The organism is Halomonas maura (genome assembly GCF_030409305.1).
Lineage (GTDB): Bacteria > Pseudomonadota > Gammaproteobacteria > Pseudomonadales > Halomonadaceae > Halomonas > Halomonas maura.
Genome location: NZ_JAUFPQ010000013.1, coordinates 168,281 through 280,549 on the forward strand (window position 1 = coordinate 168,281; position 112,269 = coordinate 280,549).

Annotated in this window: 108 protein-coding genes and 1 tRNA gene (2 of these 109 only partly in view); 48 read left to right on the forward strand and 61 right to left on the reverse strand. The window is 68.4% G+C overall.

From position 1 onward, the window contains the following. Window positions 1-584 carry the final stretch of an NO-inducible flavohemoprotein gene (gene hmpA, locus QWY76_RS07675; protein ID WP_290310539.1) on the forward strand. The gene continues 589 nt to the left of window position 1, outside the view, so the window shows 584 of its 1,173 coding nt (coding positions 590-1,173); the start codon falls outside the window, past its left edge; its stop codon occupies window positions 582-584. Between the two features lie 43 nt (window positions 585-627). Here the strand turns inward: hmpA and QWY76_RS07680 are convergent, their stop codons facing one another. Further along, a complete protein-coding gene (locus tag QWY76_RS07680; protein WP_290310540.1) occupies window positions 628-1,020 on the reverse strand; it encodes a ribonucleotide reductase subunit alpha in 393 nt (130 codons plus the stop codon). A 187-nt stretch (window positions 1,021-1,207) separates the two neighbouring features. Here QWY76_RS07680 and ubiU point away from each other — a divergent pair, with 187 nt between their 5' ends. From ubiU to QWY76_RS07700, 4 genes are all read left to right on the forward strand, one after another. Next, on the forward strand, window positions 1,208-2,203 hold the full coding sequence (gene ubiU, locus QWY76_RS07685) for a ubiquinone anaerobic biosynthesis protein UbiU (RefSeq protein ID WP_290310541.1): 996 nt from the start codon (window positions 1,208-1,210) through the stop codon (window positions 2,201-2,203). An 8-nt stretch (window positions 2,204-2,211) separates the two neighbouring features. Further along, window positions 2,212-3,126: a U32 family peptidase gene (locus QWY76_RS07690; protein WP_290310542.1), complete on the forward strand. Its 915-nt coding sequence runs from the start codon at window positions 2,212-2,214 to the stop codon at window positions 3,124-3,126. Next, a complete protein-coding gene (locus tag QWY76_RS07695; protein ID WP_290310543.1) occupies window positions 3,123-3,869 on the forward strand; it encodes an anaerobic ribonucleoside-triphosphate reductase activating protein in 747 nt (248 codons plus the stop codon). Before QWY76_RS07690 ends, QWY76_RS07695 begins: the two co-directional genes overlap by 4 nt. 150 nt (window positions 3,870-4,019) lie before the next feature. Next, window positions 4,020-4,298 carry a hypothetical protein gene (locus tag QWY76_RS07700; protein WP_290310544.1) on the forward strand — a complete coding sequence of 93 codons (279 nt, stop codon included), beginning with the start codon at window positions 4,020-4,022 and terminating at the stop codon, window positions 4,296-4,298. Between the two features lie 84 nt (window positions 4,299-4,382). On the opposite strand, the gene QWY76_RS07705 is transcribed toward QWY76_RS07700, so the two are convergent. The 4 genes from QWY76_RS07705 to hemN form a co-directional block, all read right to left on the reverse strand. Further along, complete coding sequence (locus tag QWY76_RS07705) at window positions 4,383-5,123, reverse strand: ribonucleoside-diphosphate reductase (RefSeq protein WP_290310545.1); 741 nt, start codon at window positions 5,121-5,123, stop codon at window positions 4,383-4,385. Between the two features lie 54 nt (window positions 5,124-5,177). Continuing rightward, on the reverse strand, window positions 5,178-8,411 hold the full coding sequence (locus QWY76_RS07710) for a ribonucleotide reductase barrel domain-containing protein (protein ID WP_290310546.1): 3,234 nt from the start codon (window positions 8,409-8,411) through the stop codon (window positions 5,178-5,180). A 28-nt stretch (window positions 8,412-8,439) separates the two neighbouring features. Then, the gene (gene ubiT, locus QWY76_RS07715) at window positions 8,440-8,847 is read right to left on the reverse strand and encodes a ubiquinone anaerobic biosynthesis accessory factor UbiT (RefSeq protein WP_290310547.1); all 408 of its coding nucleotides are present in this window, start codon (window positions 8,845-8,847) and stop codon (window positions 8,440-8,442) included. A 436-nt stretch (window positions 8,848-9,283) separates the two neighbouring features. Then, a complete protein-coding gene (gene hemN, locus QWY76_RS07720) occupies window positions 9,284-10,669 on the reverse strand; it encodes an oxygen-independent coproporphyrinogen III oxidase (RefSeq protein ID WP_290310548.1) in 1,386 nt (461 codons plus the stop codon). A gap of 308 nt (window positions 10,670-10,977) precedes the next feature. Between hemN and QWY76_RS07725 the strand changes: the two genes are divergently transcribed. After that, on the forward strand, window positions 10,978-11,454 hold the full coding sequence (locus QWY76_RS07725) for an Rrf2 family transcriptional regulator (RefSeq protein WP_290310549.1): 477 nt from the start codon (window positions 10,978-10,980) through the stop codon (window positions 11,452-11,454). Here the strand turns inward: QWY76_RS07725 and QWY76_RS07730 are convergent. Continuing rightward, the gene (locus QWY76_RS07730; protein ID WP_290310550.1) at window positions 11,430-12,923 is read right to left on the reverse strand and encodes a sensor histidine kinase; all 1,494 of its coding nucleotides are present in this window, start codon (window positions 12,921-12,923) and stop codon (window positions 11,430-11,432) included. The genes QWY76_RS07725 and QWY76_RS07730 overlap by 25 nt on opposite strands. Beyond that, a complete protein-coding gene (locus tag QWY76_RS07735) occupies window positions 12,920-13,657 on the reverse strand; it encodes a response regulator transcription factor (protein ID WP_290310552.1) in 738 nt (245 codons plus the stop codon). Before QWY76_RS07735 ends, QWY76_RS07730 begins: the two co-directional genes overlap by 4 nt. Before the next feature lie 187 nt (window positions 13,658-13,844). On the opposite strand from QWY76_RS07735, the gene QWY76_RS07740 reads away from it, so the two are divergent. The 5 genes from QWY76_RS07740 (at window position 13,845) to QWY76_RS07760 (ending at window position 16,939) form a co-directional block, all read left to right on the forward strand. After that, complete coding sequence (locus QWY76_RS07740) at window positions 13,845-14,138, forward strand: hypothetical protein (protein ID WP_290310553.1); 294 nt, start codon at window positions 13,845-13,847, stop codon at window positions 14,136-14,138. Between the two features lie 86 nt (window positions 14,139-14,224). Next, window positions 14,225-15,082 carry a cytochrome b/b6 domain-containing protein gene (locus QWY76_RS07745; protein WP_290310554.1) on the forward strand — a complete coding sequence of 286 codons (858 nt, stop codon included), beginning with the start codon at window positions 14,225-14,227 and terminating at the stop codon, window positions 15,080-15,082. Continuing rightward, window positions 15,066-15,836 carry a molybdopterin-binding protein gene (locus tag QWY76_RS07750; protein WP_290310555.1) on the forward strand — a complete coding sequence of 257 codons (771 nt, stop codon included), beginning with the start codon at window positions 15,066-15,068 and terminating at the stop codon, window positions 15,834-15,836. Before QWY76_RS07745 ends, QWY76_RS07750 begins: the two co-directional genes overlap by 17 nt. Before the next feature lie 157 nt (window positions 15,837-15,993). Next, a complete protein-coding gene (locus tag QWY76_RS07755; protein WP_290310556.1) occupies window positions 15,994-16,311 on the forward strand; it encodes a c-type cytochrome in 318 nt (105 codons plus the stop codon). 76 nt (window positions 16,312-16,387) lie between these two features. Further along, window positions 16,388-16,939, forward strand: a complete 552-nt coding sequence (locus QWY76_RS07760; protein ID WP_290310557.1) for a hypothetical protein — start codon at window positions 16,388-16,390, stop codon at window positions 16,937-16,939. Window positions 16,940-16,958: 19 nt separating this feature from the next. Here QWY76_RS07760 and phnE (QWY76_RS07765) read toward each other — a convergent pair whose 3' ends face one another. The 4 genes from phnE (QWY76_RS07765) to phnD form a co-directional block, all read right to left on the reverse strand. Continuing rightward, a complete protein-coding gene (phnE, locus tag QWY76_RS07765; RefSeq protein ID WP_290310558.1) occupies window positions 16,959-17,768 on the reverse strand; it encodes a phosphonate ABC transporter, permease protein PhnE in 810 nt (269 codons plus the stop codon). After that, window positions 17,762-18,565 (reverse strand): phosphonate ABC transporter, permease protein PhnE, encoded by an 804-nt coding sequence (phnE, locus tag QWY76_RS07770; RefSeq protein ID WP_290310559.1) that lies wholly within the window; start codon window positions 18,563-18,565, stop codon window positions 17,762-17,764. The genes phnE (QWY76_RS07765) and phnE (QWY76_RS07770) overlap by 7 nt, the downstream gene beginning before the upstream one ends. After that, a complete protein-coding gene (gene phnC, locus QWY76_RS07775) occupies window positions 18,562-19,359 on the reverse strand; it encodes a phosphonate ABC transporter ATP-binding protein (RefSeq protein ID WP_290310560.1) in 798 nt (265 codons plus the stop codon). The genes phnE (QWY76_RS07770) and phnC overlap by 4 nt, the downstream gene beginning before the upstream one ends. 109 nt (window positions 19,360-19,468) lie before the next feature. Next, window positions 19,469-20,461 (reverse strand): phosphate/phosphite/phosphonate ABC transporter substrate-binding protein, encoded by a 993-nt coding sequence (phnD, locus tag QWY76_RS07780; RefSeq protein WP_290310788.1) that lies wholly within the window; start codon window positions 20,459-20,461, stop codon window positions 19,469-19,471. A gap of 136 nt (window positions 20,462-20,597) precedes the next feature. Here phnD and QWY76_RS07785 point away from each other — a divergent pair, with 136 nt between their 5' ends. After that, the gene (locus tag QWY76_RS07785) at window positions 20,598-21,188 is read left to right on the forward strand and encodes a histidine phosphatase family protein (RefSeq protein WP_290310561.1); all 591 of its coding nucleotides are present in this window, start codon (window positions 20,598-20,600) and stop codon (window positions 21,186-21,188) included. A 133-nt stretch (window positions 21,189-21,321) separates the two neighbouring features. Here QWY76_RS07785 and QWY76_RS07790 read toward each other — a convergent pair whose 3' ends face one another. Next, window positions 21,322-23,097: a formate--tetrahydrofolate ligase gene (locus QWY76_RS07790; RefSeq protein ID WP_290310562.1), complete on the reverse strand. Its 1,776-nt coding sequence runs from the start codon at window positions 23,095-23,097 to the stop codon at window positions 21,322-21,324. Window positions 23,098-23,469: 372 nt separating this feature from the next. Between QWY76_RS07790 and QWY76_RS07795 the strand changes: the two genes are divergently transcribed. Continuing rightward, entirely contained in the window at window positions 23,470-23,628 is a 159-nt protein-coding gene (locus QWY76_RS07795) for a YqaE/Pmp3 family membrane protein (protein ID WP_290310563.1), read from the forward strand. A 41-nt stretch (window positions 23,629-23,669) separates the two neighbouring features. Beyond that, complete coding sequence (locus QWY76_RS07800) at window positions 23,670-24,338, forward strand: SOS response-associated peptidase (protein ID WP_290310564.1); 669 nt, start codon at window positions 23,670-23,672, stop codon at window positions 24,336-24,338. A 282-nt stretch (window positions 24,339-24,620) separates the two neighbouring features. Here the strand turns inward: QWY76_RS07800 and QWY76_RS07805 are convergent. After that, a tRNA-Arg gene (locus QWY76_RS07805) sits at window positions 24,621-24,697 on the reverse strand. A gap of 246 nt (window positions 24,698-24,943) precedes the next feature. On the opposite strand from QWY76_RS07805, the gene QWY76_RS07810 reads away from it, so the two are divergent. Beyond that, the gene (locus tag QWY76_RS07810) at window positions 24,944-25,759 is read left to right on the forward strand and encodes a c-type cytochrome (protein ID WP_290310565.1); all 816 of its coding nucleotides are present in this window, start codon (window positions 24,944-24,946) and stop codon (window positions 25,757-25,759) included. 81 nt (window positions 25,760-25,840) lie between these two features. Here the strand turns inward: QWY76_RS07810 and rep are convergent, their stop codons facing one another. The 3 genes from rep to pyrE all read right to left on the reverse strand — a co-directional run bounded on the left by rep (window position 25,841) and on the right by pyrE (window position 29,244). After that, window positions 25,841-27,910 carry a DNA helicase Rep gene (gene rep / locus QWY76_RS07815; RefSeq protein ID WP_290310566.1) on the reverse strand — a complete coding sequence of 690 codons (2,070 nt, stop codon included), beginning with the start codon at window positions 27,908-27,910 and terminating at the stop codon, window positions 25,841-25,843. Further along, the gene (trmL, locus tag QWY76_RS07820; protein WP_290310567.1) at window positions 27,907-28,449 is read right to left on the reverse strand and encodes a tRNA (uridine(34)/cytosine(34)/5-carboxymethylaminomethyluridine(34)-2'-O)-methyltransferase TrmL; all 543 of its coding nucleotides are present in this window, start codon (window positions 28,447-28,449) and stop codon (window positions 27,907-27,909) included. The genes rep and trmL overlap by 4 nt, the downstream gene beginning before the upstream one ends. 102 nt (window positions 28,450-28,551) lie before the next feature. Then, complete coding sequence (pyrE, locus tag QWY76_RS07825) at window positions 28,552-29,244, reverse strand: orotate phosphoribosyltransferase (protein WP_290310568.1); 693 nt, start codon at window positions 29,242-29,244, stop codon at window positions 28,552-28,554. A 91-nt stretch (window positions 29,245-29,335) separates the two neighbouring features. Between pyrE and QWY76_RS07830 the strand changes: the two genes are divergently transcribed. Continuing rightward, window positions 29,336-30,103 (forward strand): exodeoxyribonuclease III, encoded by a 768-nt coding sequence (locus QWY76_RS07830; RefSeq protein ID WP_290310569.1) that lies wholly within the window; start codon window positions 29,336-29,338, stop codon window positions 30,101-30,103. A gap of 95 nt (window positions 30,104-30,198) precedes the next feature. On the opposite strand, the gene rph is transcribed toward QWY76_RS07830, so the two are convergent. Continuing rightward, window positions 30,199-30,936: a ribonuclease PH gene (gene rph / locus QWY76_RS07835; protein ID WP_290310570.1), complete on the reverse strand. Its 738-nt coding sequence runs from the start codon at window positions 30,934-30,936 to the stop codon at window positions 30,199-30,201. 110 nt (window positions 30,937-31,046) lie between these two features. Here rph and QWY76_RS07840 point away from each other — a divergent pair, with 110 nt between their 5' ends. From QWY76_RS07840 to QWY76_RS07895, 12 genes are all read left to right on the forward strand, one after another. Further along, complete coding sequence (locus QWY76_RS07840) at window positions 31,047-31,910, forward strand: YicC/YloC family endoribonuclease (RefSeq protein ID WP_290310571.1); 864 nt, start codon at window positions 31,047-31,049, stop codon at window positions 31,908-31,910. A 6-nt stretch (window positions 31,911-31,916) separates the two neighbouring features. Further along, window positions 31,917-33,704, forward strand: a complete 1,788-nt coding sequence (locus QWY76_RS07845) for a transporter substrate-binding domain-containing protein (protein WP_290310573.1) — start codon at window positions 31,917-31,919, stop codon at window positions 33,702-33,704. Continuing rightward, entirely contained in the window at window positions 33,701-35,134 is a 1,434-nt protein-coding gene (locus tag QWY76_RS07850) for a sigma-54-dependent transcriptional regulator (RefSeq protein WP_290310574.1), read from the forward strand. Before QWY76_RS07845 ends, QWY76_RS07850 begins: the two co-directional genes overlap by 4 nt. Window positions 35,135-35,470: 336 nt before the next feature. Continuing rightward, entirely contained in the window at window positions 35,471-36,937 is a 1,467-nt protein-coding gene (locus QWY76_RS07855; protein WP_290310575.1) for an alanine/glycine:cation symporter family protein, read from the forward strand. Between the two features lie 65 nt (window positions 36,938-37,002). Beyond that, on the forward strand, window positions 37,003-37,995 hold the full coding sequence (glsB, locus tag QWY76_RS07860) for a glutaminase B (protein WP_290310576.1): 993 nt from the start codon (window positions 37,003-37,005) through the stop codon (window positions 37,993-37,995). Window positions 37,996-38,149: 154 nt separating this feature from the next. Further along, entirely contained in the window at window positions 38,150-39,349 is a 1,200-nt protein-coding gene (locus tag QWY76_RS07865; protein ID WP_290310577.1) for an MFS transporter, read from the forward strand. Window positions 39,350-39,450: 101 nt separating this feature from the next. Next, window positions 39,451-40,083: a guanylate kinase gene (gmk, locus tag QWY76_RS07870; RefSeq protein WP_290310578.1), complete on the forward strand. Its 633-nt coding sequence runs from the start codon at window positions 39,451-39,453 to the stop codon at window positions 40,081-40,083. Between the two features lie 85 nt (window positions 40,084-40,168). Then, a complete protein-coding gene (gene rpoZ / locus QWY76_RS07875; RefSeq protein ID WP_126482171.1) occupies window positions 40,169-40,432 on the forward strand; it encodes a DNA-directed RNA polymerase subunit omega in 264 nt (87 codons plus the stop codon). Window positions 40,433-40,498: 66 nt separating this feature from the next. Further along, window positions 40,499-42,631: a RelA/SpoT family protein gene (locus tag QWY76_RS07880; RefSeq protein WP_290310580.1), complete on the forward strand. Its 2,133-nt coding sequence runs from the start codon at window positions 40,499-40,501 to the stop codon at window positions 42,629-42,631. Between the two features lie 85 nt (window positions 42,632-42,716). Next, entirely contained in the window at window positions 42,717-43,106 is a 390-nt protein-coding gene (locus QWY76_RS07885) for a RidA family protein (RefSeq protein ID WP_290310581.1), read from the forward strand. Window positions 43,107-43,326: 220 nt separating this feature from the next. After that, window positions 43,327-43,854 (forward strand): RNA 2',3'-cyclic phosphodiesterase, encoded by a 528-nt coding sequence (gene thpR / locus QWY76_RS07890; protein ID WP_290310584.1) that lies wholly within the window; start codon window positions 43,327-43,329, stop codon window positions 43,852-43,854. After that, window positions 43,851-44,357 carry an acyloxyacyl hydrolase gene (locus QWY76_RS07895; protein WP_290310585.1) on the forward strand — a complete coding sequence of 169 codons (507 nt, stop codon included), beginning with the start codon at window positions 43,851-43,853 and terminating at the stop codon, window positions 44,355-44,357. Before thpR ends, QWY76_RS07895 begins: the two co-directional genes overlap by 4 nt. A 29-nt stretch (window positions 44,358-44,386) precedes the next feature. Here QWY76_RS07895 and QWY76_RS07900 read toward each other — a convergent pair whose 3' ends face one another. Continuing rightward, window positions 44,387-45,268 carry an SDR family oxidoreductase gene (locus tag QWY76_RS07900; RefSeq protein ID WP_290310586.1) on the reverse strand — a complete coding sequence of 294 codons (882 nt, stop codon included), beginning with the start codon at window positions 45,266-45,268 and terminating at the stop codon, window positions 44,387-44,389. A gap of 94 nt (window positions 45,269-45,362) precedes the next feature. Between QWY76_RS07900 and QWY76_RS07905 the strand changes: the two genes are divergently transcribed. After that, window positions 45,363-46,283 carry a hydrogen peroxide-inducible genes activator gene (locus tag QWY76_RS07905; protein ID WP_290310587.1) on the forward strand — a complete coding sequence of 307 codons (921 nt, stop codon included), beginning with the start codon at window positions 45,363-45,365 and terminating at the stop codon, window positions 46,281-46,283. Further along, a complete protein-coding gene (gene recG, locus QWY76_RS07910; protein ID WP_290310588.1) occupies window positions 46,280-48,361 on the forward strand; it encodes an ATP-dependent DNA helicase RecG in 2,082 nt (693 codons plus the stop codon). The genes QWY76_RS07905 and recG overlap by 4 nt, the downstream gene beginning before the upstream one ends. Window positions 48,362-48,490: 129 nt before the next feature. Here the strand turns inward: recG and QWY76_RS07915 are convergent, their stop codons facing one another. The 3 genes from QWY76_RS07915 to QWY76_RS07925 all read right to left on the reverse strand — a co-directional run bounded on the left by QWY76_RS07915 (window position 48,491) and on the right by QWY76_RS07925 (window position 50,550). Beyond that, entirely contained in the window at window positions 48,491-48,847 is a 357-nt protein-coding gene (locus QWY76_RS07915) for a hypothetical protein (RefSeq protein WP_290310589.1), read from the reverse strand. A gap of 91 nt (window positions 48,848-48,938) precedes the next feature. Then, window positions 48,939-49,253, reverse strand: a complete 315-nt coding sequence (locus tag QWY76_RS07920; RefSeq protein WP_263592651.1) for an HU family DNA-binding protein — start codon at window positions 49,251-49,253, stop codon at window positions 48,939-48,941. A 136-nt stretch (window positions 49,254-49,389) separates the two neighbouring features. Further along, window positions 49,390-50,550: an FAD-dependent oxidoreductase gene (locus QWY76_RS07925; RefSeq protein ID WP_290310591.1), complete on the reverse strand. Its 1,161-nt coding sequence runs from the start codon at window positions 50,548-50,550 to the stop codon at window positions 49,390-49,392. A gap of 176 nt (window positions 50,551-50,726) precedes the next feature. Here QWY76_RS07925 and QWY76_RS07930 point away from each other — a divergent pair, with 176 nt between their 5' ends. The 4 genes from QWY76_RS07930 to phoR all read left to right on the forward strand — a co-directional run bounded on the left by QWY76_RS07930 (window position 50,727) and on the right by phoR (window position 54,273). Further along, entirely contained in the window at window positions 50,727-51,203 is a 477-nt protein-coding gene (locus tag QWY76_RS07930) for a chorismate--pyruvate lyase family protein (RefSeq protein ID WP_290310789.1), read from the forward strand. 72 nt (window positions 51,204-51,275) lie between these two features. Further along, window positions 51,276-52,169: a 4-hydroxybenzoate octaprenyltransferase gene (ubiA, locus tag QWY76_RS07935; protein WP_290310790.1), complete on the forward strand. Its 894-nt coding sequence runs from the start codon at window positions 51,276-51,278 to the stop codon at window positions 52,167-52,169. Between the two features lie 93 nt (window positions 52,170-52,262). Continuing rightward, window positions 52,263-52,952 (forward strand): phosphate regulon transcriptional regulator PhoB, encoded by a 690-nt coding sequence (phoB, locus tag QWY76_RS07940; RefSeq protein WP_183383152.1) that lies wholly within the window; start codon window positions 52,263-52,265, stop codon window positions 52,950-52,952. A gap of 1 nt (window position 52,953) precedes the next feature. After that, on the forward strand, window positions 52,954-54,273 hold the full coding sequence (phoR, locus tag QWY76_RS07945; RefSeq protein WP_290310592.1) for a phosphate regulon sensor histidine kinase PhoR: 1,320 nt from the start codon (window positions 52,954-52,956) through the stop codon (window positions 54,271-54,273). 73 nt (window positions 54,274-54,346) lie between these two features. Here phoR and cysZ read toward each other — a convergent pair whose 3' ends face one another. From cysZ to QWY76_RS07975, 6 genes are all read right to left on the reverse strand, one after another. After that, window positions 54,347-55,096: a sulfate transporter CysZ gene (cysZ, locus tag QWY76_RS07950; RefSeq protein ID WP_290310593.1), complete on the reverse strand. Its 750-nt coding sequence runs from the start codon at window positions 55,094-55,096 to the stop codon at window positions 54,347-54,349. 83 nt (window positions 55,097-55,179) lie between these two features. Then, entirely contained in the window at window positions 55,180-55,905 is a 726-nt protein-coding gene (phoU, locus tag QWY76_RS07955; RefSeq protein ID WP_290310594.1) for a phosphate signaling complex protein PhoU, read from the reverse strand. Window positions 55,906-55,930: 25 nt separating this feature from the next. After that, window positions 55,931-56,743 (reverse strand): phosphate ABC transporter ATP-binding protein PstB, encoded by an 813-nt coding sequence (gene pstB / locus QWY76_RS07960; RefSeq protein ID WP_290310595.1) that lies wholly within the window; start codon window positions 56,741-56,743, stop codon window positions 55,931-55,933. 28 nt (window positions 56,744-56,771) lie between these two features. After that, window positions 56,772-58,334, reverse strand: coding sequence for a phosphate ABC transporter permease PstA (gene pstA, locus QWY76_RS07965; protein WP_290310596.1), 1,563 nt, complete (start codon window positions 58,332-58,334; stop codon window positions 56,772-56,774). Further along, the gene (locus QWY76_RS07970; RefSeq protein WP_290310791.1) at window positions 58,331-59,545 is read right to left on the reverse strand and encodes an ABC transporter permease subunit; all 1,215 of its coding nucleotides are present in this window, start codon (window positions 59,543-59,545) and stop codon (window positions 58,331-58,333) included. Before QWY76_RS07970 ends, pstA begins: the two co-directional genes overlap by 4 nt. 71 nt (window positions 59,546-59,616) lie before the next feature. Beyond that, window positions 59,617-60,561: a phosphate ABC transporter substrate-binding protein gene (locus tag QWY76_RS07975; protein WP_290310597.1), complete on the reverse strand. Its 945-nt coding sequence runs from the start codon at window positions 60,559-60,561 to the stop codon at window positions 59,617-59,619. Window positions 60,562-60,718: 157 nt separating this feature from the next. Here QWY76_RS07975 and QWY76_RS07980 point away from each other — a divergent pair, with 157 nt between their 5' ends. Further along, window positions 60,719-61,126: an acyl-CoA thioesterase gene (locus QWY76_RS07980; protein ID WP_290310598.1), complete on the forward strand. Its 408-nt coding sequence runs from the start codon at window positions 60,719-60,721 to the stop codon at window positions 61,124-61,126. Window positions 61,127-61,181: 55 nt separating this feature from the next. On the opposite strand, the gene QWY76_RS07985 is transcribed toward QWY76_RS07980, so the two are convergent. The 3 genes from QWY76_RS07985 to hexR form a co-directional block, all read right to left on the reverse strand. Then, a complete protein-coding gene (locus QWY76_RS07985; protein WP_290310599.1) occupies window positions 61,182-62,270 on the reverse strand; it encodes a TRAP transporter substrate-binding protein in 1,089 nt (362 codons plus the stop codon). A 349-nt stretch (window positions 62,271-62,619) separates the two neighbouring features. Continuing rightward, entirely contained in the window at window positions 62,620-64,824 is a 2,205-nt protein-coding gene (gene uvrD / locus QWY76_RS07990) for a DNA helicase II (protein ID WP_290310601.1), read from the reverse strand. 166 nt (window positions 64,825-64,990) lie between these two features. Further along, window positions 64,991-65,854: a transcriptional regulator HexR gene (hexR, locus tag QWY76_RS07995; RefSeq protein WP_290310602.1), complete on the reverse strand. Its 864-nt coding sequence runs from the start codon at window positions 65,852-65,854 to the stop codon at window positions 64,991-64,993. Window positions 65,855-66,116: 262 nt separating this feature from the next. Here hexR and QWY76_RS08000 point away from each other — a divergent pair, with 262 nt between their 5' ends. Further along, a complete protein-coding gene (locus QWY76_RS08000) occupies window positions 66,117-66,332 on the forward strand; it encodes a PA3496 family putative envelope integrity protein (RefSeq protein ID WP_290310603.1) in 216 nt (71 codons plus the stop codon). 91 nt (window positions 66,333-66,423) lie between these two features. Here the strand turns inward: QWY76_RS08000 and QWY76_RS08005 are convergent, their stop codons facing one another. From QWY76_RS08005 to argC, 25 genes are all read right to left on the reverse strand, one after another. After that, window positions 66,424-67,770 (reverse strand): sodium-dependent transporter, encoded by a 1,347-nt coding sequence (locus QWY76_RS08005; protein WP_435388971.1) that lies wholly within the window; start codon window positions 67,768-67,770, stop codon window positions 66,424-66,426. A gap of 326 nt (window positions 67,771-68,096) precedes the next feature. Then, on the reverse strand, window positions 68,097-68,969 hold the full coding sequence (locus QWY76_RS08010; RefSeq protein WP_494337405.1) for a DUF72 domain-containing protein: 873 nt from the start codon (window positions 68,967-68,969) through the stop codon (window positions 68,097-68,099). Continuing rightward, window positions 68,966-70,798: a glutamine--fructose-6-phosphate transaminase (isomerizing) gene (glmS, locus tag QWY76_RS08015; RefSeq protein WP_290310604.1), complete on the reverse strand. Its 1,833-nt coding sequence runs from the start codon at window positions 70,796-70,798 to the stop codon at window positions 68,966-68,968. The genes QWY76_RS08010 and glmS overlap by 4 nt, the downstream gene beginning before the upstream one ends. 10 nt (window positions 70,799-70,808) lie before the next feature. Continuing rightward, entirely contained in the window at window positions 70,809-72,176 is a 1,368-nt protein-coding gene (glmU, locus tag QWY76_RS08020; protein WP_290310606.1) for a bifunctional UDP-N-acetylglucosamine diphosphorylase/glucosamine-1-phosphate N-acetyltransferase GlmU, read from the reverse strand. 33 nt (window positions 72,177-72,209) lie between these two features. Then, window positions 72,210-73,328, reverse strand: coding sequence for an FAD:protein FMN transferase (locus QWY76_RS08025; protein WP_290310607.1), 1,119 nt, complete (start codon window positions 73,326-73,328; stop codon window positions 72,210-72,212). Between the two features lie 293 nt (window positions 73,329-73,621). Beyond that, window positions 73,622-74,419, reverse strand: coding sequence for an undecaprenyl-diphosphate phosphatase (locus tag QWY76_RS08030; RefSeq protein WP_290310608.1), 798 nt, complete (start codon window positions 74,417-74,419; stop codon window positions 73,622-73,624). A gap of 198 nt (window positions 74,420-74,617) precedes the next feature. After that, entirely contained in the window at window positions 74,618-75,988 is a 1,371-nt protein-coding gene (gene mgtE, locus QWY76_RS08035; protein WP_290310609.1) for a magnesium transporter, read from the reverse strand. A gap of 104 nt (window positions 75,989-76,092) precedes the next feature. Next, window positions 76,093-76,521 carry a F0F1 ATP synthase subunit epsilon gene (locus tag QWY76_RS08040; protein ID WP_290310610.1) on the reverse strand — a complete coding sequence of 143 codons (429 nt, stop codon included), beginning with the start codon at window positions 76,519-76,521 and terminating at the stop codon, window positions 76,093-76,095. A 24-nt stretch (window positions 76,522-76,545) separates the two neighbouring features. After that, entirely contained in the window at window positions 76,546-77,922 is a 1,377-nt protein-coding gene (gene atpD / locus QWY76_RS08045) for a F0F1 ATP synthase subunit beta (RefSeq protein ID WP_290310612.1), read from the reverse strand. A 65-nt stretch (window positions 77,923-77,987) separates the two neighbouring features. Continuing rightward, window positions 77,988-78,869: a F0F1 ATP synthase subunit gamma gene (gene atpG / locus QWY76_RS08050; RefSeq protein WP_290310613.1), complete on the reverse strand. Its 882-nt coding sequence runs from the start codon at window positions 78,867-78,869 to the stop codon at window positions 77,988-77,990. Between the two features lie 71 nt (window positions 78,870-78,940). Then, window positions 78,941-80,485: a F0F1 ATP synthase subunit alpha gene (gene atpA, locus QWY76_RS08055; RefSeq protein WP_290310614.1), complete on the reverse strand. Its 1,545-nt coding sequence runs from the start codon at window positions 80,483-80,485 to the stop codon at window positions 78,941-78,943. A gap of 16 nt (window positions 80,486-80,501) precedes the next feature. Then, window positions 80,502-81,041, reverse strand: coding sequence for a F0F1 ATP synthase subunit delta (locus QWY76_RS08060; RefSeq protein ID WP_290310615.1), 540 nt, complete (start codon window positions 81,039-81,041; stop codon window positions 80,502-80,504). 11 nt (window positions 81,042-81,052) lie between these two features. Continuing rightward, window positions 81,053-81,523 (reverse strand): F0F1 ATP synthase subunit B, encoded by a 471-nt coding sequence (locus QWY76_RS08065; RefSeq protein ID WP_183383126.1) that lies wholly within the window; start codon window positions 81,521-81,523, stop codon window positions 81,053-81,055. Between the two features lie 64 nt (window positions 81,524-81,587). After that, window positions 81,588-81,836 carry a F0F1 ATP synthase subunit C gene (gene atpE, locus QWY76_RS08070; protein WP_126482095.1) on the reverse strand — a complete coding sequence of 83 codons (249 nt, stop codon included), beginning with the start codon at window positions 81,834-81,836 and terminating at the stop codon, window positions 81,588-81,590. A gap of 65 nt (window positions 81,837-81,901) precedes the next feature. After that, window positions 81,902-82,765, reverse strand: a complete 864-nt coding sequence (gene atpB / locus QWY76_RS08075) for a F0F1 ATP synthase subunit A (protein WP_290310616.1) — start codon at window positions 82,763-82,765, stop codon at window positions 81,902-81,904. A gap of 14 nt (window positions 82,766-82,779) precedes the next feature. After that, window positions 82,780-83,166 (reverse strand): F0F1 ATP synthase subunit I, encoded by a 387-nt coding sequence (locus QWY76_RS08080; protein ID WP_290310617.1) that lies wholly within the window; start codon window positions 83,164-83,166, stop codon window positions 82,780-82,782. A 225-nt stretch (window positions 83,167-83,391) separates the two neighbouring features. Then, window positions 83,392-84,315: a ParB/RepB/Spo0J family partition protein gene (locus tag QWY76_RS08085; RefSeq protein WP_290310619.1), complete on the reverse strand. Its 924-nt coding sequence runs from the start codon at window positions 84,313-84,315 to the stop codon at window positions 83,392-83,394. A gap of 40 nt (window positions 84,316-84,355) precedes the next feature. Beyond that, the gene (locus QWY76_RS08090; protein WP_290310620.1) at window positions 84,356-85,126 is read right to left on the reverse strand and encodes a ParA family protein; all 771 of its coding nucleotides are present in this window, start codon (window positions 85,124-85,126) and stop codon (window positions 84,356-84,358) included. A gap of 28 nt (window positions 85,127-85,154) precedes the next feature. Beyond that, window positions 85,155-85,817, reverse strand: coding sequence for a 16S rRNA (guanine(527)-N(7))-methyltransferase RsmG (gene rsmG / locus QWY76_RS08095; protein ID WP_290310621.1), 663 nt, complete (start codon window positions 85,815-85,817; stop codon window positions 85,155-85,157). Next, window positions 85,814-87,709, reverse strand: coding sequence for a tRNA uridine-5-carboxymethylaminomethyl(34) synthesis enzyme MnmG (gene mnmG, locus QWY76_RS08100; RefSeq protein ID WP_290310622.1), 1,896 nt, complete (start codon window positions 87,707-87,709; stop codon window positions 85,814-85,816). The genes rsmG and mnmG overlap by 4 nt, the downstream gene beginning before the upstream one ends. 536 nt (window positions 87,710-88,245) lie before the next feature. Beyond that, entirely contained in the window at window positions 88,246-89,019 is a 774-nt protein-coding gene (locus tag QWY76_RS08105; RefSeq protein ID WP_290310623.1) for an amino acid ABC transporter ATP-binding protein, read from the reverse strand. Between the two features lie 12 nt (window positions 89,020-89,031). After that, a complete protein-coding gene (locus tag QWY76_RS08110; RefSeq protein ID WP_290310624.1) occupies window positions 89,032-89,703 on the reverse strand; it encodes an amino acid ABC transporter permease in 672 nt (223 codons plus the stop codon). 111 nt (window positions 89,704-89,814) lie between these two features. After that, window positions 89,815-90,582, reverse strand: a complete 768-nt coding sequence (locus tag QWY76_RS08115) for a transporter substrate-binding domain-containing protein (RefSeq protein ID WP_290310625.1) — start codon at window positions 90,580-90,582, stop codon at window positions 89,815-89,817. Between the two features lie 101 nt (window positions 90,583-90,683). Next, window positions 90,684-91,037: an iron-sulfur cluster insertion protein ErpA gene (gene erpA, locus QWY76_RS08120; RefSeq protein WP_290310626.1), complete on the reverse strand. Its 354-nt coding sequence runs from the start codon at window positions 91,035-91,037 to the stop codon at window positions 90,684-90,686. Between the two features lie 307 nt (window positions 91,038-91,344). Then, entirely contained in the window at window positions 91,345-92,379 is a 1,035-nt protein-coding gene (gene argC / locus QWY76_RS08125; protein ID WP_290310627.1) for an N-acetyl-gamma-glutamyl-phosphate reductase, read from the reverse strand. Between the two features lie 118 nt (window positions 92,380-92,497). Between argC and QWY76_RS08130 the strand changes: the two genes are divergently transcribed. From QWY76_RS08130 to QWY76_RS08150, 5 genes are all read left to right on the forward strand, one after another. Further along, the gene (locus tag QWY76_RS08130; protein ID WP_290310628.1) at window positions 92,498-94,270 is read left to right on the forward strand and encodes a chloride channel protein; all 1,773 of its coding nucleotides are present in this window, start codon (window positions 92,498-92,500) and stop codon (window positions 94,268-94,270) included. A gap of 9 nt (window positions 94,271-94,279) precedes the next feature. After that, a complete protein-coding gene (gene hemJ, locus QWY76_RS08135) occupies window positions 94,280-94,711 on the forward strand; it encodes a protoporphyrinogen oxidase HemJ (RefSeq protein ID WP_290310629.1) in 432 nt (143 codons plus the stop codon). Further along, entirely contained in the window at window positions 94,711-95,541 is an 831-nt protein-coding gene (thiD, locus tag QWY76_RS08140; RefSeq protein WP_290310630.1) for a bifunctional hydroxymethylpyrimidine kinase/phosphomethylpyrimidine kinase, read from the forward strand. Before hemJ ends, thiD begins: the two co-directional genes overlap by 1 nt. Window positions 95,542-95,755: 214 nt before the next feature. Beyond that, on the forward strand, window positions 95,756-97,045 hold the full coding sequence (gene hemL, locus QWY76_RS08145) for a glutamate-1-semialdehyde 2,1-aminomutase (RefSeq protein ID WP_290310631.1): 1,290 nt from the start codon (window positions 95,756-95,758) through the stop codon (window positions 97,043-97,045). Window positions 97,046-97,077: 32 nt separating this feature from the next. After that, on the forward strand, window positions 97,078-98,325 hold the full coding sequence (locus QWY76_RS08150; protein ID WP_290310632.1) for a P-loop nucleotide/nucleoside kinase family protein: 1,248 nt from the start codon (window positions 97,078-97,080) through the stop codon (window positions 98,323-98,325). Window positions 98,326-98,390: 65 nt separating this feature from the next. Here the strand turns inward: QWY76_RS08150 and QWY76_RS20090 are convergent, their stop codons facing one another. Next, a complete protein-coding gene (locus QWY76_RS20090) occupies window positions 98,391-98,699 on the reverse strand; it encodes a sigma 54-interacting transcriptional regulator (protein ID WP_353960396.1) in 309 nt (102 codons plus the stop codon). A gap of 752 nt (window positions 98,700-99,451) precedes the next feature. Further along, on the reverse strand, window positions 99,452-100,129 hold the full coding sequence (locus QWY76_RS08160; RefSeq protein WP_290310634.1) for a LuxR C-terminal-related transcriptional regulator: 678 nt from the start codon (window positions 100,127-100,129) through the stop codon (window positions 99,452-99,454). 399 nt (window positions 100,130-100,528) lie between these two features. On the opposite strand from QWY76_RS08160, the gene rdgB reads away from it, so the two are divergent. The 4 genes from rdgB to QWY76_RS08180 all read left to right on the forward strand — a co-directional run bounded on the left by rdgB (window position 100,529) and on the right by QWY76_RS08180 (window position 103,940). After that, complete coding sequence (rdgB, locus tag QWY76_RS08165) at window positions 100,529-101,134, forward strand: RdgB/HAM1 family non-canonical purine NTP pyrophosphatase (RefSeq protein WP_290310635.1); 606 nt, start codon at window positions 100,529-100,531, stop codon at window positions 101,132-101,134. Continuing rightward, window positions 101,134-102,306, forward strand: coding sequence for a radical SAM family heme chaperone HemW (hemW, locus tag QWY76_RS08170; protein WP_290310796.1), 1,173 nt, complete (start codon window positions 101,134-101,136; stop codon window positions 102,304-102,306). Before rdgB ends, hemW begins: the two co-directional genes overlap by 1 nt. A 40-nt stretch (window positions 102,307-102,346) precedes the next feature. Then, complete coding sequence (locus tag QWY76_RS08175; protein ID WP_290310636.1) at window positions 102,347-103,018, forward strand: YiaD family glycine zipper/OmpA-like lipoprotein; 672 nt, start codon at window positions 102,347-102,349, stop codon at window positions 103,016-103,018. A 79-nt stretch (window positions 103,019-103,097) separates the two neighbouring features. Further along, a complete protein-coding gene (locus tag QWY76_RS08180) occupies window positions 103,098-103,940 on the forward strand; it encodes a 23S rRNA (adenine(2030)-N(6))-methyltransferase RlmJ (protein WP_290310637.1) in 843 nt (280 codons plus the stop codon). Between the two features lie 196 nt (window positions 103,941-104,136). Here the strand turns inward: QWY76_RS08180 and mnmE are convergent, their stop codons facing one another. From mnmE to rpmH, 4 genes are all read right to left on the reverse strand, one after another. Further along, window positions 104,137-105,507 carry a tRNA uridine-5-carboxymethylaminomethyl(34) synthesis GTPase MnmE gene (mnmE, locus tag QWY76_RS08185; protein WP_290310638.1) on the reverse strand — a complete coding sequence of 457 codons (1,371 nt, stop codon included), beginning with the start codon at window positions 105,505-105,507 and terminating at the stop codon, window positions 104,137-104,139. A gap of 99 nt (window positions 105,508-105,606) precedes the next feature. Then, window positions 105,607-107,292: a membrane protein insertase YidC gene (gene yidC, locus QWY76_RS08190; RefSeq protein ID WP_290310639.1), complete on the reverse strand. Its 1,686-nt coding sequence runs from the start codon at window positions 107,290-107,292 to the stop codon at window positions 105,607-105,609. 204 nt (window positions 107,293-107,496) lie between these two features. Continuing rightward, window positions 107,497-107,901: a ribonuclease P protein component gene (gene rnpA / locus QWY76_RS08195; RefSeq protein WP_290310640.1), complete on the reverse strand. Its 405-nt coding sequence runs from the start codon at window positions 107,899-107,901 to the stop codon at window positions 107,497-107,499. 14 nt (window positions 107,902-107,915) lie between these two features. Continuing rightward, window positions 107,916-108,050 (reverse strand): 50S ribosomal protein L34, encoded by a 135-nt coding sequence (rpmH, locus tag QWY76_RS08200; protein WP_008959105.1) that lies wholly within the window; start codon window positions 108,048-108,050, stop codon window positions 107,916-107,918. Window positions 108,051-108,564: 514 nt separating this feature from the next. On the opposite strand from rpmH, the gene dnaA reads away from it, so the two are divergent. The 3 genes from dnaA to recF form a co-directional block, all read left to right on the forward strand. Beyond that, entirely contained in the window at window positions 108,565-110,028 is a 1,464-nt protein-coding gene (gene dnaA / locus QWY76_RS08205) for a chromosomal replication initiator protein DnaA (RefSeq protein WP_290310641.1), read from the forward strand. Window positions 110,029-110,098: 70 nt separating this feature from the next. Beyond that, window positions 110,099-111,202, forward strand: coding sequence for a DNA polymerase III subunit beta (dnaN, locus tag QWY76_RS08210; RefSeq protein WP_290310642.1), 1,104 nt, complete (start codon window positions 110,099-110,101; stop codon window positions 111,200-111,202). 38 nt (window positions 111,203-111,240) lie between these two features. After that, window positions 111,241-112,269, forward strand: partial view of a DNA replication/repair protein RecF gene (gene recF, locus QWY76_RS08215; protein ID WP_290310643.1) — the 5' portion only. The gene runs 87 nt beyond the window's last position; only the first 1,029 of its 1,116 coding nucleotides appear in the window; it begins with the start codon at window positions 111,241-111,243; the stop codon falls past the right edge of the window.

The window sequence follows — 112,269 nt, forward strand, 5'->3', positions numbered from 1 at the left end:
TCGATGGCGAGCCAGTCTACCGCCACTACAGCCTCTCGGCGGCGCCCAACGGCGAGAGCTACCGGATCTCGGTCAAGCGCGAGCCCGAGGGCACCGCCAGCCGGCACCTGCACGATGCCATGGCGGTCGGCGACACCCTGGCACTGCTGCCGCCGGCCGGCGCCCTGACCCTGGTGGACGGCGACGAGCCGCTGCTGCTGGCCAGCGGCGGCGTCGGCCAGACCCCCATGCTGCCGCTCGCCCGGCAGGCGCTGGCCCAGGGACGACGGGTGGTCTACCTGCATGCCGCGCTGGACGCCGACCACCATGCCTTCGCCGACGAGGTGGCGAGGCTCGCGGACCGCCATGCCGGGCAGCTGCGGGTGGTGACGGTCCACGAGCGGGGCGACGGCGCCGACCATCTCGGGCGCATCGACCGCGAGCTGCTGGCCCGCTACCTGCCCGAGGGCCAGCCACGCTGCTACTTCGTCGGCCCCCAGGTCTTCATGACCACGGTCAACCGGTTCCTTGCCGAACTGGGCATCCCCGATGAGCGTCGCCACTACGAGCACTTCGGGCCGTCGCAGCCTCTCGACGCCGCCTGATCCCCGCTCTCCGGCCCGGACGCCTGCGTCCGGGCCGCCGACCTCACTGGAAGCTCACCACCTCGCCCTGCCGGTCGAAGGCCAGGAAGCGCTCGATAGCGCCCATCTTCAGCGACTCCACCATGCGCTGCAGGTGTGGCTCGACTTCCGCCTGGTGGCTCGGGTCGTCCAGGGCCGCGACGAAGGCGATATCCCAGGCGATGCCCGTCTCCTCGGCTTCCGCCACCAGCGCCGCCATGTCACCGAGTTCGTCGGGCGTCTTGTCGACGCACAGCACCGGCGTCAGCACCCCGCCCTCGCCCTGCGCGAAGCGCGCCCGTTGCGCCTCGCTCGGTTGGTCCGGCAGTTCGGCGCGGGTCAGCACGAACAGCAGGCGCTGCGGCTCGGGCTGGCGGCGGGCCTCCTCGAGCAGGTCGGCGAAGTGCGAGATGGCCATGGGGCCTCCTTGGGATCGAACGGAAAGGGATGACGGCAGGGTAGCCGGCCGGGGCCGCCCCCGGAAAGCCTTCTCTCGCGCCCGCCCACCGAGGGGCCGCGCAACCCGGGCCCGCCATGACCCGGGTCAAGGGCCAGGCGCCGATAGGCGACTAGCATGGTCGGGTATTCATCGCCAGGAGACCGCCATGCAGCTCGTCTGCCCCGCCGGCAACCTGCCCGCCCTGAAGCGTGCCGTGGACGAGGGGGCCGACGCCGTCTACTTCGGCTTCCGCAACGCCACCAATGCCCGCCAGTTCGCCGGCCTCAACTTCTCCGACCGGCGCGCCCGCCAGGGCATCGACTATGCCCGGGGCCGCGGCCGGCGGGTGTTCTGCGCCATCAACACCTACCCGCAGCCCGACGGCTGGGCCCAGTGGACCCGGGCCGTCGACCAGGCCGCCGAGCTCGGCGTCGATGCGCTGATCCTGGCCGACATGGGCCTGCTGGAGTATGCCGCCCGCCGCCACCCCGAGCTGCCCCGACACCTCTCGGTGCAGGGCTCGGCCACCAGTCACCAGGCGCTGCGCTTCTACCACGATCACTTCGGCATCCAGCGCGCCGTGCTGCCGCGGGTGCTGTCGATCACCCAGGTCCGCGACCTGGCCAAGCAGAGCCCGGTGGAACTGGAGGTCTTCGCCTTCGGCAGCCTGTGCATCATGGCCGAGGGGCGCTGCTACCTGTCGTCCTACCTCACCGGCGAGTCGCCCAACACCCGCGGCGTCTGCTCCCCGGCCGCGCACGTGCGCTGGGAGCAGACCCCCGCGGGGCTGGAGTCGCGGCTCGGCGGGGTGCTGATCGACCGCTATGGCGAGGAGGAGCGGGCCGGCTACCCGACCCTGTGCAAGGGGCGCTTCGACGTCGCCGGCGAGACCTATCACGCCATCGAGGAGCCCACCAGCCTCAATACCCTGGAGCTGCTGCCGGAGCTCGACGAGCTGGGCATCAGCGCGGTGAAGATCGAGGGCCGCCAGCGCAGCCCGGCCTATGTGTCGCGGGTCGCCGGCATCTGGCGCCAGGCCCTGGACCGCCTGGCCCGCGACCCGGCGCGCTTCCGCCCCGACCCGTCCTGGCTGGCGGGCCTCGGCGAGCTCTCCGAGGGCGCCACCACCACCCTGGGCGCCTACGAGCGGCGCTGGAAATAGGAGGCTCCATGACCGACACGCCGCTGCAACTGAGCCTGGGGCCGGTGCTCTTCTACTGGACCCGCGAGGACTACGCCGCCTTCTACCGCGAGGCCGCCGACTGGCCCGTGGAGGCCGTCACCCTGGGCGAGAGCGTCTGCTCGCGACGCCGCGACATGAAGCTCGACGACTGGCTGGGGATCGGCCGGGAACTCGCCCAGGGCGGCAAGCGGGTGACCCTGGCCTCCCAGACGCTGATCGAGTCCGAGGCCGACCTGCGCGACCTGCGCAAGCTCTGCGACAATGGCGAGTTCGTGGTCGAGGCCAACGACCAGAGCGCCCTGCAGTTCCTCACGGCGGCCGGGCTGCCCTTCGTCGGCGGTGCCGCCCTCAACCTCTACAACCGCCAGGCCATCGCGCTGCTCGCGCGCGCCGGCCTGCAGGCCTGGCAGGCCCCGGTGGAGATGTCCCGGGAGGCGCTCGCGACCCTGCTCGACGACTGCCGCACCCAGGGCGTCACGCTGCCCTGCGAGGTCTTCGCCTACGGTCACCTGCCGCTCGCCTGGTCGTCGCGCTGCTTCACCGCCCGCCGCCACCAGCGCCCCAAGGACCGCTGCCGGTTCGTCTGCCAGAAGTACCCCGAGGGCCTGGCCCTGCGCTCCCAGGAAGCCCGGGAGGTGTTCACCCTCAACGGCATCCAGACCCTGTCCGGGGCCTGCCAGGACCTGCGCCATGCGCTGCCCGACATGCAGGCCCTGGGGGTGGCGACGGCCCGGCTGAGTCCCCGGGCCCGGGGCATGGCGGAGATCGTGGCGGCCTTCGATGCGGCGCGCCACGGCCGGCTGCCGGCCCCCGACCCGCTGGCCCTGGTCGACGCCACCCTGTGCGACGGCTACTGGCACGGTCGGCCCGGCATGGACCACCACCCGGAGACCGCCCCATGACGATTCCCGCCATGCGCCTCGAGGACGAAACGGCCCGGCCCCTGCGCCTTCCGCTGGCCGGGCTCACCACCCTGGACCCCGAGGCCTTTCCGGGCCGCCGCGCCGCGGTGGTCTACCTCCAGGGCTGCCCGCTGCAGTGCGGCTACTGCGAGAACGGCTCGATGATGGCGCCTCGTCGCGGCGCGCCCGGCGAGTGGGCGGCGGTCCGGGACTACCTGGAGCGTCGCCTCGGCGACCTGGAGGCGGTGGTGTTCAGCGGTGGCGAGCCGACCCTGCACGCCGACCTGCCGGCGGCCATCGCGGACGCCCGCGCCCTGGGGCTCTCGGTGGGCCTGCACACGGCGGGCCCCTACCCCGACCGCCTGGTGCGGCTGCTGCCGCAGCTGGACTGGGTGGCTCTGGACGTCAAGGGCCGCGGCGCGGACTTCGACCGCATCGGCGGCCGCGACGGGGTCTGGCGCCGCCATGCCCGCAGCCTCGAGGCGCTGCTCGCCGGGGAGGTCGCCTTCGAGTGCCGCACCACGGTGCACTGGCGGGACTTCGCGCTGGCCGACGTGGAGCGCCTGGCGTTGACCCTGGCCGACTGCGGCGTGCGCCGCTATGCCCTCCAGCTCGCCCGCACCGAGCGCTGCCAGGACCCGGCGTACTGCGCGCCGGTGCCGGGTGCCCCCACGACGCCGGCCCTCGAGGCCCTGGCCCGCCGCCTGCGCCCTCACTTCGCCAGGCTCACGCTGCGTCATTGAACGGCGCAGGGCCTCCCCGGCGCACGCCGAAGCTGGTGATCAGGGAACTCCTCGCCCCCACTCGCTGCCCACGGGGGGCCGAGCCGTCACCCGACGCCTCGGGGTCGCGACAGACGGCTCCCCCATTGCCGACGCAGCAAGGAGCGATGCATGCAAATCGTCATCGAGAACATCAGCATGGCCGACGAGGAGTTTCACCAGCTCATCAGCGGTGAGACCGGCGATGCGCTTCGCCAGACGGCCAAGAACTACCTGGGCAGCCAGGGCCACACCGAGAAGGAGCTGGCCCGGCTCAAGGCGGCCGGTGGCGCGGAATATGAAGACTTGCGCAGGAGGATGACAGCGCACGCGATCGAGGTGGTCAGCCTGCCGCCGACCGACTGGCACATCCGCTTCGATATCGCCTTCGACGGCGGCAAGAAGGCCTAGCCATCGCCGGCCCTCGCCGGGGGGCCGGCACCGGCATGCCGCCCGCGGGGCCGCGGAGGCGGCCCCCAGGCCAGCGGCACCCGGCTAGCCGCACTTGGACCAGCCGCAGCCCGCATAGCAGGTCGGGCAGCCGTCCATCATGATCAGCTCGCCGTTGCACTCGGGACAGTGGCCCACCACGGCGGGGCCGCCCTGCTGCTCGCGGGCCTCCCGCTCGGCCCGGTCCAGCTCCTCGGCACTGGGCGGCTGCCAGCCGTGGCCGCTGGCCAGGCGCTGGGCATAGCGGCTGACCAGCTCTTCCACCGGCACCTGGTTGCCGTCCAGGTCGAGGAAGCCGCGGCGATAGAGGATCTGCTGGATCGACCAGGCAATGGCCGCGACCTCGGAGTCGTGGAACATCGGCTTGCCCCAGCGGTTCATGCCGCAGCGCACCAGCCCCTTGTCCCAGGCCACCTTGCGCAGGTCGGCCACCGCCTGGGTGACATAGCCGCCGCGGGCCGCCAGTGACAGGCTGCGCATGGTGGCGGTGATCCACTGGTGCTCGCTGGACAACTGCCCGGAGGGGAAGAAGAACTCCACCGGCCGCTCGATGACCACCCGCTTGCCGTTCAGCACGCCCTCCACGGGCATGAAGGAGACCAGCAGGTAGACCTTCTTGCGGCCCTCGGCACCGACGTAGGAGATCTTCTCCGAAACGGCCTCCAGGGTGCCCTCGGGACGCGAGGGGATGCGCACCGTCAGTGGGTTCTCGTCGGCCAGCGGCGGCGCCTCCACCGCCTTCTTGACGCTGTAGGATACGATTTTCGAGGTGATCTCGACGGCCATCAGCGGGCTCCTCCACTCGGGTGACGTTGGGCGATCGGGCGACGCAGCACGCGCTTACCACTTGCCATAGGTGCCCTCCTTCAGCGCGTCGTAGAGGTTGGCCGCCTTGTGCTCCTCGCCGTCGTAGATCACCGTCTCGTCGCCGGCCAGTTCGACGGTCTCGCCGTTCTCCAGCTCGAAGACGTAGGTGGTGTTCTTGAGGTCGTCCTCCCGCACCAGCACCCCCTGGAAGGCCTCGGGGTTGAAGCGGAAGGTGGTGCAGCCCTTGAGCTGGTTGTCGTAGGCGTCCAGGTACAGGTCCTTGAAGTCCTCGAAGGGAAAGTCGGTGGGAACGTTCACCGTCTTGGAGATGGCCGAGTCCACCCAGGCCTGGGCCGCCGCCTGCACCGCGACGTGCTGGCGCGGCGTCACCGCGTCGGCGGTGACGAAGTACTCCGGCAGGTCGCTCTCCACGGCGTCGGGGGCGACGAAGTGCCGATAGGCGGCCAGCTCGAAGGACACCACCTCGACCTGCTCCTTGGTCTTGCGCCCGGCCTGGATGACGTTGCGGAAGTAGCGGTGCGAGAAGGACGGCTCGATGCCGTTGGAGGCATTGTTGCCCAGCGACAGCGAGATGGTGCCGGTGGGCGCGATGGAGCTGTGGTGGGTGAAGCGCGCGCCATGCTCGGCGAGCTCGGCCACCAGCTCCGGCTCCACCTCGGCGATCTTCTGCATATAGCGGCTGTAGCGGGCGTGCAGGAGGCGTCCGGGCACGCGATCGCCCGCCTCATAGCCGTCCTGCGCCAGCTCGGGCCGCTCGCGCAGCATCTTCGGGGTGATGGTGAAGTCCTCGGCGAGGATCGGCGCCATGCCCTTCTCCTTGGCCAGTTCCAGGGCCTGCTTCCAGCCTTCGATGGCCATCACCCGGCTGACCTCCTCGGTGAAGGCCAGCGACTCCGGCGAGCCATAGGGCAGCTTGAGCATGGTCAGGGTCGAGCCGAGCCCCAGGAAGCCCATGCCATGGCGGCGCTTGGCCTCGATCTCGCGGCGCTGGCCCGCCAGCGGCAGGCCGCTGAGCTCCACCACGTTGTCGAGCATGCGGGTGAAGATGGCCACCACCTGCCGGTAGCGGTCCCAGTCGAAGCGCGGCGTGTCACCGAAGGGATCGAGGACGAAGCGGGTCAGGTTGATCGACCCCAGCAGGCAGGCGCCTTCCGGCGGAAGCGGTTGTTCCCCGCATTGCCCTGTCACCACGCCATTGAAAATAACGGAATTCCTATCAATTTGGGTGGTATCGTAGACGGCCTCGCGTCCCACATGGTGAATGGAGTCGACCGTTGCCATGAAGGACTGGGTCTTGCGCAGGGCCTTACCCTCCACCCATGCTCGATACTTTTCGTTCTTGTAGTCGAGCAAGAAGCCGACTTCTTCCATGAAGCGTTCACGAGACTGACCGTCGATGATCAATTCATGATCGGCCTGGCACTCGTACTCCTGCACGCCACCTTTTCCGTCCGGCAATAGTCGACGCCCCGCCTCGCGTCGCCGATACACTCGACAGAAGACCCCCAAATTGGAAAGCAGCATCTGGACCTCCTTGAGAAGGCCCTGTTCGCTCGCGGCCAGTCGGACCGAGCAACTCTGGTCACTGTTCGACACGTTGACGGTACCATCGGCCTGAAACAGCCCGCGCAGATAGCCCTTGACGCAGTCCTCGGTGCCCCGCCATACCACTTCGGGAATCCGGAGTTTGGTCTCCCGAGTAAAGCCGTAATGTGACAGCAGGCGCGCCAGGATCACCGAGCGAATGAAGACATGGTGACGTTCGGCAACGGCGACCGGCGCCACCTGGTATCGGCGCGAGGTCTTGGCGGAGTGAGCGATCAGCTCGTTGATATACTCGGCCGTGATATCGGCCAGCGTCCGGTCGTCCCCCCAGAAGTTGACGATCACCGCCTCATGGCCGTTGCCACGATGAGTGAAGTGGCCATCGCCGGCGATCAATCCCAGCAGAGTGCCGAGCCGCTCGTTTCCCTCGATGCCGAACTGTCCCTTGCCGGACTGCACCCAGAGCCGATCCCCAACCCTCAGGTCTTTCAGCGGAATCTTGCCACGCTGGGTATAGAAGTCGTGCCACTCGGTGGCCTTGATCTCGTAACCCTCACGAGCCGTGACCCGATAGACATCCGCCTGCCTCGCGGTCATGAAGGCAGGTACCGCCGGGCGGGTCTCGACGCCTCGATCGCCAGTACGCAATGCTCGCTTGTCGACCGTCACCTGCAGCTCATCGCCTCGCTGATAGAGGTCGCCGATGGGCAACATGCCGAACTGGGTATGCAGTCGAGTATCTGCCGTCACGCACGGGTTGGTGGCGCGGATCGCCTCGCAGAACCAGTTGTTGTTCATGCGGTTGACCTGGTCGATCAGGATGAAGCCCGGCTCGGCGAAGTCGTAGGTCGAGCGCATGATGGTGTCCCACAGCTCGCGGGCCCGGATCACCTCGACGATGCGGCAGGCCACCCGGCCCTGGTCGTCGACGGTGTAGCCTTGCTCGATCACCGGCCAGTCCCGGTAGACCAGCTCGGCCTCGTCGACGTCCTCCTTCTCGCCCGGGTGCAGGGGGAAGGCCAGGGGCCAGTCGGCGTCGGCGCGCACCGCCTCCATGAACTCGTCGGTGATCAGCAGGGAGAGGTTGAACTGGCGCAGGCGGCCGGCCTCGCGCTTGGCCTCGATGAAGGCCCGCACGTCCGGATGGCCGACATCGAAGGTCGCCATCTGGGCACCGCGACGCCCGCCCGCCGAGGCCACCGTGAAGCACATCTTGTCGTAGATATCCATGAACGCCAGGGGGCCGTTGGTCCCGGCGCCGGCCCCGAACACGAAGGCCCCCTTGTGGCGCAGGGTGGAGAACTCGTAGCCGATGCCACATCCAGACTTGAGCGTCATCCCGGCATCGACCACGGCTTCCAGGATGTCGCGCATGGAATCGCGGATGGTCCGCGAGACCGTGCAGTTGATCAGGCTGACCTCGGGCTTGATGTGCCCGGCCCCGGCGTTGGCGACGATCCGGCCGGCGGGTATGGCGCCGTGGTCCAGGGCCCAGCGGAACTTCGACAGCCAGGCGTCGGCGGCCTCGCCTTCCACCGCGGCCAGCGCCCGGGCCACGCGCTCGCGGGTGGCGGCGGGGTCGGCATCCACGGGACGGCCATGGCGGTCCTTGAGACGGTACTTGGTGTCCCAGATGTCGAGGGAGGGCACCTGCATAGGAACCTCGTCGACGATGGGGGCATCCTTGGCGGATGTCGGCATTCGGAATCTCCCAGTGGCGATGTGAGGATCAATGATCGCGGCGTGCCAGCCGCTCCAGCCGGACCAGCCATTCGCCCGGGCGCCCCTGGACCAGGCCCTCCTCCAGCCCGTCGAGCAGGTTCTTGACCCTCAGGCCCAGCTCGGTGTCACCCTCCAGGGCCAGACGACGCTGAAAGAAGAGGGCGTCGGGGTCCTCCCCTCGGGTCGCCAGGCTCAGGAATTCCCGCCAGCCGCCGCGGATGACCGCCTCCCCGGGCGCCTCGCAGAGCACCAGCCGCCGCCCCGACAGGCTCAGGGTGAGGGTCAGGCCCAGATCGGCGATGACCAGGCTGATCCGTCGCCCCGCCAGGGCATCGAAGTCCCCTTCGGCAAGGGGCGCGGCGAAGGTGCGATTGAGCAGGGACTCGACGAGGGGCCGCTGGAGTGCGACGGGCATCCTCTGTGCGATGGCCGGCACCAGCCCACGCGGCGCGAGCGGAAGGGGCAGCGAGGGGAACGGCATGGCAACTCTCCTGTGACGACCGATCGCCCATCCTAGGCATCGTGGCCAGCGGCCGCCGTGACCTGCATCAAGCGACGACCGACTCACCAGGCCAACGCCTCTGACTACCATATATAGCTCAACTCACGCCACGATACACAGCATCTTGTCTCGTTGACGCCCCGGCCCCGCCTGTTGCCGACGGCGACAGGGCGCGATGCCGCGCCCCGGTGCCCCCGGAAACGCAACGCGCCCGGCGAGTCGCCGGGCGCGTTTCAGGCCATGGAATACGGGACGGAGACGGGGCTCAGCGATCGCCGCCGAAGCCGCCGCCACCGCCCGTGGCGCCGTCATCACCGTCACCGGCTCCGGAACCGGCGACGCGACCGGGCTAGACGGTGCGCGAGTGGCGCCCCTCACTGCGGGCCAGGTAGGCATCGAAGGCCATGGCGACGTTGCGCATCATCAGGCGCCCGGCGGGCAGCACCTCGATGGCCTCGGCGGTGATGGCGATCAGGCCATCCCCGCGCATCTCGGCCAGTGCGTCCAGGGCCTCGGCGAAGTAGCGCCGGAAGACGATGCCGTGGGCGGCCTCGGTGGCGGCGATGTCGATCCGCCCGTGGCACATCAGGGCGTTGATCACCTCGCGGCGCAGCCGGTCGTCGTCGCTGAGCCGATAGCCGCGCATCACCGGCAGCCGCCCCGCCGCGAGGCGCGCCTGATACTGGGCGGTCTCCTTGACGTTCTGGCTGTAGCTGTCGCCCACCTTGCCGATTGCGGTATTCCCCAGGCCGATCAGGTCGCAGTCGGCGTGGGTGGAATAGCCCTGGAAGTTGCGCTGCAGGGTCCCGTTGTCCCGGGCCAGCGAGAGCTCGTCCTCGGGCAGCGCGAAGTGGTCCATGCCGATATAGACGTAGCCGGTACCGGTGAGGCGGCGGATGATCAGCTCCAGCAGCTCGAGCTTGCGCTCCGGCGGCGGCATGTCCTCGGGCCGGATCAACCGCTGGGCCTTGAACAGCTCCGGCAGGTGAGCATAGCTGTAGGCGGCGATGCGATCCGGACGCAGGGCGATGATCTTGTCCAGGGTGGCGTCGAAGCTCGCCACCGTCTGCAGCGGCAGGCCATAGATCAGGTCGACGCTCACCGACTGGAACCCCGCGCCGCGGGCCGCCTCGACCAGGCCGACCACCTGGGCCTCGCTCTGCACCCGGTTCACTGCCCGCTGAACGTCGGGGTCGAAGTCCTGCACGCCAAGGCTCAGGCGATTGAAGCCCAGGGCACGGAGTTCATGGATCTGCGTCGGCGTCACGGTGCGCGGGTCCACCTCCAGGGAGAACTCCCGGGCCGCGGGGGGCGCGAAGTGGAAGGCCTCGTCGAGGGCCGTCATCAGCTCGCCGAGCTGGTCGTTGCTCAGGTACGTCGGGGTGCCGCCCCCCAGGTGCAGCTGGGTCATGCGCCGTGACTCGTCGAACAGCGTCCCCTGCAGGGCGATCTCGCGCTTGAGCCAGGTCAGGTAGCTGGCGGCCCGCTCACGGTTGTGGGTGATGATCTTGTTGCAGGCACAGTAGTAGCAGAGGCTCTCGCAGAAGGGGATGTGCACATACACCGACAGCGGCTTGGGCTCGGCGAGCCGGTTGCTGCGCTCGGCGGCGGCGCGATAGTCGTCCTCGGCGAAGGCCGCCTGGAACTGCGGCGCCGTGGGATAGGAGGTGTAGCGCGGTCCCGGCCGGTCGTACTTCTCGACCAGGGAGCGGTGGAAGGGCAGCGTGTCGTGCATGGTCGTTCGATGCCTCGGGAAAGCCTGGGCGGCCGGATCACCGCCGGATGGCGGCCAGTATGCCACCGGTGCCGACGGGCGTCGGTACCCTTCACGAGGTAGCTGACCCAGGTCAATTGGAGGTAGTTGGCCCAGCGGCGACGCACGCCCGCCGAATAGAAGCATCTATAATGTCTCTTACAAGCCCCTCCCCCTCGGCGAGCCCTGGCAACCCGAGGGCGTTGACGCCGCCACGATGGTAAAGTTGGCGGCAACCATTTCGATTCACTCGCCGGGCCCGCCTCGTCGGCCGTCGACCGGGAAGCCACATGCACCTGACCCGCTATACCGACTATTCGCTACGCGTACTGATCTACCTCGCCGTCAAGGGCGAGGAGCGCTCGACCATCACCGAGATCGCCGATCGCTTCGCCATCTCCCGCAACCACCTGATGAAGGTGGTCCAGGAGCTGAATCATCGCGGCTATATCACGGCCATTCGCGGCAAGCATGGCGGGCTGCTGCTGAAGCGGGCGCCGGAGTCCATCACCCTGGGTGAGCTGGTGCGCGACACCGAGCGTGACCTCGGCCTGGTGGAGTGCTTCGGCGACGACAACGAGTGCGTGATCACCCCGTCCTGCCGGCTCAAGCCGATCCTCGCCGAGGCCCTGGGGGCCTTCCTCGCCGTGCTGGATCGCTACACCCTGGCCGACATGCTGGGCCCCCAGCGCGGCGGGTTGATCCAGCTGCTGCAGATCGAGGATCCGGCCCCGCCGGCCGCTCAGGCCCTTGACGCTAGCACATAGGGCAACACCAGGCTGACCCGGGTGCCCACGCCCTGGCGGCTGTCGATGGCCAGGGTGGTGCCGTGGCGCTCGCAGATCTCGCGCACGATGGACAGCCCCAGCCCCGAGCCCTCGCCCCGCGCCGGACTGCCCCGGGTGCGATAGAAGCGCTGGGTCACCAGCGGCACCTCCTCGGCGGCGATGCCGATCCCGCTGTCGACCACCGCCAGCCTCTCGCCCTCGGCCAGCGCCTCGAGCTCGAGCCGCACCCGCCCCCCGGCAGGCGTCGCATGCAGGGCGTTCTCCACCAGGTTCGACAGGGCGCGATCGATCAGGCCGAGATCGGCCTCGACCCAGGGCAGCGAGGGCTCCCCGATCACCTCGAGGATGACCCCCGACTGGCGGGCCTGGTGCTGGAACTTGCCGACGATGTCGTGGGCGAGCTCCGCCAGCGAGAACGGCTCGCACTGCAGCGGCCGGTCGTAGGCATCGAGCCGGGCCTGGGTCGACAGCTGCTGGGCCAGTCGCGTCAGGCGGTCGGCGTTGTCGAGGATCGCGCCCAGCGCCCGTCGCCGCTCCCCGGGGGACGCCTCCTCGTGCTCCAGCAGCTGCTCGGCATAGCCGCGCAGCGAGGTCAGCGGGGTGCGAAAGTCATGGGACAGGTTGGCGACCAGCTCGCGGCGCTGGCGATCGGTCTCGCGCAGGGCCTCGAGCTGGGCCTCGATGGTCCCCGCCATGTCGTTGAAGGCCCCCGCCAGGCGACCGATCTCGTCGTCACGGGGCACGGCGACGCGCTCGCCGTAGTCGCCCTCGGCGAAGCGCTGCACCGCCGTGGTCAGCTGCGAGAAGCGCCGCGTCAGCAGGGCGAACCAGACCAGGCCGAAGACGCCGGAGATCAGCAGCGCCAGCAGGCCGGCGGCGACCAGGGTGCGGGTGATCGAGCTGGTGCGCAGCATGGCGACCATCGAGGCGTGGCTGGCACTGTTCAGGTCGGCATAGAGGTAGCCGGGCCGCCGGGCCTCGCCATGGGTGATCCGCGCCACGGAGAAGACCCCGGGCCGCCCGCCGCAGGGCGAGGCGGCCAGCACCGGCAACATGGGGTCCTCGCCGAGCAGGGCCTCCAGGGCGCCGCGATCCACCCGGCGTCCCTGGCCGCAGCCCGAGGCGGTGAAGTCGGCGATCACCGCTCCCCGGGCATCGAGCACGTACAGCGACAGCGAGGGATTGATCGAGGCGATGTGCCGGGCGATCTCCCGGGCGGCGTCACTGTCGGCACCGGCCTGCAGCCCCGGGCGCATGACGCGGGCGAGGTCGTCGGCCAGGTCGATCGCCTGGCGCTGCTGGAGCTCGCGCCCCAGCTGGTCGAACTGGCTGATGGCGATCCAGGCGGCGGCCACCGACAGCAGCAGCAGGCTGGTCAGGTAGACCACGGCGATGCGCGCATAGAGGCTGCGCCCCAGGCGTCCGACCCGCCACAGCAGGGCGCTCATGCCTCGCCGTCCTCCGCCGCCGGGTCGACGAAGCGATAGCCCACTCCCCAGACGGTCTGGATGAAGCGCGGCCGCGCCGGGTCGACCTCGATCTTCTTGCGCAGGCGGTTGATATGGGTGTTCACGGTATGGTCATAGCCGTCGAATTCCTCGCCCCAGACCCGATCCAGCAGCTCGCCGCGGGTGAAGCCATGCCCGGGGTGGCGGGCGAACAGCGACAGCAGCGCGAACTCCTTGCCGGTGAGCTGCACCGGCTGGCCGTCGAGGGTGACCCGATGCTGGTCGGCATCGATGACCAGCGGGCCGCAGACCAGCGGCGGGGTCTCGGCGATGGCGTCCTCGCCCTCCGCCTGGCGCTGCCCCCGGCGCAGCAGGGCCTGGACCCGGGCCATCAGGATCGGCATGTGGAAGGGCTTGGTGACGTAGTCGTCGGCCCCGAGCTCGAGCCCCTCCACCACATCGCGGATCGCGGCCTTGGCGGTCACCATCAGCACGGGCGTGCGACTGTCGCGCCGCCGCAGCCGGCGGCACACCTCCAGGCCGTCGATCCCCGGCAGCATCAGGTCGAGCATCACCAGGTCATAGGCGCTGCCCGGTGCCGCCTCCTCCAGGGCCGCCATGGCCGCCTCGCCGTCGGTGACCCAGTCACAGCGCTGGCCGGCCTCGACCAGCCGCTCGCGGAGCAGCTTGCCGATCTCGGGATTGTCCTCGACGCAGAGGATCCGGTAGGGCATGGGACGGGCTCCGAGGTGGGGTTCGGTCTCTACTCTAGAGCCCTCCGCCGCTGGCTGCATCACGAAACCCTCACGCCGGCCCCCGGTTCGTGATGATTTCGTGATGAATCGCCCCGGGGGGCTGGCTAGCGTGACAGGTGCCGACACGGCATGTCGCCGGCGGCCCGACCATCACCGGAGGTGCGAGATGTTCAAGCCGACCCACCCCAGGACCACCCTGTTCGCCATCCTGTTCGGGGCCCTGCTGCTGCCGACCGCTGCCCTGGCGGACCACCATGAGGACGCCATGCAGGAGGGCGGCAGCATGGAGCAGGATGCCATGTCCGGCGAGGCCATGGGCGAGGAAGACGCCATGAGCGGCGACGACGCCATGAGCGGTGACGACGCCATGAGCGGTGACGACGCCATGAAGTCGGAAGGCAACGACGAGATGATGCTGGAAGACGAGGAATCGATGATGGAGGACGACAGCGAGATGTGATGCTCGCCGCCGCATGACCGGACGGATGACGTTCCGGCCGGTCATGTCTTCCCGCTCCGCCTCGCCTCTTCGAGAGGGCCCACCCCATGCGACTCCTCGGCGCCACACGCCATGCTCCCCGGCCGACGGTGATCAAGCGGCACTCGACGTTCACCCGGCTGTGGCACTGGATCAACGCCATCTGCCTGGCGATCCTGCTGATGAGCGGCCTGCAGATCTTCAATGCCCATCCGGCCCTGTACTGGGGCAAGGATTCCACCTTCGACGCCCCGGCGCTGTCGATCGGCGCCGAGCGGGCCGATGACGGCGCCCTGCGCGGGATCACCCGCATCGGCGGATACCGCTTCGACACCACCGGCGTGCTGGGCGTCTCGGGACCGCGCGCCGATCGCCAGCGGCGTGCCTTCCCCGCCTGGGCGACGCTGCCCGGCCCGCGCTGGCTGGCCATGGGCCGGCAGTGGCACTTCCTCGCCGGCTGGGTCTTCGCGCCCCTGCTCGTGGCCTACCTGGTCTACCTGGTGGCCAGCGGCCAGCTGCGACGGCGCCTGCTGCCACGCCGCGACGAATGGCCACGCCTCGGCCACACCCTGGTCGAGCACCTGCGGCTGCGCTTCCCGCGGGGCGAGGAGGCGCGCCACTACAACCTGCTGCAGAAGCTGGCCTACCTGCTGGTGCTGTTCGTCGTCGCCCCGCTGGTGGTGCTCACCGGCCTGACCATGTCGCCGACCATGGATGCCGCCTGGCCCTGGCTGCTGGACGTCTTCGGGGGCCGGCAGAGCGCCCGCACCCTGCACTTCCTGGCCGCCGCCGCCCTGCTGGCCTTCTTCGTGGTGCATCTGCTGCTGGTGCTGGTCTCCGGCGTCGGCAACAACCTGCGCTCGATGATCACCGGGCGCTATGCCCTCCCCCCGGAAGAGGAGACGCGCGATGACGCATCCCACTGATCCCGGCCGCCGACGCTTCCTGACCCGCGGCCTGCTGGCCGGCGGCACCCTGATGCTGGCCGGCTGCGACCGGCTCTCGCGCAGCGACGCCATGCAGCGCCTGTTCGCCGCCAGCGAGGGCCTGACCCAGCGGGCCCACCGGCTGCTGGCCTCCCGGGAGGCGCTGGCCCGGGAATACGCCCCCGAGGACATCGCCCCGAGCTTTCGCGCCAACGGCACGACCATGCCCCGGGAGATCGACTACCTGCGCCTGGCGGCCGACGACTTCCACGACTGGCGCCTCGAGGTCGATGGCCTGGTCGAGCGGCCCGGTGCCTTTTCCCTTGCCGAGCTGCGGGCGCTGCCGGCGCGCACCCAGATCACCCGCCACGACTGCGTGGAGGGCTGGAGCTGCATCGGCGAGTGGACCGGGGTGGTGCTCGGCGAGCTGCTGGACCGGGTCGGGGTCCGCGACGAGGCGCGCTTCGTGGTCTTCCACTGTGCCGATCGCTACCGGGGGGGCGACCGCTACTACGAGAGCCTCGACCTGCGCGAGGCCTACCATCCCCAGACCCTGCTGGCCTACGGCCTCAACGGCGACGACCTGCCCATCGCCAACGGCGCGCCGCTGCGCCTGCGCGCCGAACGCCAGCTGGGCTACAAGATGGCCAAGTACGTGATGCGCCTGGAGCTGGTGTCGAGCTTCGCGCACCTCGGCCGTGGCCGGGGCGGCTACTGGGAGGATCGCGGCTACCGTTGGTGGGCGGGAATCTGAATCGACGGGCCGAGTCGCTGCCGGGTGTCTAGCCTGTAGATGACCCACATCAAGCTCCCGGCAGCGGGACGCTGGCATGATGGCGTCATCCGCCTGGTGCGGCGCCGCCGTTACCGGGCTCGGTTCAGCACAAAAAGATGCATCCAGGAGGTGTGTTATGAGAAGGCTCGCTACCGTGGCACTGATCGGCGTCAGCGCCCTGGCCGTCGACGCCCTGGCCGCCGGTGACCCCGCCGCCGGCGAAGGCAAGGTCGCCGCCTGTGCCGCCTGTCACGGCACCGATGGCATGGGCACCGCGCCCATCTACCCGAACCTGGCCGGCCAGTCCGCCGCCTATCTCGAGAGCGCCCTCAAGGCCTATCGTGCCGGCGAACGCGGTGGGGGCATGTCCGCCATCATGGCGCCCCAGGCCCAGTCGCTGTCCGACCAGGACATCGCCGACATCGCCGCCTACTACGCCAGCCTCAATCCCTGATCAGCGCGGCGAGACGGGCGGCACTCGGCGGGACGGATATGCTAGCCTCCCGGGGTCCAGCCCCCCGGGATCCACCATGTCACCGACCGTCCTCCGCCGCCTGCTGCCGACCCTCCTGGCCCTGGCCGTCACCGTTCCGGCCCAGGCCGGCCGCTACAACATCGACGCCGTCGAGCACCACGCCGACTGGCACTCGCTGCGACTGACACTGGGCGAGGAACGTCACGTCCGGGCCCTCGAGCAGCGCAGCTACAGCGATACCGTGTTCAGCGTCAATGCCAGCCCCGGGGCCTGCGACCGGCCCTGGTGGGAGATGCGCGTGGAACTGGATGAGGTCCAGGCCGAGAGTGCCACGGTAAACCGGGTGCAGGCGGACCTGCTGGTCGACGAGGACCGCGTGCATACCGGCCAGGCCGCCTTCATCACCGAACGCGGCAACAGCGGCTTCTACGTGCGCTTCTCGTTCCCCGACAGCGAGGCGCTGCTGGCGGACATGCGAACCGGCGAGATCCTGCGCCTGCGCATCCACCGCGCCGAGGGAGACTACTGGTTCCTGGTCTTCAGCCTCGAGGGCGCCGAGGCGGCGCTGGCCCGCATGCAACGCCTGTGCGGCGACGCCGCCGGCTGACGTGGCGCGGCTCGCCCTATCAGAGCACCTTGCCGCGCAACATGCCTGTAATCGCCTCGCCGATCAGCACCAGGGTGATGATGGCGATCAGGATGGTGGCCACGGTCGGCCAGGCGAAGGTATCGATCGATCCCTGCAGGATGACGCCGATGCCGCCGGCGCCCACCAGCCCCAGCACCGTGGACTCGCGGATGTTGATGTCCCAGCGCAGGATCACGATGGCGAAGAAGGCCGGCATCACCTGGGGCACCACGGCATAGGCGATCACCTTCAGCTTGGAGGCGCCGGTGGCCTGCATGGCCTCCACCGGCCGGCGGTCGATCTCCTCGATCGCCTCGCCCATCAGCTTGCCGATGAAGCCGATGGAGCGGCACATGATGGCCAGGATGCCCGCCAGCACGCCGGGGCCGAAGATGGCCACGAACAGCAAGGCCCAGATGATGGTGTTCACCGAGCGGCTCGACACCAGGATGAAGCGACCGAGCCACAGGCAGGCCCGGTTGGGCGTGGTGTTCTGGGCGGCGATATAGGCGACCGGCAGGGCCACCAGCACCGTCAGCATGGTCGCCAGGGTGGCGATATGCACCGTCTCCAGCATGGCCGAGAGGATCTCGCCCAGGCGACTCGGGTCGGGCGGCCACATCCGCCCGCCCAGGGAGCTGATCTGGTTCGGCGCATCCCACACCCAGGGCCAGAAGATGTCGATATCCTGCACCGCCCAGACCACCACCATCAGCGTCGCCAGCAGCACGCCGTAGCGGATCAGCCGTTCCCGGCGGTCGTAGCGGCGCCAGACCCGCGCCGCCAGGGCGTCGTCCCGCTCTACCATATCCGCTTCCTTACCCAGCCGCTGACGCCCTCGCTGACCAGGATCACCGCGATGATGACCAGCAGGATCGCGAAGGCAAAGGCGTAGTCGTAGCGCCCGAAGGCGTTCATCAGGGTGCCGCCGATGCCACCGGCGCCGACGATCCCCACCACCGCCGAGGCCCGCAGGTTGCTGTCGAGCTGGTACATCGACAGCCCCACCTGGCGGGGCAGCACCTGGGGGAAGACGGCATACACCAGGGTCACCAGCAAGCCGCCCCCGGCGGCGCGGATGGCCTCCACCTGGCCCCAGTCGATCTCCTCGATCTCCTCGGCGAGCAGCTTGCCGACGAAGCCGATGGAGTAGAGGGTCAGGGTCAGCACCCCCGCCAGCGGCCCGAAGCCCACCGCCGCGACGAACAGGATGGCCACGATCACCGGGTGGAAACTGCGCGAGACGATGATCACCGCTCGCCCCAGCAGGTACACCGGCAGCGGCGAGATGTTGCGCGCCGCCATCACCGCGAAGGGCACCGACAGCATCACCCCGAGCAGGGTCGCCAGCACGGCGATCTGAAGGCTCTCCTTGAAGCCGGTGAGCAGCAGGTCGTAGCGCTCGAAGCTCGGCGGGAAGCCGCCGCCGAAGATGCGCCCGGCCCGGGGCAGGCCTTCGCCGATGCGCTCCCAGTTGAAGGGCAGGCTGCCGAAGGCCCACACCAGGTAGGCCACGAGCCCCACCAGCAGGCCGTAGCGCAGCAGGGGGTTGGCAATGAACGGCGGCTTGCGCCAGGTCCGTGTGGCCGGCACGGGGCGCGTCATGACTCCTCCCCCGAGGCGATGCCGGCCGGCGACTCGGTGAGCTCGTCGTCGGGGGCCTCGATGCCCCCGTAGATGGCCTCCAGGGCCGCCTTGTCGAAGTCGGCGGGCACCCCGTCGAAGATCATCTTGCCGTGGCGCAGGCCGACGATGCGCTCGGTATAGGCCTTGGCCTGGGCCACGTTGTGGATGTTGATCAGTACCGGCAGCGACAGCTCGCTGGCCAGGCTCTGCAGCAGCATCATGATCTGCTCCGAGGTGCGCGGGTCCAGCGAGGCGGTGGGCTCGTCGGCGAGCAGCACCTCCGGCTCCTGCATCAGCGCCCGCACCACGCCGACCCGCTGGCGCTCGCCGCCCGAGAGTTCATCGGCCCGCTTGTTGGCGTAGTGGGCGATGCCGACGCGCTCCATCAGGGCGAAGGCGCGGTCGATATCCTCGGCGGGAAAGCGCCGCGTGACCGCCTGGAAGAGGCTGACGTAACCGAGCCGGCCGGCCAGCACGTTCTCCATCACGGTCAGTCGGTCGATCAGGTTGAAGCCCTGGAAGACCATGCCGATCTTGCGCCGGGCCCGTCGCAACGCCGCGCCCCGCAGCGTGACCAGTTCGCTGCCGTTGAGGCGGATCGAGCCCGAGGTCGGCTCCACCAGGCGGTTGATGCAGCGCAACATGGTACTCTTGCCGGCCCCCGAGGCACCGACGATGGCCACCACGCTGTTGTCCTCCACGACCAGGTCGAGCCCCTTGAGCACGGGCTCGTCCTGGCCGTATCGCTTGATCAGGTTGGCGATCTCGAGCATGGATGCATCCAGGCGGCGAAAGGATCGCCGCGGCGGCCGTCGCGAGGGCGGCCACCGGGGCACGGCGTCACGGCGTCACGGCGTCACGGCGTCACGGAAGGTACCGCGACTAGAGGTTCTCGGGGGTGTATTCGACCCCGTTGGCCTTCTGGATGGTGCGGATGACCTTCCACTGGTCCTGGTAGTTGATCGGGATGAACTTCTCGACGCCCTCGAACTCCTCGCCCAGCTCGGTGCCGGCGAACTCGAAGGAGAAGAAGGCTTCCTCGATCTTGTCGACCAGGTCGGGATGCAGGTTGTGGGCGTAGGTGTAGGAGGTGGTCGGGAAGCTGTCGGACTCGTAGAGCAGCTTGACGTCATCGGGGTCGTAGAGGTCACGGGCCGCCATGCGCTCGACCACCTCCGAGGCCACCGGGGCCGCGTCGTAGTCCTGGGCCACTACCCCCAGCATCGACTGGTCGTGGCTGCCGGAATAGACCACCTCGTAGTCCTCGTCGGGCACGATACCGAGTTCCGGGAACAGCGCCCGCGGCGCCTGGTTGCCGGAGTTGGAGGTCGGCGAGGTATGCGCCACGCGCTTGCCCTTGAGGTCCTCGATGTCGTCGATGCCCGAGTCCACATGGGTATAGAGTTGCAGGGTATAGCCGAAGCGGCCATCGTCGGAGCCCATCAGGGCGAAGGGCACGGCACCGGCCAGGTTGACGGCGAAGGGCGTCGGGCCGGTGGAGAAGCCGGCGATATGCAGGCGGCCGCTGCGCATGGCCTCGACCTGGGCCGAGTTCGACTGCACGGCAAAGAAGCGCACGTCGCGGCCGGTCACCTCCTCGAGGTGGGCGATGAAGGGGGCCCAGATATCGGAGTAGATCGCCGGGTCCTCCACCGGGGTGTAGGCGAAGATCAGGGTGTCCGGATCGGCCCACTCCGACTCGTCGGCCGGCCGGTCGGCGACCAGGTCGCCGTTCTCGTCGCAGTAGATATCGGCGAGCTGGCCCCGCTCGCAGTCGGCCTGGGCCTGAGCCTGGGCGGCGAACAGCAGGGACAGGGGCAGCAGCGCTAGCGCGGCCAGTGCCCCGCGGGGGGCGCTTCCGGTGAGTCGGGTCATCATGGCGTGCCTCGATTATGGTTGTTGTTGCGTTCCATCATGCTGCAAGGCGGCCGATGAGCGTCCCCCGGATGCGACGGGGGCGGACATGCCGCATGGAAAAACTGTCGACCACTTCGGGAAAGAAGACAAGCCGATGACCAACGACGCTGTCAACGCGCCCCCACGGCGGAACAACCGCTACCTGCTGATGCGCCATGGCCACAGCGAGGCCAACGCCCGAGGCATCATCATCAGCACGCCGGCGCGGGGCCTGGCGCACTACGGGCTGTCCCCACGGGGGCAGGACCAGCTCGCGGCCCTGCTGGCCGAGTGGTCGGCGCCCACCCCGACCCGGCTGCTGCACTCGGACTTCCTGCGCACCCGGGACACCGCCGAGCGCGTGGCGGGCCATTTCGGGCTCCGCTCCCAGGCCGAGCCCCGGCTGCGGGAGCGCCACTTCGGGGGCCTGGAGGGTCAGCCCGACACACGCTACGGCGAGGTCTGGGCGCAGGATGCCCGGGACCCTGCCCACCGGGTGCATGGCGTGGAGAGCGTCGTGCGGGTCGCGGCGCGCATGCGCGCCGTGATCGACGCCCTCGAGGCGCGCTGTCTGGGCGAGACCATCCTGCTGGTCGGCCACGGCGACCCGCTGCAGATCCTGCTCACCAGCCTCGAGGACCGGCCGCTGGGCGAGCACCGTGACCGCCCGCCCCTCGCGCCGGCGAGCCTCACCCTGCTGGACTGACCGCGGACACGACGACGCGCGACCCGATGCCGTTGACCTCGGTGGTGGGCGCCCCTTGAGGATCTCGACATTGGGCGGGCTGGCGCGTCAGCAGACCCGCCATGTCTGCCCCCCTCGCGCTGCCATGGAAGACTCAGGACAGGCCCTCGATATCGCCCTCGGGATCGAGGCGGATGCCGGATGACGCCGGCTGGCGTGGCATGCCGGGCATGCGCATGAGATCGCCGCAGATCACCACGACGAAGCCGGCACCGGCGGCCAGCTCGGCCTCGCGCACCGGCAGCACATGGCCCTCGGCGAGGCCGCTGAGCGCCGGGTCGGCGGCGAAGCTGTACTGGGTCTTGGCGATGCACACCGGCAGGTGGCCGTAACCGAGCGCCTCGAATTCCTCGAGCTGCCGTCGGGCCTTGGCCTCCAGGCTGATATCCGCCGCGCCATAGAGGCGCTGGGCGATGGCCCTGACCTTGTCCTCGAGGCTGGCGTCGTCCTCGTAGGTCAGCGACAGCGCGGGGGACGGCGCCTCCAGCATCGCCGCGACCCGCTCCGCCAGGGCCTCGCTGCCCCGGGAGCCCTCCGCCCAGTGGCGGCTGACCACGCGCTCGACGCCCATCTCGTCGCAGGCGGCCTGCAGGGCAAGGTGCTCCTGGTCGGCATCCTGCGAGAAGTGGTTGACCGCCACCAGCACGGGCACCCCGAAGCTGTGGAGGTTCGCGACGTGCCGGCTCAGGTTGCGCGCCCCGCGACGCACCGCCTCGGGATCCGGCAGCCCGAGGGCATCCCGCTCGACGCCGCCGTGCAGCTTCAGGGCCCTCAGGGTGGCGACCACCACCACCGCACCGGGCGTCAGGCCGGCCTGCCGGCACTTGATGTTGAAGAACTTCTCGGCGCCCAGGTCGGCACCGAAGCCCGCCTCGGTGACCACGATATCGGCCAGGGACAGGGCGCTGCGGGTCGCCATCAGGGAGTTGCAGCCATGGGCGATGTTGGCGAAGGGACCGCCATGGATGAAGGCCGGGGTATGCTCCAGGGTCTGCACCAGGTTGGGGGACAGGGCCTCCTTGAGCAGCACCGCCATGGCGCCCTCGGCCTCCAGGTCCCGGGCGCGCACCGGGCTGCCGTTGCGGCGCCGCGCGACGATGATCTCGCCCAGGCGGCGCTGCAGGTCGGCCAGGTCGGCGGACAGGCAGAGGATCGCCATGATCTCCGAGGCCGCGGTGATGTCGAACCCCGCTTCCCGCGGCACGCCATGCGCGGGGCCGCCCAGGCCGATGGTCAGGTGCCGCAGCGCCCGGTCGTTGATGTCCATCACCCGCTTCCAGGAGATGCGCCGGGGATCGATATCCAGCGCATTGCCCCAGTGCAGGTGGTTGTCGATCAGGGCGGCCAGCAGGTTGTGGGCGCTGGTGACGGCGTGGAAATCGCCGGTGAAGTGCAGGTTGATGTCCTCCATGGGAATCACCTGGGCGCGCCCGCCCCCGGCGGCGCCTCCCTTCATGCCGAAGCAGGGCCCGAGGGAGGGTTCGCGCAGGCACACCGCGGCCTTGTGGCCGAGCCGGCTGAGGCCGTCGCCCAGTCCCACGGTGGTCGTCGTCTTGCCCTCGCCGGCCGGGGTAGGGGTGATGGCGGTGACCAGCACCAGCTTGCCCGACGGGCGCCCCGCCAGGGCATCGGTGAATTCGTGGGAGAGCTTGGCCTTGTCATGGCCATAGGGCCGCAGCTGATCGGGCTCGATGCCGAGCCGGGCGGCCACCTCGCCGATGGGCCAGGGGGTGGCCGCCCGGGCGATGGCGATATCCGGCGCCCCCGGCGGCGGGAGACCATCGTCGGGAGGGGCCCCGGCGGCGGTCTCGAGGGTCACGCCCTCCCCGCCAAGGGGCTTGTCGTGCCGCAACGGGAGATAGTCGGTCATCTCGCCCCTCCTCGCTACATCGTCGGCGGTGGGGAATCACCGCCTGATGAGCCGTCCGATCCTGCGCAGCCTCACGGATCGAACGGGACTAGAAGAAGCGTGGAACCCCCGGCCCGAGGGCGACATCCTCGGTACGACACCGGCATAGTCGATACAGACAAAGGGGCCGATCGCGACCCGGCTGACGCGGGGGAGGCGGATACGAGAGGGCTCGCGATGACTCGCGGGCTCCAAGGAAGGCTGGCCCTATAGGGAAGCGCTCCGCGACCGTGGGTTGGACTGCAACTTCCCCCTGGTACCTGGAACATTGCCGGGCACCTGGTGGTCGACATAGCCACGACGCCTCTGGCTATCAACACAAGGAGTTCCCTCATGGATGTGATCCGCGTTCTACTCGCCATTCTGCTGCCCCCGGTGGGCGTCTTCCTCCAGGTCGGCCTCGGCCTGCAATTCTGGATCAACATCCTGCTGACCCTGCTGGGCTACATTCCCGGCATCGTCCACGCGGTGTGGATCATCGCTCGGCGGTGAAGCGATAGTGCCGGCACGGCGAAGCCAACTATGCTGAGCTTATGTGCGGACGTTTCGCCCTCTATAGCCCATACCCCAAGCTCTCCCAGGCACTGCGTCTCCCGCTTGAGGCTCGAGAGCTGGCGCCACGCTACAACGTGGCGCCGGGCACCTGGATCACCGTGGTGCGCCATCCCAGCGATGACGCGCCACTGGTGATGGACGAGGTCTGGTGGAGCTACCGGCCGCACTGGGCGAAGGAGAAGGCGCCGGAGCCCATCAACGCCACCGTCGAGAAGGTGGCCACGTCCGGCTACTTCAAGGGCGCGTTCGCCCATCACCGCTGCCTGGTGCCGGCGGATGGCTGGTACGAGTGGCTGCCGGTGGAAGGGAAGAAGCAGCCGCACTTCCTGTGCCGCGAGGACCGCGAGCCGATCTGGCTGGCGGGCATCTGGAGCGAGCGGCCGGACGGCAAGCCCGGCTGCGCCATCATCACCGAGCCGGCGCGCGGCGTGGCCGAGGAGATCCACTCCCGCATGCCGCTGGCCCTGGACGCCGAGAGCCTGGAGCCCTGGCTCGATCCCCACCTGACCGATCGCGAGACGCTCCGCCAGGTGGTGCATCACCTGCCCTCCGGGATGCTCACCCACTGGCCGGTGAGCCCGCGGGTCAACAGGCCCACTCACGATGATGCGGACCTGATCGAGCCCGCTGACGCCGGGCATCGGTGATCTACTACAAGGGGGCTTGAGACCAGGCGCTAGCGTCGAGGGCGTGACGTCAGGCGTTGGCGCCCTCATTGCCAGGCGCACAGGATGTATCAGCTGAAGGAATGCGACACTGCAAGGCAGCGCTCAAGGCCGAGTAGGGTAGCCGGGCGGCACTGTGCCAAATCCGCCGCTCGGCAGTGCCAGAGCTGGCGCGATGACAAGCGGTTGGCTACCAGCGTGGTTACGAAACACAGAGAGGCAAAAGAAAAGGGCCTACGGATAATCGTAAGCCCTTGAATTCGTTGGCGCGCCCTAAAGGATTCGAACCTTTGACCTTCGCCTCCGGAGGGCGACGCTCTATCCAGCTGAGCTAAGGGCGCGCGGGGCCTGGCGGTCGATGACCGCCAGGCGAGCGACATCCTACCGTGCTGCCCTTTCGCTGTCCAGCCGCCAGCGGCCACGGCATCGTCTCGACGCGCCCCGCCCATGCCCCGGGGCATGATCTCCAGCATTTTCCAGCGGTTGGCGATACGGCTATACTGGCGCCCATTGTGCGCGTCATGGCGTACTGGCTGTCGTGATGCCGACCGTGATTCGATGACAAGACCGTCAAAGAGGTGGTGAGAGTGAAATCCAGCAAGCTGATCATGGGGTGCCTGGTCACCCTCGGCCTGACCACGGGCATGGCGTTCGCCCAGGAAGACGTGGACCGGGACGCCATCGCCGAACGCCTGGCGCCGGTGGGCGAGCTGTGCGTGCAGGGCGAAGACTGCGGCACCGCCATGGCGGCCAGCGGCGGCGGTGACAGCGCCTCCTCCGACGGCGCCGACGGCGAGAGCATCTACGGCAGCGTCTGCATGGCCTGTCACGACACCGGCGCCGCGGGTGCGCCGAAGCGTGGCGACGAGGCGGCCTGGAGCGAGCGCACCGGCCAGGGCTTCGAGACCCTGCTCAGCCACGCCATCAACGGCTATAACGCCATGCCGGCCCGCGGCGGCAACCCCAACCTCTCCGACGCGGAGGTGCAGGCCGCCGTGGCTTACCTGGTCGAGCCGGTGATGGACGTGCCCGCCGAGGCCAGCGGCGAGGGCGACGCGGCCGCCGAGGAAGGCGCGGCGACCGATGACGCCGCCACGGCGGAGCAGGACGCGCCGGCCGAGCAGGCCGCCGGAACGCAAGCCACCGCCGACGCCGACAGCGGCCTCGATGGTGAGGCGCTCTATGCCAGCGCACCCTGCGCCGCCTGTCACGCCAGCGGTGCGGCCGGCGCCCCGAAGATCGGCGATGCCGAAGCCTGGGGGCCACGTATCGACAAGGGCATCGAGGCCCTGTACGAGAGCGCGATCAACGGCATCGGCGCCATGCCGCCCAAGGGCGGCGCCAGCCTCCCCGACGAGGAGGTCAAGGCCATCGTCGACTACATGGTCAGCCAGGCGCAGTAAGGCCGGCCAGCATCGCGATACGACGAGGGGGCGCCATTCGGCGCCCCCTTGTTGTTCGTACCGAAGCAGCCGCCGCCCGGATCATCCCAGCAGCGAGCGCAGTCCGGCGATGGCGTCCTTGCCGCGGGCCTGCTTCTTCTCCGGGTCCTCGCGGTCGGCGCGCCCCTCCCACTCCAGGGCATCCTCGGGCAGCTCGTCGAGGAAGCGGCTGGGCGTGCAGTCCATCAGCTCGCCATAGGCCTTGCGCTGGCGGGCCAGGGTCAGGGTCAGGGTGCGCCGTGCCCGGGTGATCCCCACGTAGGCCAGGCGACGCTCCTCCTCCACCGTCCCCACCTCGATGGCATTGCGGTGGGGCAGCAGCTCCTCCTCGAGGCCCATCAGGTAGACATGGGGGAACTCGAGGCCCTTGGAGGCGTGCATGGTCAGCAGCTGGACGCGGTCGGAGTCGTCCTCCTCGGCCTGCTGCTCGAGGATGTCGCGCAGCACCAGCCGCGAGATGGCCGACTCCACGTCGTCGGTCTCGGTCGCGGTGCTCGCCGTGGCCTCCTCCGCCCGCTCGTCGGGATCGGCCTGCATCGACTTCTCGAGCTGGTCGATCAGCGTCCAGACGTTGGCCATGCGCCGTTCGGCGATGGTCGGGGCGCTGGCGTTCTGGTAGAGCCAGGCCTCGTAGTCCATGTCGCGCAGCATCTCGCGGATCGCGGCGAGGGCATCGCCGCCATCCATGCGCCGGCGCACGCCATCGATAAAGTGGGTAAACCTCCCCAGCCGTTCGACGGCTCTGACCGGCAGCTGCTCGGCCAGCCCCAGCTCGTGGCAGGCGGCGAACAGCGAGGCGCCGCGCTCGGTGGCGTAGTTGGCCAGCTTCTCCAGGGTGCCGGGACCGATCTCGCGGCGTGGCACGTTGACGATGCGCAGGAAGGCGTTGTCGTCGGCCGGGTTGATCAGCAGCCGCAGGTAGGCCATGGCGTCCTTGATCTCGCCCCGGGAGAAGAAGGAGGTGCCCCCGGAGAGCTTGTAGGGCACCTGGTAGTGCTGCAGCTTGAGCTCGAGCAGCCGAGCCTGGAAGTTGCCGCGGTAGAGCACCGCGAAGTCGCGCCACTCGGCACGCTCCTTGATGCGCCGGGTGAGGATCTCGCTGGCCACCCGCTCGGCCTCGGCCTCCTCGTGCCGGTTGACCACCACGCGGATCGCCTCGCCCTGGCCCATGTCCGACCACAGGGTCTTGTCGTAGACGTGGGGGTTGTTGGCGATCAGGGTGTTGGCGGCACGCAGGATGGTGCCGGTGGAGCGGTAGTTCTGCTCGAGCTTGATGACGTTGAGCCGCGGGAAGTCCTCGCCCAGGGTCACCAGGTTCTCGGGGCGCGCGCCACGCCAGGCATAGATCGACTGGTCGTCGTCGCCCACCACGGTGAAGGTCTGGCGCTCGGCCATCAGCATGCGCACCAGCTGGTACTGGCTGACGTTGGTGTCCTGGTACTCGTCCACCAGCATGTAGTGGATCTTGCGCCGCCAGCGGGCCAGGGCCTCGGGATCGTCGCGCAGCAGGGTCACCGGCAGCAGGATCAGGTCGTCGAAGTCCACCGCGTTGTAGGCCTTGAGGTGGCGCACATAGGCCTCGTAGACCCGCGCGGCGAACTGCTCGCTGTCGTCGGCGGCATGCGACAGCGCCTGTCCCGGCAGCACCAGGTCGTTCTTCCAGTTGGAGATGGCCGCCTGCACCTGGTTGATCGCCTCGGCGTCGACCTGGGCGTCCTTGTTCATCAGGTCGCGCAGCAGCGCCTTGGCGTCCTCGGGGTCGAACAGCGAGAAGCCGGGCTTGTAGCCCAGCGCCTTGAGCTCGCCGCGGATGATGTTGAGCCCCAGGGTGTGGAAGGTGGAGACGGTGAGGCCGTGGCCCTCGCGGCCCTGGAGCATCTGGCCCACGCGCTCCTTCATCTCCCGGGCGGCCTTGTTGGTGAAGGTCACCGCGGCGATGCGCCGGGCGCTCATGCCGCACTCCTGGACCAGGTAGGCGATCTTGGTGGTGATCACGCTGGTCTTGCCGGAGCCGGCGCCGGCCAGCACCAGGCAGGGCCCGTCGATGGCGCGCACGGCCTGCTGCTGGCGGGGATTGAGCTTGGCGAGGCGACTGGCGATGCTGGGGGTCATTCGAACTCCCTCGGTTCGGCGGCGGGCTCACTGTCGATGTCCGGATAACCGGCCCCCGGATGGCCGGCCCCCGGATGGCCGGCCCCCACGAAGTCGAGCTGGCGCCAGGCCTCATAGACCACCACCGCACAGGCATTGGACAGGTTCAGGCTGCGGCTTTCCGCCAGCATGGGGATGCGCAGACGCTGCGCCTCGGGCAGGGCATCGAGCAGCGCCTGGGGCAGGCCGCGGGTCTCGGGGCCGAACACCAGGGCGTCGCCCTCGCGGTAGCTCGGGGTGTGGTAGCCGGTGCGCCCGCGGGTCGAGACGGCGAAGACCCGGCCAGGTGCCACGGCATCGAGAAAGGCCGCCCAGTCGCGATGCACCCGCACCCGGGCCCACTCATGGTAGTCGAGGCCGGCACGGCGCAGCCGCTTGTCGTCCAGGCTGAAACCCAGCGGCTCGATCAGGTGCAGCCGGAAGCCGGTGTTGGCGCACAGCCGGATCAGGTTGCCGGTGTTGGGCGGGATCTCGGGCTGGTAGAGCACCACGTCGAGCATCAACAACTCCTGATATACTACGCCGACAACGCACTCGGGCCCCGCATGGGGCCCGAGAAACCGGCTCGGCGATTCGTCACGCCCCCCGGGCGCAGAGACCGCTCAGCGCTCGGCCACGCCGTAGCGATCGCGATAGGCGCGGATGGCCTCGGCATGGCCGCTCAGTTCGTCGCCGGCATGCACCTCGAGGTACTCGAGCACCATGTCCAGGGTGACGATGCTGATCACCGGCATGCCGTAGGCCGCCTCGACCTGCTGGATGGCGCTGCGCGGGTCGGCGTCGTCGCCGCCGCGCTCCTGGCGGTCCAGGGCCACCACCACCCCGCCGGCACTGGCGCCGGCGGCGTCTATCAGCCCCATCACCTCGCGGATGGCGGTGCCGGCGGTGATGACGTCATCGACGATCAGGATACGCCCGGCCAGCGCGGCGCCGACGATGTTGCCGCCCTCGCCGTGGGCCTTGGCCTCCTTGCGGTTGAACGCATAGGGCAGGTCGCGGTCATGATGGTCGGCCAGGGCCACGGCGGTGGTGGCGGCCAGGGGGATGCCCTTGTAGGCCGGACCGAACAGCACCTCGGCCTCGAGGCCGCTGTCGGCGATGGCCTGGGCGTAGAAGCGGCCCAGCGCCGCCAGGGCACGACCGGTCTTGAACAGGCCGGCATTGAAGAAATAGGGGCTGACCCGGCCGGATTTCAGGGTGAACTCGCCGAAGCGCAGCACGCCCTGCTCGATGGCGAATTCGATGAATGCCTGCTGGTAGGGTTGCAGGGACGATGCAACGCGCTGATCCGCCACGGAGCCTCCTATCACGTTTATCGACTGACGCCATTTACCCAAACGTCGAAACGTCGGGTATCATACACGCGCGACGCAAAAGGGACCATGTATGAAAATCGCCACCATCAATGTCAACGGCATCCGCGAGGCCGTCGGTCGAGGTTTCCTCGACTGGCTGGCCAACCAGGATGCCGACGTCGTCTGCGTGCAGAACCTCAAGGCCAAGAGTTTCGAGCTCGACGACAGCATCCTCTACCCGGAAGGCTACGAGGGCTACTTCCTCGACGCCGAGCAGGACGGCGTCTCGGGCGTCGGCATCTACTGCCGCAAGATTCCCAAGGCGATCATGTATGGCCTGGGCTTCCCGCAGTGCGACCATGAGGCGCGCTTCCTGCAGGCCGACTACGACCGCTTCAGCATCGCCAGCTTCCTGATGCCCGACGGCAGCGACCCGGCCGCCAAGCAGAGCTTCATGGCCCAGTATCAGGAATATCTGGCCAAGATGGCCCGCAAGCGCCGCGAGTACATCATCTGTGGCACCTGGCATATCGCCCACAAGACCATCGACCTCGAGAACTGGGCCGACAACCAGACCACCCCCGGCTTCAAGCCCGAGGAGCGCGCCTGGATGGACCAGGTGCTCGGCCCGACCGGCTTCATCGACACCTTCCGCGAGATCAACCGCGATGCCGGCGAGTACAGCTGGTGGCCGGCGCTGGACCAGGACCAGCCTCGGGAGCGCCAGGAAGGCTGGCGGATCGACTACCAGCTGGTCGGCCCCAACTTCCGCCGCCACGTGGTGGACGCCTGGATCGATTACGACGCGACCTTCTCCGAATACGCGCCGCTGATCGTCGAGTACGACCTGACGCTTTGATCGCCGTCCCTTCGTCGCCGTTGCCTCCGCGGCAACGCAACACGCCGGCCTAGCGCCGGCGTGTTGCGTTAGGGAAACCCTGAAGAACGTATCCCTCAGGCGCGGATCCCCAGCGCCTCTCGCTGGTGGGCGAACAGCTCGGCGCCGGCCCGCTCGGCGAGGTCGAGCATGGCATCGAGCGCCTCGCGGCTGTAGGTGCCGGACTCGGCGGTGCCCTGCACCTCGATCAGCCCGCCGCCCTCGGCCATCACCACGTTCATGTCGGTGTCGGCGCGGGAGTCCTCCGGATAGTCCAGGTCGACCACCGGCACCCCCTTGAACAGCCCCACCGACACCGAGCTGACCAGCTGGTGGAAGGGATCGCCCTTGATCAGCTTCTCGCGCTGCAGGTAGCGGATGGCATCGATCAGCGCCACGCAGCCGCCGGTGATGGCCGCGGTGCGGGTGCCACCATCGGCCTGGATGACGTCGCAGTCCACGGTGATGGTGAACTCGCCGAGCTTCTTGAGGTTCACCACGGCCCGCAGCGAGCGGCCGATCAGCCGCTGGATCTCCAGCGTCCGGCCGCCCTGCTTGCCCCGCGAGGCCTCGCGACCACCGCGGGTGTGGGTCGCCCGGGGCAGCATGCCGTACTCGGCGGTGACCCAGCCCTGCTTCTTGCCGCGCAGCCAGCGCGGCACCCCGGCCTCGACGCTGGCGTTGCACAGCACGCGGGTGTCACCGAATTCCACCAGCACCGATCCCTCGGCATGACGGGTGTAATCGCGGGTCAGGCGAATGTCGCGGGGCTGGTCGGGGGCGCGTCCGCTGGGACGCCGGATGTCCGAGGACATGGCACCTCTCTCGAAGTCGGGAATGGATGGATTGGTCGCCATTCTACACGGTCTGCCGGCAGAATCGTTTACACTGCCTGAGCAATCGCCTGCGCATCAGGAGCCCTCCGATGGTCCACAGCATGACGGCCTTTTCGCGGCAGGACCGCGACGCCGACTGGGGCCGGCTGCAGCTCGAGCTGCGCTCGGTCAACCAGCGCTATCTCGAACCCCATTTCCGCCTGCCGGAGCCCCTTCGCGACCTGGAGCCCGTCTTCCGCGACGCCCTGCGCGGTCGCCTGGCCCGCGGCAAGGTGGAGTGCCTGCTGCGCTTCGATTCCGCCGACGGCGACAGCGGCCTGGCCGTCAACCGCCCGCGCCTGGAGGCCCTGGCCGCCGCCCTCGGCGAGGTGCGCGAGACCCTTCCCACGGCCGCCATGCCCGACGCCCTGGCACTGCTCGACCACCCCGGCGTGCTGGAGACGCCGGGGCCGGACATGGAGGCCATCAAGGCCGAGGCCAGGGCGCTGTTCGGCGCCGCCCTGGACGACCTGATCGCCGGGCGCGCTCGGGAGGGCGAGCAGCTCGCCGAGCTGATTCGCGAGCGTCTCGCGGCGATCCGCGTCCAGGTGGCCGAGGTCCGCCGGCTGATGCCGGAGATCCTCGAGCGCCAGCGCCGCCAGCTGCTCGAGCGCCTGGCCGAGATGCGCACCGAGCTCGATCCCCAGCGCCTGGAGGCCGAGCTGGTGCTGCTGGCCCAGAAGGCCGACGTGGCCGAGGAACTCGATCGCCTGGAGACCCATGTTCTCGAGGTGGAGCGTCAGCTCAAGCAGAAGGGCCCGATCGGCCGGCGCCTCGACTTCCTGATGCAGGAACTCAACCGCGAGGCCAACACCCTGTCGTCGAAGTCGGTGGTCGCCGAGTCGACCCGCTGCGCCGTGGAGCTCAAGGTGCTGATCGAGCAGATGCGCGAGCAGATCCAGAACATCGAGTAGGCGCGCATGATCGTGACGTCGAGTGCACCTCCCTTCCCTGGCGTGCCCCGCCTGCTGGCCCGGCTGGCGGCGATCCTGGTGCTCGCCGGCCTCGTCGCGGCGCCCGCTACCGGCTGGGCACAGCCGAGTGCCGGCGTGGCCCCCGACAACGCAGAGCGGCTGATCGTGGTCGGCGGCGACCACTACCACCCGCCCTACGAGTTCCTCGACGAGGACGGTCGCCCCGCCGGCTACAACGTCGAGCTGACCCGGGCCATCGCCGAGGTGATGGGCATCGAGGTGCGCATCGAGCTGGGCCCCTGGAGCGAGATGCGCCGCCGGCTGGAAACCGGCGAGATCGATGTCCTGCAGGGCATGTCCTACTCCGAGGGCCGCGACGCCAGCTTCGACTTCGCCCCGCCCCACGCCATCGTCCACCAGTCGATCTTCGCCCGCCGCGGCACGCCGCCCGTGGCACGCCTGGAGGAGCTGGCGGGCCAGGAGGTGATCGTGCAGCGCGGCGACATCATGCAGGACCTGCTGATCGAGCGAGAGGTGGGCGCCGAGCTGTTCCCCACCGATACCCATGCCGACGCGCTGCGCGCCCTCGCCGCCGGCCAGCACGACTACGCCCTGGTGGCCAACCTGCCGGCACTGTATCTCAGCCGCGAGCTGGGGCTGACCAACCTGGTGCCGGTCGCCCGCCCCTTCTCGCTGCGCTACGGCTATGCGGTGAAGGAGGGCAACGCCGACGTGCTGGCCCAGTTCAGCGAGGGCCTGGCGATCCTCAAGAACACCGGCCGTCACCAGGCCATCTACGACAAGTGGCTGGGGCCGCTGGAGCAGGGGGAGGGCCTGCCGTGGAAGCGGCTGGGCCTGATCGGGGCCATCGCCTCGGCGCTGCTGCTGCTGATTCTCGGCGGCATCGTGATCTGGAACCGCCTGCTCAAGCGCGAGGTGGCGAGCCGCACCGAGGAGCTGCGCCGCCAGCAGCAGCAGCTGATCCAGGCCGACAAGATGACCTCGCTGGGTATCCTGGTCTCCGGTGTCGCCCACGAGATCAACAACCCCAGCAGCCTGCTGCTGCTCAACCTGCCGGTGCTGCGGGAGGCCTACGACGATGCCCGCCCCATTCTCGAGGCACACTATCGCCAGCACGGCGACTTCCCGCTCGGCGGGCTGCCCTACTCGCGCATGCGCGACGAGATTCCCTCCATGCTCGACGAGATGCTGGAGGGCACCCAGCGCATCAAGCGGATCGTCGGCGACCTCAAGGACTTCGCCCGGCAGGGCAGTGCCGAGCTCGGCGAGCGCCTCGACCTCAACGAAGTGGTCAGGACGGCGGTGCGCCTGGTCGACAACTCGATCCGCAAGGCCACCGACCGCTTCGAGACGCGCTACGCCGAGGACCTGCCCGCCGTACAGGGCAACGGCCAGCGCATCGAGCAGGTGGTGATCAACCTGGTGCTGAACGCCTGCCAGGCCCTCGAGGGTCGCGCTCAGGGCATCCGCCTGACGACCCGTCAGCATCCCGGCGACGGGACCGTGACCCTGGAGGTGCGAGACGAGGGACGGGGCATCGATCCCGAGGCGATCAACCGACTGACGGACCCCTTCTTCACCACCCGGCGCGAGTGCGGCGGCACCGGCCTGGGGCTCTCCGTCTCCGCCGGCATCGTCCGCGAGCACCAGGGCCAGCTCGCCTTCGCTTCGCGACCCGGCGCAGGCACGACCGCCACCCTGGCGCTGCCCGCGGCCCCGGCACGCGACGAGCTGCCGACGACCGTCACCACCTGGACGCAAGCTGAGCGATGAGCATGAATCCCTATCCCGCCTTCGGCCTCCTGCTGGTCGATGACGAACCCTCCTTCCTGCGCAGCCTGAGCATTACCCTGGAACGCAGCGGCGGCATCACCAACCTCCACCGCTGCCAGGACAGCCGCGAGGTGATGGATATCCTGGCCCGGGAGAACATCGGCCTGGTGACCCTGGACCTCACCATGCCCCACCTGTCGGGGGAGGAGCTGCTTGGCCGCATCGTCGAGGAGCACCCGGACGTCGGGGTCATCGTGATCAGCGGCCTGAACCAGGTGGAGAGCGCGGTGACCTGCATCAAGCTCGGCGCCTTCGACTACTTCGTCAAGACCGACGAGCAGGACCGGCTGATCGAGGGCATCAAGCGCGCCATCCGGCTTCAGGAGCTGCGCCACGAGAACCAGGAGCTGCGCAGGCGCTTCCTCAACGATACCCTCGAGCACCCCGAGGCCTTCGGCCATGTCATCAGCGCCGACAAGGCCATGCGCTCGGTCTTCCAGTACCTCGAGTCGGTGGCCCCCTCCAGCCAGCCGCTGCTGATCGGCGGGGAGAGCGGCGTCGGCAAGGAGTTGATCGCCCGGGCGGCCCACGCCCTGAGCGGCCGCCAGGGCCCGCTGGTCTGTGTCAACGTGGCGGGGCTCGATGACAACGTCTTCGCCGACACCCTGTTCGGCCACCAGCGCGGGGCCTTCACCGGCGCCGACCAGGCCCGCGCCGGCATGATCGAGCAGGCGGCGGACGGTACCCTCTTCCTCGACGAGATCGGCGACCTCAGCCCGGCCTCCCAGGTCAAGCTGCTGCGGCTGCTGCAGGAGGGCGAGTACTACCCCCTGGGCAGTGACCGGCCCAGGCGGATGCGCGCGCGCATCGTCGTGGCCACCCACCATGACCTCGACGCGCGCCAGCGGGCGGGGACCTTTCGCAAGGACCTCTACTACCGGCTGCGTACTCACCAGGTCCATATCCCCCCGCTGCGCCGGCGCAAGGGGGACATCCCGCTGCTGCTGGATCACTTCCTCGCCGAGGCCGCCGACGACCTCGGCAAGTCCCCGCCGACCTATCCCCCCGAGCTGCCGGTGCTGCTGGCCAACTACGACTTCCCGGGCAACGTGCGGGAGCTGCGCGCCATGGCCTACGATGCCATGAGCGTCCACCGCTCGCGGACACTGTCCATGGAGGTGTTCAAGCGGGCCATCACTCCGTCGCTGGCGCCCCCCGCGCCGGCGGATGGCGGCCGGGAAGAGCGCGCGGTGTTCGCCCCGGACGAGCCCCTGCCGACGCTGCACGAGGTCGCCGATCTGCTGGTGCACGAGGCCATGCGTCGCGCCGAGGGCAATCAGTCGATCGCCTCCCGGCTGCTGGGCATCTCCCAGCCGGCGCTGAGCAAGCGGCTGAAGAAGCTGCGCGAAACGGGACCGGAACCCCTATAACCTCCAGGCGACTATAACCCAGATTATACTCCCGGATAATCCTATTAATTTCAGATAGTTAAATATTTCACCCCGGCTCGAGTCGCCCCAAGGGTTATAGCCCTTCGCCCCCGCTCGTTGATGCACGATCCGCCAATAATACTCGATAAAACAATGATCTAACGGAAACTTCACCATCTGGCACGCGCCTTGCTTCGGACAGGACGGCTCCCCGCGGGAGCCACCCCAATTCCAAGAGCAAGAGGTTCGACGACCGATGCCAACAACAACCACGGCGGCCGCCATGGCCGCGAGCACATCCCGCACCACCAACAGCGCGCAGCCGGGAGGTGCCGGATGCTGGACCTGATCAATGACCTGCTGTGGGGCAAGGTGCTGATCGCCTTGCTGGTCGCCGTCGGAATCGGCTTCACCCTGGCCTCCCGCTGCGTCCAGTTCCGCTACTTCGGGCGCATGTTCCGGATCCTCAGCGCCAGCCAGGCCTTCAAGCGGGACCAGCACGGCCACCTGAGCTCCTTCCAGGCCCTGCTGCTGTCGGTGGCCGGTCGCGTCGGCGGCGGCAACATCGCCGGCGTCGCCGTGGCCATCACCCTCGGCGGCCCGGGCGCCGTGTTCTGGATGTGGGTGGTCGGCCTGATGGGCATGGCCACCAGCTTCCTCGAGTGCACCCTGGCCCAGGCCTACAAGACCGCCGAGCCCGACGGCACCTTTCGCGGCGGCCCCGCACGCTACATCGCCCGCGGGCTCGGCCGGCGCTGGAACTGGCTGGCCGGCCTCTACTCGGTGCTGCTGCTGGCCACCTTCGGCTTCGCCTTCACCGCCCTGCAGTCCTATGCCGTGGCCACCTCCTTCGACGATGCCTTCGGCATCCCGGCACGCTACACCGGCCTCGGCCTGGCCCTGCTGGTGGGCCTGATCGTCTTCGGCGGCGTCAAGCGCATCGCCCGGGTCACCGAGGTGCTGGTCCCGGTGATGGCGGGCGGCTACCTGCTGATCGCCCTGGTGGTGCTGGGCCTGAACGTCACCCAGCTGCCCGACGTCATCGCCCTGATCGTCAACAGCGCCTTCGGCCTCGAGCCGGCCATCGGCGGCGGCATCGGTGCGGCGATCATGATGGGCGTCAAGCGTGGCCTGTTCTCCAACGAGGCGGGCCTCGGCAGCGCGCCGAACGTCGCCGCCGTCGCCTATGTGCCGCACCCGGTCAACCAGGGCATCGTCCAGGCCTTCTCGGTGTTCATCGACACCATGATCATCTGTTCCGCCACCGCCTTCATCATCCTGCTCGGCGGGGCCTATGACCCGGCGGCCGGCGCCGGAGTCGACGGCATCGCCCTGACCCAGGCCTCGCTGGCCGACCATGTGGGGGAGTGGGGCCGCAGCTTCGTCAGCATCGCACTGCTGCTGTTCGGCTTCAGCACCATCCTCTACAACTACTACCTGGGCGAGAACAGCCTCGACTTCTTCAGCAGCGGCAATCGCACGCTGTTCAACGCCTTCCGGCTCGCCATCATCGGCCTGTGCACCTGGGGAGCGATGACCGACCTGGGCACCGTCTTCGCCTTCGCCGACACCACCATGGGGCTGCTGGCCCTGGCCAACCTCATCGCCCTGATCCTGCTGTTCAAGCCGGGACTGCGCTTCATGCGCGACTTCGACGGCCAGATCCGCGCCGGGGTGAAACAGCCGATCTTCGAGGCCGCCAGGTTCGACGACCTGAACGTGGATCCGGCCGCCTGGGAGATCGAGCCCGAGGACCTCAAGCGAGCCCAGCAAGCCGCCGCGGCCGCACCGGCCAGCCAATGAACCGACCCAGGGCCCGGCGTCGCCCGGGCCCTCTCCTCTCCCCTCCCGCCAGTCGAGGTCCCAGCATGACCACTCCTTCCCACGCTGCCCGGCCGCGGCCCGGCGGCTCGCCGGCGCTTCAGGCCTGGGTGGACGAGATCGCCGAGTGCGCCAGGTCGCGGCTCGGCACGGGCCGGGTCGCCGACTATATCCCGGCCCTGGCGGACCAGGACCCCGAGCGCTTCGGCCTCGCCCTGTGCACCAACGACGGCGAACTCTATGCGGCCGGCGACGCCGGGATGCCCTTCTCGATCCAGAGCCTGTCGAAGGTACTGCTGCTGAGCCTGGCGCTGCGTACCCACGGCGATGGCCTGTGGCAGCGCGTCGGCCTCAATCCCTCGGGGATGCCGTTCAACTCCCTGATGCAGCTGGAAACGGAGCGCGGCAAGCCGCGCAATCCCTTCATCAATGCCGGGGCCATCGTGGTCGCCGACCACCTGGTCGGCGCCTTCGCCACGCCGTCGAAGCACCTCCAGGACATCGCCAGGACCCTGTCGGGCAATCCGCGGGTGCTGATCGATCACGAGGTCCTGGGGTCGGAATGGCGGCATCGCGCCCGCAATGCCGCCGCGGCCTACCTGATGAAGGCCTTCGGCAACCTCGACAACGAGGTCGACGAGGTCCTGGAGGCCTATTTCGCCTGCTGTGCGCTGCGCATGAGCTGCACCGACCTCGCCGTCGCCCTGAACTACCTGGCGGCCGATGGCCGCGCGCTGACCACCGGCGAACGCTTCGTGCCGCCCGCCATGGCGCAGCGCATCAATGCCCTGATGTTCACCTCCGGGATGTACGACGCCGCGGGTGACTTCGCCTATCGCGTGGGGCTGCCGGCGAAGAGTGGCGTGGGCGGTGGCATCGTCGCCATCGTCCCCGGGCAACTGTCGATCTGCGCCTGGTCCCCGGCGCTCGACGCCAGCGGCAATTCGGTGGCCGCCCAGTACGCCCTGGAGCGGATCAGCGAGGGGCTTGGCCGCTGGTCCCAGGGGACCGGCCGGCTCTGCCCGGCATCCATGCCCTGAGCTCTCCTCTGCCAATATGTAGTTTTATTACATAACAAAACGCACGATTCCTCGCAGACAGCGCGCCCATTCCCTATACTTTCGTCGCAACGCTTACGTCATTTTCCTCGCTCCCGGTGCTCGCCGGGAGCGCCTGTCTATGGGAGGAGCCGCCATGGGGTCCGCCACACCCAGCGCCGCGGCGCGCAACCCCCGCCTGGCCGAACTCGCGCTGGCCCTGGGCGGCTTCGGCATCGGCACCAGCGAATTCGTGATCATGGGCCTGATGAACCGGGTCGCCGCCGACCTCCAGGTGGCCACCGCCGATGTCGGCTACGCGATCTCCAGCTATGCCCTCGGCGTGGTGGTGGGCGCCCCGCTGATCGCGGCCCTGGCCGCCCGGGTCCCGCGTCGCGCCCTGCTGATCGTGCTGATGCTGGTGTTCGCCGTCGGCAACCTGGCCAGCGCCCTGGCCACCGCCTTCTGGCCCTTCGTCGGCCTGCGCTTCCTCGCCGGCCTGCCCCACGGCGCCTACTTCGGCGTCGCCGCCCTGGTCGCCGCGGCGGCGGTGCCCATCGACCAGCGCGCCCGGGCGGTCAGCCGGGTGATGCTGGGCCTGACCAGCGCCATCGTGGTGGGGGCGCCGCTGGCCACCTGGGCCGGACAGGGGTTCGGCTGGCCGGTGGCCTTCGCCGGCGTCGGGGGCATCGCGCTGGCCACCGCCGTGCTGATCCGCCTGTGGGTGCCGCCCCAGGCGCCCAACCCCCAGGCCAGCCCCCGTCGCGAACTGTCGGGGCTGGTCAAGCGCCGCGTGCTGGCCACCCTGGGCGTGGCCAGCATCGGCTTCGGCGGCATGTTCGCGGTGTTCAGCTATGTGGTACCGACCCTCTCCGCCCAGGCCGGCATGGCGGAGTCGGTGGGCCCCTGGGTGCTGGCGATCTTCGGCATCGGCACCATCCTCGGCAACCTGGTCGGCGCCCGGGCCGCCGACAAGCACCTGATGCGGGCGATCCCCTGCATACTGGGGTGGTGCCTGCTGGTCCAGGGCGGCTTCTTCTTCGCCGCCAACCACCTGGTCAGCGGCCTGCTGTTCGTCGGCCTGGTCGGCACCAGCATGGCCCTGGGGCCGGCGCTGCAGACACGCCTGATGGACGTCGCCGGCGACGCCCAGACCATGGCCGCCTCGATGAACCACGCCGCCTTCAACTGCGCCAACGCCCTGGGCGCCTGGCTAGCGGCCGTCGTCATCAAGGCCGGGGCGGAGTGGTCGGCCAGCGGTCTGGTCGGCGCCGGCCTGGCGCTCGGCGGGCTGCTGGTGTTCGCCGCCGACCGCCGGCTGGAACGGCGGGCGCGCCTGCGGGCGGCGGCCGCCTGAGCGCCGGATGGGGACCCTGTGGGGAAGGGGGCAATCTGTGCGATACTTCGCGCCTGCCCGAGCCGCTCGCTCTTCGTCGTCAACGTCAGGGACCCTCGCTCATGCCCCAAGGTACGCTGTTCATCGTTTCCGCACCCTCCGGCGCCGGCAAGACCAGCCTGGTGCGCGAGCTGATCGAAAGCCTCGACGGCATCCAGGTCTCGGTGTCGCACACCACCCGGCCGCGCCGCGACGGCGAGGTCGACGGCGTGAACTACCACTTCGTCGACCGGGCGGCCTTCGAGGCGATGATCGAGCGGGGCGAGTTCTTCGAGCACGCCCGGGTGTTCGACAACTACTACGGCACCTCGCGCCGGGCGGTGCAGGCCCTGCTCGCCGCCGGCCAGGACGTGATCCTCGAGATCGACTGGCAGGGCGCCCGCCAGGTCCGCGCGCAGCTGCCCGATGCGGTGTCGATCTTCATCCTGCCGCCCTCCCGGGAGGAGCTGGAGCGCCGCCTGGCCGGCCGCGGTACCGACGAGCACGCGGTGGTCGCCTCCCGCATGCGCGAGGCGGTCGGCGAGATGTCCCATCACGACGAGTACGACTACCTGGTGATCAACGACGACTTCACCACCGCCCTGCGCGAGCTGCAGTCGCTGGTCATCGCCCGTCGCCTGACCCTCGAACACACCCAGCAGCGCCACGGGCCGCTGCTGGCGGCGCTCTTGTCAGGGGAGCCGGGGGTCGAGTAATCTATCCCATCTATCCATTGGTGGAATCCCCGGGGCGCAGTGACGTCGGCCGGGGCTTCGCCCGTCAGCATTCAGGAAGGCCTCCATGGCGCGAGTCACCGTCGAAGATTGTCTGGAAAACGTCGAAAACCGCTTCAAGCTGGTGATGATCTCCACCCAGCGTGCCCGTCAACTGGCCCGCGGCTCCCGCGATGCCCTGCTGCCCTGGGAGAACGACAAGCCCACCGTCATGGCGCTGCGCGAGATCGCCGAGGGCCTGGTCGATTCCAGCGTGCTGGATGAGCCGGTCGAGGCCGCGCCGATCCGCCCCCGCCCCGAGGCCGAGCCGGGCATCCCCGCCGAGGAGTGATCCGCCCCGCCGGAGTCCCGCCGATGCCTCCCCCAGGGCCATCACGAAACCTTCAGGGCGCGCCGCATGTTCACCATCGATGACCTGGCCGACCGTCTCGGCGGCTACCTTCCCCAGGACGAGATCCAGCAGGTCAAGCGTGCCTTCTACTACGCCGAGCAGGCCCACGACGGCCAGCGCCGGCGGTCCGGCGAGCCCTACGTCACCCATCCCCTGGCGGTGGCGAACATCCTCGCCAACATGCACATGGACCACCAGAGCCTGATGGCGGCCATGCTGCACGACGTGATCGAGGATACCGGGGTGGCCAAGGAGGCCCTCGGCGAGCAGTTCGGCAAGCCGGTGGCCGAGCTGGTGGACGGCGTCTCCAAGCTGACCCAGATCACCTTCGAGGACAAGGCCGTCGCCCAGGCCGAGAACTTCCAGAAGATGGTCCTGGCGATGTCCCGGGACATTCGGGTGATCATCGTCAAGCTGGCCGACCGGCTGCACAACATGCGCACCCTGGGCGCGCTGCGCCCGGAGAAGAAGCGTCGCATCGCCCGCGAGACCCTGGAGATCTACGCCCGGATCGCCAGCCGGCTGGGCATCAACACCATCCGCGTCGAGCTCGAGGACCTGTCCTTCCAGGCCCTGCACCCGATGCGCGCCGAGCGCATCAAGCGGGCCGTGGCCAGCGCCCGGGGGCATCGCCGCTCGACGATCCGCCAGGTCCAGAACAGCCTGCAGAAGAGCCTCGACGACGAGGGCCTGAACGGCTCGGTGGTGGGTCGCCAGAAACACCTGCTGTCGATCTATCGCAAGATGCGCGACCAGCGGAAGTCCTTCGCCGAGATCATGGATGTCTTCGGCTTCCGTATCATCACCGAGGACGTCGACAGCTGCTACCGCATCCTCGGCGTGGTTCACAACCTCTACAAGCCGGTGCCGGGCCGCTTCAAGGACTATATCGCCATTCCCAAGGCCAATGGCTACCAGAGCCTGCATACCACCCTGTTCGGCAGCGGCGGGATGCCCATCGAGGTGCAGATCCGCACCCGCGAGATGGAGGCCATGGCCAACAACGGCATCGCCGCCCACTGGCTCTACAAGGCCGGCCAGACCGAGCACCCCATCGCCGAGGGCAGCCACGCCCGGGCCAGGGCCTGGGTCAAGGGCCTGCTGGAGATGCAGCGCCACGCCGGGGACTCGCTGGAGTTCATCGAGCACGTCAAGAACGACCTCTTCCCCGACGACATCTACGTCTTCACGCCCAAGGGCGACATCATGGAGCTGCCCCAGGGCGCCACGGTGATCGACTTCGCCTACAGCGTGCATACCGACATCGGCAACAGCTGCATCGCCTGCCGCATCGACCGTCACCTGGCGCCGCTCTCCACCCGCCTGCAGAGCGGCCAGACCCTGGAGATCATCACCGCCCCCGGGGCCCGGCCCAACCTGGCCTGGCTCAACGTGGTGGTCACCGCCAAGGCGCGCTCGGCGATCCGCCATGCGCTCAAGCACCAGCAGCATACCGAGGCCGTCCAGCTGGGCCGACGGCTGCTCAACAAGGCCCTCGCCGAGTTCGAGACCAGCCTCGAGGAGCTCCCGGCCAAGCCGCTGGAATCGCTGCTCGGCGAGCTCGGTCTCAAGAGCGAGGATGCGCTGCTGGAATCCATCGGACTCGGCACCCGGGTCGCCCACGTGGTGTCGCGCCGGCTGGTCGACCTGCAGCACGGCGAGCCGGTGCCGTCGCGCAGCGAGCGTCAGGCCCAGGGCCCCATCCTGATCAGCGGCGCCGAGGGCATGGTGATCAAGTTCGCCCGCTGCTGCCATCCGCTGCCCGGCGACCCGGTCATCGGCCACCTCTCGGCCGGAAAGGGCATCGTGGTGCACCGGGACGACTGCCGCAACCTGGCCGAGCTCAAGAGCGACCCGGACAAGCTGTTCGCCCTGGAGTGGTCCGACCAGGCCGACGAGGACTTCCCCGTGCCGCTGCGCCTGGAGATCGAGAGCCGCCGCGGCCTGGTCGCCGAGCTGGCGAGTCTCGTCACCGATGCCGACGCCAACATCGAGCGCATCGGCATCGAGGAGCGCGACGCCCGGCTGTCGATCGTCAACCTGACCCTGGCCGTGCGCAATCGCGTACACCTGGCCCGCATCATCAAGCGCCTGCGCAACCTGTCGCATGTCGGCAGGATCACCCGCCTGGGCAATTGAAGCGTCCCGACCCCGCCCGTCGCGGTCGCGGCGGGCGGGGTCTTTCATTGGCAGGACCCACCGCTAACATCACACGGAGCACACCATGAGCAACAAGGCCGTCATCAACACCGACCAGGCACCCGCCGCCATCGGCCCCTACTCCCAGGCCATCAAGGCCGGCAACACCGTCTACCTGTCCGGCCAGATCCCCCTGGACCCGGCGAGCATGGAGATCGTCTCCGACGACTTCGAGACCCAGGCCCGCCAGGTATTCACCAACCTGAAGGCGGTCTGCGAGGAGGCCGCCGGCACCCTGCAGGACGTGGTCAAGCTCAATCTCTACCTGGTGGACCTGGACAAGTTCGCCATCGTCAACCGGGTGATGGAGGAGTTCTTCCAGGCGCCCTACCCCGCGCGCGCCGCCGTCGGCGTCAAGGCGCTGCCCAAGGGCAGCCAGGTGGAGGCGGAGGCCGTGCTGGTCATCGGCGACTAAGGAAAGGTTGATTCATTGCTGCGCTCGACGACCCACAGGGAGGTGGGAAGTGCGTAGGTTCGTAGGGAACGAACCTAGCGACCCTGACCGCCGGCGGTGCTCGGAATCCTCATGTAGCAGGCTACACTCCGGTTCCTGCGCGCCGGCGGCGGCCAGCCTCTCATCGCTCGCGACATGAATCCCCGCTTTCCTTTGAATCTCTGAAGAGAACAACCCTGCCATGCGCCTCTTCCTGGCCCTGGTACCGCCGCCGGCGCAGCGCCGGCGGCTCGGCGAGCTCGCCGAGCGGGCCCAGGCCCGCTGCGGCGGGCGGCGCATGCCCGACGACAGCCTGCACCTGACGCTGGCCTTCCTCGGCGAGCAGCCGCTCGAACGGGCCGAGGCGATCGGTGACTGGCTGGCACGCTTCTCGATCCTGCCGGGCCGCTGGCGGCTGGATGCCTGGGGCCACTTCCGGCGCCCGGGGATCGTCTGGGTCGGCGGCGCCGAGGGCCAACCGGCCCTGGGGGACCTGCAGCGCCAACTCTGGGACGGCCTCGAGGAGCTGGGCATCTCCGGACGGCCCGAGCGCTTCGCCCCGCATATCACCCTGCTGCGCCACGCCCGGCGACCGCCCGGTCCCGAGCTGCCACGCATCGCCATGGCATGGGACTATACTCGGGTAGAGCTAATACAGTCGGTCGTAACGCAACAGGGAAGCCGCTATCGGCCCCTCGCGCGGACCGCCCCGCCCGAGGAGATGCCATGACGCGCCTGCTGCCCCGCCTCGCGACCACCGCGGCCCTCATCGCCGGCCTCGGCATCCCGCCGGCCGGCGCCGCCCCCAGCCTCGAACTCGGCGCCACCAGCGAGGGCACCCCGACGCTGGGCGTGAACCTCGACTGGATGCACGACCTGAGCCACTGGCATCCGGCCCTCGACCTGCGCCTGGCCACCGGCCTGCTGCTGCTGCCGGGCGAAAACGGCGATGACAATGCCGCCTGGAAGCTGACCCCGGCGTTGCGCTATCAGCTCGCCGGTGGCCGCGCCTTTCTCGAGGCCGGCCTGGGCGGCGGCCTGTTCATGGAGACGGAGGTGGGCGACCAGGCGCTGTCCACGGCCTGGCAGTTCGAGAGCCGTCTGGCCGTCGGCATGCGCTTCGCCTACGGCGGCGAGTTCGGCGCCAGTGCCGCCCACTATTCCAATGCCCGGATCGACCTGCCCAACGAGGGGTTCGAGGTCTTCGCCCTGGCCTATCGCCAGCCTTTCTAGCCTTCGTCGTCCGGACCCGGCACGCCGCCCTAGCTCAGCGCCGGATCGGTGGGCAGGAAGCCGCCCTCGCGCAGCACCTGGGCGTAGCCTTCCCGGTAGGTGGGGTAGCGGAAGCGATAGCCACTCTCGAGCAGGCGGCGGTTGTCGCAGCGCTTGCTGGCCCGGCGGCGCAGCGGCGACTGGATGGTCTCGGTGGCCTCGACCTTGAGCTGCCCGGCCAGCCAGGTCATCACCTCGTGGAGCGGCGTGGGCTCGCAGTCGCTGGCCAGGTACAGCTCGTCGAGCGACTCGCCGGCCAGCGCCAGGCCGATCAGGTGGGCCAGCACGCCGGCGCAGTCATCGCGATGGATGCGGTTGGAGTACATGGCCGGGGTCGCCGCGGCGATGCGGCCCTCGCCGACCTGACGGATCAGCCGGTCGCGGCCGGGGCCGTAGATGCCCGAGAAGCGCACCACGGTGCCCGGCAAGGCATGCTCGAACAGCGCCTGCTCGGCCTCGCGCATCAGCAGGCCCGAGAAGCCCGCGGAGTCGGCGGGGCTGGTCTCGTCCACGACCTCGCCGTCCTGCTGGGCATAGACGCTGGTGGAGGAGACGAAGAAGACGTGCTTCGGCGCGTGCTGGCGGCCGGCATACTCGGCCAGCACCGCCCTGAGGCCATCCGGGTAGGCCGCCCGATAGGCGTCCTCATCGAAGTGGTCGGCACTGACCACATAGACCAGCAGGTCGGCATCCGGCAGCTCGGCGAGCGCCGCGGCATCGCCCAGGTCCGCGGCGCGCCCCTCGATGCCGCTGCCGGCCAGCTTGTCGGCGTGCCGCCGCACGCCGACCACCCGATGGCCGGCCGCCAGCAGCTCGCGGCCCAGCGTCGTCCCGATATCACCACAGCCCAGAATCAGCGTCGTGTTCTTCACCTTTCCTTCGCCCCCTGATAAAAAGTCCCTATCGGATGAGGGTGCCCTTATCGTGGGGCCCGTGACGCACATTAGAGGATGCCCCGGCACCAAGATGACTCTAACAGAACTCCGCTACATCGTAACCCTGGCCCAGGAGCGCCATTTCGGGCGCGCCGCCGAGCGGTGCTTCGTGTCCCAGCCCACCCTCTCGGTGGCGGTGAAGAAGCTCGAGGAGGAGCTGGGGGTGGCGCTGTTCGAGCGCTCCAAGTCCACCGTCCAGGTCACGCCACTCGGCGAGAAGATCGTCGAGCAGGCCCAGCGCGTGCTGGAACAGAGCAGCGTGATCAAGGAGCTGGCCACCGCCGGGCGCGACCAGCTGGCGAGCCCGCTGCGCATCGGCGCCATCTACACCATCGGTCCCTACCTGTTTCCCCACCTGGTGCCCGAGCTCACCCGCGGGGCGCCCCAGATGCCGCTGTACATCGAGGAGGGCTTCACCGGCGACCTGCGGCGCAAGCTGCGCAGCGGCGAGCTCGACGCCATCATCGTGGCGCTGCCCTTCACCGAGACCGACGTGGTCACCAAGCCGCTCTACGAGGAGGCCTTCGAGGTGCTGATGCCGGCCGACCACGCCTGGGCCAGCCGCCAGAGCATCGACAAGGAGAACCTGCTCGAGGAGCGCCTGCTGCTGCTCGGCGAGGGCCACTGCTTCCGCGACCAGATCCTCGAGGCCTGCCCGGCCATCAGCCACAAGCTCAACAGTCCCCACAACACCCTCACCGCCGAGGGCGGCTCGCTGGAGACCATCCGCCACATGGTGGCCTCGCGCCTCGGCATCACCGTGCTGCCGCGGTCGGCCATCGGCACCAGCCACTACGAGAGTGGCCTGCTGGTCAGCCGTCCCTTCTCCGCGCCGGCCCCCGGGCGGACCGTGGCCATCGCCTGGCGCGCGAGCTTCCCCCGTCCCCAGGCCATCGATGCGGTGACCGAGGCCATCCAGCGCTGTCGCGCGGCCGAGCCGTCCCCGGCATGAGTGGCCTCGACGCCCCCGTCACGGACCTCAAGGGCGTCGGCGAGGCGCTGGCCCTGAAACTGTCCCGGTTGCGCATCGAGACCGTCACCGACCTGCTGTTCCACCTGCCGTTGCGCTACCAGGACCGCACCCATGTCACGCCCATCGCCACCCTGCGCGCCGGCGGCGAGGCGGTGGTGGAGGGCGAGGTGATGGCCGCCGAGGTGGTGCGCGGCCGGCGACGCAGCCTGCTGGTGCGCCTGCGCGACGGTTCCGGCATCCTCAGCCTGCGCTTCTTCCACTTCTCGCCGGCCCAGCAGCAGCAGTTCCGCCCGGGCGTGCGGGTGCGCGCCTTCGGCGAGGCCCGGGCCGGCGCCACCGGACTCGAGCTCTACCATCCCGAGTATCGGCTGCTGGGCGAAGGGGCGCCGCCGGTGGAGGATCACCTGACGCCCATCTACCCGACCACCGAGGGCCTGCACCAGACCCGCCTGCGCGCCCTGATCGACCAGGCCCTGGCGCGCCTCGACGCCGCCCCCGAGGCCCTGCCGGAATGGCTGCCCGAGGCCCTGCGCCAGCGCTTCGCCCTGCCCGAACTCCACCATTGCCTGAGCGTGCTGCACCATCCGCCGCCGGAGGTCGACCCGGGCGCCCTCGCCGAGGGCCACCACCCCGCCACCCGGCGGCTGGCGCTGGAGGAGTTGCTGGCCCACCAGCTGAGCCTGCGGGAGGTACGCCTGCGCATCCAGGAAGACGGTGCCCCGCCATTGCCCGATGGCCGCGGGCTGCAGGCCCGCTTCCTCACCCAGCTGCCCTTCTCGCTGACCGCCGCCCAGCGTCGGGTGCTCGACGAGATCCGCGCCGACCTGGCCGACGAGAGGCCCATGCTGCGCCTGGTGCAGGGCGACGTCGGCTCGGGCAAGACGGTGGTGGCCGCCATGGCGGCGCTGTCGGCCATCGCCGGCGGCTGCCAGGCGGCCATGATGGCGCCCACCGAGCTCCTCGCCGAACAGCACTACCGCGCCTTCCAGCGCTGGTTCGCGCCGCTCGGCATCGAGGTGGCCTGGCTGGCCGGCAAGCTCAAGGGCAAGGCCCGGCTGGATACCAAGGCGGCGATCCTCGACGGTCGGGCGCAGATGGTGGTCGGGACCCATGCGCTGTTCCAGGGCGACGTGCACTTCCAGCGCCTGGGCCTGGCGATCATCGACGAGCAGCACCGCTTCGGCGTCCACCAGCGCCTGGCGCTGCGCGAGAAGGGCGAGGCCGGCGGCCTGACCCCTCACCAGCTGGTGATGACCGCCACGCCCATCCCGCGCACCCTGGCGATGAGCGCCTACGCCGACCTGGATGTCTCGGTGATCGACGAGCTGCCCCCGGGCCGCACCCCGGTGACCACGGCGGTGGTGCCCGACGAGCGCCGCCCCGAGGTGGTGGCCCGGATCCGCCATGCCTGTGCCGAGGGCCGCCAGGCCTATTGGGTGTGCACCCTGATCGAGGAGTCCGAGGCCCTGCAGTGCCAGGCGGCGGAGGCCACCCGCGACGAGCTGGGGGAAGCCCTGCCCGAGCTCGCCATCGGCCTGGTGCATGGCCGCATGAAGGCCGCCGAGAAGGCGGCGGTGATGGACGCCTTCAAGGAGGGGGCACTCGACCTGCTGGTGGCCACCACGGTGATCGAGGTCGGCGTCGATGTGCCCAACGCCAGCCTGATGATCATCGAGAATCCCGAGCGTCTCGGCCTGTCGCAGCTGCACCAGCTGCGGGGCCGCGTGGGCCGCGGTGCCACCGCAAGCTTCTGCGTGCTGCTCTACCATCCGCCGCTGTCGGAGCCCTCGCGGCGACGACTGACGGTGATGCGCGAGACCACGGACGGCTTTCGCATCGCCGAGCAGGACCTGGCGATCCGCGGTCCCGGCGAGGTACTGGGCACCCGCCAGACGGGACTGGCGGCCATGAAGATCGCCGACCTGGAGCGCGATGCCGACCTGCTGCCCTCGGTGTCACCACTGGCCGAGGCGCTGCTGGCCACCCGGCCGGAGGCCAGCCGCCCGCTGATCCGCCGCTGGCTCGGCGAGGCGGCGGGCCGCTACGGGCAGGTCTGACGAAGAGGGAAGAGGGAAGAGGGAAGAGGGAAGAGGGAAGAGGGAAGACAGGCTACGCGGTTTTCTTCCTTCTTCAAGGCGCGAAGCGCCGTTCTTCCTTCTTGAAGCGGCATAGCCGCGTTCTTCCCCTTACAGGTCCTTGAGCAGGCTCTGCAGCTTCTGCAGGTCGCCGGCATCGCCGACCAGGCGCACCCTGCCGGCCATCATGCCGTCGAGGAAGGCCTTCTGGGTGGGTTTCCTGAGCACCCGCACGGCCCCATCGACATCCTCGAAGCGCAGTTCCAGGTCGAGGTCCACCGGCAGGCCAGGCCCCGTCTCGATCCCGGCAGGCGACATGCGGTAGTAGCGGGCGATGGCCAGGTCCTCCGTGGCGATTCCCCAGTCGAGGCGGCGCATCTCGGCCAGTCGGTCACGGAACCGTGCCTTGCGGCGTAACGCTCGCTTGAGCAGCACGCCCAGTACCCACAGCATCAATCGCAGCTTCATCGGTGCCCATCCGGGAAAGGTCAGCGGGAGGAAAGCGGGCAGAACGTCCGCGGCCCGCCCATGGGGCGGGCCGCAGCGGGTCCGGCAGGCCTTACTTGGCGACGGCGTCCTTGAGGCCCTTGCCCGGCTTGAAGGCCACGGTCTTGCTGGCCGGAATGGTCAATGGCTGGCCGGTCTGGGGGTTCTTGCCGGTGCGAGCGGCCCGCTCGCGCACGGTGAAGGTGCCGAAGCCGATCAGCGAGACATCCTTGCCATCGGAGACACTGCCCGTGATCTCGTCGAGAATGACATTCAGGACCTGGCTGGCCTTGTCCTTGGATAGATCGGCACGCTCGGCGATCGCCGCGGCGAGTTCTGGTTTGCGCATACAGCCCTCCTGGTTTCGATGAGCTACCGGTGATCCCACCGGCTCGTTGTTCTTCACGGGAAACCCGTGACTGCCCCACTCGCATGCGGCCTGGGGAGCGACATGCGGATGACGCCCTGATGCAACGCGACTCACTAGCGTCCCGGCGACACGTGACGCCATCGTGTTGACGTCACTAGCCTAGCAACGGCGGTGCAACCCGCGCCAGTTCGACTTTCCGACGTACGCAGGCGCCTGTCAACGCGAATCCGATCAAACGACCGTCCTCATCCTCGGCGAGGGCGGTCCGGTCCTGTCCCGCCCCCTCGAGGCGCCAGCGGGCGGGGGTCACGAGGGGCGGCAGCGACACCACCGGCAGCAGCGGCGTCTTGACCAGCACCGGCCAGGGCCCATAGCGCACCGGCGTGGGCGTGCCGGCCAGGGTCCTGGCCAGGGCCTTGGCGCCGGCCTGCAGCGGCTGGACATACATGGCATTGAGGCCATCGACGCAGGCCACATCGCCCAGCGCGAAGACGCCGGGGGCCGAAGTGGCCAGCAGGCGGTCGGTGTGGATGCCCGCCGGGCCGACCTCCAGCCCGGCGGCTGCGGCCAACGCGCTGCGCGGCTGCAGGCCGGTGGCCACCAGCACCAGGTCGGCCTCCAGGCTCGCACCATCGTCCAGCCCCAGCCCCACGCGGCGGCCGCGGTCCATCAGCGCACACACGGTGCGCCCCGTATGCAACCGCATGCCGGCCGCGACGAAGGCCTCGCCCAGGGCTTGGCCCAGCGGTTCCGGCAGCAGCCGTGGCAGGGGGGCCGGCTCCGGGGCGACCAGCTCGACCGCATGGCCGCCGGCGGCCAGGTCGTTGGCGAACTCGCAACCGACCAGGCCGATGCCGACGATGGCGATCCGCGCCGGCCGCCCCAGGGCAGCCAGCGCCCCATGGAAGCCTCGGTAGTCGTCGAGATCGTTGATGGTGAAGACCCGCTCCGCCACGGCCTCGGGAATCGCGAAGGGCGCGACCGGCGCGGCCCCGGTGGCCAGCACCAGCTCCCCGTAGGGCAGACGCTCGGCGCCGAGGGTCAGGGTCCGCGCCTGCGCATCCAGGGCCTCGACCCGACTATGGGTGCGCATCACCACCCCCAACTGGTCGGCCACCTCGAGGGCGGAGCGGCTGGCCAGGCGTGCGGGGGGCAGCCGCTTGGCGAAGCCGGTGGAGAGCAGTGGCTTGGAGTAGTCGTCACCCGCGTCGGCGGTGATCAGGGTGATCGGCCGCTCGGCCTGGCCGGCACGCACCTGGCGTGCCAGGCCGAGACCGGCCATGCCGGAGCCGATGATGGTCAGGGGAGCGCTCATGGGGTGCCTCGCTGCGAGGGTCGCGACGGCCCGCCCTGGGACGGGCCGCCACCGGATGGCGTATCGGCGAGCCATGGTACACTAGCCGCCCTTTGGATTGGACGCGGAGTAGAGCGGTGGATCACGGCCCGGCACTCGCCCCCCGATGGCGCCCCCTGGCGGCGGCACGCCCGGCCATGAGCCCCGCCTGGTGGCACTGGGTCGCCTCCCGCGATTCCCTTACCAGCCGCCTGACCGAGGCCGGCCAACCCTGGCGCTTCCGGGTCCGCCTGCTCGGCCAGGGCCTCGGTCGTCCCCGCCGCGACGAGGCCCTGGCCCTGGGCCTGCCGCTGGGTCGGCGGGCCTGGCTGCGCGAGGTGGCGCTGACCCTGGACGATCGCCCCTGGGTGATCGCCCGCTCGGTGGCGCCGCTGGACCAGCCACACGGCCGGCGGCTCGAGCGCCTCGGCGAGCGCTCGCTGGGCCACTGGCTGTTCCGCCAGCCCGACCTGGAGCGCGGCCCCATCGAGGTCAGCGCCGACTCCGCCCCCTTCCATCCTAACACTGGCCCCTGGGGACGCCGCTCGGTGTTCCGCCATGGCGGCTTCGCCGTGCTGGTGCAGGAGTTCTTCCTGGAGGCCATGGCGGATGACCTCGCCCTGCCTTCACGGTAGGCTTGGGCGGCACGTGTCGGGAGGCGCTCCGCCCCTGGCACCGGCCCCGATCGACCCATGCGAGAGACCCTGATGGACCGTACCCTGATGCGCCCCAGGGGGCTGGCCCGGCTCCCCGACTTCCTGCAGCTGACCCGCCTCGACCGCCCCATCGGCACCTGGCTGCTGATGTGGCCCACCCTGTGGGCGCTGTGGGTGGCCGCGGACGGCCTCCCCGAACGCCGGCTGCTGCTGATCTTCGTGGCCGGCGTCTACCTGATGCGCGCCGCGGGCTGCGTGGTCAACGACTACGCCGACCGCCATTTCGACGGCCACGTCGAGCGCACCCGGGACCGCCCGCTGGCCAACGGCCGCATCGCCGAGGGCGAGGCCCAGGGCTTGTTCGCGATCCTGGTCATGGCCGCCTTCGTGCTGGTGTGGTTCACCAACCTCTTCACCGTGATGCTGTCCCTGGTGGGGGTGGCGCTCGCCGCCGTCTATCCGTTCATGAAGCGCTATACGCACCTGCCCCAGGTGGTGCTGGGGGCGGCCTTCTCCTGGGCCATCCCCATGGCCTTCGGGGCGGTGCTCGGCCAGGTTCCCGCGGAGGCCTGGCTGCTGTTCGCCGCCAACCTGGCCTGGACGGTGGCCTACGACACCGAATACGCCATGGTCGACCGGGACGACGACCTGAAGATCGGCATCAAGTCCACGGCGGTGCTGTTCGGCCGCGCCGACCGGCTGATGATCGGCGCGCTGCAGGCCGTGACCCTGGCCCTGCTGGCCTGGACCGGGCTGCGCCTCGGCCTCGGTGGCTTCTTCTGGCTGGGACTCGCCGCCATGGCGACCACCTTCGTCCACCAGCAACGGCTGATTCGCCATCGCCAACGCGAGCGCTGCTTCCGGGCCTTCCTCAACAACCACTGGTCGGGGCTGCTGGTGTTCGCCGGCATCGCCCTCAGCCTGTGGCCGGGACAGGGCGGCTGATGGGGGCGACAGCCCGGCGCTGTCACGGTATTGTCACAGGGACATGCTGTCATCTTCACCGACCTGTCATTGACCTGACCATGAGGCCCCGGGATGACCGCCAAGACCGTACTGATCGTCGATGATGAAGCGCCGATCCGCGAAATGATCGCCGTGGCGCTGGAAATGGCCGACTATCGCGTGCTCGAGGCGGACAATGCCCAGAGCGCCCATGCCATGGTCGTCGACCACCAGCCCGACCTGGTACTGCTCGACTGGATGATGCCGGGCACCAGCGGCATCGAACTCGCTCGGCGCCTGAAGCGCGAGGAGAGCACCGCCGAACTGCCGATCATCATGCTCACCGCCAAGGGCGAGGAGGACAACAAGATCCAGGGACTCGAGTCCGGAGCGGACGACTACATCACCAAGCCCTTCTCGCCCCGGGAGCTGGTGGCTCGCCTCAAGGCCGTGCTGCGCCGGGCCACCCCCCGCGGCGTGGAGGACCCGGTGGAGGTCGACGGCCTGATGCTCGACCCGGTCAGCCACCGGGTCAGCGTCGACGGCCAGTCCCTGGAAATCGGCCCCACCGAATACCGGCTGCTGCAGTTCTTCATGACCCACCAGGAGCGCGCCTACACCCGCGGACAGCTGCTCGACCAGGTCTGGGGCGGCAACGTCTACGTCGAGGAACGCACCGTCGACGTGCACATCCGCCGCCTGCGCAAGGCCCTGGGCGAGCCCCACCAGCAGCTGATCCAGACCGTGCGCGGCACGGGCTACCGCTTCTCCGCCAAGGGCTGACGTGACCCGGCTGTGGCGACGGGAACTGTGGCGGCTGGCGGCCCTGGTGCTCGCCGGCGGCCTGGTCGGCTGGCCCTTCTCGACCATCGGCGCCGGCGTGGCGGTGGCGCTGGCGTGCTACCTCGGCTACCAGCTGCTCCAGCTGCATGCCCTCCAGCAGTGGCTGACGCACCATCCGCATGACGAGCCGCCGTCGGCCTCCGGCCTGTGGGGCGAACTGTTCGACCGCCTCTACCGCTACCAGAAGGGCCAGCGCATCACCCAGCGGCGGCTGCGCGACACCCTGCGGCGCATCCAGGAATCCTCGGAGGCGATGCGCGACAGCGTGGTGATGCTCGACCGCCACGGCGACATGGAATGGTGGAACAGCGCCGCCGAGCGCATGCTGGGCCTGCAGCCGGCCCATGACCGCGGCCAGCACATCACCAACCTGCTGCGCGATCCGCGCTTCGTCGACTACCTGCATGCCCGGGACTATCGCGAGCCCCTGACCCTCTCGTCGCCGATCGACGAGCAGATGATCCTGCAGTTCCAGATCACCCTCTACGGCGACGACGAACGCCTGCTGATGGCCCGCGACATCACCCGGCTCCACCGCCTGGAGCAGATGCGCCGCGACTTCGTGGCCAACGTCTCCCACGAGCTGCGCACCCCGCTGACGGTGCTGGCGGGCTATCTCGAGACCTACGGCGACATGGCCGACCAGCTGCCGCCGCGCCTGGGACGGGGCATCGCCCAGATGCAGAGCCAGACCACGCGGATGCAGAACCTGGTCAACGACCTGCTGCTGCTGTCGCGCCTGGAGATCGACCAGGGCGGCCAGGACGACACCCGCCTCGACCCCGCCACCCTGCTGGAGGCGGTGCGCCGCGATGCCGAGGCGCTCTCCACCGGGCGTCACCATCTCGAGGTGGCCATCGAGGACCCGCGGGGCTTGCTGGGCTCGGAGAAGGAAATCCACAGCGCCGTCTCCAACCTGGCCTTCAATGCCGTGCGCTACGCCGGCGAGGGCAGCCGGATCGTGCTGCGCTGGCGGGCCTGGGGCGAGGGCGCCTGCCTGGAGGTGGAGGACGACGGCGAGGGCATCGACCCGCTGCACATCCCGCGCCTCACCGAGCGCTTCTACCGCGTCGACAAGGGGCGCAGCACCGCCACCGGCGGCACCGGCCTGGGACTGGCCATCGTCAAGCACGTGCTGCTGCGCCACGACGCCCGCCTCGCGATCGACTCCCGTCCCGGCGAGGGGGCCACCTTCCGCTGCCTGTTTCCCGCCGCCCGGCTGGTCGATGGCCAGCCACAACCGGCCTCGCAGCGCGCCTGACCGGGCACGATGATGCGGGTCGGCACGCTCACCGCCTGCGGCAAGGGGCCCGCCACCCGCGCGGCCGGGTGGCTCAGCGGGGCCGAGGCGGGGCCGCCTGGCCGAGCGGCGCGAGGGCGCGGTAGTGGCGATCCCACATCAGTACCGCGGCGGCTACCGCGCCGGGCAGCAGGAACAGGTTGGCCAGCGGCAGCCAGGTGATCAGCATCACCCAGCCGCCGTAGCTGAGTGTCGGCCAGCGCCGCGCGGCGAGACGCCGTCGCATGTCGCGGAAGCTCACCCGGTTGTTGTCCATGGGGTAGTCGAGGTAGGTGATGGCCATGGTCCAGGCCGAGAACAGCGCCCAGAGCAGCGGCGCGACCAGATTCACCACCGGGATCCAGCTGATCACGAAGAGCACCGCCATGCGCGGCAGGATATAGCCCAGCTTGACCAGCTCACGCCCCAGGGCATCGACGCCGGCGCGCAGCACGCCGCGATCGTCCAGCGGCGGCCGGCCGGTCAGCTCGCACTCGACCCGCTCCGCCAGGAAGCCATAGAAGGGCGCGGCGATCAGGTGGGTCACCAGGGTGAAGGTGAAGAACACGATCACCACCAGGCTGACCAGGAACAGCGGCCAGATCAGCCACGACAGCCAGTCGAGCCAGCCCGGCACCATGGCCATCCAGCCCTCCAGCCAGCCGCCGAAATGGGCCAGCACGTAGGCCAGCATGCCGGCGTAGACCAGCAGGTTGGCGAGGATCGGCAGGAACACGTAGCGGCGCAGTCCCCGGGAGTAGACCAGTCGGGTCCCCCGGGACAGCGCCGTGAAGGCATCCAGCATCGGTGTCATTTCCTCCATCACGACGAAAGGGGCCGTCGCCAGGGGCGACGGCCCGTCCAGGAACAGCGGGCGTCGGGGGCGGTTCAGCCCTCGCCGAGCATGTCCTGGTCGAGATCATCCGGGTCCGTGTGGCGGATGTCGAGCCCCTTGACCAGGTAGACCACATACTCGGCCAGGTTGTTGGCGTGGTCGCCGATACGCTCCAGGGCGCGCAGGATCCACATGATGCTGAGGACCGGCGAGATCGCCCGGGCATCCTCCATCATGAAGGTCATCAGCGAGCGCATGGCGGTCTGATACTCGCTGTCGACCTGGTCATCTTCCTGCACCACCTTCAGTGCCAGCTCGGTGTCGAAGCGGGCGAAGGCGGTCAGGGCATCGCGCACCATCTTGCGCACGTGTTCGCTGATGATGCGCACCTCGACGAAACCGCGGGTGCCGTTGTTGCTCTCGATCAGCTCCCCGGCGTTGCGGGCGATCTTGCTGGCCTCGTCGCCGATGCGCTCCAGGTCGGAGGCGGCACGGATCACCGCCAATACCAGGCGCAGGTCCGAGGCCGCGGGCTGGCGTCGCGCCAGCACGCGGGTGCACTCGTCATCGATCTTGATCTGCATGTCGTTGACGGCACGGTCGTTGTCGACCACCTGCCCGGCCAGGGTGGAGTCCCCATCGAGCAGGGCCCTGACGGCATCCTGCACCTGCTTCTCGACCAGGCCGCCCATGGCCATCAGGTGGGTCTTGAGCTCCTCGAGCTCATGATTGAACTGCCGCGAGATATGCTGGCTGTGGATATCGCTGGTGATGTCCATGAGACTCTCCTGGGGGCGCAGGGCGTCAGGCCATGCGTCCGGTGATGTAATTCTCGGTGCGCGCGAGGCGCGGGTTGGTGAAGAGGGTATCGGTGGGGGCATACTCCACCAGCTCGCCGTTGTGCAGGAAGGCGGTGTAGTCCGAGACCCGCGCCGCCTGCTGCATGTTGTGGGTGACCAGCACCAGGGTCAGGCTCGCCTTCAGGTTGCGGATCAGCTCCTCGACCTTGAGGGTCGAGATCGGGTCCAGGGCCGAGGCCGGCTCGTCCAGCAGCAGCACCTCCGGTCCCACCGCCAGGGTACGGGCGATCACCAGGCGCTGCTGCTGGCCCCCCGACAGCGACCAGGCGGAGGCCCGCAGCCGGTCCTTCACCTCGTCCCACAGCGCCGCGGAGCGCAGCGCCCACTCGACGATATCGTCGCGGCGCCGCTTGCTCAGCCCGCCCTGCAGGCGCAACCCGAAGGCCACGTTGTCGTAGATCGACATGGGGAAGGGGTTGGGCGCCTGGAAGACCATCCCCACCCGACGACGCAGTTCCGCCACCGCCACCTCGGGCGCATGGATATCCCGACCCTCGAGGCGGATCTCGCCCTGCTGCACCACTTCCTCGTTGAGATCGTGCAGGCGATTGAGGGCCCGCAGCAGGGTCGACTTGCCGCAGCCCGATGGCCCGATGAAGGCCGTGACCCGATGCCGCGGTACCCGCAGCGTCAGGTCGTTGAGGGCCGGCTTGTCGCCATAGCGCAAGCCGAAGCCACGAATCTCCAGGCTGGTGGCCTCGGGCTCGAAGTCGATGAACGCTCCCCGGGCGGGGCGCGCCTCCCGCATGACTGGCATCAGGGCTCCTTGGGGCGACGACAGCACCTCAATACGAGGAGAGAGTACCGTGGCGCGATCTCAGATGATGGCGCAGAAATATTGCAGTCAGGTTAAGCATCAGGATCACCAGCACCAACAGCAATGCCGTGGCGTAGATCAGCGGCAAGGCCGCCTGGACATCGCCACCGTGAAAGGCCGCATCGAAGATATGGTATCCCAGATGCATGAACTTCCTCTCAAGATGCAGGAAGGGGAAGTCGCCGTCCACCGGTACCTGGGGCGCCAGCTTGGCCACGCCGACCAGCATCAGCGGCGCCACCTCCCCGGCCGCCCGCGCCACCGCCAGGATCACCCCGGTGAGCATGGCCGGCATGGCCATGGGCAGCACCACCCGGGTCAGCATCTCCAGGCGGGTCGCCCCCAGCGCCAGGGCCCCCTCGCGCTGGCGGTGGGGAATGCGCGCCAGGCCCTCCTCGGTGGCCACGATGACCACCGGCAGGGTCAGCAGTGCCAGGGTCAACGACGCCCACAGCAACCCCCCGGTGCCGAAGGTCGGCGAGGGCAGCGAGGCCTCGAAGAACCAGCTGTCCAGGTGCCCGCCGATGCCATAGACGAACACCCCCAGCCCGAACACGCCGTAGACGATCGAAGGCACCCCGGCGAGATTGCGCACCCCGATGCGCACCAGCCGAGTCAGGCGTCCCTGGTGGGCCACCTCGTTGAGGTACACCGCCGCCAGGACCCCGAAGGGCGTGACCAGCAGCGACATCAGCATCACCATCAGCACGGTGCCGAAGATCGCCGGCCACACGCCGCCGGCGGTATTGGCGGCCCGCTGCCCCTCGGAGAGGAAACGCCACACGCCCTGTCCCCAGGCGGCGAGCTTGTCGAGATTCGACATGGCGTTGGGGCGCCGGGCCCGCACGACCTCCTCCAGGGGCTCGATCGAGTGCTGCCCGGACACGCTCTCGAGCACCAGGCTGGCGCCGCCCAGGGACGCGCGCAACGCCCCGATCCGGGCCTCGGCCGCCGCCAGTGCCCGCGTGACCTCGGCGCTCTCGCCCTCGCGCTCCAGGCGCCGCACCAGCGGCCGGATGGTCTGCTCGCGAAGCCGACGGATCGCCTCGCGGCGCGCCTCCAGCGCCACCAGGCGGGCCTCGAGGGCCGACCAGGCCGCCTCGCCCTCGAGGCGAGGGCCCGCCTCGGGCTCGAGGGCCACCAGCCTGCCGATGAACTCCCCCCAGCGCCGGCGCTCCAGCACCAGCAGCTCGCGTGGATAGCTCACCTCGTGGATCGCCGCCAGGGCCACCCAGTCCCAGATCGCCCCGTCCAGGTCGCGGTTGCCGGTGCGGTACAGCCGCTCACGCCCGCTGCCGTCGGGCAGGGGTTCCTCCCTCACCGCCCGCCCGGCCAGCTGTCGACCGTCTTCCAGCGTCACCAGGGCGACATCCCCGGGCCAGAAGTGGCCCAGCCCACGGCTCAGCAGCAGCCCCAGCAGCAGGGCCAGCAGCAGCAGCGACAGCGCCACGCTGCCGGCGGACAGCCAGGCCCAGGGCCCCTCGCCGCGGGGCAGGCGGGCGCGCGCCGTGTCGCGACGCCGCCACCTCATGACGGACCTCCCAGGCGGCGATAGCGACGGCGCAGCCGGGTCCGGACCACCTCGGCCAGGGTATTCACCAGGAAGGTGAAGGCGAACAGCAGCAACGCCGCCAACAGCAGCAGGCGATAGTGGGTGCCCCCCGGCGCGGCCTCCGGCAGCTCGATGGCGATGCTGGCCGCCATGGAACGCAGGCCGTCCAGGGGGTTGGCGGTCATCAGGGCGGTGTTGCCGCTGGCCATCAGCACGATCATGGTCTCGCCGACCGCCCGGCCGGCGCCGATCATCACCGCCGACAGTACCCCGGGGCTGGCCGCCGGCAGCATCACCCGCCACAGGGTCTGCCAGCGGGTCGCGCCCAGGGCCTGGGCGCCCTCGGCGAGGCTTCTCGGTACCCCGGAGAGGGCATCCTCGGCCAGGGCATAGATGCTGGGCACGACCGCGAAGCCCATGGCCATGCCGACGATCACCGCGTTGCGGCTGGCATAGTCCAGCCCCAGGGTGACCTCCAGCCAGGCCCGCAGATCGCCAGCGAACCACTGGCTCTCGAGGAGCGGCCCCAGCCACTGGGCCAGGCCCCAGGTCAGCACCAGCCAGGGCATCAGCCACAGGGCCGCCCAGCCCAACGGCAGGCGTCGCTGCAGCCGAGCCGGCAGCTGACGCCACAGCCCGCCGGCCAGCAGCAAGCCGGGCGGCACCAGCAGCAACAGCGCCAGGGCCAGGGCCAGGTGACGTTCCAGCCAGGGCGCCAGCGCCAGGCCGGCGACGAAGCCGATGACCACCCCGGGCAGGGCCTCCATCAGCTCGAGGGTGGGCCGCAGGCGAGCCCGCAGGCGACGCGACATGAACAGCGCCGAGTGGGCCGCGGCCCCCAGGGCCAGCGGCACGGCGATCACCAGCGACCAGGCCGCCGCCTCCAGGGTGCCCCAGACCAGGGGGGGCAGGCTGAACAGCGGGCCGCCGTCGTCGGCCAGCGTGGGCTGCCAGCGATACGCCGGGGCATCCAGCCCCGCCACGTCCTGGGGTAGCCACAGCGCCTCGAGGCGGATCCGTGGCGGCTCGGCGGGCCAGAACAGCGGCACCACCTCGACCACCAGAAAGACCGCGATGCCCATCACCGCGGCGATCACGCCGATGCCCCCGGCGGTGATCAGCGCGGTGGCCAGGCGGTCGCGGCCCTGGCGCAGGCGCTGTCGCATGGTCGAGGTCGGAGGGGTTGGCATCATGGGGCCCTTGCCGGGATGGGGGAGCTAGCGGAAAAGTACGACATTGTCATGACAGTCGCGTGACAGCGTCACGGCGGCGCGAGTCCCAGCCGGCGCCGCTGTCGCGACACCACGGCCTCGGGCAGCGAGACGAAGCCGAGCTCCTCGACGACCGCCTGCCCCTCGGCGGACAGCACCAGGTCGACGAAGGCCTGCTCGGCGGCGGGCAGCGACTCTCCCGGCGGCAGGTTCACGTAGAGGCGCAGGTCACGGGCCAGCGGATAGTCGCCGCGGCGCACCGCGGCGGGCTCCGGGGCCCGGCGCACGCCTTTGGCATCGCGCAGGGGCACCGGCCGGACACTGGGCGTCAGGTGGTTGAGGCCCGCGTAGCCGATGGCCTGGGGGTCCGCGGCCACCGCCGCCACCACCGCGGCCGACCCGGGATGCTCGTTGACCGAGGGCCGGAAGCGGCCGCCGCACAGGGCCTCCCGGCGGAACAGCCCATGGGTGCCGGAGACGGCGTTGCGTCCGTGCAGCACGATGCGCCCGGGCGGCACCGCGAGCCCCAGCGCCGCCCAGCGGCGGATGCCGCCCGCGGCCCCGCAACGGTCGGTCTCCGAGAAGATGGCGTCGAGCTGCCGCCGGGAGAGGCTCGACAGCGGATTGTGCCGATGCACCACCACCACCAGGGCGTCCCGGGCCACCACCACTTCCCGCGGCGGGTAGCCGTAGCGCGCCACGAAGGCCTGGCGCTCGGCCTCGGTCATGGGGCGTGACATGGGGCCCAACAGGGTGGTGCCCGCGGTGAGGGCCGGCGGCGCGCTGGCCGAGCCGCTGGCCTGCAGCTGGACCCGCATCCCCGGATGCCGGCGGGCGAGGCGCTCGCCCCAGCGCAGCATCAGGCCCGCCATGGTATCCGAGCCGACGGTATCCAGGGTCCCGGTGCGATGCTCCGCCTGCGCGGGGCCGGCGAGCAGCCCGACCACGATCAACAGCGCGGCCCAGAGTGTTGAAGCGCGATAGGCCCGTGTCATGCGTCCTCCAGGGGAACCGGGCGAAGGCCCGCGTTGCGTGGCATGATGTCGCAAAGGTGGAGCCCCCGGGGCCGAGCCGTATATCATGAATTGCCTATCCAGGGGCCCGCGGCACCCTCGCGACACCGCCCACAACAACAAGCCAGGAAAGCTCCCCATGACCGATCTCGACGATATCCCGGCGCCCCGGGGCCAGTTGACGCTCAAGCTGGTGGCGAGCCGCCAGGACACCAACTTCCATGGCGACATCCCCGGCGGCTGGCTGGTCGGCCACATGGATCAGGCGGCCGAGCTGGCCGCCGGCCGCGAGGCGCTCGGCCGCACGGCCACCGTGGCCATCGAGGCGATGGACTTCCTGTGTCCGGTGCGTGTGGGCTCCATGGTCAACATCTTCACCGAAGTCCGCGAGATCGGCCACAGCTCGATCAAGATCGACGTGGAGGTCTGGAGCCGCGCCCCCCAGGAGCGCGACCCCGACGAACTGCACAAGGTGACCGAGGCACGCTTCGTGATGGTCGCCCTGGACGACAACGGCCGGATCCGCGCGGTACGCCAGGGCGGCTGATCCGCTTCCTCCAGGAGTGGCCGCGCGCGGCCATCCCTGCTCGATTCATGATGCCTCAGCCGGCCAGGCGGTCCCGCGCCTTCAGATAGGCGAACTCGCCGACGTCGGTGAACGGCCTGACCTTCTGCTGGAAGTCGCGATAGGCCTCGTACACCCGGCGCGACGCCTCGTCGCTCTCGACCTGCTGCTGAAGGACCCGCCGTGACGAGTCGTGCAGCGCCGCCATGACGTCATCGGGGAAGGCGCGCAACTGCACGCCGTGCTCGTCGACCAGGGTCTTCAGCGCCTCGGCATTGCGATAGGCGTACTCGCTGATCATCGCCAGGTTGGAGGCGCGGGCCGCCTCGCTCACCACCGCCTTCAGGTCGTCCGGGAGGGCCTTCCAGGCCTCCAGGTTGACGGTGCCCTCGAGGATCGCGCTGGGCTCGTTCCAGGCCGAGGTGTAGTAGTACTCCGCCACCTGGTGCAGGCCGAAGGCCAGGTCGTTGTAGGGCCCGACCCAGTCGGCGGCATCCAGCACCCCGGTCTGCATGGAGGTGAAGATCTCGCTGCCCGGGATGGTCAGGGTGGTCACGCCGATGCCGCTCATCGCCTCGCCGGCCAGCCCCGGCAGGCGCAGCTTGAGTCCCTGCATGTCCTCCAGGGAGTTGATCTCCTTCTTGAACCAGCCGGCCATCTGGGTGCCGGTGTTGCCCACCGCGAAGGGCTTGAGGTTGTGCCCGGCGTAGAGCTCGTCCCACAACGCCTGGCCGCCGCCATGGTAGAGCCAGGCGTTGGTCTCGGTGGTGGTCATGCCGAAGGGCACCGCGGTGAAGAACTGCGCGGCCGCGACCTTGCCGCGCCAGTAGTAGGACGCGGAATGGCCCATCTCCGCGGTGCCGCCGGACACCGCGTCGAAGACCTCCAGGGCCGGGACCATCTCGCCGGCGCCGTGGACCCGGACCCGCATGCGGCCTCCGGACATCCGCTCGATGCGTTCGGCGAACTCGTTGGCGCCGGTGCCCAGGGCGGGGAAGTTCTTGGGCCAGGACGTCACCATGTTCCAGGTGATGGGCTCCTGGGCGCCGGCGGTGGAGACGAAGGGCGCGGCGACGACACCGGCGGTGCCGGCCCCGACGGTCTTGAGAAAATGGCGACGTTCCATGGCGGGCGCGACTCCTCGATGATTGTTGTGCGGCGCGCCGAGGGGCACGCCTGTTCCTTCTGCAGTATGCGTGAAAGCCGATTTCAGCGGCAAGCGAACGACCGCCTGGCGCATTGCCCCTTTCAGCCGCCCTCAACAGCAAGCGCTGATGCATGTCGTGAGCGCTGAGCGGTGGGGCGTCGAGTGCCACAATGACCCAGGGTTTCCTACGCTTTGTCTGAAAACTGCCTGCGCTCGCCCATCCGGCGTTAAAAAACGGCTCAAAGTACTCATTTACACCGCGTAAACTCCGTCTTTTCTCCGATTTTTGCCTTGTCTGGCCATCGCTCGTCGACTTTTCAGACAAAGCTTAGAGCGGCGTCAGCTTGGCGAAGCCCACGACCAGCCACTTGTCCCCCTCGCCCTCGAAGCTGACCTGGACCCGGGCCCGCTCGCCCTCGCCCTCGGCATTGAGGATCACCCCCTCGCCGAAGATCGGATGGCTGACCCGCTGGCCCAGCGACAGCGACGGCAGGTCGCCGCCCCCCTCGACACCTGCCTGCCGTAACCCCGGCGTGGGGCGGGAGGCAGTGACCGGGCGCGAGATCTGGCCGCGCAGGCGCACCTCCTCGAGGTATTCCTCGGGCAGCTCGCGCAGGAAGCGCGACGGCCGCTGGAAGGTCTCCTTGCCATGCAGCCGGCGCAGCTCGGCGTGGGTGAGGTAGAGCTTGCGCATCGCCCGGGTCAGGCCCACGTAGCACAGCCGGCGCTCCTCCTCGAGGCGCCCGGGCTCCTCCAGGGACATCTTGTGGGGGAAGAGCCCCTCCTCGACGCCGGCGACGAACACCACCGGGAACTCCAGGCCCTTGGCCGAGTGCAGGGTCATCAACTGCACGCAATCCTCGAACTCGTCCGCCTCATGGTCGCCGGCATTCAGCGCCGCCTCGGCGAGGAAGGCCTCCAGGGCCACCGCGCCCTCGCCGGCCTCCACCGGCGCCGGGGCCTCGCCCTGGGTGAAGGCCTTGGCGGCGGTGACCAGCTCCTCGAGGTTCTCGACCCTGGCCTGGCCCTTCTCGCCCCGCTCGTTGCGATGGTGCTCCACCAGGCCGGAGCGCTCGTTGACGTGGTCGATGATCTCGTGGAGCGCCAGGCCGGCGGTCTCGTTGTCGAGCCGCTCGATGAGATCGGCGAAGGCCTTCACCGAGGTGGCGGCCCGCCCCCGCAGGCCGCCGTCCAGCGGGGCATCGTGCAGGGCCTGCCAGAGCGAAACGCCGGCATGCCGCGCCCGCTCGCGCAGCACCTCCACGGTGCGGGTGCCGATGCCCCGGGCCGGCACGTTGATCACTCGCTCCAGCGAGGCGTCGTCGTCGCGGTTGAGCAGCAGGCGCAGGTAGGCCAGGGCATTCTTGATCTCCAGGCGCTCGTAGAAGCGCTGGCCGCCATAGATCCGGTAGGGCACGCCCTGGCGGATCAGCGTCTCCTCGAGCACCCGGGACTGGGCATTGGAACGGTAGAGGATGGCGATCTCGCGACGGTTGATGCCCTCCTCGACCTTCTCGCGGATGGTGTCGACGATGAAGCGCGACTCGTCGAGGTCATTGAAGCCGCTGTAGACCGAGATCGGCTCGCCCCGCTCGCCGGCGGTCCACAGCTCCTTGCCCATGCGCTCGGCGTTGTGGCGGATCAGGGCGTTGGCGGCATCGAGGATGGCGCTGGTGGAGCGGTAGTTCTGCTCCAGGCGCACCGTCCGGGTGGCCGGGAACTCCTGCTCGAAGCGGCGGATGTTCTCGATCCGCGCGCCGCGCCAGCCGTAGATCGACTGGTCGTCGTCGCCGACCACGGTCATCGGCGTCGTCATGCCGGTGAGCAGCTTGAGCCAGGCGTACTGCAGGGTGTTGGTGTCCTGGAACTCGTCGACCAGCACATGGCCGAAGCGCTCCTGGTAATGGGCCAGCAGCGCCGGGTTGTCACGCAGCAGCTCGAGGCTCCTGAGCAGCAGCTCACCGAAGTCGACCAGGCCGCCGCGCTCGCAGGTCAGCTGGTAGCGCTCGTAGAGCTCGACCATCTGGCCCAGGTAGGCGTCGCCATGCGCATCCACCTGATGGGGGCGCAGGCCCTCCTCCTTGCAGCCGGAGATGAAGGACTGCACCTGGCGCGGCGGGAAGCGCTCGTCGTCGATGCGATGATCCTTCAGCAAACGCTTGATCAGGCGAAGCTGATCGTCACTGTCGATGATCTGGAAGTGCTGGGGCAGGCGGGCATCCTGCCAGTGGGTGCGCAGCAGGCGATGGGCGATGGAGTGGAAGGTGCCGACCCAGACGTGACGCAGCGAGATGCCCAACAAGGCCTCCAGGCGGGTGCGCATCTCGCGGGCGGCCTTGTTGGTGAAGGTCACCGCCAGCACGGCATAGGGCGAGAGCCCCTCGGCCTGCATCAGCCAGGCGATGCGGTGCACCAGCACCCGGGTCTTGCCCGACCCCGCGCCGGCCAGTACCAGCATGTTGCCCTGAGGCGCACTGACGGCCTCGCGCTGGGCCGGGTTCATGTGGTCGAGAATCGCCGTGACGTCGTCCATAGCGGGAAGGCATCGCTGCTTGGAAAATGGGCCGACAGCTTAGCATATCGCACCCGGCGGAGCCGGAAGCTCGAAGCCCGACGGCCGCATGTGGCCAGCCAGGCTAGGGGTCAGGGGGGATCTTCACGCTTCCGGCGTAACGCTTATGGCTCCCGGCGCAGCCGGGTCAGGGCTTGCCTTCCTGCTCGGGGAAGCGCAGCGGGTTGAGGCTCTTCTTCACCGCCTTGAGCTGCTCGGCGAGCTTCGGGCCACGGGTCTTGGCCACGCCGACCGCCAGGACGTCGATCAGCACCAGGTGGGCGATGCGCGAGCTCATCGGCGTGTAGATCTCGGTGTCCTCGTGGACGTCGATGTACAGCGGCAGGGTGACCTCCTCGGCCAGCGGCGAGCCGCTGGGGCACAGGCCGATCACCGTGGCACCGGTCTCCCTGGCCATGCGCACGCTGGCCACCAGCGCCCGGGTCCGCCCGGTCTGGGAGATGGCCACCACCACGTCGCCTTCCTTGAGGGTCGCCGCCGACATGTTCTGCATGTGCGGGTCGGCATAGGCCGCCGTGGAGATCTGCAGGCGGAAGAACTTGTGCTGGGCATCGAAGGCCACCGCCCCGGAGGCGCCGAAGCCGTAGAACTCCACCCGGTTGGCCATGCCCAGGGCGTTGATCGCCTTGCTCAGCGCCTCGTTGTCCAGTCGGTCGCGCACCGACAGCAGGGTACCGACGGTGGAGTCGAAGATGCTGTGGGAGAATTCGGCTACCGAGTCGCTGTCGTTCATGGAGAACTGGGCGAACTGGCTCCCGGTGGCCAGCATCTGTGCCATCTTGAGCTTGAAGTCCTGGAAGCCGTTGCAGCCCAGGGCCCGGCAGAAGCGCACCACCGTGGGCTCGCTGACCTTGGCCTCGGTGGCCAGGTCGACGATGCGCATGTGGATCACTTCGTCGGGGTTACGCAGCACGAAACGCGCCACCTTCTGCTCGGAGCGACGGAAGTGCTCCATGCGGCGTCTCATCTCATCGAACAGGCCAAGGCTCACGCGGCACTCCTTGTCGGCGAATCACGGCGCGCTCGCTCGGCGCGCCACGCGACTCAGCGGGTTATGACCACAGTATGCCCCATACGGGCCCTCGAGGGGGACTCTCGCCTGCCCTCGCCTCCCCGTCCGGAGGCGGAGGCGCTCGCCAAGGAACGTTGGCACCCTGACGGTCATCATTCTGTCAAGTGCGGTATAGTATGAATTGCAGTGTCGCGCAGCGTCCCCGATGCCGGCACCCTCACTGCAGACAGGAGAGTCGATCATGCGCAATGTCGAACGGTTAACCTCCGTCAAGAGCGAGCTTCTCGACATCTTCATGAGCATGGAAGTCGCCGAACACGAACAGCGCTCCCGCACCGCGGCGCAGCGCAACCTGCGGGCCCGGCGGGGCATCGAGCTCCACGAGGAGTTCAAGCGCCTCAGCCAGGACATCGCCGAGCTGCCGGAGGACGAGGCGAGCGAGGACGAGATGCACTGACCTCGACCGCTCCGGCCCGCTCCCCCGGACATGCAGAGCCCCGCCGCAGCGGGGCTCCAGGGGGCTTTCCCCCGACGGTCGCCGGCCTGCCCTACAGGCTGGAGACGAACACCACCGCCACGCCGATGGGGGCGATGAAGCGGGTCACCAGGTGCCAGAGGCCGGCAGCGGTGCCCGACAGCCCCAGTTCCCTGGCCACCTCATGGCGATCCAGCTGCCAGGCGGTGAACAGGATCACCCCCAGCCCGGTCAGCGGCAGCATGAACTTGCTGGTCAGCTTGTCGAGCAGGTCGAAGACGTTCAGGCCGAACAGCAGCGGGTCGCTCCACAGGTTGAACGACAGCAGCGCCGCGATGCCCAGCCCCCAGGCGGCCACGCCGGCCACCAGGGTGGAGGCCACGCGGGACAGCGGGGTGCGCTCCTCGACGAACTCCACCACCGGCTCGAGCAGCGAGATGGCCGAGGTCAGGGCGGCGAAGGTCAGCAGCAGGAAGAACATCAGGCCGACGATGATGCCGCCCCCCATCTGGCCGAAGGCCAGCGGCAGGGTGACGAAGATCAGGCCCGGGCCGGAGGCCAGGTCGAGATCATTGGCGAAGACGATCGGGAAGATCGCCAGGCCGGCGCCCAGGGCGATGACGGTGTCCATGATCACCACGGTGCGGGCGGTCTTGAGCAGGTCGACCTCCTGGCCCAGGTAGGAGCCGTAGGCCATCATGATGCCCATGCCCAGCGACAGGGTGAAGAAGGCATGGCCCAGGGCCGCCAGCACGGTCTCGCCGGACAGCGCGCTCCAGTCCGGGTTGAACAGGTAGCCCAGTGCCTGGCCGAAGTGGCCGGTGGTCATGCCGTAGCCGACCAGCACCACCATCAGCACACCCAGCGCCGGCATCAGGGTGCGCACGGCACCTTCCAGGCCCTTGGTCACGCCGCGCGCCACGATGCCGATGACCAGCAGCATGAACACCGAATGACCGGCCAGCAGCAAGCCGGGACTGGCCAGCATGGCGTTGAACAGCGCGCCGATGCCGTCGGCGTCCTGGCCGCTGAAGGCGCCGGTGACCGAGTTCAGGGTGTAGTACAGTGACCAGCCGCCGATCACGCTGTAGAAGGACAGGATCAGGAAGGCGCCGAGGATCCCGCTGATGCCGACCAGCATCCAGGCCCGCGGACGACCGGCGCGCTTGGCCAGGTCGGCCATGGCGTTTGCCGGGTTATTCTGGCCGCGGCGGCCGATCAGCCATTCGGCCACCAGGATCGGCAGGCCGATCAGGCCGATGCACAGCAGGTAGACCAGCACGAAGGCCGCCCCGCCGCTCTCCCCCACCATGTAGGGAAACTTCCAGATGTTGCCCAGGCCGACCGCGGACCCCGTCGCCGCGAGGATGAAGGCCAGCCGGGACGACCAGTGCGCATGTTGCTGTTGCTTGATGGACATAAATCACCCTGATGGTACGTGTCGTCATCGATCGATCGGATGCGATGACGGCGTTGTGGTTGTAGTCGCCACGTCCGCGCCACCCCGGATCACGGGATGGTGCATTCAAGGGCATCACGAATGCCGAGCAGGATCGCTGCCGAGGCAACGCTTCCGCCTGCCTGGTGGCGGCGGAAACCTCATGGAGGGATACACGCTGGATCACGCGGGATAGGCGTGAAACTCCGCAATATCCGATGGCAAGTGACGATCGAGCCGTAAAAGTATCCGATCATACGCTTGATGGCCAGCCATCGGCACGAAACTGTCCGGCGCCTCGAGGACGATCAGAACAGCCGCGTCTGTCGCTCGCCGGCGAAGGCCGGCAAGGCGGGGAGATGGGCCTCGGCCGCCAGATCCCGATAGAGCCGTCGGGCCAGCTCGGGCGCCTGGCGGTTGTCGGCGGTATGCACAAGGAGGAAAGGGGTTTTCCCCTGTTTTATCCACAGGGCGAGGCGCTCGATCCAGGGCGCGAAATAGCGGATATTGATCGCCGCGTCAACATGTCCGATGAAACGCACCACCGGATGATTCGCCGTGGAAAGCACGTGTAATGGACGTTTCGGCTTTTCCCCCTGGGCCTGGCGCAGGCCGGGGTGGCCGCCGGCCGGGGTGGAGAACAGCGGCCTGACGTCGAGCATGACGCGATTCACGCCATGACTTATCAACAACCTGTTGAGCGCCGTCTCGGCCGCCCCCTTGTGGAAGAAACCCCTGTGCCGTACCTCCACGGCACAGGCGATCGCCCTCGGCCAGCGGGACAGCAGGGCGTCCAGCTGGGGCAGTTCGTCGGCGCCGAAGTCCCGGGGCAGCTGGACCATCACCGGGCCCAGGCGATCCCGCAGGGGCGCCAGGGTTTCCAGGAAGGCCTCCAGCTCCGGGGCCACCCCGACCAGGCGGCGCTCGTGGGTCAGCCGCGCCGGCAGCTTGAAGCAGAAACGGAAGGCCGCGGGCGCCTGACGCGACCAGGCGGCCACGGTCTCCGGCCGCGGGGCGCCGCTGTAGAAGGTGGTATTGCCCTCCACGGCGGAGAACACCCGGGCATAGTCGGCCAGGTACCCGTCGCCGCCGGCGTGCGGCGGATAGAGGCCGCCGCGCCAGTCGGGATTGGCCCACATCGGCAGGCCGAGGTGCAGGGGCGGGGTGTCCGCCGCGCTCACTCCACCGTCACGGACTTGGCCAGGTTGCGCGGCTGGTCCACGTCGGTGCCCTTGAGAACCGCCACATGGTAGGAGAGCAGCTGCAGCGGCAGGGTATAGAGGATCGGCGCCAGCGCCTCGTGCACATGGGGCAGGCGCAGCACATGGACCCCCTCCTCCTCGGCCAGGCCCACCTCGGCGTCGGCGAAGACGAACAGCTCGCCGCCCCGGGCCCGCACCTCCTGGAGGTTGGACTTGAGCTTGTCGAGCAGCTCGTCGTTGGGGGCCACCGAGATCACCGGCATCTCGCTGTCGACCAGGGCCAGCGGCCCGTGCTTGAGCTCGCCGGCCGGGTAGGCCTCGGCATGGATGTAGGAGATCTCCTTGAGCTTCAGGGCCCCCTCCAGGGCGATGGGGAAGTGCGCGCCGCGCCCCAGGAAGAGGGCATGGTGCTTCTCGCCGAAGGCCGTGGACAGCGCCTCGATGGCCGGGTCCAGGGACAGCACGCGCCGCACCAGCGCCGGCAGGCCGCGCAGGGCCTCGACCAGGCTGGCCTGCTCGTCGGGGTCCTGGCCGCGTACCCGGCCCAGCGCCAGGGTGAGCAGCATCAGCGCGGTGAGCTGGGTGGTGAAGGCCTTGGTCGAGGCCACCCCGATCTCCGGCCCCGCCTGGGTCATCAGCGTCAGGTCGGACTCCCGCACCAGGGAGCTGCCCGGCACGTTGCAGATCGCCAGGCTGCCCAGGTAGCCGCGGCCCTTGGCGAAGCGCAGGGCCGCCAGGGTGTCGGCGGTCTCGCCGGACTGCGACAGGGTGACGAAGAGCGTGCCCTCGGGGACCACCACCTGGCGATAGCGGTACTCCGAGGCCACCTCGACCTGCACGGGAACGCCCGCATAGCGCTCCAGCCAGTAGCGGGCCACCAGGCCGGCATGGAAGCTAGTCCCGCAGGCCACCAGGTGGATCTGCCTGACACCCGCGAACAGCGACTCGGCCTGGGGGCCGAAGCTCTCCACCAGCACGCTGCGATCGCCCAGGCGCCCCTCCAGGGCCGCGGCGATTACCGCCGGCTGCTCGTGGATCTCCTTGAGCATGAAGTGGCGATACTCGCCCTTGCTGGCGGCACCATCGCCGTGCTCGAAGGTCTGGATCTCCCGGGTCACCGGGGTCCCCGCGGCATCGAGGATGGTGATCGCTCCGCCGGCGGCGAGGCGCACCACGTCACCCTCCTCCAGGTAGATGAAGCGGTCGGTGACGCGCAGCAAGGCCAGCGGGTCGGAGGCCAGGAAGGCCTCCTCGATCCCCACGCCCACCACCAGCGGGCTGCCCTTGCGCGCCCCGATCACCACGTCCGGCTCGTCGGCATGGATCACGCCCAGGGCATAGGCCCCGTCGAGACGCGCCAGCACGCGCTGCACCGCGCCGAGCAGGTCGCCCTGACGCGCCTCGCGCTCGAGCAGGTGCGCCACCACCTCGGTATCGGTCTCGGAGGCGAAGGTGTAGCCGTCGGCCTCGAGCTCGTCGCGCAGAGCCTCGTGGTTCTCGATGATGCCGTTGTGCACCACCGCCAGGCGCTCCCCGGACTGGTGGGGGTGGGCATTGGCCTCGCTGGGCCGGCCGTGGGTCGCCCAGCGGGTGTGGGCGATGCCGCTGTGGCCGGCCAGGGGGGCGGCGGCGAGCCTGTCCTCGAGGGCCGCCACCTTGCCCAGCGCGCGGCAGCGCTGCAACCGACCGTCGCCGGCCCGGATGGCCATGCCCGCCGAGTCATAGCCGCGGTATTCCAGGCGCTTGAGGCCCTCGAGCAGGATGCCCTGGACGTTGCGCTGGGCGACAGCGCCGACGATTCCACACATGCCGTTCTCCTCAGTAGTCCTTGTGCTTGACCGGTCGCTGCCACTCGTCCTTGGTCACCAGCCGCGCCCGGCTCACCGCCAGGGCGTTGTCGGCCACGTCGCGGCTCAGGGTCGAGCCGGCCCCCACGGTGGCGCCCTTGCCGACGCTGACCGGGGCCACCAGGGCGGTGTTGGAGCCGATGAAGGCGCCGTCGCCGATCTCGGTGTGGTGCTTGTTGGCGCCGTCGTAGTTGCAGGTGATGGTGCCGGCACCGACGTTGACGTCGCGCCCCAGCCGGGCATCGCCCACATAGCTCAGGTGGTTGATCTTGCTGCCCTCGCCGACCTCGGCGTTCTTGGTCTCGACGAAGTTGCCGACCCGCGCCCCCACCGCCAGCCGCGAGCCGGGGCGCAGCCGGGCGAAGGGCCCGATGCGGTTATGGCCGGCGGCCACGGCGCCCTCGATGACGCTGTGCGGTTCGACCACGGTCTCGGCACCGATGTGGCTGTCGCGAATCACGCAATGCGGCCCGATGCGCACCCCCTCGCCGAGTTCCACCTCGCCCTCGAACACGCAGCCGACATCGATCTCGACGTCGTGCCCGCAGGTCAGGGTGCCCCGCACATCCAGTCGCGAGGGGTCCGGCAGGGCCACGCCTTGCGCCATCAGCGCCTCGGCGATGTCCGCCTGGTGGGCGCGCTCGAGACGGGCCATCTGGGCGCGGTTGTTGACGCCCTCGACCTCCAGGGGACGCGCCGGCTGGGCGGTGGCGATCTTCACGCCCTCGGCGGCGGCCATGGCGATGATATCGGTGAGGTAGTACTCGCCCTGGGCATTGTCGGCGGACAGCCGGGGCAACCAGCGACGCAGCTGGGCGGCGGTCATGGCCATGATGCCGGTGTTGCATTCGCGGATCGTCCGCTCGGCCTCGGAGGCATCCTTGTGCTCGACGATGGCCACCGCCTCGCCGGCCGCGTTGCGCAGGATGCGCCCGTAGCCGTTGGGTTCCTCGAGGGTCACGGTGAGCAGGCCCAGGTGCTGTTCGTCGACGGCCTGGATCAGCTCGCGCAGGGTCTCGCGGCGGGTCAGCGGCACATCGCCGTAGAGCACCAGCACCTTGCCGTCGCCGAGGGCATCGAGGGTCTGGGCCACGGCGTGACCGGTGCCCTTCTGCTCGGCCTGCAGGGCGAAGCGCAGGCGACAGTCGGCCAGGGCCTCGCGCACGTGCTCGGCGCCATGGCCGACCACCACATGGGTCCGCTCGGCCTCCAGCCCCCGGGCCGTATCGATCACGTGACGCACCATGGGCTTGCCCGCCAGCCGGTGCAGCACCTTGGGCAGGGTCGAACGCATCCGGGTGCCCTGCCCGGCCGCCAGTATCACCACGTCGAGGCTCATCCTGACTCCTTGTCGATCACTCGTTGAATCGCATCATTCTAGTGCTTCCGGGCCCTCGGCTGCCACGTCGCCGGCCGCCCCGTCGGCCACCTCGATGCCCAGCTCCGCGAGCCTGTCGCGGCCGAAGCGCGCCGCGAAGGCCGGGCTGGCCAGGCTCTCCCAGCCGTCGCCGGCCGCGTTGCGCACCAGCACCAGCACGGCCAGGCCGTGCTCCCGGGCCACGGCCAGGCCCTCGTCCTCGCCGAGCACCGACATGGCGGTGGCCCAGGCGTCGGCCCGGGCGTTGCAGGCATCCACCACCGTCACCGAGGCCAGGCGATGCTGGATCGGGCGGCCGGTGCGCGGATCGATGGTATGCGAGTAGCGACGCCCGTCTGCCTCGAAGTAATGGCGGTAGTCGCCGGAGGTGGCCACCGAGGCGGCCTCCAGCGGCAGCACGTGCTTGGCCTGGGGCCGGCCGTCGCGGGGAATCTCGACGCCGATGCGCCAGGGTTCGGCCTCGCCGTCGCGGTGGCCGGCCACCTCGAGTTCGCCGCCGATGTTGACCAGGTAGTTGTCGATGCCCTGCGCCGCCAGATAGTCCGCCACCCGGTCGGTGGCATGTCCCTTGGCCACCCCGGAGAGGTCGACGAAGACATCCTTCAGGCGGCGTGCGCGCCGCTGGTCCGCATCGACCTCCAGGGTATCCATGCCGACCTCGGCGAGCCGCTCGGCGATCAGCGTGTCTTGCGGCACCTCCCGGGGCCGCGCCTCGGGGCCGAAGCTCCACAGGTTGACCAGCCCGCCCACGGTGACATCGAAGGCGCCGCCGCTGGCCTCGCCGACCCGATGGGCGAGCGACAGCACCTCGATCAGCGGCGCGGAGAGTGTCTGCCACTCGCCCACCGGCGCCTGGTTGAAGGCCACCAGCTCGGCATCGTCGCGGTAGGTGGACATCGAGGCGTCCACCGCCTCGAGCTCGGCGAGGATGCCGGCCTCGAGGGCATCGCGACGCTCGGCGGTGATCGGCTCGGCGATGGTCACCTGGTAGAAGGTGGCGAAGATATCACCCTCGAGGGTGACCGGCGTCTCCAGCGTCCGCTCCGAGCAGCCGGCCAGCAGCACGGCCAGCAGCAGCGTCAGGAAGGCGTGGCGATGGGAAGAGAGTGACATGACGGGACTCCGGGTAACGCTCATGACTGGCCAGTGGGCAGGATGAGCGCCGGGGACAAGGCGAAGCGAGGGTCTTTTGACCATGGGCGAGGCGGAAAGTGAAGAACATCCAGTGGATGTTCTTCCCGCCGAGCGGGTTGGCCACGGACGGCCAACCCAGGCCCTGCAAGCGGCGCAGGAGGCTTGAGCGCCGCAGGGCAAAAGTAGCGCCCATGGATGGGTTTACAGCGCCCTCGCCAAGCTTGCCGCCGGGAAAGCTCATCTCCCCCGAGCCTGGCTCGATGAATGTGCTCTCAGCCGAACAGCCAGATCAGGGCGCCCCCGAGGATGAGTCGATAGACCACGAAGGGCTGCATGCCGATCCGCTTGATGAACACCAGGAAGAAGTGGATGCACAGATAGGCGCTGATGCCGGACAGCAGCGTGCCCGCCGCCAGGTCGAGCCAGGCGATCGGGACCGGCGATTCGGCGAGGCTCAGCGCCTCGAGCCCGCCGGCCAGCACGATCACCGGGATCGACAGCAGGAAGGAGAAACGCGCCGCGGCCTCGCGGTTCAGGCCCAGCAGCAGCGCCGCGGTCATGGTGATGCCCGACCGCGAGGTCCCGGGGATCAGCGCCATGGCCTGGGCCAGACCGATCCACAGGGCATCGCGCCAGTGCATGCGATACTCGTTGCGCGCCCCGCGATGCCGCCAGTCGGCGAAGCCGAGCAGCAGGCCGAAGACGATCAGCCCGCCGGCGAGCACCAGCGGCGAGCGCATCACCACCTCGATGCTGTCCTTGAAGGCGAGCCCGACCAGGCCCACCGGCACGGTCGCCAGGATCACCCACCAGGCCAGGCGGGCATCCTCGTCGGTGCCGCGTCCCGCCACACTGCGCCCCCAACTGCCGACCATGGTGACCAGTTCGTGGCGGAAGTACAGCACCACCGCGGCGAGGCTGCCCAGGTGCAGGGCCACGTCGAAGGCCAGGCCCTGGTCGGACCAGTCGGTCAATACCGGCAGCAGGATCAGATGGGCGGAACTGGAAATCGGCAGGAACTCGGTGAGTCCCTGGATCAGGGAGAGCAGGACAATCTGTAACCAATCCATGGAAGTATCCTGTGTGACGCTGGGAAACGGCTTTCGGGCGAAGCAAGAATACACGCTCGGGGCCCCGCTGTCCGCCCGCTGACGACGGACGATGGCCATCACCATGGGCACCGCTGAGCGGTGCCGGGGACGACTCGAAGGATCGCCGAGAACCCCGTCGACGGGGCGGCCCCGAGCACCGTTGCCGGCGATATCCCTCTAGCCGGCGGACAGGATCAGGGTGGCGAGACTGAAGTAGATCAGTACGCCCGAGGCGTCGATCAGGGTGGTCACCAGCGGCGCCGAGGCGGTGGCCGGGTCCCAGCCCAGGCGGTCGAGCACGAAGGGCAGGCACATGCCGAGCAGGCTGCCGAACAGCACGATGGCAATCATGCTCACCGCCACCACCAGGGCCACCGCCTCGCCGGCACGGATCACCCCGATCGGCGCCACGGCCAGGGCCATGGTCAGGCCCAGCGAGCCGGCCACCAGCAGCTCGCGCCCCAGCAGCTTGCCCCAGTCCTTGACGCCGACGTCGCCGGTGGCCATGCCGCGCACCATCAGGGTGGCGGCCTGGGCACCGGCATTGCCGCCGCTGCCGATCAGCAGCGGCAGGAAGAACACCAGCGCCACCTGGGCGGCGATGGTGTCCTCGAAGTAGGCGATGCCGGCGCCGGAGAACAGATTGCCGAACACCAGCAGTACCAGCCAGGTGACCCGCTTGCGGTACAGGCTGGCCAGCGGTACCCGCCCGACGCCATCCTCCAGCTGGCCGATGGACATCCCCTTGTGGATATCCTCGGTGGCCTCGGACTCCACCACGTCCATGGCATCGTCGTGGGTGACGATGCCGACCAGGCGCCTGGCCTCGTCGACCACCGGCACGGCCAGCAGGTCATAGCGGGCGACGATCCGCGCCACCTCCTCCTGGGAGGTGTCCACCGTGGTATGAATGACGTCGCGGATCATCAGCTCGTCGACCCGGGCCCCGGGCCGCGCCACCATCAGCTGGCGCAGCGACATGGTCCCCGCCAGCCGGCCCTCGGGATCGATCACGTACAGCTGGTAGACGGTCTCGGCATCCGGCGCCGTCTGGCGCACCCGCATCATCGCCCGGGACACCGTCATGCCGGCGGGGATCGCCACATAGTCGGAGGTCATCAGCGCCCCAGCGGTGCCCTCCTCGTAGCTGGCCAGGCGCTTGAGGTCCTCGCGTTCCTGGCGTGCCATGCGCCGCAGCAGGGCCTCGCGACGGTCCTCGCCGAGCACCTTGAACAGGTCGGTACGCTCGTCGGCGCCCATCTCCTCCAGTACCGCCAGCAAGACGTCATCACCCATCGCCTCGGCGATGACGAGCTGCTCCTCGGCATGAAGGTGGCCGACCACGCTGGCCCGCCGCTCCAGGGGCAGGCAATCCAGCAGGGCGCGCCCGCGCAGCACATCGTCGTCCTCCAGCAGCTCCTGAAGGATCTCGGCGATATCGGCGGAGCGCAGCTCGGGCAACTGGGCATCGAGACGCGCGCGGTCGTCCGCCTCCAGGGCGGCCAGCAGGGCGGTCTTGTGCGGGATCAGGGCATCATCGAGTGGCATCGGACGCGTCCTTGCGATGCCCGGACGGGCAGGCAACGGCAACGAAAGCGCCCCCCGACACGAGTCCGGGGGGCGCGATCGTCAAACATGGCAGGAGCCCTGGATCAGCTCCGGCCCACCTTGCGGCGCAGCTGCTGGATGGTGCGCAGCTGGGCCATGGCCTCGGCCAGCTCGGCCGCGGCACGGGTGTAGTCCATCTCCGCGGACTTCTCGTCCATCGCCTTGAGCGCCTGCTGGCGAGCCTCCTCGGCGGCGGCCTCGTCGAGGTCATCGGCGCGCACGGCCGTATCGGCCAGCACGGTGACCACGTCGGGCTGCACCTCGAGGAAGCCGCCCGAGACGTAGAAGTGATCCTCGTCACCTCCCCCCAGGACGATGCGGACCGGACCGGGGGCCAGCTCGGTGAGCAGCGGCGTGTGACCGGCCAGGATCCCGAGATCCCCCATGCGCCCGGTCGCCACGACCTGCTCGGCGGTACCGGAGAAGATCGACGCCTCGGCGCTGACGATCTCGCAATTGAAGCTTTTCGTCATGATGACGTCTCCCAGGTGGAGGGATTACTTCATCTGGCTGGCTTTCTCGACGGCCTCGTCGATGGTGCCGACCATGTAGAAGGCCTGCTCCGGCAGCTCGTCGAACTCGCCGTCGAGGATGCCCTGGAAACCACGGATGGTCTCCTTCAGCGACACGTACTTGCCGGGAGAGCCGGTGAAGACCTCGGCGACGAAGAACGGCTGCGACAGGAAGCGCTGGATCTTGCGCGCCCGGGAGACGGCCAGCTTGTCGTCGTCGGACAGCTCGTCCATGCCCAGGATGGCGATGATGTCCTTGAGCTCCTTGTAGCGCTGCAGCACGCCCTGCACACCGCGGGCGGTGTTGTAGTGCTCGTCGCCGACGACCAGCGGATCCAGCTGACGCGAGGTGGAGTCCAGCGGGTCGATGGCCGGGTAGATGCCCAGCTCGGCGATGGAGCGCGCCAGTACCACGGTGGCGTCCAGGTGCGAGAAGGTGGTCGCCGGGGACGGGTCGGTCAGGTCGTCCGCGGGCACGTACACCGCCTGCACGGAGGTGATGGAGCCGGTCTTGGTGGAGGTGATGCGCTCCTGCAGGACGCCCATCTCCTCGGCCAGGGTCGGCTGATAGCCCACCGCGGAAGGCATGCGGCCCAGCAGCGCCGAGACCTCGGTACCGGCCAGGGTGTAGCGGTAGATGTTGTCGACGAACAGCAGCACATCGCGGCCTTCATCGCGGAACTTCTCGGCGATGGTCAGGCCGGTCAGGGCCACGCGCAGGCGGTTGCCGGGGGGCTCGTTCATCTGGCCGTAGACCAGCGACACCTTGTCGAGAACGTTGGACTCCTCCATCTCGTGGTAGAAGTCGTTGCCCTCACGGGTCCGCTCGCCGACACCGGCGAACACGGAGTAGCCGCTGTGCTCGGTGGCGATGTTGCGGATCAGCTCCATCATGTTGACGGTCTTGCCGACACCGGCACCGCCGAACAGGCCGACCTTGCCGCCCTTGGCGAAGGGGCAGACCAGGTCGATGACCTTGATGCCGGTCTCCAGCAGCTCGCTGGTGGCCGCCTGGTCGGCATAGCCCGGTGCCTTGCGGTGGATCGGCATGCGCTCTTCTTCGCCGATCTCGCCCGCCTCGTCGATGGGCTCGCCCAGCACGTTCATGATGCGGCCCAGGGTCGCCTTGCCCACCGGCACGGAGATGGCCGCGCCGGTGTTGGCGACGTCCATGCCGCGCTTGAGGCCCTCGGTGGAGCCCATGGCGATGGTGCGCACCACGCCGTCGCCCAGCTGCTGCTGGACCTCGAGAACGGTCTCCTTGTCGGAGACCTTCAGCGCGTCGTAGACCTTGGGAACATCGTCCCGCGGAAACTCTACGTCAATCACCGCGCCGATGATTTGTACGATACGTCCGCTCATCTTGGTTCCTCTCAAATACCTGCAAATGAAACCTGCTTGCCGGGAGGGTCACGCCCTCCCCCGGGCTATACGGCGGCGGCGCCACCGACGATCTCGGAGATTTCCTGGGTGATGGCCGCCTGACGGGCCTTGTTGTACACCAGCTCCAGGTCGTCGATCAGATTGCCGGCGTTGTCGGTGGCACTCTTCATCGCGATCATGCGCGCGGCCTGCTCGCAGGCCACGTTCTCGACCACCGCCTGATAGACCTGCGCCTCGACGAAACGCACGAGCAGGCTATCCAATAGCTCCTTGGCATCCGGCTCATACAGGTAGTCCCAGCTACCGGGACGCTTGTGTTCTTCGATCGGCGCATCGTTGCCCATCTCGGGAGACAGGGGCAGCAGCTGACGGACCACCGGCTTCTGGGTCATGGTGTTGACGAACTCGTTGAACACCACGTAGAGGCGGTCCAGCTTGCCCTCGTCGTACGCATCCAGCATCACCTTCACGCTGCCGATCAGGTCGTCCTGCGACGGGGCCTCGCCCAGGCCACTCTTGGCCGCGACCAGGCTGCCGCCGTACTTGCGGAAGAAGGTGGTGGCCTTGCTGCCCAGCGCGCAGAAGTCGAGTTCCGCGCCGCTGTCGCGCCAGGCCTTGGCCTCCCGGACGACGGACTTGAACAGGTTGACGTTCAAGCCGCCACACAGGCCGCGGTCACTGGATACCACGATGTAGCCGACCCGCTTGACCTCGCGTTCCTCCATCCACGGATGCTTGTACTCCGGGTTGGCATCGGCGATGTGGCCCACGACGTTGCGGATCTGCTTGGCGTAGGGCTGGCTGGCCTTCATCCGGTCCTGCGCCTTGCGCATCTTCGACGCAGCGACCATCTCCATGGCACTGGTGATCTTCTGCGTGTTCTTGATGCTGCCGATCTGGGTGCGTATCTCTTTTGCAGCTGCCATAGCGATCTACCTTTGTTCGTGGCCTCAGAAAGCTCCAGGGCCCGCCCCCTGGCGGAAACGGGCCGACGGGATTACCAGCTCTGAGTCGCCTTGAACTTGTCGAGACCTTCCTTCAGGCCATTCTTGATCTCGTCGCTGTAGTCGCCGGTCTGGTTGACCTTGTCGAGCAGTTCGGCGTACTCGGACTTCATGAAGTCCTGCAGGGCACGCTCGAAGTCCAGCACCTTCTTGACGTCGACGTCCTCCAGGTAGCCCTCGTTGGCGGCATACAGGGAGACGGCCATCTCGGCCACGGACATCGGCGAGTACTGGTGCTGCTTCATCAGCTCGGTGACGCGCTGACCGTGCTCGAGCTGCTTGCGGGTGGCCTCGTCCAGGTCGGAGGCGAACTGGGCGAAGGCCGCCAGTTCGCGGTACTGGGCCAGGGCCAGGCGCACGCTGCCGCCGAGCTTCTTGATGACCTTGGTCTGGGCCGAACCACCGACACGGGACACCGAGAGGCCGGCGTTGATGGCCGGACGGATGCCCGAGTTGAACAGGTCGGTCTCGAGGAAGATCTGGCCGTCGGTGATGGAGATCACGTTGGTCGGCACGAAGGCGGAGACGTCGCCGCCCTGGGTCTCGATGATCGGCAGTGCGGTCAGCGAGCCGGTCTTGCCCTTCACCTCGCCATTGGTGAACTTCTCGACGTAGTCGGCGTTCACGCGAGCGGCACGCTCGAGCAGGCGGGAGTGGAGGTAGAAGACGTCACCCGGGAAGGCCTCGCGGCCCGGCGGACGACGCAGCAGCAGGGAGACCTGACGATAGGCCACGGCCTGCTTGGACAGGTCGTCGTAGACGATCAGGGCGTCTTCGCCGCGGTCGCGGAAGTACTCGCCCATGGTGCAGCCGGAGTAGGCGGCGAGGAACTGCATCGGGGCCGGGTCGGCGGCGCCGGCGGCGACCACGATGGTGTGTTCCATGGCGCCGTGCTCTTCGAGCTTGCGCACCACGTTGGCAATCGTCGACTGCTTCTGGCCGATGGCCACGTAGACGCAGGTGACGTCCTTGCCCTTCTGGTTGATGATCGCGTCGATGGCGATGGCGGACTTGCCGATCTGGCGGTCGCCGATGATCAGCTCACGCTGGCCGCGGCCGATCGGCACCATGGCGTCGATGGACTTGAAGCCGGTCTGGATCGGCTGGTCGACGGACTGGCGGGTGATGACGCCGGGGGCGACCTTCTCCACCGCATCGGTCATCTTGGCGTTGATGTCGCCCTTGCCGTCGATGGGGTTGCCCAGGGCGTCGACCACGCGGCCGCGCAGCTCGGGGCCCACCGGCACTTCGAGGATGCGGCCGGTGCACTGGGCGGTCATGCCCTCTTCGAGCTGCAGGTAGTCGCCCAGCACCACGGCGCCGACGTTGTCGCGCTCGAGGTTGAGCGTCATGCCGAAGATGCCGCCGGGGAACTCGATCATCTCGCCGAACATCGCGTCGGCGAGGCCGTGGATCTGCACGATACCGTCAGACACGCTGACGATGGTGCCCTGGTTACGGGCTTCGGATGCGACATCCAGCTTCTCGATACGCTGCTTGATGATGTCGCTGATCTCGGAAGGATTCAGTTGCTGCATGCCATGTCCCTCAGACTCAGGCGGAAAGGGCCTCGTGGAGGCGGTTCAGTCGACCGCGGACCGACCCGTCGATGACGGTGTCGCCGGCGCGCAGGATGACGCCCCCCAGGAGGGTGGAATCCACCTGAGTGGTAATGGAGATTTCGCGGTTCAGACGCTTGGCCAGCGCGCTCGCCAGCTTGTCCTGCTGCCCGTCGTCCAGCGGGAAGGCGGAGACGATGTTCACGTCCATGCGCTTCTCCTGCTGGGCCTTGAGCAGTTCGAATTGCTCGGCGATGGCAGGCAGGGCCGCCAGGCGCCCCTTCTGGCCGATCAGGCGCAGGAAGTTGCGGACGCCGTCATCGACGGCGTCGCCGCAGATGTCGACGAGGGCATCCGCCTTCTGCGCGCTGGTCAGGCGCGGATTGCTCAGCACCCGGCGGCGCATGTCGTCGTCGGCGACGACCTGCGCCACGGTGGCGAGCATGCCGGACCAGTCGGTGAGCGCCTTGTTCTCAACGGCGTGTTCGAAGGCCGCCTTGGCGTAGGGGCGAGCGACGGTTGACAGTTCCGCCATGGGTCACCTCCTCAGAGCTCTTCGGCGAGTTTGTCAACGAGCTTGCCGTGCTGCTTCTCGTCGATGGCGGACTCCAGGATGCGCTCCGCGGCCACGACGGCGAGCCGCGACACCTGGCTGCGCAGTTCATCCTTCGCGCGGTTGATTTCCTGCTCAATCTCGGACTTGGCCTGCGTGATCATGCGCTCGCCTTCCTGGCGGGCCTGCTCACGCGCCTCGTCGATCATCTGGTTGGACCGCTTGTGGGCCTGCTCCAGGATTTCGGCCGCCTGCTCCTTGCTCTCGCGCAGCGTCTCGTTGGCCTGCTCTTCGGCCAGTTCGAGATCGCGTGAAGCACGGCTCGCAGCATCCAGGCCATCGGCGATCTTCTTCTGACGTTCCTGCAGGGCTTGCATGACCGGCGGCCAGACAAACCTCATGCAGAACCAGACGAAGAACGCAAAGGCGATAGCCTGGCCGATCAGGGTTAGGTTCAGGTTCACGCCAGCACCTCTCGCGTCACAGGTTTGGGGTTAACGTCACGACGGGTCTTGCGACCGTCGCGGTTTAACCGACAAACGGGTTGGCGAAGGTGAAGAACAGCGCGATACCCACACCGATCATGGTCACGGCGTCCAGCAGGCCGGCGACGATGAACATCTTGACCTGCAGCATCGGGATCATTTCCGGCTGACGCGCGGCGCCTTCCAGGAACTTGCCGCCCAGCAGACCGAAGCCGATGGCGGTGCCCAGTGCACCCAGGCCGATCAGCAGGGACACGGCGATGGCGGTCATACCCAGAACTTGTGCTTCCATGGTGGTCTCTCCAGTTTTCGTTTAGTGGTTAATGGTTAAGGGTGAGTGGGTTAAGGGTTGAGCGGTCAGTGCTTTTCCACCGCCATGGCGAGATAGACGATGGTCAGCATCATGAAGATGAAGGCCTGCAGGGTGATGACCAGGATGTGGAACACCGCCCAGGGGAAATGCAGCGGCAGCTGCCACAGCCCGATCATGGCGATCAGGATGAAGATCAGCTCGCCGGCGTAGAGGTTGCCGAACAGACGCAGACCGAGCGAGATCGGCTTGGCGATCAGGGTCACGGTCTCGAGCAGGAAGTTGACCGGCACGAACAGCGCCTGGACCAGCTTGTTCGGCGAATTGAACGGGTGCAGGGTCAGCTCACCGATGAAGCCCGAGAAGCCCTTCTCGCGGATGGTATAGAAGATGATCAGGGCGAAGACCGACAGCGACATGCCGAGGGTGGCGTTGACGTCGGTGGTCGGCACGACCTTGAAGTAGACGTGGGCGGGGTCGGCCCCGAACATGGCGCCGACCTTCTGCGCCAGCATGGGCAGGACGTCCACCGGCACCAGGTCCATGAGGTTCATCAGGAACACCCAGCAGAAGATCGTCAGCGATAGCGGCGCGATCAGCTTGCTCTTGCCGTGGAAGGTGTCCTTGACCGAGTTGTCGACGAACTCGACCATCAGCTCGACGAAGTTCTGCACGCCACCGGGAATGCCGGTGGTGGCGCGCTGGGCCACCTGGCGGAACAGCAGCATGAACACCAGGCCGAGACCGATCGACCAGCCCAGGGTGTCGAGGTGGATGGCCCAGAAGCCCATCTCGGCGGCCTCGTCGGCCGAATGGGCGATGCTCCAGCCGTGCTCCGGATGATTCCCGAAGGTCAGGTTCTGCAGGTGGTGCTTGATGTACTCCGTCGGAGTCGGGTTGTTGCCTGCCATGATCTGCCTCGATTTCAGGTGTGTGACGGTCGCCCAAGGAGCCAGGGACCCAGCCAGTGGACGAACAGCGTCACCACGTAAGCGCCAAAGAAGAAAGCGGGGTTTGAGGGGGGCACTGTGACGAACACCAGGGTGAACAGAGCCGCCGTCAAACCGAACTTCCCGGCTTCCGCGCGATAGAAGCCGTTGACGATTTTCCTGGAATACCGAGCCCCCTGATAGCGGAAGACTCGCCAGGCGAAATAGGCATTGGGCAGGAAGGCCACCATCCCCCCCAGCAGCGCCGACAGGGCGACGGGGCCACCGCCGGAGGCCGCGCCGAGCGCCGTCGCGAGACAGACCACGGCGAGTTGCACCAGGAGCAGTCGTCGGACGCTGGGACGCTTGATGCTGGCTGCCATGGGGTCTCCGTGAACTCTGCCGATGCTTGGCGTCCCGCCTGTCTCGAGACCCGCCGTCTCAACCAACGGCGGGTCCGGCGCGATTATAGGGAAGCCCCTTCAAGGCTTCAACCGATCACGGGCCGATTTCGCGCGATATCGCGCCAGCTTACGACTAAAAGTCGAGAAAAGATCCGCGATGTTGTTTAGCCCGCTAATCGCTTTCGCGTCGCTCGAGCGGTTCGCTCAGCGGATGTGTTCGAGGATGCCGTCCAGCTCGTCGAGGCTGGCGTAGCGAATGGTCACGCGCCCCTTGCCGCCGCGGCCATGCTGGATCTTCACCGGGGCACCGAGCAGGTCGGCCAGGCGTGTCTCCAGGCGAGCCACGTCCGGGCTCGGCGACGGGGTCTCGGCCTTCTTCGCCTCCCCGCTGCTCAGCTGCTTCACCAGCGCCTCGGTGGCCCGCACGGTGAGATCCTTGTTGACCACCTCGTGGGCGGCCTTGCGCTGCTTGGCCCCGGACAGCGCCAACAGGGCCCGGGCATGGCCCATGTCCAGGTCGCCGCGCTCGAGCAGGGTCTGCACCTCGGGATCGAGGGCCAGCAGGCGCAGCAGGTTGGCGACCTGGGCCCGGGAACGGCCCACGGCATCGGCGGCCTGCTGCTGGGTCAGCTCGAACTCGTCGAGCAGCCGCTTCAGCGCCATGGCCTCCTCGATGGGATTGAGGTTCTCGCGCTGGATGTTCTCGATCAGGGCGAGCGCCAGGGCGACCTCGTCGCTGACCTCGCGCACCACCGCGGGGATGACGTCGAGCTCGGCCAGCTGGGCGGCCCGCCAGCGCCGCTCGCCGGCGATGATCTCGTAGCGCTGCTCCCCGGTCGGCCGTACCACGATGGGCTGCATGACCCCCTGGGCGCGAATCGAGTCGGCCAGTTCCTCGAGGGCCTCGGGCTGGATGTCCCGACGGGGCTGGTACTTGCCGCGGGACAGCTGGCCCAGCGGCAGGCGCTCGAGGCGTTCCTCGACGCCGGCGACCTCGGGGTCCGCGCCGTTCAGCTCGCCGTCCTGCAGCGTGGCGTCGAGCTCGGGCAGGTCCAGGCTTTCGCGGCGACGGGCGTTGGCGCCGATCAGGGCATCCAGGCCGCGTCCCAGGGCGCGTTTACGCGTCATCGACAATCCCTCATCACTAAGAGCGGAATAGGTGCTCGGGTTACAGCGACAGTCGGCGGATCAGTTCCTTGGCCAGTACCCGGTGGGCCTGGCTACCCCGCGAGAAGCGGGCGTACTTGGTCACCGGCAGGCCGTGGCTGGGGGCCTCGGCGACCCGCACGTTGCGCGGGATGGTGGTCTTGAGCAGGGCATCGCCGAAGTAGTCGCGCAGCTGCTTGCTGACATCCCGGGTCAGGCTGTTGCGGGAATCGAACATGGTGCGCAGGATGCCGAACATCTCGAGGCGCGGGTTCACGCTGTCCTTGATCTGCTCCACGGTGTCGAGCAGCGCCGAGAGCCCCTCCAGGGCATAGAACTCGCACTGCAGGGGGATCAGCACGCCGTCCGCCGCGGTCAATCCGTTGACGGTCAGCATGTTGAGCGACGGCGGGCAGTCGATCAGCACCACGTCATACTCATCGGCCACCTCGGACAGGGCCTTGACCAGGCTCTGCTCGCGCCCCTCGTCACGATCCAGCAGCTCCACCTCGGCGGCGGTCAGGTCGCCGTTGCCGGGCAGCAGGGCATAGCCCGCCTCGGCGCAGTCGAGGATGACCTCGCTGGAGCGGCGCTCGCCGAGCACCACGTCGAGCACGCTGCCATCCAGCTCGTGCTTGTCGACGCCGCTGCCCATGGTGGCATGGCCCTGGGGATCCAGGTCGACCAGCAGCACGCGACGGTCCAGCGCCGCCAGGCTGGCGGCCAGGTTGACGGCGGTGGTGGTCTTGCCCACGCCCCCCTTCTGGTTGGTCAAGGCGATGATCTTGGTCACGGCGACTTCCTTGCGAGTGACGGACGCCTCAGGGGCGGCCCTGGATGGTATGAGTGCGCTCGAGGATCACGAGCCGGCGGCTGCCGGCCTCGAAGGGCACCGCGAGCTCGTGGCAGGCGACCGGCACCACGTCGTCGGGTAACCCGCCCAGTTCATCTTCCACGGCAGGCCCCTTCATGGCCAGCCATTGCCCGTCCACGCTCGGCAACGATTCGCTCAACGCCACGAAGTCCTGGAGGCTGGCGAAGGCCCGGGAGATCACCTGGTCGAAGCCTCCCGCGGGCGGCGCGAAAGCCTCGACCCGAGCCTGCACCGGGGTGACGTTAGTCAGCCCCAGCTCCATCACCGCCTGGCGCTGGAAGCGGACCTTCTTGCCATTGCTGTCGAGCAGCGTCACGCGCAGCTCGGGGGCCAGGATCGCCAGCACCAGGCCCGGCAGGCCGGGGCCGGCACCGACATCGAGGACCGTCGGCCCGCTGACGAAGGGCAGCACGGCGGCGCTGTCGAGGAGGTGCTTGGTGACCATCTCCTCGGGATCGCGTACCGCGGTGAGGTTATAGGCGCGATTCCACTTGTGCAACAGCCCCACCAGGGCCAGCAGCCGGTCGCGGCGGGGCTGGTCCACGCGCAGGCCGAGTTCGTCCAGCCCGCCTTCCAGGCGGTGCTCGAGTCGCGGGTCGTCGATCGTCATCCGTTGGCCACCCGGCTGTCATCGAGCAGGCGACGCTTCTTGAGGTGGATCAGCAGGATCGAGACGGCCGCCGGGGTGACGCCGGAGATCCGCGAGGCCTGGGCCAGGGTCTCCGGCCGGGCCTCGGTGAGCTTCTGGCGGATCTCGTGGGACAGCCCCTCGACCCGGGCATAGTCCAGGTCCTCGGGCAGTCGCGTGGCCTCGTGACGCTTGAGCTTGTCGATCTCGTCCTGCTGCCGGTCGATGTAGCCCTGGTACTTGGCCTGGATCTGCACCTGCTCGGCGACCCGCTCGTCCGTCACCGGCTCGCCGCGCAGGTCCGCCACGTCGGCGTAGCCGAGCTCCGGGCGCTTGAGCAGGTCCATCAGGCTGTACTCGCGGGGCAGCGGCTTGCCGGTCTTGGCGGCGACCCGCGCCGCGGCCTCGCTGCCGGGCTGCACCCAGCTGGCCTTGAGGCGGGCGCTCTCGCGCTCGATGGCCTCGCGCTTGGTGCTGAAGTCGCACCAGCGCGCCTCGTCCACCAGGCCGAGCTCGCGACCGGCCTCGGTCAGGCGCAGGTCGGCGTTGTCCTCGCGCAGCAGCAGGCGATATTCCGCCCGGGAGGTGAACATCCGGTAGGGCTCCCTGGTGCCCAGGGTGATCAGGTCGTCCACCAGCACGCCCAGGTAGGCCTCGTCGCGCCGCGGCCACCAGGCGTCCAGGCCCCGGGCACGGCGTGCCGCGTTGAGCCCGGCCAGCAGCCCCTGGGCACCGGCCTCCTCGTACCCGGTGGTGCCGTTGATCTGTCCGGCGAAATACAGGTTGTGGATGAATTTCGTCTCCAGGGAGTGCTTCAGGTCCCGCGGATCGAAGAAATCGTACTCGATGGCATAGCCGGGCCGGGTGATATGGGCGTTTTCCAGTCCGCGGATCGAGCGTACCACCCGCAGCTGGACGTCGAAGGGCAGCGAGGTGGAGATGCCATTGGGATAGAGCTCGTGGGTGTCCAGTCCCTCGGGTTCGATGAAGATCTGGTGGCTGGCCTTGTCGGCGAAGCGGTGCACCTTGTCCTCGATCGACGGGCAATAGCGCGGCCCCACGCCTTCGATGGTGCCCGAGAACATCGGCGAGCGATCCAGGTTGGCGTGGATGATCTCGTGGCTGCGCTCGTTGGTGTGGGCGATGTGGCAGCTGACCTGGCGCGGGTGCATGTCGCGGTTGCCGAGGTAGGACATCACCGGGGTGGGGCTGTCGCCGGGCTGCTCCTCGAGCACCGAGAAATCCACGCTCTTGGCGTCCAGTCGCGGCGGCGTGCCGGTCTTCAGGCGATCGACCCGGAACGGCAGGGCCCGCAGTCGCTCGGCCAGCGCATTGGAGGGCGGGTCGCCGGCCCGGCCGCCGCGACTGTGATCGAGGCCGATGTGGATAACCCCGCCGAGGAAGGTACCTGTGCACAACACCACGCTCTCGCCGAGGAAGCGCACCCCGGTCTCGGTGACCACGCCGCGTACCGTGTCGCCGTCGACGATCAGGTCGCCCGCGGCCTGCTGGAAGAGCGTCAGGTTGGGCTGGTTCTCCAGCATGCCGCGGATCGCCGCCTTGTAGCGGACCCGATCGGCCTGGGCGCGGGTCGCGCGCACCGCAGGCCCCTTGCGGGCGTTGAGCACCCGGAACTGGATGCCACCCAGGTCGGTGGCCAGGCCCATGGCCCCGCCGAGGGCATCGATCTCCTTGACCAGATGGCTCTTGCCGATCCCGCCGATGGCGGGATTGCAGGACATCTGTCCCAGGGTCTCGATGTTGTGGCTGAGCAGCAGGGTCCGGCAGCCCATGCGGGCCGAGGCCAGGGCGGCTTCGGTCCCCGCATGACCGCCACCGATGACGATGACGTCGAAGCGGTCGGGGTACTCCAAGGTTCACCTCGTTCGGCGCGCCCGCGCCGATATTGCGAATCGGGGGTATGAAATCAGCCAGCCAGTATAACCCTCCTGTGGGTAATCGTCAGGGTTTTCCACACCCGGAAGTCCGAGCCGGCGTCATCCCGAGACCCCATTAGACAAATACATAGAATAAGAAAGAGAAGTTCTGTTGTTGTAGTGACTATTGGTGTGGATACTTTCCGTGGATAAGCCGTTTTATTCTATTTACAACAACAGCTTGAATTGTTGACCAAGACAAGGAAAAGCGGCGTGCCGCCTGCGGAGGAGATGTTCGGGAGCTGTGGACGAAAGGCCGGGTTGCCCACAGGCGTGGCGAGTCACCGCTTGTCCACCGCCGCCTACCGCGCTTGTCACCGTGGCTGTGAACAACTGCCGTGGTTCATCCCCAGCCCCGGCAGCATGGGCGCTGGGGACGGATTGCCCCGTCCCGGCCGGCGATCTTGTCCACAGGCCAAAAAAAGGCCCTGTCGGGGTCGACAGGGCCTTTGTGCCGGGCGCGAGGCGTGACCTCAGTGCTTCAACACCCGGGCCAGGAAGTTCCGGGTGGCTTCCTCCCGGGGCGAATCGAAGATCGTCTCGGGGGGGCCCTCCTCGGCGATTTCCCCCTTGTGGATATAGATCACCCGGTCGGCGACCTCCCGGGCGAAGCCCATCTCGTGGGTCACGATCATCATGGTCATGCCCTCGTTGGCGAGCTCGCGCATGGCATCCAGGACCTCGCCGATCATCTCCGGGTCCAGCGCCGAGGTGGGCTCGTCGAAGAGCATCAGCCGGGGCTCCATGGCCAGGGCCCGGGCCAGGGCCACCCGCTGCTGCTGGCCGCCGGACAGCTGGCCGGGATACTTGGCGGCCTGGTCGCTGATGTCGACCCGCTCGAGCAGCCGCTCGGCGATCTCGGTGGCATCGGCCCGACTCCAGCCGCGGACCTTCATGGGGGCCAGGGTGACGTTGTCGAGCACGCTGAGGTGGGGGAAGAGGTTGAACTGCTGGAACACCATGCCCACTTCGGTGCGGATCTTCTGCAGCGCCTTGGTGGCCTTGCCGTGCGGCAGCAGGGGTTTGCCGTCCACCTCCAGGCTGCCCTGCTGGAACTCCTCGAGGCCATTGATGCAGCGAATCAGGGTGGACTTGCCCGAGCCGCTGGCGCCGATGATCACCACCACCTCGCCGGGGGTGACCTCGAGGTCGATGTCCTTGAGGACGTGCAGGCTGCCGAAGTGCTTGTTGACCTTGTCCAGGCGCACGATGGGCTCGCCGCCGGAGGTGGACGTCTCTTGGTTCATGTCTCGCATTCCTTATTGTCCGACCAGGCCCTTGCGCTCCAGGAAGCGCAGCGCCACCGACAGCGACAGGGTGATCACCAGGTAGAGCATGGCGACCATCAGGTACACCTCCAGGGCATTGAAGGTGGTGGCGATGTAGACCTGGCCCTGGCGGACCAGCTCGCCGACACCGATGACCGAGAACAGCGAGGTGTCCTTGATGCTGATGATGCCCTGGTTGCCCAGCGGCGGGATCATGCGACGGAAGGCCTGGGGCCAGATGATGTAGCGGAAGGTCTGGCGCCGGGACAACCCCAGGGACAGGCCGGCCTCGCGCTGGCCGCGCTCGATGGACTGCACGCCGCCGCGGACGATCTCCGAGATATAGGCCCCGGAGTTCACCGCGATCGCCGCGATGCCGGCGACCAGGGCGTTGATGGGGCCGCCGAGCAGCTGCGGCAGGCCGTAGAAGATGAACAGCACCTGCACCAGGACCGGGGTGCCGCGGAAGATCTCGATATAGGCCACGGCCGGCCAGCGCAACCAGGAGAGCGGGCTGATGCGCAGCAGGCCGAAGACGATGCCGATGATGAAACCGATGGCCAGCCCGCCGAAGGAGATCAGCAGGGTGTAGGGGATACCCGTCAGCAGGTGCGGGATGGAGGCGAAGGCCGCCTGCCAGTCGAATTGGAAGGTGACGTCCAAGAGGGATCTCCGTCAGGGTGCGTCATGCAGAAGCGGTGCCGCGACGCCGGGGTCGCAACGCAACGGGGCCGGGTCTTGGGACCCGACCCCGTCATCAGGCGAGCGTCAGCGTCATTCGCCGCTGGGGCTGCCGAACCACTTGGCGTGGATCTCGTCGTAGGTGCCGTCTTCCTTCATGGCCGCCAGGGCCTCGTTGACGGGCTCCACCCACTCGCTGCCCTGGACGAAGACGATGCCGTACTGCTGGCCCTCGTAGAGCGGCCCGACGACCTTGGTGCGGCCCTCGCCGCGGGTCTGGGAGAAGTAGCCGACGTTCGGGGCATCGTAGAAGACCGCATCGACGCTGCCGCCGAGCAGTGCCATGTACATGTCGCTCGAGCCCGGATAGGGGGTGATGTCGGCGGACTCGCCGAGGTTCTCCTCCAGGTAGTCGTAGCTGGTGGAACCGATCTTGGTGCCGATCTTCTTGCCTTCCAGGTCCTCGACGGTCTCGACGCTGTCGTCGTTGGCGCCGACCAGGATGCGCAGGCCGCTGTCGTAGTAGGGATCGGAGAAGTCGACGATCTCGGCGCGCTCGTCGGTGATGGTGATACCGGCGATGGCGATGTCGACGTTGCCGGTCTGCACGGCGGGGATGATGCCGTTGAAGTCCATGGTGCGCAGGTTGTAGTCGAAACCGGCGCGTTCGGCGAGTTCGGCGATGATGTCCATGTCGAAGCCGACCATCTCGCCGGTTTCCTGGTCCATCATCTCGAAGGGCACGAAGCTCGGGTCGGTAACGACATCGAGCACATGGTTGTCGGCGCCGGCGGTGGCAGTCAGGCCCAGGGTCAGGCCCAGACAGGAAGCCAGCGAGGCCGCCTTCAGGTGACGTGTCATGTGACTCTCCATGGAAGATTTGTTGTGGAGTACCTAATCAACCATGGCGAGTCGTGGGGAAAGCGTCAAGTGCCGCAAAGCGGTCGACTCAACGCTAAGTATCAGACCATAAAGGAGGCGCCACAGCCGCAGGTGGTGGTGGCATTGGGGTTCTGGATCAGGAAGCGGGCGCCGGCCAGGCCTTCCTCGTAGTCGACGGTGGAGCCGACCAGGTACTGGTAGGACAGCGGGTCGACCACCAGCGCCACCTCGCCGAACTCGACCAGGGTGTCGTCCTCGGCGATGTCATCGGCGAAGTCGAAGCCGTACTGGAAGCCCGAGCAGCCGCCGCCGGTCACGTAGACCCGCAGCTTGAGGCGGGGGTTGCCCTCCTCCTCGATCAGCGCATGGAGCCGCGCCTTGGCGCTGTCGGACAGCAGCAAGGGGGTGGGAACGAAGGATGCGGCACCGCTCATGGGTGACCTCCCCGGAATCGGTGAATGTCGTGCAGGACGACGATTATCCACAACCCCCAGCAAAAGGGTCAACTATTGATGAGGCAGCCTCAGGGCTATCGCAGTTAGCGTTGCCGCTCGGGGCTGATCCGTCGACAGGTCTAGGAGGGGGCGCTGTGAACCCCTCCCTGGGCGCTACCGACGCCATCCTTGGCGTAGGACCCCCTCTACGACCTGTCCCCGGTGCCCCTCGCTACTCAACTGCAGGCGGCCTACCCCCGGCGCTCCTCGCAATGTGCCACTCTGATCGCCCTCCGTTCTCTTGCTGTCAGGGCATCATCGCCGGGGCGTCGAGGCCGGCGTGCTCGTCGAGGCCGAACATCAGGTTGAGGTTGTGCACGGCCTGCCCGGAGGCGCCCTTGACCAGGTTGTCGATCACCGCGAGCACCACCACGGTGTCGCCGTCGCCGGGGCGATGCACGGCCAGGCGGCAGACGTTGGCACCCTTGACGCTGCGCGTCTCGGGATGGCTGCCGGCCGGCATCACGTCGACGAAGGGCTCGTCGGCGAAGCGCCGCTCGAACAGCGCCTGCAGGTCGCCCGGCTCGCCGCTGAGGCGCCCGTAGAGGGTGGCGTGGATGCCGCGGATCATCGGCGTCAGGTGGGGCACGAAGGTCAGGCCCACCGGGCCGCCGGCGGCATCGCCCAGGCCCTGGCGGATCTCGGGCAGGTGGCGGTGCCCGGAGGCGCCGTAGGCCTTCATCGACTCGCTGGCCTCGGCCAGCAGCGAGGGCACCTTGGCCCCGCGACCGGCGCCGGTGACACCGGACTTGCAGTCGGCGATCAGGTGCTCGACGTCGATCAGCCCGGCTTCCAGCAGCGGCAACAGGCCGAGTTGCACCGCGGTGGGATAGCAGCCGGGCACGGCGATCAACCGGGCCTTTCGGATGCGCTCGCGATTGACCTCGGGCAGGCCGTAGACGGCGCCGTCGAGCAATTCGGGGGCACCGTGGGGCTGGCCGTACCAGTGCTCCCATTCGACGGCATCGCGCAGGCGGAAGTCCGCCGAGAGATCGATCACCCGGGTGCCGCGCTCGAGCAGCTCGCCGGCCAGGGCATGGGCCACGCCATGGGGGGTAGCGAAGAAGACGGCATCGCAGGCCGCCAGCCGAGCGGGATCCGGTTCGCTGAAGCGCAGCTCGTCGTAGTGGCCGCGCAGGTTGGGGTAGAGCTCGCTGACGCCGAGGCCGGCCTCGCTGCGCGAGGTGATGGCCTCGATGCGCACCTCGGGGTGGCGGGCCAGCAGCCTGAGCAGTTCGACACCGGTGTAACCGGTGCCGCCGACGATTCCGACCTTGATCACGATGGACACCTCGTTGTGGGACGCTGGGACCTCTGTGACTGGATATGATACACAAGAGAGGCGTGTTCCACCCACCGCCGGGTGGGCCCTTGTCGCCTGGACGAACAGGAAGGTCAGCTTGCCGCGTCTGCCGTTATCCCTTTACAGCATGGACCGCTTTCGTCGCCGGCTGGCCAGTGTCGATGCCCTCCCCCAGCTGTGCGTGCTCGGGGTGGTGTCGGGGTTGATCACCGGCGGCCTGATGGTGGGCTTCCGCCTGCTGCTGGCCCTCGGGGCCATGACCTTCCTGCCCGACGGCAACCCCGAGGCCTTCGAGGGCCTGGCGCCAACCGCCCGGGCGCTGCTGCCGCTGCTGGCGGTGGCGCTGATCGGCCTGTGGTTATGGCGCCAGCCGGTCGCCGGCCGCCAGATCGGCGTGGCCCATGTCATCTCCCGTCTGACCTACCACCAGGGGCGCTTCCCGCTGCGCAACTGGCTGGCCCAGTGGTGGGTGGGGCTGATCTCGGTGCTGGGCGGGCTCTCCGCGGGGCGCGAGGGCCCGGCCATCCATCTCGGCGCGGCGGCATGCAGTGGGCTGGGCCAGCGCCTGCGGCTGCCCCACAACAGCCTGCGCGTGCTGGTCGCCTGCGGCACCGCCGCGGGCATCTCGGCGTCCTTCAACACGCCCATCGCCGGGGTCATCTTCGCCATGGAAGTGGTGATGATGGAGTACACCATCACCGGCTTCATGCCGGTGATCCTGGCGTCGACCATGGGGGCGGTGGTGGCGCAGGCGGTGTACGGCTTCGAGCGCCCCTTCCAGGAGACCGGCGTGGCACTGGGCTCGCTGTTCAACCTGCCCTGGATCGTGGTCAGCGCCCTGGTCATCGGCCTGCTGGCCGGTCTCTTCGTGCGGGTGGCCCGCTCCGGCGTGCGGCTCGATGGCCTGCCCATGGCGGCCCGCTTCGCCCTGGCCGGCAGCCTGGTCGGGGCGGTCGCCTGGTGGTATCCCCAGGTGCAGGGCATGGGCTACGACACCCTGGGCCTGACCCTGGCCGGCGAGCTGAGCCTGGACGTGCTGCTGGCGGTGGCCATCGGCAAGCTGCTGCTGACCGCCGGCGCCGTGGCCTGCGGCATCCCGGTCAGCATCATCGGCCCGATCGTGGTGGCGGGGGGCGCCGCCGGCGCCCTGTGCGGGCTGCTCGGTGCCCAGCTGATGCCGGCGCTGGCCGCCGGTCCCGAGGTCTATGCCATGCTCGGCATGGCGGCGATGATGGGCGCCGTGCTTCAGGCGCCGCTGGCCGCGCTGATGGCGCTGCTCGAGCTGACCCACAACCCCAACCTGATCCTGCCGGGCATGCTGGCCGTGGTGGTGGCCGGGCTGACCTCGCGTCAGCTGTGCGGCTGCGACGGCTTCTTCATCAGCGTTACCCGGCATGGCCTGCATCCGTTGCAACAGCCCCTGATGCAGGCCCTCTCGCGAGTCTCGGTGCCGGCGGTGATGGAGCGTGACCTGGTGCGTACCGGTCGCCGGGTGACCCGGGAACAGGCCAGTGCCCTGCTGGAGGCCAAGCCGGTGTGGGTGGTCATCGAATCTACCAGCGCCGACAGATCCGCCCTGGCGCTCAAGGCCGCGGACCTGGCCCGCTGGATGCTCGAGCATGATGACGATGACAAGATCGGCAAGGACGGCAAGCTGGATCTGCTGGAGATCCCCGGCCAGCGCCTGGACATGGCCCCGATCCACCTGCAGGCCACGCTCTCGGAGGCCTTCATCCGGCTCAACGACAAGGCCGTCGACGCGCTCTACGTCGAGCACGGTCACCGGCCGAAGCAGAAGCGGATTTCCGGTATCATCACCCGGGACGCCATCGAGCGTTACTACCGCTACAGCGACACACCCCCAGCCTAAGGAAGCGACATGTATCCCTGGATCAAGGCCCTGCACCTGGTGGCCGTGGTGACCTGGTTTGCCGCCCTCTTCTACCTGCCGCGGCTCTACGTCTACCACGCCATGGCCCGGGACCGGGGGGATCGGCAGGCCACCGACTACTTCACCGTCATGGCGCGCAAGCTCTATCGCGGCATCATGACGCCGTCGATGATCGCCGTGCTGGTGCTGGGCGGCGCCCTGCTGTTGCTCAACCCCGGCTGGCTCGGCCAGGGCTGGATGCACGTCAAGCTCGCCCTGGTGGTGGTGCTGGTCGGCTACCACCATGTCTGCCTGGTCTATCTCAAGCAACTCGCCGCCGACCGCTGCCGCCGCGGTCAGCGCTTCTTCCGCGTCTTCAACGAGTTGCCCGTGTTCGCCCTGCTGGCGATCGTCATCCTCGCCGTCGTGAAGCCGTTCTGATGTCGCCATCCCAGGAAACGATCCCCCACCTGCCCATGGTGCTGGTCCTCAGTGGCCACGATCCCACCGGCGGCGCCGGCCTGGTGGCCGATGCCGAGGCCGTGGCGGCCTGCGGCGGCTGGGCGCTGACCATCCCCACCGCCCTGACGGTACAGAACTGTCGCGATGTCACGGCCGTGCAGCCGGTGGCGGCGGACACCATCCGTGACATGGCGTCCGCCCTGGAGGGCATCGAGATCGCCGCCATCAAGGTCGGCCTGCTGGCGTCTCCGCAGACCCTGGAGGCCGTGGTGGAGATCATCGCCCGCCGCCCGGGAGTGCCGGTGGTGGTCGATCCGGTCCTGCGGGCCGGCGGGGGCAAGGAGTTGTCCACAGAGGGCCTGGTGACGGCCTTCCGGCGGCGCATGCTGCCCCTTGTGGATATCCTCACCCCCAATCGCCAGGAACTCGCTCGCCTGGCCGACGCCGATTGCCTGGACGAGACCCAGCGTGCGGTGAACCTGATGCACCTGGGCTGCCAGGGCGTGCTGGTCACCGGTACCGACGACCCCGACGTGCGTACCGCCCCCGAGCGGGTGGTGCACACCCTTCACGCCCCGGATGGCGACCGCCAGTGGAGCTGGCCTCGCCTGCCCGGTCAGTTCCACGGCTCCGGTTGTACCCTGGCGGCGGCCCTGGCCACTCGCCTGGCACAGGGAGAGTCACTGGTCGGCGCCTGCCAGCAGGCCCAGGCCTTCACCTGGCAGGCCCTGGCCCATGGCTGGCAGCCGGGACGGGATCAGCGACTGCCGCGTCGGCTGTGGCGCCTGCCGGTGACCCTGGAGGGCTGAGGCGAATCGGGCATGGGCTGGCCATCCAGGGCAACTGCATCGAGAATAGGACCAGCGGGAGGGTTTCGGGAAGAAGCGAGGCATTTCGGCGATATTCACCATCTGGTCACCGGTCGCCAAAAGCTTATCCAGAGATTTATCCACAGGCCGGGGCGCCGTGCCACGGGGCTTTCCGGCCGACGAGCCATATTCGTTCAACAGCAAAGGGGTTGACATGACCACATCCGCACAGCTCTTCGAACGGGCCTGCCGACACATTCCCGGCGGCGTCAATTCGCCGGTGCGTGCCTTCAAGGGGCTGGAACGCCCCCCGGTCTTCATGGAGCGTGCCCAGGGTGCCTATCTGTTCGATGTCGAGGGCAAGCGCTACGTCGATTACGTCGGCTCCTGGGGGCCGATGATCACCGGTCATGCCGATCCCGAGGTGCTGGGGGCGGTGCGCGAACGCCTCGACGATGGCCTGTCCTTCGGCACGCCGACGGCCATCGAGACCACCATGGCCGACCTGATCTGCGAGATGATCCCCAGCATCGAGATGGTGCGCATGGTCAATTCCGGTACCGAGGCCACCATGTCGGCGATCCGCCTGGCTCGCGGGTATACCGGGCGTGACAAGATCGTCAAGTTCGAGGGCAACTACCACGGCCACTCCGACTCCCTGCTGGTCAAGGCCGGTTCCGGCGCCCTGACCCATGGCGAGCCCAGTTCCCCCGGCGTGCCGGCCTCGCTGGCCGAGCACACCGTGACCCTGTCCTACAACGACCCGGATGCCGTCGAGGCCTGCTTCGAGGAGATCGGCGACGAGGTGGCCTGCATCATCGTCGAGCCGGTGGCCGGCAACATGAACTGCATCCCGCCGCAGCCCGGTTTCCTCGAGACCCTGCGTCGGGTCTGCGACCAGCACGGCAGCGTACTGATCTTCGACGAGGTGATGACCGGCTTCCGGGTGGCCATGGGCGGGGCCCAGGCGCACTACCACGTCGAGCCGGACCTGACCTGCCTGGGCAAGATCGTCGGTGGTGGCATGCCGGTCGGGGCCTTCGGCGGTCGCCAGGCGATCATGGCGAACATCTCGCCGCTGGGGCCGGTCTACCAGGCCGGCACCCTGGCGGGCAATCCGCTGGCCATGGCGGCCGGCATCGCGCTGCTCACCAAGCTGCGCGAGCCCGGCTTCCACGATGCCCTGGCGCAGCGCGTGGAAACGCTCTGCCATGGCCTCCAGGCGCGTGCCGACGCCGCCGGCATCGACATGATCACCCAGCACGTGGGGGGCATGTTCGGACTGTTCTTCACCGGCCAGAGCCGGGTGGACAACTTCGCCCAGGCCACCGCCTGCGATGGCGACGCCTTCCGCCGCTTCTTCGCCGCCATGCTGGATCACGGCGTGTATCTGGCGCCCTCGGCCTTCGAGGCCGGCTTCATGTCCAGTGCCCATGCACCCGAGGATATCCAATTGACCCTGGACGCGGCCGAGGCGGCCTTCGCGTCGATGCGCCAGGCGTGACCCGCGCCCGGTGGCACAGTAAGGAGAGTGCGATGAATCAGCGACATCCCCGAGAGGCCACGACCGCCAGGGAGGACGTCTCCCTACAGGACGTGGTCGAGCGGCTCAGCGGCTGGCACCGCGCGCATCGCGGTCAGGATCGGGTCGCCTCGGCCACCCCGGCGGCAGTCGGTGAGCGTATCGATGCCGAGGTGAAGGCCCTGGAGTCGCTGATGGCCGGTGACGAGGACCGCCTGCGCCTGGCCGGGCTGGCGCGCTGGCTGCAGGAGAGCCTCGAGCGCCTGACCCCGGTGCTGCAGTCCCGGGGAGACTACTGGCTGCCGCACAGCTGGGCCTGTGACCATCCATACAGTCGCCTGGTGGAAGAGGGCCGTGTATTGATGGCCAATGCCATCGACCGTGACCTCGAGGGCCATGGTGCGCAGGTCATGCTGGATCCGGGATGCGACCTGGCCTCGCTGCTGGTCGGGCTCGAGATCCGTGGCGAGTCGCGCCTGGCCAACTGGGCGCTCGATCATTACCTGCGGGTGTCCGGCGACTATGGCATGCCTCGTCTGCTGTCGATGTTCCGGGTGATCGAGTGCCTGGCCGGCGCGAGGCGGGCCCTGAGGCGCCGGCAGGACGCCGTCGGCGATGACGAGCAGCCGGCCCTGCTGGCGGAGACCATGGGCGCCGGTCGTCGCTATCTGACGCTGGCCGAGCAGCATGCCGAGTTCCGTTTTCCCCCGCTGGTGATCGGGGTGGGGGTGACCGGTAGCGGCAAGAGTCGCTTCACCCGCGCCCTGGTCGGTCAGTTGGGGGCGGTTCGGGTGTGCTCGGATGCGGAGCGCCGGCGCCTGCAGGGCGAGTCTCCACAGGCAACTGCCGACGAACCCGCTGTGGATATCTTCTCGGAGGCAGCTACCGAGTGGACCTACCGGCAACTGGCCGAGTGTGCCGGCAGGCTGCTGGACGCCGGCTTTCCGGTCTGCATCGATGCCACCTGCCTCAAGCGGGAGCAACGCAAGCGATTGCGTCACCAGGCGGAGAGTCGCGGCCTGCCGATCCTGCTGGTCAGTTTCGAGGCAGACGAAGCCACCCTGGAGCGACGTATCCGCAAGCGGGCCAGCCGACGAGGCGGCGACGTCCGGGACGGCCTGGCCTTGCTCCACCATCAGCGAGCCGGCTTCGAGGAGTTCACCGATGATGAACGCCTGCACCTGATTCACCTGGATACCACGGCCGACAATGCCGGCGAGACCCTCGCCGGTCTGATCCAGGAACATGCCCACTGGACCTGACCCGCCACGGGGTCCGTAGGCGTCTCACGGCGAGGCTTCCCCGCCATGCGGCGGGGCTTGGCGTCTCATCGGCTGATCAGCCGTGGCGGCCGGGTAACCAGGAAGCTCCCTTCAATCGCGCTGCACGAGGAAGGTGAGACAGCAGTCTTCCCGAAAGCGGCCCGATTCCAAGGCTTCTCCAGGTCGACATGGCTGGCCGCGAGGTCGCCAACATCCACGTCGATTGCCTGCAGGCCGACGACCCGCTGTATCGTATGGTGTTCCAGGCAACGCAGCGGACTCACAGGCCGCCCAAGTGGACGATCGCCGAACTCTTCGAGGAGAGGGGTTCCGCCTTGGGGATTCTCGACGAAGCCGAGCTTGCGCAGACTCACGCCGCTAAAGGCTTACTGCTGATGGCCAAGCCGTTCCGGCTGAATCAGGTGCCGGGAAGGCGCCACGGTGAACGGCATTGAAGGGCTGCACGGAGCGGGAGGATTCGTCGTGAATGAACGGCTTGTCAGCGCTTTTCCGGTTCCGGTGCCGGGTTCCCCTGGATGACAACAGGGGGCAACGACGACGGAATCTTGTGGATTGATCCCTGACTTCGACCCATGAGTGCAGCCCCAGGGCCCTCTTCCAGGAATACCTGGGACGGCGTCCGATAGCCGAGGCGTTTCCCCGGGTGATCATGGCGCTTCTCGATGACCGCTCGCACCTCGCCCTCGGTGACTTGCCAGAAGGCCGACTCCTTGGGGACGTAGTTCCGTATCAGGCCATTGTCGCCCTCGTTGGTCCCGGGCCGACAGGTGCGCTACGGATCACGGAAGTCGGTATTCGCCGTGACCGCTTTGGGCGACCGTCTCGTGGCCCGTGACCTCCGGACCATCCTCCAGGAGGATGGTCTGGACCGCGTCAGCCGGGGCTTCAGCGGCCGAATCATGGCAAGGTGAGCCCGCTCTGCCGACCGCTTGGGCAGTCTGATGGCCAGCAGGTATCAATGGAGCGAGCAGGATGCTGTTGTAGCGTCTTCAGTACTGATTCCTTGGCGTTGCGTCAAGGGAAGACAATACGGCTCCTGGTTCGATAATGACCAGAAGCGCCTCTCACGTTACCGACGGATCTCTGTTTTTCTAGGGGAATGGCATTACTTGCAGTTGGAACGTCGCTCGGTCAACGGAGGAGGGGTCCCCAGGTTTTGCCTTGCCCAGTTGACGGCTTGCAGGCGATTATGCACTTCTATCTTCTTGAAGATGTTGTAGAGGTGCGACTTGACGGTATGTTCACTGACGAAGAGGCGATCGGCGATTTCCATATTGGACGCGCCGGATCCCAGCAGGCCGATGATTTCCAGTTCCCGCTGGGTGAGGCCGCAGGCCGGTCGGTAGGCATTGATCTGGTGGCGGCGATAGAATTCGAGCATGCGTGCCATCAGCTGCCGTGACATCCACAGCTGACCATCCAGCAGCGTGGAGAGTCCCTTGCAGATGAGGGGAAGCGGGTCGTTGCGATAGAAGATGCCCTGGAGGTGCATGCCGGAGAGGGTCTCGACGGCATGATCTTCATCCCGCAGGTTGAAGGCGGCCAGGGAAATATTGGGGTGATCGGCTCGGTGGGTCTGCCAGGCCTGCATGGAGGCTTCGTCCATGTGGTCAGCGTCAAGGAGCACCAGCACATCCCCGTTGTTGTCCCTTGGCTTCCAGGCCGTGCCTGGCGCCACGACCCCCACCGGACACTCGAGCTGCTGGTGCAAGTAGTCGGTGAAGAGCTGCGACTGGGGATTGGACTCGGTCACCAGCAGTATTTGTCGTTTTTCCTGGACCATGGCGTAACCTCAGCATCTGTGACGATAACCATCACCTCGACCGATGAAATCCTTGGGCAATGTCGTCTGCCAGTTATGAGTGTCGGATGCAATGTAAAAACATGTTACTAACTTTTCGTTATATGACTTTGCTCGCTTAGTTCTTCTTGATGCTCAGTATACTTTTTCACCCATTAAATCAGAAGTTTAATTCAGTTCTTCTTCCCCTTCTACCAGAGATCTGCCTCTTTTGGCATTAGAGAAACCATACCGTTGTGGATAACTTGTCCTGAAGGTCTGATGTTCTCCCATGATGAAATCGAATGATTCGGGTTCGTGCCTGTCGCTTTGCCATCTCCCTCCTCCCCGGTTGCCGGCTGACGTAGAATTGGTCCCCGATATTCCAACCAAGGTGCTGCCATGATGACGAGACTGGTGCTGGCGAGCGGTAATGCCGGCAAGCTGCGCGAATTCCACCAGCTGCTCGCCCCCCTTGGCGTCGATGTTCGGCCCCAGTCGGACTTCGCCGTGACCGAGGTCGAGGAGACGGGGCTGACCTTCGTCGAAAACGCCCTGCTCAAGGCCCGTGAGGCGGCCCGTGTCAGTGGACTGCCGGCGCTGGCCGATGACTCGGGGCTGGCCGTGGATGCCCTGCAGGGTCGCCCCGGTATCCATTCGGCGCGATTCGCCGGTGAGCCGCGAGATGATGGGCGCAACACCCGCCACTTGCTGGAGGCCCTGGCCGGGGTGCCCGATGGGAAGCGCACCGCTCGTTACTGGTGCGTGCTGGTGTTGCTGCGTCATGCCGAGGATCCCGTGCCACTGATCGTCCAATGCAGCTGGGAGGGCGAGATCCTGACCGCCCCACGGGGGGAGCGAGGCTTCGGCTATGATCCCGTGTTCTGGATACGCGAACTGGACATGACCGCGGCCGAACTGTCGGCCGAGGAAAAGAACCGCCGCAGCCATCGCGGACGTGCCCTTCACGCCCTCAGCGAGTCGCTCTCCGCCGGGTCGCTGGCATGATGTCCACGGCCTTGCCACCGCTCGCCCTCTATGTGCATGTGCCCTGGTGCGTGCGCAAGTGCCCCTATTGTGACTTCAACTCTCATGGCGTGGGGCGCGGGGCCGAGCTCCCGGAGCAGACGTACCTGGCGGCCTTGATGGCCGATCTGGATGCCGACCTGCCGCTGGTGAGCGGGCGGGAGCTGGTCAGTGTCTTTATTGGCGGTGGCACGCCGAGCCTGATGTCGCCGGCCTTCTACCGCGGCTTGCTCGACGCCGTTGCCGCGCGGCTGCCGTTGGCCGCCGACATCGAGATCACCCTGGAGGCCAATCCCGGCACCCTCGAGCGTGGCCGCTTCGCCGGCTATCGGCAGGCCGGCATCAACCGCCTGTCGCTGGGCGTGCAGAGTTTCCAGGACGCCCAGTTGACCGCCCTGGGGCGTATCCATTCCGGCGGGGATGCCGTGGCGGCATTCGAGGAGGCCCGTGATGCCGGCTTCGAGAATCTCAATCTCGACCTGATGCATGGGCTGCCCGGTCAGACTCCCGCCCTGGCCCTGGATGACCTGGAGCGGGCGTTGGCGCTTGGCCCGGAGCACCTCTCCTGGTACCAGCTGACGCTCGAGCCCAACACCGAGTTCCATTCCCATCCGCCCGTCCTGCCCCGGGAGGAGGTGCTATGGGATATCCAGGACCAGGGCCATGAGCGACTGCAGGCTGCCGGCTTCGCTCGTTACGAGATCTCCGCCTATGCGCGGGCCGGATGTCGTGCCCGCCACAACCTGAACTACTGGCGTTTCGGCGACTACCTGGGCATCGGCGCCGGGGCGCATGGCAAGGTGAGTGTGCCCGGAACGGGGGGGCACGCCATCGAACGTCGCTGGAAGACCCGTCAACCCGATGCCTACCTGCGTCGACGGCTCGACCCTCGAGGCTTCGTGGCGGGCCGTGAGGCGATCGACGCCGAGGAACTGCCGCTGGAATTCGCCATGAACGCCCTGCGCCTGACCGAGGGAGTTGCGCTGTCCGATTGGCGGGACACGACCGGACGACCCGTACAGCTGCTGCTCGAGCGCCTCGCCGCCGCCCGCAAAAAAGGACTTCTCGTGGAAGACGCCGCCAGGCTACAAGCCTCCCCCCAAGGTCTATTATTCTTGAACGAGTTGCTGGCTTCGATCGACACATCGGGCTAGTGCAGGATGCCAATCGTCACAACAAGGAGTCGACGACACCATGACAAGAAGTTTTCGCCTGATCGCGCCAATTGCCGCCGCTGCCCTGCTGGTGGGGTGTACCACCACTGACCCCTATTCCGGCCAGACCCAACGCAGCAAGACCGGCACCGGCGCCGCCATCGGCGCGGCGGTCGGCGCCGCCGCCGGGGCCCTCAGCGGGGATGGCAGCACCAGTCGTCGCGACCGTGCCCTGATCGGCGCCGCCGTGGGTGCCGCCGCGGGCGGTGGCATCGGCGCCTACATGGACAAGCAGGAAGAGCAGCTTCGACAGGACATGCAGGGCACCGGTATCGGGGTGGAGCGCCGCGGCGACGACATCGTGCTCAACATGCCGAGCAGCGTCACCTTCGGCTTCGATTCCAGTGAGCTGACCATGACGGCCCGCAACGCCCTCAACGACGTCTCCTCGGTGCTGACCCAGTACCCGGAGACGCGGGTCAATATCGCCGGTCATACCGACAGCACCGGCGAGGCCGCCTACAACCAGCAGCTCTCCGAGCGTCGTGCCCAGGCCGTGGGCAATTACCTGTCCCAGACCGGCGTCGCCGCCAATCGCCTCTATATGAGCGGCTATGGCGAGAACCAGCCGGTGGCCAGCAACGATACCGAAGCGGGGCGCTCCCAGAACCGTCGCGTGGAGATCACCCTGAGCCCCATCGCCCAGCGCTGATCATCCGTCAGGCGCCATCCGGGCCCGTCACCTTGTCGGTGGCGGGCCTTTTCCTTGCCGAATCACCGATGTGAGAGCCATGCTTTCCTACCAGCACGCCTATCATGCGGGTAACTTCGCCGACGTTCACAAGCATCTGGTGCTGTTTACGGTCGTCGAGCATCTGTTACGTAAAAAAACTGCCATTACGTATATTGATACCCATGCCGGCCGAGGGCTCTATTCCCTCGCGTCCGAGGAGGCCCGCAAGCTGCAGGAACATCGGGAGGGCATCGGGCGGCTATGGCAGGCGCGTCAGCGCCTCGCCGGCGAGCCCCTGCTGGGAGACTGGCTGGCGGCGCTGGCCAGGGTTCAGCACGGGAGGGTACTCGATCGCTACCCGGGCTCCCCCTGGTGGCTGAGTCAGGGACTGCGCGCCCAGGACCGACTCCGCCTGTTCGAGCTGCATCCCGGCGAGCACGGCCATCTGGCCCACCAGGCGCTGCCCGCCAATGCACGACGGATCCATGGCGATGGCCTGGCGGGCCTGCTGCAGGGATTGCCGGCCCCGACCCCCCGGCTGTGCGTGCTGATCGATCCCAGTTATGAGCGCAAGGTGGAGTACGGCGAGGTCGCCGAGACCGTGCTCAAGGCCATGCGCAAGGCCCGCCATGCGGTGATCCTGATGTGGTATCCGTTATTGCCGGCGGGCCGGCATCAGGCGCTGCTCGACGGGCTGCGTGATGGGGGGCTGCGCAAGATCTGGAGGAGTGAGCTGACCCTGTGCGGACCCGGTGAGGGACATGGCATGTACGGCAGCGGCATGCTGGTGGTCAATCCCCCCTGGGGACTGGAGGAGCGTCTGGCAGACGCGATGGCGTCTCTCGTGCCGCTGCTGGGTGACGGCTGTCGCCATCAGGGGAGCTGGTGGGTCCCGGAGTAGGGCAGGGCACCTGCCTGCCGATACCGACGCTACCGAGGATCGCGCCCGGCAGCCCTCGGGTGAGCCGGCGCGTCAGCGCCGACTGCTGATGCTGACGCGGCCCCTACTTGCCGATACCGACGCTGCCGAGGAGCTCGCCCGGCAGCCCTCGGGTGAGCCGGCGCGTCAGCGCCGACTGCTGATGCTGACGTGGCCCCTACTTGCCGATACAGAAGCTACCGAAGATCTCGCCCAGCAGGTCATCGGCGCTGAATTCACCGGTGATCTCGCCGAGGGCCTGCTGCGCCTCCCGCAGGTCCTCGGCGAGCAGTTCGCCGGCGCCGTAGCCGGATAGCTGGGCCGCGCCGTTGTCCAGCGCCGCGTCGGCCCGGTCCAGGGCGTCCAGATGGCGGCGGCGCGCCGAGAAGCGGCCCTCGGTGGTGGCCGAGAAGCCCATCACCGCCTTGAGATGCTCCTTGAGGTTATCCACACCCGAGCCGGTCTTGGCCGACAGGCGCAGCACCGGAGTGGTTGTGGACAAGTCGAGTCCCGGCGTCTCGTGGCTGGTATCGACCTTGTTGCGGACCAGCGTCAGTCGCGAGGGGTCGGCCAGGCGCTCGACGAACTCCGGCCAGATCGCCATGGGATCCACGGCATCCGTGGTGGCGGCATCCACCAGCAGCAGCACCCGGTCGGCCGTCTCTATCTCCGTCCAGGCCCGGGCCACGCCGATCTTCTCCACCGCGTCGGGGGTGTCACGCAACCCGGCGGTATCGATCACGTGCAGGGGCATGCCATCCAGGTGGATGTGCTCGCGCAGCACGTCGCGGGTGGTGCCCTCGATATCGGTGACGATGGCGGTGTCCTGCTCGGTAAGGGCATTGAGCAGGCTCGACTTGCCGGCATTGGGGCGCCCGGCGATGACCACGTTCATGCCCTCGCGCATCAGGGCCCCCTGGCCGGCGGCCGCCCGTACCTCGGCGAGCTCCGCCTGGATCGCGGCGAGCTTGTCGCCGACCCGACCGTCGGCGAGGAAGTCGATCTCCTCCTCGGGGAAGTCGATGGCGGCCTCCACGTACATGCGCAGCGCGATCAGTCGCTGCACCAGGCCCTCCACCCGGCGCGAGAACTCCCCCTGCAGGGAGCGCAGGGCGTTCTCGGCGGCGCCGCGGGAACTGGCCTCGATGAGGTCGGCGATCGCCTCGGCCTGGGCCAGGTCGAGCTTGTCGTTGAGGAAGGCCCGCTCCGAGAACTCGCCGGGGCGGGCCAGCCGGGCGCCCAGCTGGAGGCAGCGCTCGAGCAGCAGGTCCATGATCACCGGGCCGCCGTGGCCCTGCAGCTCGAGGACGTCCTCGCCGGTGAAGGAGTGGGGGCCCGCGAAGTACAGGGCGATCCCCTCGTCGATCATGGCCGTCTCGCCCCGGAAGGGGCCATACAGGACCCGACGGGGCTCGGGGCAATGACCCAGCAGGCTGCCGGCGATCGCCCGGCAGGCGGGCCCCGAGACGCGAATGATGCCCACCCCGCCGCGGCCCGGCGGGGTGGCCAGGGCGGCGATGGTGTCCTGGGGATAGAGGCTCTCGGCCATCGATGGCTCCTCGGGTGAGACGTGGCTATTGTCCGTGGCGGGGGGCACAAACGCCAGACCCCCGCCGGGGCGGGGGTCTGGCGTGGTAGCGGGGCCTCGCTACTTGGTCTTCATGCCCTTGCCGATGCTGGGGTCGGCCTCGATCTTGCGGGTGATCACGTACTGCTGGGCGATGGAGGTGATGTTGTTCACCACCCAGTAGATCACCAGGCCGGCCGGGAACCACAGGAAGAAGAAGGTGAAGACGACCGGCAGCATCTTCATGATCTTGGCCTGGGTCGGGTCCGGCGGCGTCGGGTTCAGCAGCTGCTGCACGAACATCGAGGCGCCCATCAGGATCGGCAGGATGAAGAAGGGATCCTTCACCGAGAGATCCTGGATCCAGAACATGAAGGGCGCATGGCGCAGCTCCACGGACTCGAGCAGCATCCAGTACAGGGCGATGAACACCGGCATCTGTACCAGGATCGGCAGGCAGCCCCCCAGTGGATTGATCTTCTCCTTCTGGTAGAACTTCATCATCTCCTGGGACATCTTCTGGCGATCATCGCCGTACTGTTCCTTGAGCCGCTGCATCTCCGGGCCCAGCTTGCGCATCCGGGCCATGGACTTGTAGGCCTTGGCGGACAGCGGCCACAGCGCGGCCTTGACCAGCAGGGTCAGGATGACGATCGACCAGCCCCAGTTGCCGATCAGGTCGTGGATGTGATCGAGCAGCCAGAACAGCGGGTTGGCGATGAACCACAACCAGCCGAAGTCCACGGTCAGCTCCAGGTGGGGCGCGACCGCTTCCAGGCGCTCCTGCACCTTGGGGCCCAGGTAGAGGGTCGCGCCCAGGGCGGTTTCGCCGGCGGCCGCCACGGTGCGAGTGGGGCCGGCGAAGGCGGCCACGTTGCGCCCCTGGGAATCGGTGGTGGCGTAGTAGAGGTTCTGCTGGTCCTGGGGCGGCGCCCAGGCCGAGGTGAAGTAGTGCTGGATCATCGCGACCCAGCCGCCCTCGACGTCCCGATTGGCGAAGTTGCCTTCCTGGATGTCCTCGAAGTCGATCTTCTCGTAGCGGGTCTCCGGCGAGGAGTAGGCGGCGCCGAGGAAGGAGCGCATGCCCATCTTGGGGCCGCTGGAGGGGTCGCTGCTGTTGTCGCGGGCCAGCTGGCCGATGAAGCGCGCGGTGACCGGCGTCTCGCCGTTGTTGGTCACGAAGTAGTCGACATCGACGGCATAGCTGTCCCGGGCGAAGGTAAAGCGCTTGAGCACGTCGACACCGTTGAGCGTGGCGCTCAGGTCGACCTCCAGCTGACCCGCGTCCTCGTCCAGGCGGTACTCGGTCCTCTCGGGATGGTAGGTGATACGGCCCTGGTGGCCTTCCAACTGGAGGCCCGAGCGCGCCACGTAACTCATCGAGGCGTTGTCCGCCAGCAGCACGAAGGGCTGTTCGGACTCTTGGGCGAACTTGTGCTGGGGCAGGGCCGCGTAGACGATGTCGCCGCCCTGCGGGTCGATGCGTACATCGAGCACGTCGGTGGAGACGGCCACCAGATCGCGGCTGTTGCCGGCGCCGTCATCGCCCGGCATGGTGCCGGCCATGTCCGAGGCCCCGGCATCGCTGGGGACCGAGAGATCATCGCTGCCGGCGGTCGTCGGTGACGGGGCATCGCCGGCGTTACTGGAGATGGCCGGGGCCTGCGGTGCCGTGGCCACCTGGCCGTAATCCTGATTCCACTGCACGACGATCAGGTAGGCGAGGACCGCCAGGGGAATCAGCAATAAGAGTCGTTTTACGTCCATGAGGGTTCTGCCCGATGGGTGGTGAACATTCCGATGGCGCAACGCAGGTCGCCCACCCGACATACACGAAAGCCTGCCGAGGGCAGGCTAGTGTTCGTCAGCAGAGCGTCTGCTTTCGGCGTGACGGCGTCAAGGGTGGCGGCGAGAAGCGTGGTCATGCGTATGCTGGCTCCGCGGGGTGCCGACAGCGGTTGGCGGGACGTGTCATCGTCGCTCGGTCACCAGGGTGCCGGCCGATTCTCTCCCTTCCCTCTGACTCGCCTCTCGCTCCAGTCGCCGCCACATGCCGTGCAACTGGCGATGCACGGTCGCGTTGTCCAGATCCTGTACCCCGCGTCTGGCGAGCAGCACGATATCCACGGCGGGGAGACGATGCTGGCGAAGGCGAATGGATTCGCGTGCGAGACGCTTGAGGCGGTTGCGGTCGACGGCGCGCCGGACGTTCTTCTTGCTGAAGATGAGCCCGAGGCGAGGATATCCCAGGGAGTTGGGGGTGGCCAGGGCCATCAACCCCTTGCCGTGGACCTTGAAGGCAGCCGTATCGAAGACACGTCGGTAGTCCCCGGCGTTGAGCAGCCTCAGCCGCCGGGGGAAGTCCTGACAGGACACGCGAGGTCCGCGGGTCAGGCGCTCAGGCGCTTGCGGCCCTTGGCGCGACGACGCGCCAGGACGGCACGACCGTTCTTGGTGGCCATGCGAGCACGGAAACCATGCGCGCGCTTGCGCTTGAGAACGCTGGGTTGAAAGGTGCGTTTCATAACTCGTTATTCCCACGTGGTTTTTGGAACAAATCGGCGATTCAGAGGCGCCCGGGTTCCGCTGGGGAATCCGGGTAGATTCGGCTCAAGACCGGAAATTGTAGTGATTTCGAGCCGCCAGCGCAATTTTTCCGTGTCCTCCAGCTCCCTGTCGCCGTCCCGGCCTGGCTGCGGAGGCGCTACCATAACTAATAATGAAGTTCTATTGAGCCCTGTTATTATTAATGGGGAAAGTTATTGTGGATAAGTGCAAATGGCATCGGCGATTCAAGTGCCTATGACAGCCACAGGGTTGTGGACGGCGCGGGGATGTCCGGCCCGCAAGCTGTTGACAACGGGTGGATCGATCCTTGAACTGTCCACAGCCACAGGGCATTCCACCTGCGGCGACCAGGCTATCCCTCGGACCACAGCAGGTTTTCCACAGCGCTTTCCGGCTCCGTGCTTCATGTGGATAACCTGGCCGCAGGGCGATACAATGTGCGGTCGTTCTTCAACCGAATGGTGAGGTCGCGTGTCGCTCGCTCTCTGGCAACAATGTCTGGATACCCTGCAGGACGAACTGAACTCCCAGCAGTTCAACACCTGGATCCGTCCGCTGCAGGCGGAGGAAGGGGAATCCAATCAGCTGCGCCTGCTGGCGCCCAATCGCTTCGTGCGCGACTGGGTCAGCGACAAGTATGCCAAGCGCATCAGTGAGCTGATGCGCGAGCTTTCGCCGGCCAAGCCCCCCAAGGTGGTCCTGAGCGTGGGCAGTCGCCGGGCGGCCGCCCCGGCGCCCCAGCCCCGCGAGTTGGGGGACCCGGTCTCCGCCGCGCCCCGGGCGCCGGCCGTGCAGACGCCTCCCCGGGGGGACGTGGCCGATGAACGCGAGATCGACCAGCTGCGAGAGGAGGGGGAGGGCGCACGCCGTGCCGGGGGAGAGCGCCAGGTGCAGGTGGAAGGCAGTCTCAAGCACAACAGTGGCCTGAACCCCAACTTCACCTTCGAGACCTTCGTCGAGGGCAAGTCCAACCAGCTGGCACGCGCCGCGTCACGCCAGGTCTCGGAGAACCCCGGGGGGGCCTACAACCCGCTGTTCCTGTATGGCGGGGTCGGCCTGGGCAAGACCCACCTGATGCATGCGGTCGGCAATGCGTTGGCAGGCCGACGCGAGAATGCCCGGGTGGTCTATCTGCACTCCGAGCGCTTCGTCGCCGACATGGTCAAGGCCCTCCAGCTCAACGCCATCAACGACTTCAAGCGCTTCTATCGCAGCGTCGATGCCCTGTTGATCGACGATATCCAGTTCTTCGCCGGCAAGGAGCGCTCCCAGGAGGAGTTCTTCCATACCTTCAATGCCCTGCTCGAGGGCGGTCAGCAGATGATCCTGACCTCGGATCGGTATCCCAAGGAAATCAGTGGGGTGGAAGAACGGCTCAAGTCCCGCTTCGGCTGGGGACTGACGGTGGCGATCGAGCCGCCGGAGCTCGAGACCCGGGTGGCGATCCTGATGAAGAAGGCCGATCAGGCCAAGGTCGATTTGCCCCATGATGCCGCCTTCTTCATCGCCCAGAAGATCCGTTCCAACGTCCGCGAGCTGGAGGGCGCGCTCAAGAAGGTCATCGCCGACTCCCATTTCATGGGCAAGCCGATCACCCAGGACTTCATTCGCGAATCTCTCAAGGACCTGCTGGCCCTGCAGGACAAGCAGGTGGGGGTGGACAATATCCAGCGCACCGTGGCCGAGTACTACAAGATCAAGCTGGCCGATCTGCTCTCGAAGCGCCGCTCGCGCTCGGTGGCCCGTCCCCGGCAGGTCGCCATGGCGCTGGCCAAGGAGTTGACCAATCACAGTCTCCCCGAGATCGGCGATGCCTTCGGTGGGCGTGATCACACCACGGTGCTGCATGCCTGTCGCAAGGTGCAGGCGCTTCAGGAAGAGAGCGCGGACATCCGCGAGGACTACAAGAATCTTCTGCGTATTTTAACCAGCTGATTTTATTGATATTTGATCGACCGGTCGGGTCGCCGGCCTCAATCTCTCCAGGACCAGAAGTGGAGTCGACATGAAATTTTCCATCTCCCGAGAAGCGCTGCTGCGCCCGTTGACGCTGGTGGCCGGCGTCGTGGAGCGCCGCCAGACCCTGCCGGTGTTGTCGAACGTGCTGATCCAGGTCGACCAGGACCAGGTCTCGCTGACCGGCACCGACCTCGAAGTCGAACTGATCGGGCGCACCGCGGCCAGCCTCGTCGAGGAGACCGGGTCCGCCACCGTGCCGGCGCGCAAGCTCATGGATATCTGCAAGTCGCTGCCCGACCAGGCGGAGATCCAGCTGTCCCTGGAAGAGGGGCGTGCCGTGCTGCGCAGTGGCCGATCGCGCTTCACCCTGTCGACCCTGCCGGTGGCCGAGTTCCCGAACATCGAGGATGGCCAGAGCAGCGTCGAGCTGAGCCTGCCGCGGGGCACCCTCAAGCACCTCATCGATGCCACCTCCTTCGCCATGGCGCAGCAGGACGTGCGTTACTACCTCAACGGCATGCTGCTGGAGTTCGGGCCCCACCTGGTGCGCACGGTGGCCACCGACGGCCATCGCCTGGCGGTGTGTTCCCGCCCGGTGGATATCCAGGTCGAGCCTGCCCAGAAGCTGATCGTGCCGCGCAAGGGGGTGCTGGAGCTGGTGCGGCTGCTCGACGACGGTGACGAGCCGGTGAGCCTGACGCTGGGCGCCACCCATGTGCGTGCCCATACGGGAGATTTCACCTTCACCTCCAAGCTGGTGGATGGCAAGTTCCCCGACTACGAGCGGGTGGTGCCGCGCGGCGGCGACAAGGTGTTCATCGCCGAGCGGGCCGAGTTGCGCCAGGTGCTGTCGCGCACGGCGATCCTCTCCAACGAGAAATACCGGGGTGTGCGTCTCAACCTCGAGGAAGGTAACCTGCGCGTGATGGCCAACAATCCCGAGCAGGAAGAGGCCGAGGAAAACGTGGCCATCGAGTACAGCGGCCCGGCCATGGAGATCGGCTTCAATGTCGGCTACCTGGTCGACGTGCTCAACGTGCTCGACGAGGACCGGGTGCAGATGACGCTCGCCGACCCCAACAGCAGTGCCCTGATGGAAGAGCCCGGCGGCGGTGATGCGCTCTATGTCGTCATGCCGATGCGCCTCTGAGCGCGCCGCTGACGCCATTGGCGAGTAGCCTGCCGGCCATGCCCCTCGATCGTCTCGCCTTCCAGGGCCTGCGCAACCTGCAGGCCCTGGAGCTGCATCCCTCCCCTCGCATCAACCTCTTCGTCGGTGACAACGGCAGCGGCAAGACCAGCCTGCTGGAGGGCCTCCATGTGCTCGGCATGGGGCGATCCTTCCGGACGCGCCAGTTGCGCCATGCCATCGCCCACGAGGGCGACAGCATGACCCTCTATGGGCGGCTGGTGGGCGACCCGCCGCTGGGCATCGGCGTGCGCCGTCGCCGCGACGCCAGCGAGCTGGAAATGCGCCTGGGCGGGGAGAAGCTGGAGCGGGTCTCTCGACTGGTGGAGATGCTGCCACTGCAGCTGATCAACCCGGATGCCTTCCGTCTGCTCGAGGGCTCGCCGGCGGGACGACGGGAGTTTCTCGACTGGGGCGTGTTTCACGTGAAACAAGGCTTCCTGGATGCCTGGCGACGCTACCGCCGCGCGCTGAAACATCGGAATGCCCTCCTCAGGCATGGTAGAATGAGCGATGCTTCACTGAATGCCTGGGAACAGGAACTGGTGCTTTGGGGCGAGCGATTGGACGCGTTGCGCCGTGACTGGATGGCTGCCTTCCAGCCGGTGTTCGCGGAGACGCTGGAGGGGTTGATCAGCCTGCCGGAGCTGGAACTGCGCTACTCGCAGGGCTGGGATCGCAAGCGCCCCCTGGACGAGGTCCTTCGCCAGGGCAGGGGCACCGACCGCCAGATGGGGTTCACCCAGCAGGGGCCGCAACGAGCCGATCTCGGCATCCGCCTGGGCAAGCGGCCGGCGGTGGAGGTGCTGTCGCGCGGCCAGCAGAAGCTGGTGGTCAGCGCCCTCAAGCTGGCACAGGGTCGCCTGCTGGAGCAGGCCACCGGCCTTTCCTGCGTTTACCTGATCGACGATCTCCCCGCCGAGCTGGACAGCACGCATCGGCGCATTTTCTGCGAATGGCTGGAGCGGATGCACTGCCAGGCGTTCATCACCAGCGTCGATCCGGATGCCTTGGCCGACCTGTGGAGT

Bases quoted from the DNA above. Each gene is read 5' to 3' on its own strand.
- QWY76_RS07680 (WP_290310540.1), bottom strand. From the start codon at position 1,020: ATGGCCATCTCGCACTTCGCCGACCTGCTCGAGGAGGCCCGCCGCCAG.
- ubiU (WP_290310541.1), top strand. From the start codon at position 1,208: ATGCAGCTCGTCTGCCCCGCCGGCAACCTGCCCGCCCTGAAGCGTGCC.
- QWY76_RS07690 (WP_290310542.1), top strand. From the start codon at position 2,212: ATGACCGACACGCCGCTGCAACTGAGCCTGGGGCCGGTGCTCTTCTAC.
- QWY76_RS07695 (WP_290310543.1), top strand. From the start codon at position 3,123: ATGACGATTCCCGCCATGCGCCTCGAGGACGAAACGGCCCGGCCCCTG.
- QWY76_RS07700 (WP_290310544.1), top strand. From the start codon at position 4,020: ATGCAAATCGTCATCGAGAACATCAGCATGGCCGACGAGGAGTTTCAC.
- QWY76_RS07705 (WP_290310545.1), bottom strand. From the start codon at position 5,123: ATGGCCGTCGAGATCACCTCGAAAATCGTATCCTACAGCGTCAAGAAG.
- QWY76_RS07710 (WP_290310546.1), bottom strand. From the start codon at position 8,411: ATGCCGACATCCGCCAAGGATGCCCCCATCGTCGACGAGGTTCCTATG.
- ubiT (WP_290310547.1), bottom strand. From the start codon at position 8,847: ATGCCCGTCGCACTCCAGCGGCCCCTCGTCGAGTCCCTGCTCAATCGC.
- hemN (WP_290310548.1), bottom strand. From the start codon at position 10,669: ATGCACGACACGCTGCCCTTCCACCGCTCCCTGGTCGAGAAGTACGAC.
- QWY76_RS07725 (WP_290310549.1), top strand. From the start codon at position 10,978: ATGCACCTGACCCGCTATACCGACTATTCGCTACGCGTACTGATCTAC.
- QWY76_RS07730 (WP_290310550.1), bottom strand. From the start codon at position 12,923: ATGAGCGCCCTGCTGTGGCGGGTCGGACGCCTGGGGCGCAGCCTCTAT.
- QWY76_RS07735 (WP_290310552.1), bottom strand. From the start codon at position 13,657: ATGCCCTACCGGATCCTCTGCGTCGAGGACAATCCCGAGATCGGCAAG.
- QWY76_RS07740 (WP_290310553.1), top strand. From the start codon at position 13,845: ATGTTCAAGCCGACCCACCCCAGGACCACCCTGTTCGCCATCCTGTTC.
- QWY76_RS07745 (WP_290310554.1), top strand. From the start codon at position 14,225: ATGCGACTCCTCGGCGCCACACGCCATGCTCCCCGGCCGACGGTGATC.
- QWY76_RS07750 (WP_290310555.1), top strand. From the start codon at position 15,066: ATGACGCATCCCACTGATCCCGGCCGCCGACGCTTCCTGACCCGCGGC.
- QWY76_RS07755 (WP_290310556.1), top strand. From the start codon at position 15,994: ATGAGAAGGCTCGCTACCGTGGCACTGATCGGCGTCAGCGCCCTGGCC.
- QWY76_RS07760 (WP_290310557.1), top strand. From the start codon at position 16,388: ATGTCACCGACCGTCCTCCGCCGCCTGCTGCCGACCCTCCTGGCCCTG.
- phnE (WP_290310558.1), bottom strand. From the start codon at position 17,768: ATGGTAGAGCGGGACGACGCCCTGGCGGCGCGGGTCTGGCGCCGCTAC.
- phnE (WP_290310559.1), bottom strand. From the start codon at position 18,565: ATGACGCGCCCCGTGCCGGCCACACGGACCTGGCGCAAGCCGCCGTTC.
- phnC (WP_290310560.1), bottom strand. From the start codon at position 19,359: ATGCTCGAGATCGCCAACCTGATCAAGCGATACGGCCAGGACGAGCCC.
- phnD (WP_290310788.1), bottom strand. From the start codon at position 20,461: ATGACCCGACTCACCGGAAGCGCCCCCCGCGGGGCACTGGCCGCGCTA.
- QWY76_RS07785 (WP_290310561.1), top strand. From the start codon at position 20,598: ATGACCAACGACGCTGTCAACGCGCCCCCACGGCGGAACAACCGCTAC.
- QWY76_RS07790 (WP_290310562.1), bottom strand. From the start codon at position 23,097: ATGACCGACTATCTCCCGTTGCGGCACGACAAGCCCCTTGGCGGGGAG.
- QWY76_RS07795 (WP_290310563.1), top strand. From the start codon at position 23,470: ATGGATGTGATCCGCGTTCTACTCGCCATTCTGCTGCCCCCGGTGGGC.
- QWY76_RS07800 (WP_290310564.1), top strand. From the start codon at position 23,670: ATGTGCGGACGTTTCGCCCTCTATAGCCCATACCCCAAGCTCTCCCAG.
- rep (WP_290310566.1), bottom strand. From the start codon at position 27,910: ATGACCCCCAGCATCGCCAGTCGCCTCGCCAAGCTCAATCCCCGCCAG.
- trmL (WP_290310567.1), bottom strand. From the start codon at position 28,449: ATGCTCGACGTGGTGCTCTACCAGCCCGAGATCCCGCCCAACACCGGC.
- QWY76_RS07830 (WP_290310569.1), top strand. From the start codon at position 29,336: ATGAAAATCGCCACCATCAATGTCAACGGCATCCGCGAGGCCGTCGGT.
- rph (WP_290310570.1), bottom strand. From the start codon at position 30,936: ATGTCCTCGGACATCCGGCGTCCCAGCGGACGCGCCCCCGACCAGCCC.
- QWY76_RS07840 (WP_290310571.1), top strand. From the start codon at position 31,047: ATGGTCCACAGCATGACGGCCTTTTCGCGGCAGGACCGCGACGCCGAC.
- QWY76_RS07845 (WP_290310573.1), top strand. From the start codon at position 31,917: ATGATCGTGACGTCGAGTGCACCTCCCTTCCCTGGCGTGCCCCGCCTG.
- QWY76_RS07850 (WP_290310574.1), top strand. From the start codon at position 33,701: ATGAGCATGAATCCCTATCCCGCCTTCGGCCTCCTGCTGGTCGATGAC.
- QWY76_RS07855 (WP_290310575.1), top strand. From the start codon at position 35,471: ATGCTGGACCTGATCAATGACCTGCTGTGGGGCAAGGTGCTGATCGCC.
- glsB (WP_290310576.1), top strand. From the start codon at position 37,003: ATGACCACTCCTTCCCACGCTGCCCGGCCGCGGCCCGGCGGCTCGCCG.
- QWY76_RS07865 (WP_290310577.1), top strand. From the start codon at position 38,150: ATGGGGTCCGCCACACCCAGCGCCGCGGCGCGCAACCCCCGCCTGGCC.
- gmk (WP_290310578.1), top strand. From the start codon at position 39,451: ATGCCCCAAGGTACGCTGTTCATCGTTTCCGCACCCTCCGGCGCCGGC.
- rpoZ (WP_126482171.1), top strand. From the start codon at position 40,169: ATGGCGCGAGTCACCGTCGAAGATTGTCTGGAAAACGTCGAAAACCGC.
- QWY76_RS07880 (WP_290310580.1), top strand. From the start codon at position 40,499: ATGTTCACCATCGATGACCTGGCCGACCGTCTCGGCGGCTACCTTCCC.
- QWY76_RS07885 (WP_290310581.1), top strand. From the start codon at position 42,717: ATGAGCAACAAGGCCGTCATCAACACCGACCAGGCACCCGCCGCCATC.
- thpR (WP_290310584.1), top strand. From the start codon at position 43,327: ATGCGCCTCTTCCTGGCCCTGGTACCGCCGCCGGCGCAGCGCCGGCGG.
- QWY76_RS07895 (WP_290310585.1), top strand. From the start codon at position 43,851: ATGACGCGCCTGCTGCCCCGCCTCGCGACCACCGCGGCCCTCATCGCC.
- QWY76_RS07905 (WP_290310587.1), top strand. From the start codon at position 45,363: ATGACTCTAACAGAACTCCGCTACATCGTAACCCTGGCCCAGGAGCGC.
- recG (WP_290310588.1), top strand. From the start codon at position 46,280: ATGAGTGGCCTCGACGCCCCCGTCACGGACCTCAAGGGCGTCGGCGAG.
- QWY76_RS07915 (WP_290310589.1), bottom strand. From the start codon at position 48,847: ATGAAGCTGCGATTGATGCTGTGGGTACTGGGCGTGCTGCTCAAGCGA.
- QWY76_RS07925 (WP_290310591.1), bottom strand. From the start codon at position 50,550: ATGAGCGCTCCCCTGACCATCATCGGCTCCGGCATGGCCGGTCTCGGC.
- QWY76_RS07930 (WP_290310789.1), top strand. From the start codon at position 50,727: ATGAGCCCCGCCTGGTGGCACTGGGTCGCCTCCCGCGATTCCCTTACC.
- ubiA (WP_290310790.1), top strand. From the start codon at position 51,276: ATGGACCGTACCCTGATGCGCCCCAGGGGGCTGGCCCGGCTCCCCGAC.
- phoB (WP_183383152.1), top strand. From the start codon at position 52,263: ATGACCGCCAAGACCGTACTGATCGTCGATGATGAAGCGCCGATCCGC.
- cysZ (WP_290310593.1), bottom strand. From the start codon at position 55,096: ATGCTGGATGCCTTCACGGCGCTGTCCCGGGGGACCCGACTGGTCTAC.
- phoU (WP_290310594.1), bottom strand. From the start codon at position 55,905: ATGGACATCACCAGCGATATCCACAGCCAGCATATCTCGCGGCAGTTC.
- pstB (WP_290310595.1), bottom strand. From the start codon at position 56,743: ATGCCAGTCATGCGGGAGGCGCGCCCCGCCCGGGGAGCGTTCATCGAC.
- pstA (WP_290310596.1), bottom strand. From the start codon at position 58,334: ATGAGGTGGCGGCGTCGCGACACGGCGCGCGCCCGCCTGCCCCGCGGC.
- QWY76_RS07970 (WP_290310791.1), bottom strand. From the start codon at position 59,545: ATGCCAACCCCTCCGACCTCGACCATGCGACAGCGCCTGCGCCAGGGC.
- QWY76_RS07975 (WP_290310597.1), bottom strand. From the start codon at position 60,561: ATGACACGGGCCTATCGCGCTTCAACACTCTGGGCCGCGCTGTTGATC.
- QWY76_RS07980 (WP_290310598.1), top strand. From the start codon at position 60,719: ATGACCGATCTCGACGATATCCCGGCGCCCCGGGGCCAGTTGACGCTC.
- QWY76_RS07985 (WP_290310599.1), bottom strand. From the start codon at position 62,270: ATGGAACGTCGCCATTTTCTCAAGACCGTCGGGGCCGGCACCGCCGGT.
- uvrD (WP_290310601.1), bottom strand. From the start codon at position 64,824: ATGGACGACGTCACGGCGATTCTCGACCACATGAACCCGGCCCAGCGC.
- QWY76_RS08000 (WP_290310603.1), top strand. From the start codon at position 66,117: ATGCGCAATGTCGAACGGTTAACCTCCGTCAAGAGCGAGCTTCTCGAC.
- QWY76_RS08005 (WP_435388971.1), bottom strand. From the start codon at position 67,770: ATGTCCATCAAGCAACAGCAACATGCGCACTGGTCGTCCCGGCTGGCC.
- glmS (WP_290310604.1), bottom strand. From the start codon at position 70,798: ATGTGTGGAATCGTCGGCGCTGTCGCCCAGCGCAACGTCCAGGGCATC.
- glmU (WP_290310606.1), bottom strand. From the start codon at position 72,176: ATGAGCCTCGACGTGGTGATACTGGCGGCCGGGCAGGGCACCCGGATG.
- QWY76_RS08025 (WP_290310607.1), bottom strand. From the start codon at position 73,328: ATGTCACTCTCTTCCCATCGCCACGCCTTCCTGACGCTGCTGCTGGCC.
- QWY76_RS08030 (WP_290310608.1), bottom strand. From the start codon at position 74,419: ATGGATTGGTTACAGATTGTCCTGCTCTCCCTGATCCAGGGACTCACC.
- mgtE (WP_290310609.1), bottom strand. From the start codon at position 75,988: ATGCCACTCGATGATGCCCTGATCCCGCACAAGACCGCCCTGCTGGCC.
- QWY76_RS08040 (WP_290310610.1), bottom strand. From the start codon at position 76,521: ATGACGAAAAGCTTCAATTGCGAGATCGTCAGCGCCGAGGCGTCGATC.
- atpD (WP_290310612.1), bottom strand. From the start codon at position 77,922: ATGAGCGGACGTATCGTACAAATCATCGGCGCGGTGATTGACGTAGAG.
- atpG (WP_290310613.1), bottom strand. From the start codon at position 78,869: ATGGCAGCTGCAAAAGAGATACGCACCCAGATCGGCAGCATCAAGAAC.
- atpA (WP_290310614.1), bottom strand. From the start codon at position 80,485: ATGCAGCAACTGAATCCTTCCGAGATCAGCGACATCATCAAGCAGCGT.
- QWY76_RS08060 (WP_290310615.1), bottom strand. From the start codon at position 81,041: ATGGCGGAACTGTCAACCGTCGCTCGCCCCTACGCCAAGGCGGCCTTC.
- atpE (WP_126482095.1), bottom strand. From the start codon at position 81,836: ATGGAAGCACAAGTTCTGGGTATGACCGCCATCGCCGTGTCCCTGCTG.
- atpB (WP_290310616.1), bottom strand. From the start codon at position 82,765: ATGGCAGGCAACAACCCGACTCCGACGGAGTACATCAAGCACCACCTG.
- QWY76_RS08080 (WP_290310617.1), bottom strand. From the start codon at position 83,166: ATGGCAGCCAGCATCAAGCGTCCCAGCGTCCGACGACTGCTCCTGGTG.
- QWY76_RS08085 (WP_290310619.1), bottom strand. From the start codon at position 84,315: ATGACGCGTAAACGCGCCCTGGGACGCGGCCTGGATGCCCTGATCGGC.
- rsmG (WP_290310621.1), bottom strand. From the start codon at position 85,817: ATGACGATCGACGACCCGCGACTCGAGCACCGCCTGGAAGGCGGGCTG.
- QWY76_RS08105 (WP_290310623.1), bottom strand. From the start codon at position 89,019: ATGAACCAAGAGACGTCCACCTCCGGCGGCGAGCCCATCGTGCGCCTG.
- QWY76_RS08115 (WP_290310625.1), bottom strand. From the start codon at position 90,582: ATGACACGTCACCTGAAGGCGGCCTCGCTGGCTTCCTGTCTGGGCCTG.
- erpA (WP_290310626.1), bottom strand. From the start codon at position 91,037: ATGAGCGGTGCCGCATCCTTCGTTCCCACCCCCTTGCTGCTGTCCGAC.
- hemJ (WP_290310629.1), top strand. From the start codon at position 94,280: ATGTATCCCTGGATCAAGGCCCTGCACCTGGTGGCCGTGGTGACCTGG.
- thiD (WP_290310630.1), top strand. From the start codon at position 94,711: ATGTCGCCATCCCAGGAAACGATCCCCCACCTGCCCATGGTGCTGGTC.
- hemL (WP_290310631.1), top strand. From the start codon at position 95,756: ATGACCACATCCGCACAGCTCTTCGAACGGGCCTGCCGACACATTCCC.
- QWY76_RS08150 (WP_290310632.1), top strand. From the start codon at position 97,078: ATGAATCAGCGACATCCCCGAGAGGCCACGACCGCCAGGGAGGACGTC.
- QWY76_RS08160 (WP_290310634.1), bottom strand. From the start codon at position 100,129: ATGGTCCAGGAAAAACGACAAATACTGCTGGTGACCGAGTCCAATCCC.
- rdgB (WP_290310635.1), top strand. From the start codon at position 100,529: ATGATGACGAGACTGGTGCTGGCGAGCGGTAATGCCGGCAAGCTGCGC.
- hemW (WP_290310796.1), top strand. From the start codon at position 101,134: ATGTCCACGGCCTTGCCACCGCTCGCCCTCTATGTGCATGTGCCCTGG.
- QWY76_RS08175 (WP_290310636.1), top strand. From the start codon at position 102,347: ATGACAAGAAGTTTTCGCCTGATCGCGCCAATTGCCGCCGCTGCCCTG.
- QWY76_RS08180 (WP_290310637.1), top strand. From the start codon at position 103,098: ATGCTTTCCTACCAGCACGCCTATCATGCGGGTAACTTCGCCGACGTT.
- mnmE (WP_290310638.1), bottom strand. From the start codon at position 105,507: ATGGCCGAGAGCCTCTATCCCCAGGACACCATCGCCGCCCTGGCCACC.
- yidC (WP_290310639.1), bottom strand. From the start codon at position 107,292: ATGGACGTAAAACGACTCTTATTGCTGATTCCCCTGGCGGTCCTCGCC.
- rpmH (WP_008959105.1), bottom strand. From the start codon at position 108,050: ATGAAACGCACCTTTCAACCCAGCGTTCTCAAGCGCAAGCGCGCGCAT.
- dnaN (WP_290310642.1), top strand. From the start codon at position 110,099: ATGAAATTTTCCATCTCCCGAGAAGCGCTGCTGCGCCCGTTGACGCTG.